General features: G+C 62.9%; 88 protein-coding genes, 1 tRNA gene, 1 pseudogene and 1 riboswitch (2 of these 91 running past the window's edge). Of the genes and pseudogenes, 43 read left to right on the forward strand and 47 right to left on the reverse strand.

Translation table 11 applies throughout. The features are described from left to right. The 7 genes from ACFELO_RS12555 to ACFELO_RS12585 all read right to left on the reverse strand — a co-directional run. Positions 1-17: the 5' portion of a DUF4212 domain-containing protein gene (locus ACFELO_RS12555; RefSeq protein WP_440958109.1), read on the reverse strand. 310 nt of this gene lie to the left of the window's left edge; only the first 17 of its 327 coding nucleotides appear in the window; the start codon lies at positions 15-17; its stop codon lies off the left edge, out of view. A gap of 230 nt (positions 18-247) precedes the next feature. Further along, positions 248-1,015: an ABC transporter ATP-binding protein gene (locus tag ACFELO_RS12560; RefSeq protein ID WP_440958110.1), complete on the reverse strand. Its 768-nt coding sequence runs from the start codon at positions 1,013-1,015 to the stop codon at positions 248-250. Further along, positions 1,012-2,001 (reverse strand): FecCD family ABC transporter permease, encoded by a 990-nt coding sequence (locus ACFELO_RS12565; protein WP_440958111.1) that lies wholly within the window; start codon positions 1,999-2,001, stop codon positions 1,012-1,014. The genes ACFELO_RS12560 and ACFELO_RS12565 overlap by 4 nt, the downstream gene beginning before the upstream one ends. Further along, the gene (locus ACFELO_RS12570; protein ID WP_440958112.1) at positions 1,998-2,810 is read right to left on the reverse strand and encodes an ABC transporter substrate-binding protein; all 813 of its coding nucleotides are present in this window, start codon (positions 2,808-2,810) and stop codon (positions 1,998-2,000) included. Before ACFELO_RS12570 ends, ACFELO_RS12565 begins: the two co-directional genes overlap by 4 nt. A 40-nt stretch (positions 2,811-2,850) precedes the next feature. Beyond that, positions 2,851-4,803 (reverse strand): TonB-dependent receptor domain-containing protein, encoded by a 1,953-nt coding sequence (locus ACFELO_RS12575; protein WP_440958113.1) that lies wholly within the window; start codon positions 4,801-4,803, stop codon positions 2,851-2,853. Positions 4,804-4,955: 152 nt separating this feature from the next. After that, a riboswitch (cobalamin riboswitch) is annotated at positions 4,956-5,156 on the reverse strand. Between the two features lie 32 nt (positions 5,157-5,188). Beyond that, positions 5,189-5,509 carry a 2Fe-2S iron-sulfur cluster-binding protein gene (locus tag ACFELO_RS12580; protein WP_440958114.1) on the reverse strand — a complete coding sequence of 107 codons (321 nt, stop codon included), beginning with the start codon at positions 5,507-5,509 and terminating at the stop codon, positions 5,189-5,191. 57 nt (positions 5,510-5,566) lie between these two features. Next, positions 5,567-6,784, reverse strand: a complete 1,218-nt coding sequence (locus ACFELO_RS12585) for an NAD(P)/FAD-dependent oxidoreductase (RefSeq protein ID WP_440958115.1) — start codon at positions 6,782-6,784, stop codon at positions 5,567-5,569. A gap of 138 nt (positions 6,785-6,922) precedes the next feature. On the opposite strand from ACFELO_RS12585, the gene tsaE reads away from it, so the two are divergent. The 6 genes from tsaE (at position 6,923) to trxA (ending at position 16,317) form a co-directional block, all read left to right on the forward strand. Further along, positions 6,923-7,384: a tRNA (adenosine(37)-N6)-threonylcarbamoyltransferase complex ATPase subunit type 1 TsaE gene (gene tsaE, locus ACFELO_RS12590; protein ID WP_440958116.1), complete on the forward strand. Its 462-nt coding sequence runs from the start codon at positions 6,923-6,925 to the stop codon at positions 7,382-7,384. Then, the gene (locus tag ACFELO_RS12595) at positions 7,365-8,465 is read left to right on the forward strand and encodes an aminoglycoside phosphotransferase family protein (RefSeq protein WP_440958117.1); all 1,101 of its coding nucleotides are present in this window, start codon (positions 7,365-7,367) and stop codon (positions 8,463-8,465) included. The genes tsaE and ACFELO_RS12595 overlap by 20 nt, the downstream gene beginning before the upstream one ends. Before the next feature lie 2 nt (positions 8,466-8,467). After that, positions 8,468-9,190 carry a nucleotidyltransferase family protein gene (locus ACFELO_RS12600; RefSeq protein ID WP_440958118.1) on the forward strand — a complete coding sequence of 241 codons (723 nt, stop codon included), beginning with the start codon at positions 8,468-8,470 and terminating at the stop codon, positions 9,188-9,190. Then, on the forward strand, positions 9,187-12,240 hold the full coding sequence (gene addB, locus ACFELO_RS12605) for a double-strand break repair protein AddB (protein ID WP_440958119.1): 3,054 nt from the start codon (positions 9,187-9,189) through the stop codon (positions 12,238-12,240). Before ACFELO_RS12600 ends, addB begins: the two co-directional genes overlap by 4 nt. Next, the gene (locus tag ACFELO_RS12610; protein ID WP_440958120.1) at positions 12,237-15,896 is read left to right on the forward strand and encodes a UvrD-helicase domain-containing protein; all 3,660 of its coding nucleotides are present in this window, start codon (positions 12,237-12,239) and stop codon (positions 15,894-15,896) included. Before addB ends, ACFELO_RS12610 begins: the two co-directional genes overlap by 4 nt. 100 nt (positions 15,897-15,996) lie before the next feature. Then, a complete protein-coding gene (gene trxA / locus ACFELO_RS12615) occupies positions 15,997-16,317 on the forward strand; it encodes a thioredoxin TrxA (RefSeq protein WP_440958121.1) in 321 nt (106 codons plus the stop codon). Between the two features lie 61 nt (positions 16,318-16,378). Here the strand turns inward: trxA and pyrF are convergent, their stop codons facing one another. The 3 genes from pyrF to ACFELO_RS12630 all read right to left on the reverse strand — a co-directional run bounded on the left by pyrF (position 16,379) and on the right by ACFELO_RS12630 (position 19,444). After that, a complete protein-coding gene (gene pyrF / locus ACFELO_RS12620) occupies positions 16,379-17,065 on the reverse strand; it encodes an orotidine-5'-phosphate decarboxylase (RefSeq protein ID WP_440958122.1) in 687 nt (228 codons plus the stop codon). Between the two features lie 62 nt (positions 17,066-17,127). Further along, on the reverse strand, positions 17,128-17,961 hold the full coding sequence (locus tag ACFELO_RS12625) for an SDR family NAD(P)-dependent oxidoreductase (protein WP_440958123.1): 834 nt from the start codon (positions 17,959-17,961) through the stop codon (positions 17,128-17,130). An 82-nt stretch (positions 17,962-18,043) separates the two neighbouring features. Then, positions 18,044-19,444 carry an alpha/beta hydrolase family protein gene (locus tag ACFELO_RS12630; protein ID WP_440958124.1) on the reverse strand — a complete coding sequence of 467 codons (1,401 nt, stop codon included), beginning with the start codon at positions 19,442-19,444 and terminating at the stop codon, positions 18,044-18,046. 71 nt (positions 19,445-19,515) lie between these two features. Between ACFELO_RS12630 and ACFELO_RS12635 the strand changes: the two genes are divergently transcribed. Continuing rightward, a complete protein-coding gene (locus ACFELO_RS12635) occupies positions 19,516-19,800 on the forward strand; it encodes an autorepressor SdpR family transcription factor (RefSeq protein WP_440958125.1) in 285 nt (94 codons plus the stop codon). Beyond that, positions 19,797-20,483 carry an SdpI family protein gene (locus tag ACFELO_RS12640; RefSeq protein ID WP_440958126.1) on the forward strand — a complete coding sequence of 229 codons (687 nt, stop codon included), beginning with the start codon at positions 19,797-19,799 and terminating at the stop codon, positions 20,481-20,483. Before ACFELO_RS12635 ends, ACFELO_RS12640 begins: the two co-directional genes overlap by 4 nt. Here ACFELO_RS12640 and ACFELO_RS12645 read toward each other — a convergent pair. Then, entirely contained in the window at positions 20,462-20,998 is a 537-nt protein-coding gene (locus ACFELO_RS12645; RefSeq protein WP_440958127.1) for a GAF domain-containing protein, read from the reverse strand. The two genes, ACFELO_RS12640 and ACFELO_RS12645, sit on opposite strands and share 22 nt — an antisense overlap. A gap of 131 nt (positions 20,999-21,129) precedes the next feature. Here ACFELO_RS12645 and ACFELO_RS12650 point away from each other — a divergent pair, with 131 nt between their 5' ends. After that, positions 21,130-22,356, forward strand: coding sequence for an argininosuccinate synthase (locus tag ACFELO_RS12650; protein ID WP_440958128.1), 1,227 nt, complete (start codon positions 21,130-21,132; stop codon positions 22,354-22,356). 116 nt (positions 22,357-22,472) lie between these two features. On the opposite strand, the gene ACFELO_RS12655 is transcribed toward ACFELO_RS12650, so the two are convergent. From ACFELO_RS12655 to ACFELO_RS12675, 5 genes are all read right to left on the reverse strand, one after another. Continuing rightward, a complete protein-coding gene (locus ACFELO_RS12655) occupies positions 22,473-23,645 on the reverse strand; it encodes a DUF418 domain-containing protein (RefSeq protein ID WP_440958129.1) in 1,173 nt (390 codons plus the stop codon). Positions 23,646-23,792: 147 nt separating this feature from the next. Continuing rightward, the gene (locus ACFELO_RS12660) at positions 23,793-24,926 is read right to left on the reverse strand and encodes a hypothetical protein (protein ID WP_440958130.1); all 1,134 of its coding nucleotides are present in this window, start codon (positions 24,924-24,926) and stop codon (positions 23,793-23,795) included. A gap of 103 nt (positions 24,927-25,029) precedes the next feature. Next, a complete protein-coding gene (locus ACFELO_RS12665; protein ID WP_440958131.1) occupies positions 25,030-27,495 on the reverse strand; it encodes a DNA translocase FtsK 4TM domain-containing protein in 2,466 nt (821 codons plus the stop codon). 63 nt (positions 27,496-27,558) lie between these two features. Then, the gene (locus ACFELO_RS12670) at positions 27,559-28,848 is read right to left on the reverse strand and encodes a hypothetical protein (RefSeq protein ID WP_440958132.1); all 1,290 of its coding nucleotides are present in this window, start codon (positions 28,846-28,848) and stop codon (positions 27,559-27,561) included. A gap of 81 nt (positions 28,849-28,929) precedes the next feature. Next, complete coding sequence (locus tag ACFELO_RS12675) at positions 28,930-29,367, reverse strand: acyl-CoA thioesterase (RefSeq protein ID WP_440958133.1); 438 nt, start codon at positions 29,365-29,367, stop codon at positions 28,930-28,932. Positions 29,368-29,492: 125 nt separating this feature from the next. Between ACFELO_RS12675 and ACFELO_RS12680 the strand changes: the two genes are divergently transcribed. Both ACFELO_RS12680 and nth read left to right on the forward strand, forming a co-directional pair. Continuing rightward, a complete protein-coding gene (locus ACFELO_RS12680; protein ID WP_440958134.1) occupies positions 29,493-30,212 on the forward strand; it encodes a TerC family protein in 720 nt (239 codons plus the stop codon). Between the two features lie 38 nt (positions 30,213-30,250). Next, complete coding sequence (gene nth / locus ACFELO_RS12685; RefSeq protein WP_440958135.1) at positions 30,251-30,943, forward strand: endonuclease III; 693 nt, start codon at positions 30,251-30,253, stop codon at positions 30,941-30,943. Positions 30,944-31,139: 196 nt separating this feature from the next. Here nth and ACFELO_RS12690 read toward each other — a convergent pair whose 3' ends face one another. From ACFELO_RS12690 to ACFELO_RS12700, 3 genes are all read right to left on the reverse strand, one after another. Then, positions 31,140-33,050, reverse strand: coding sequence for an N-acyl-D-amino-acid deacylase family protein (locus ACFELO_RS12690; RefSeq protein ID WP_440958136.1), 1,911 nt, complete (start codon positions 33,048-33,050; stop codon positions 31,140-31,142). Positions 33,051-33,066: 16 nt separating this feature from the next. Then, complete coding sequence (locus ACFELO_RS12695; protein WP_440958137.1) at positions 33,067-33,987, reverse strand: alpha/beta fold hydrolase; 921 nt, start codon at positions 33,985-33,987, stop codon at positions 33,067-33,069. 147 nt (positions 33,988-34,134) lie between these two features. After that, on the reverse strand, positions 34,135-34,980 hold the full coding sequence (locus tag ACFELO_RS12700; RefSeq protein ID WP_440958138.1) for a hypothetical protein: 846 nt from the start codon (positions 34,978-34,980) through the stop codon (positions 34,135-34,137). Positions 34,981-35,049: 69 nt separating this feature from the next. On the opposite strand from ACFELO_RS12700, the gene ACFELO_RS12705 reads away from it, so the two are divergent. Next, on the forward strand, positions 35,050-35,724 hold the full coding sequence (locus ACFELO_RS12705; protein ID WP_440958139.1) for a Fe2+-dependent dioxygenase: 675 nt from the start codon (positions 35,050-35,052) through the stop codon (positions 35,722-35,724). On the opposite strand, the gene ACFELO_RS12710 is transcribed toward ACFELO_RS12705, so the two are convergent. Then, a complete protein-coding gene (locus ACFELO_RS12710; RefSeq protein ID WP_440958140.1) occupies positions 35,725-37,389 on the reverse strand; it encodes an aminotransferase class V-fold PLP-dependent enzyme in 1,665 nt (554 codons plus the stop codon). 110 nt (positions 37,390-37,499) lie between these two features. Between ACFELO_RS12710 and ACFELO_RS12715 the strand changes: the two genes are divergently transcribed. Continuing rightward, the gene (locus ACFELO_RS12715; protein ID WP_440958141.1) at positions 37,500-37,958 is read left to right on the forward strand and encodes an Lrp/AsnC family transcriptional regulator; all 459 of its coding nucleotides are present in this window, start codon (positions 37,500-37,502) and stop codon (positions 37,956-37,958) included. Between the two features lie 57 nt (positions 37,959-38,015). Here ACFELO_RS12715 and ACFELO_RS12720 read toward each other — a convergent pair whose 3' ends face one another. The 3 genes from ACFELO_RS12720 to ACFELO_RS12730 form a co-directional block, all read right to left on the reverse strand. Further along, positions 38,016-44,525, reverse strand: coding sequence for an Ig-like domain-containing protein (locus ACFELO_RS12720; RefSeq protein ID WP_440958142.1), 6,510 nt, complete (start codon positions 44,523-44,525; stop codon positions 38,016-38,018). Positions 44,526-44,748: 223 nt separating this feature from the next. Continuing rightward, a complete protein-coding gene (locus ACFELO_RS12725) occupies positions 44,749-45,051 on the reverse strand; it encodes a hypothetical protein (protein ID WP_440958143.1) in 303 nt (100 codons plus the stop codon). A gap of 61 nt (positions 45,052-45,112) precedes the next feature. Beyond that, positions 45,113-46,075, reverse strand: a complete 963-nt coding sequence (locus tag ACFELO_RS12730) for an ABC transporter ATP-binding protein (protein ID WP_440958144.1) — start codon at positions 46,073-46,075, stop codon at positions 45,113-45,115. A 175-nt stretch (positions 46,076-46,250) separates the two neighbouring features. Between ACFELO_RS12730 and ACFELO_RS12735 the strand changes: the two genes are divergently transcribed. From ACFELO_RS12735 to polA, 3 genes are all read left to right on the forward strand, one after another. Next, positions 46,251-46,451 (forward strand): zinc-finger domain-containing protein, encoded by a 201-nt coding sequence (locus ACFELO_RS12735; protein WP_009802701.1) that lies wholly within the window; start codon positions 46,251-46,253, stop codon positions 46,449-46,451. 99 nt (positions 46,452-46,550) lie between these two features. After that, complete coding sequence (locus ACFELO_RS12740; RefSeq protein ID WP_440958145.1) at positions 46,551-48,077, forward strand: SLC13 family permease; 1,527 nt, start codon at positions 46,551-46,553, stop codon at positions 48,075-48,077. A gap of 402 nt (positions 48,078-48,479) precedes the next feature. After that, entirely contained in the window at positions 48,480-51,254 is a 2,775-nt protein-coding gene (gene polA / locus ACFELO_RS12745; RefSeq protein ID WP_440958146.1) for a DNA polymerase I, read from the forward strand. A 6-nt stretch (positions 51,255-51,260) separates the two neighbouring features. Here polA and map read toward each other — a convergent pair whose 3' ends face one another. The 4 genes from map to ACFELO_RS12765 form a co-directional block, all read right to left on the reverse strand. Next, positions 51,261-52,031, reverse strand: coding sequence for a type I methionyl aminopeptidase (gene map, locus ACFELO_RS12750; RefSeq protein ID WP_440958147.1), 771 nt, complete (start codon positions 52,029-52,031; stop codon positions 51,261-51,263). Between the two features lies 1 nt (position 52,032). Further along, positions 52,033-52,239: a ParD-like family protein gene (locus ACFELO_RS12755; RefSeq protein ID WP_440958148.1), complete on the reverse strand. Its 207-nt coding sequence runs from the start codon at positions 52,237-52,239 to the stop codon at positions 52,033-52,035. A 69-nt stretch (positions 52,240-52,308) separates the two neighbouring features. Next, on the reverse strand, positions 52,309-53,052 hold the full coding sequence (locus ACFELO_RS12760; RefSeq protein ID WP_440958149.1) for a 2OG-Fe(II) oxygenase: 744 nt from the start codon (positions 53,050-53,052) through the stop codon (positions 52,309-52,311). An 80-nt stretch (positions 53,053-53,132) separates the two neighbouring features. Continuing rightward, a complete protein-coding gene (locus ACFELO_RS12765) occupies positions 53,133-53,801 on the reverse strand; it encodes an HAD-IB family phosphatase (protein ID WP_440958150.1) in 669 nt (222 codons plus the stop codon). 133 nt (positions 53,802-53,934) lie between these two features. On the opposite strand from ACFELO_RS12765, the gene ACFELO_RS12770 reads away from it, so the two are divergent. Further along, positions 53,935-55,047, forward strand: coding sequence for a THUMP domain-containing class I SAM-dependent RNA methyltransferase (locus ACFELO_RS12770; protein ID WP_440958151.1), 1,113 nt, complete (start codon positions 53,935-53,937; stop codon positions 55,045-55,047). A gap of 2 nt (positions 55,048-55,049) precedes the next feature. On the opposite strand, the gene ACFELO_RS12775 is transcribed toward ACFELO_RS12770, so the two are convergent. After that, positions 55,050-55,472, reverse strand: coding sequence for a response regulator (locus ACFELO_RS12775; RefSeq protein ID WP_440958152.1), 423 nt, complete (start codon positions 55,470-55,472; stop codon positions 55,050-55,052). A 196-nt stretch (positions 55,473-55,668) separates the two neighbouring features. Here ACFELO_RS12775 and ACFELO_RS12780 point away from each other — a divergent pair. The 7 genes from ACFELO_RS12780 to ACFELO_RS12810 all read left to right on the forward strand — a co-directional run bounded on the left by ACFELO_RS12780 (position 55,669) and on the right by ACFELO_RS12810 (position 64,617). After that, positions 55,669-55,745 (forward strand) — tRNA-Arg (locus ACFELO_RS12780). Positions 55,746-56,065: 320 nt separating this feature from the next. Beyond that, positions 56,066-56,635, forward strand: coding sequence for an RNA polymerase sigma factor (locus ACFELO_RS12785; RefSeq protein ID WP_440958153.1), 570 nt, complete (start codon positions 56,066-56,068; stop codon positions 56,633-56,635). Next, positions 56,632-57,702, forward strand: coding sequence for a FecR family protein (locus tag ACFELO_RS12790; protein WP_440958154.1), 1,071 nt, complete (start codon positions 56,632-56,634; stop codon positions 57,700-57,702). Before ACFELO_RS12785 ends, ACFELO_RS12790 begins: the two co-directional genes overlap by 4 nt. 123 nt (positions 57,703-57,825) lie before the next feature. Further along, the gene (locus ACFELO_RS12795) at positions 57,826-60,567 is read left to right on the forward strand and encodes a TonB-dependent receptor domain-containing protein (protein WP_440958155.1); all 2,742 of its coding nucleotides are present in this window, start codon (positions 57,826-57,828) and stop codon (positions 60,565-60,567) included. Positions 60,568-60,706: 139 nt separating this feature from the next. After that, on the forward strand, positions 60,707-62,029 hold the full coding sequence (locus ACFELO_RS12800) for an FG-GAP repeat domain-containing protein (protein WP_440958156.1): 1,323 nt from the start codon (positions 60,707-60,709) through the stop codon (positions 62,027-62,029). After that, entirely contained in the window at positions 62,007-62,480 is a 474-nt protein-coding gene (locus tag ACFELO_RS12805; protein ID WP_440958157.1) for a protein-disulfide reductase DsbD domain-containing protein, read from the forward strand. The genes ACFELO_RS12800 and ACFELO_RS12805 overlap by 23 nt, the downstream gene beginning before the upstream one ends. A gap of 64 nt (positions 62,481-62,544) precedes the next feature. Then, positions 62,545-64,617 carry a cytochrome c biogenesis protein CcdA gene (locus ACFELO_RS12810; protein ID WP_440958158.1) on the forward strand — a complete coding sequence of 691 codons (2,073 nt, stop codon included), beginning with the start codon at positions 62,545-62,547 and terminating at the stop codon, positions 64,615-64,617. A 189-nt stretch (positions 64,618-64,806) separates the two neighbouring features. Here ACFELO_RS12810 and ACFELO_RS12815 read toward each other — a convergent pair whose 3' ends face one another. Continuing rightward, on the reverse strand, positions 64,807-69,831 hold the full coding sequence (locus ACFELO_RS12815; RefSeq protein WP_440958159.1) for an autotransporter domain-containing protein: 5,025 nt from the start codon (positions 69,829-69,831) through the stop codon (positions 64,807-64,809). A 299-nt stretch (positions 69,832-70,130) separates the two neighbouring features. On the opposite strand from ACFELO_RS12815, the gene ACFELO_RS12820 reads away from it, so the two are divergent. Both ACFELO_RS12820 and ACFELO_RS12825 read left to right on the forward strand, forming a co-directional pair. After that, positions 70,131-71,177, forward strand: a complete 1,047-nt coding sequence (locus ACFELO_RS12820; RefSeq protein WP_440958160.1) for a sensor histidine kinase — start codon at positions 70,131-70,133, stop codon at positions 71,175-71,177. Continuing rightward, a complete protein-coding gene (locus ACFELO_RS12825) occupies positions 71,155-71,931 on the forward strand; it encodes a LytR/AlgR family response regulator transcription factor (protein ID WP_440958161.1) in 777 nt (258 codons plus the stop codon). The genes ACFELO_RS12820 and ACFELO_RS12825 overlap by 23 nt, the downstream gene beginning before the upstream one ends. A 68-nt stretch (positions 71,932-71,999) precedes the next feature. Here ACFELO_RS12825 and ACFELO_RS12830 read toward each other — a convergent pair whose 3' ends face one another. Next, positions 72,000-77,987 (reverse strand): Calx-beta domain-containing protein, encoded by a 5,988-nt coding sequence (locus tag ACFELO_RS12830; protein WP_440958162.1) that lies wholly within the window; start codon positions 77,985-77,987, stop codon positions 72,000-72,002. Positions 77,988-78,448: 461 nt separating this feature from the next. On the opposite strand from ACFELO_RS12830, the gene ACFELO_RS12835 reads away from it, so the two are divergent. Next, entirely contained in the window at positions 78,449-80,194 is a 1,746-nt protein-coding gene (locus ACFELO_RS12835) for a SulP family inorganic anion transporter (RefSeq protein ID WP_440958163.1), read from the forward strand. On the opposite strand, the gene ACFELO_RS12840 is transcribed toward ACFELO_RS12835, so the two are convergent. The 7 genes from ACFELO_RS12840 to ACFELO_RS12870 all read right to left on the reverse strand — a co-directional run bounded on the left by ACFELO_RS12840 (position 80,175) and on the right by ACFELO_RS12870 (position 88,587). Further along, a complete protein-coding gene (locus ACFELO_RS12840; protein ID WP_440958164.1) occupies positions 80,175-80,906 on the reverse strand; it encodes a transglutaminase-like cysteine peptidase in 732 nt (243 codons plus the stop codon). The two genes, ACFELO_RS12835 and ACFELO_RS12840, sit on opposite strands and share 20 nt — an antisense overlap. 187 nt (positions 80,907-81,093) lie before the next feature. Further along, positions 81,094-81,837, reverse strand: a complete 744-nt coding sequence (locus ACFELO_RS12845) for a metallophosphoesterase (protein ID WP_440958165.1) — start codon at positions 81,835-81,837, stop codon at positions 81,094-81,096. Positions 81,838-81,878: 41 nt separating this feature from the next. Further along, positions 81,879-84,098 carry a polysaccharide biosynthesis tyrosine autokinase gene (locus ACFELO_RS12850; protein WP_440958166.1) on the reverse strand — a complete coding sequence of 740 codons (2,220 nt, stop codon included), beginning with the start codon at positions 84,096-84,098 and terminating at the stop codon, positions 81,879-81,881. A 74-nt stretch (positions 84,099-84,172) separates the two neighbouring features. Beyond that, positions 84,173-85,444: an outer membrane beta-barrel protein gene (locus ACFELO_RS12855; protein WP_440958167.1), complete on the reverse strand. Its 1,272-nt coding sequence runs from the start codon at positions 85,442-85,444 to the stop codon at positions 84,173-84,175. A gap of 97 nt (positions 85,445-85,541) precedes the next feature. After that, positions 85,542-85,994: a hypothetical protein gene (locus ACFELO_RS12860; protein WP_440958168.1), complete on the reverse strand. Its 453-nt coding sequence runs from the start codon at positions 85,992-85,994 to the stop codon at positions 85,542-85,544. 193 nt (positions 85,995-86,187) lie between these two features. Then, a complete protein-coding gene (locus ACFELO_RS12865) occupies positions 86,188-87,972 on the reverse strand; it encodes an O-antigen ligase family protein (protein WP_440958169.1) in 1,785 nt (594 codons plus the stop codon). A gap of 30 nt (positions 87,973-88,002) precedes the next feature. After that, the gene (locus ACFELO_RS12870) at positions 88,003-88,587 is read right to left on the reverse strand and encodes a polysaccharide biosynthesis/export family protein (RefSeq protein WP_440958170.1); all 585 of its coding nucleotides are present in this window, start codon (positions 88,585-88,587) and stop codon (positions 88,003-88,005) included. 197 nt (positions 88,588-88,784) lie between these two features. On the opposite strand from ACFELO_RS12870, the gene ACFELO_RS12875 reads away from it, so the two are divergent. The 3 genes from ACFELO_RS12875 to ACFELO_RS12885 are packed head-to-tail and all read left to right on the forward strand — an operon-like array spanning position 88,785 to position 91,069. Beyond that, complete coding sequence (locus tag ACFELO_RS12875; protein WP_440958171.1) at positions 88,785-89,042, forward strand: spike base protein, RCAP_Rcc01079 family; 258 nt, start codon at positions 88,785-88,787, stop codon at positions 89,040-89,042. Continuing rightward, complete coding sequence (locus ACFELO_RS12880) at positions 89,039-89,755, forward strand: hypothetical protein (protein WP_440958172.1); 717 nt, start codon at positions 89,039-89,041, stop codon at positions 89,753-89,755. The genes ACFELO_RS12875 and ACFELO_RS12880 overlap by 4 nt, the downstream gene beginning before the upstream one ends. A gap of 45 nt (positions 89,756-89,800) precedes the next feature. Next, complete coding sequence (locus ACFELO_RS12885) at positions 89,801-91,069, forward strand: lipopolysaccharide biosynthesis protein (RefSeq protein ID WP_440958173.1); 1,269 nt, start codon at positions 89,801-89,803, stop codon at positions 91,067-91,069. Here ACFELO_RS12885 and ACFELO_RS12890 read toward each other — a convergent pair. The 9 genes and pseudogenes from ACFELO_RS12890 to ACFELO_RS12930 all read right to left on the reverse strand — a co-directional run. Then, complete coding sequence (locus ACFELO_RS12890; protein WP_440958174.1) at positions 91,055-92,404, reverse strand: oligosaccharide repeat unit polymerase; 1,350 nt, start codon at positions 92,402-92,404, stop codon at positions 91,055-91,057. The two genes, ACFELO_RS12885 and ACFELO_RS12890, sit on opposite strands and share 15 nt — an antisense overlap. 7 nt (positions 92,405-92,411) lie before the next feature. Further along, positions 92,412-93,599 carry a glycosyltransferase family 4 protein gene (locus ACFELO_RS12895; protein ID WP_440958175.1) on the reverse strand — a complete coding sequence of 396 codons (1,188 nt, stop codon included), beginning with the start codon at positions 93,597-93,599 and terminating at the stop codon, positions 92,412-92,414. Further along, complete coding sequence (locus tag ACFELO_RS12900) at positions 93,596-94,672, reverse strand: polysaccharide pyruvyl transferase family protein (RefSeq protein WP_440958176.1); 1,077 nt, start codon at positions 94,670-94,672, stop codon at positions 93,596-93,598. Before ACFELO_RS12900 ends, ACFELO_RS12895 begins: the two co-directional genes overlap by 4 nt. After that, positions 94,672-95,457: a glycoside hydrolase family 16 protein gene (locus ACFELO_RS12905; protein ID WP_440958177.1), complete on the reverse strand. Its 786-nt coding sequence runs from the start codon at positions 95,455-95,457 to the stop codon at positions 94,672-94,674. The genes ACFELO_RS12900 and ACFELO_RS12905 overlap by 1 nt, the downstream gene beginning before the upstream one ends. Then, the gene (locus tag ACFELO_RS12910) at positions 95,436-96,515 is read right to left on the reverse strand and encodes a polysaccharide pyruvyl transferase family protein (RefSeq protein WP_440958178.1); all 1,080 of its coding nucleotides are present in this window, start codon (positions 96,513-96,515) and stop codon (positions 95,436-95,438) included. Before ACFELO_RS12910 ends, ACFELO_RS12905 begins: the two co-directional genes overlap by 22 nt. A gap of 41 nt (positions 96,516-96,556) precedes the next feature. Next, positions 96,557-97,513, reverse strand: a complete 957-nt coding sequence (locus ACFELO_RS12915) for a GDP-L-fucose synthase family protein (protein WP_440958179.1) — start codon at positions 97,511-97,513, stop codon at positions 96,557-96,559. 5 nt (positions 97,514-97,518) lie between these two features. Further along, the gene (locus ACFELO_RS12920; RefSeq protein WP_440958180.1) at positions 97,519-98,736 is read right to left on the reverse strand and encodes a glycosyltransferase family 4 protein; all 1,218 of its coding nucleotides are present in this window, start codon (positions 98,734-98,736) and stop codon (positions 97,519-97,521) included. An 8-nt stretch (positions 98,737-98,744) separates the two neighbouring features. Beyond that, entirely contained in the window at positions 98,745-99,734 is a 990-nt protein-coding gene (locus tag ACFELO_RS12925; protein WP_440958181.1) for an NAD-dependent epimerase/dehydratase family protein, read from the reverse strand. 33 nt (positions 99,735-99,767) lie between these two features. Then, positions 99,768-100,373: pseudogene (locus tag ACFELO_RS12930) on the reverse strand (sugar transferase); the annotation flags it as partial. A 535-nt stretch (positions 100,374-100,908) separates the two neighbouring features. On the opposite strand from ACFELO_RS12930, the gene galE reads away from it, so the two are divergent. The 3 genes from galE (at position 100,909) to ACFELO_RS12945 (ending at position 105,084) form a co-directional block, all read left to right on the forward strand. Next, on the forward strand, positions 100,909-101,916 hold the full coding sequence (galE, locus tag ACFELO_RS12935) for a UDP-glucose 4-epimerase GalE (protein WP_440958182.1): 1,008 nt from the start codon (positions 100,909-100,911) through the stop codon (positions 101,914-101,916). Between the two features lie 110 nt (positions 101,917-102,026). Further along, positions 102,027-104,141 (forward strand): sugar phosphate nucleotidyltransferase, encoded by a 2,115-nt coding sequence (locus ACFELO_RS12940; protein ID WP_440958183.1) that lies wholly within the window; start codon positions 102,027-102,029, stop codon positions 104,139-104,141. 10 nt (positions 104,142-104,151) lie between these two features. Further along, positions 104,152-105,084 carry an ABC transporter substrate-binding protein gene (locus tag ACFELO_RS12945; protein ID WP_440958184.1) on the forward strand — a complete coding sequence of 311 codons (933 nt, stop codon included), beginning with the start codon at positions 104,152-104,154 and terminating at the stop codon, positions 105,082-105,084. Here the strand turns inward: ACFELO_RS12945 and ACFELO_RS12950 are convergent, their stop codons facing one another. Next, on the reverse strand, positions 105,085-105,951 hold the full coding sequence (locus tag ACFELO_RS12950) for a LysR family transcriptional regulator (protein ID WP_440958185.1): 867 nt from the start codon (positions 105,949-105,951) through the stop codon (positions 105,085-105,087). A gap of 107 nt (positions 105,952-106,058) precedes the next feature. Here ACFELO_RS12950 and cysG point away from each other — a divergent pair, with 107 nt between their 5' ends. The 10 genes from cysG to ACFELO_RS13000 form a co-directional block, all read left to right on the forward strand. Continuing rightward, positions 106,059-107,459, forward strand: coding sequence for a siroheme synthase CysG (cysG, locus tag ACFELO_RS12955; protein ID WP_440958186.1), 1,401 nt, complete (start codon positions 106,059-106,061; stop codon positions 107,457-107,459). Further along, positions 107,456-107,752, forward strand: coding sequence for a DUF2849 domain-containing protein (locus ACFELO_RS12960; protein WP_440958187.1), 297 nt, complete (start codon positions 107,456-107,458; stop codon positions 107,750-107,752). The genes cysG and ACFELO_RS12960 overlap by 4 nt, the downstream gene beginning before the upstream one ends. Further along, positions 107,739-109,370, forward strand: coding sequence for a nitrite/sulfite reductase (locus ACFELO_RS12965; protein ID WP_440958188.1), 1,632 nt, complete (start codon positions 107,739-107,741; stop codon positions 109,368-109,370). Before ACFELO_RS12960 ends, ACFELO_RS12965 begins: the two co-directional genes overlap by 14 nt. Continuing rightward, complete coding sequence (locus ACFELO_RS12970) at positions 109,360-110,460, forward strand: phosphoadenylyl-sulfate reductase (RefSeq protein ID WP_440958189.1); 1,101 nt, start codon at positions 109,360-109,362, stop codon at positions 110,458-110,460. The genes ACFELO_RS12965 and ACFELO_RS12970 overlap by 11 nt, the downstream gene beginning before the upstream one ends. A gap of 25 nt (positions 110,461-110,485) precedes the next feature. Further along, positions 110,486-111,493: a cysteine synthase A gene (locus tag ACFELO_RS12975; RefSeq protein ID WP_440958190.1), complete on the forward strand. Its 1,008-nt coding sequence runs from the start codon at positions 110,486-110,488 to the stop codon at positions 111,491-111,493. Between the two features lie 11 nt (positions 111,494-111,504). Further along, a complete protein-coding gene (locus ACFELO_RS12980; RefSeq protein ID WP_440958191.1) occupies positions 111,505-112,320 on the forward strand; it encodes a ferredoxin--NADP reductase in 816 nt (271 codons plus the stop codon). A gap of 214 nt (positions 112,321-112,534) precedes the next feature. Then, positions 112,535-113,515: an NAD-dependent epimerase/dehydratase family protein gene (locus tag ACFELO_RS12985; RefSeq protein WP_440958192.1), complete on the forward strand. Its 981-nt coding sequence runs from the start codon at positions 112,535-112,537 to the stop codon at positions 113,513-113,515. 111 nt (positions 113,516-113,626) lie between these two features. After that, the gene (locus ACFELO_RS12990; protein ID WP_440958193.1) at positions 113,627-113,911 is read left to right on the forward strand and encodes a hypothetical protein; all 285 of its coding nucleotides are present in this window, start codon (positions 113,627-113,629) and stop codon (positions 113,909-113,911) included. Between the two features lie 110 nt (positions 113,912-114,021). Beyond that, positions 114,022-114,939: an ABC transporter ATP-binding protein gene (locus ACFELO_RS12995; RefSeq protein WP_440958194.1), complete on the forward strand. Its 918-nt coding sequence runs from the start codon at positions 114,022-114,024 to the stop codon at positions 114,937-114,939. A 2-nt stretch (positions 114,940-114,941) separates the two neighbouring features. Continuing rightward, positions 114,942-115,343, forward strand: the 5' portion of a protein-coding gene (locus tag ACFELO_RS13000; protein WP_440958195.1) for an ABC transporter permease. The gene runs 327 nt beyond the window's last position; the window shows 402 of its 729 coding nt (coding positions 1-402); its start codon is at positions 114,942-114,944; the stop codon falls past the right edge of the window.

A 115,343-nucleotide genomic window follows, 5' to 3' on the forward strand; every position in this document is an offset into this window, starting at 1 on the left:
TGGTCTGACTCAGCCATCGTGCTCCTCCCTTTTCATCGGGGTTTTCCCCGTATGAGCAAGAGGGTGTCAGTCCTCTCGTGGAGCGTGCAGCCCGACATTGGTCGAAGCCGCAACACGACAAACGCCCCTCTCCGACCGCAGGGCGAGAAATTATCTATCGGTTTCAAATAAATAGGTCGGCGCACCCGGAAGGGCGTCCGGCAATATCCGCAACCATGCGCGCAAATGCTGCGCAGCACGTCCACGATCAGATCAGGGCGAATCCCCCACCCGGAGCAGCGGTGACGCCAAACACCTGCGCCAGCACCTGTTCGGTCAGCGCCTCGTCCGGTGTGGCGAGTGTGTGCAACCGCCCTTGATGAATCACCGCGACCCTGTCCGCGTGGCGACGGGCCAGCTCCAGATCATGCAAGGCGCAGATCACGCTGGCGCCCTGATCGGCCTGAGCCCGCAAGACGCGCATGGCTTCCAGCTGATGACGCGGGTCGAGCGCTGCAATCGGTTCGTCCGCCAGCAGCACCGGCGCCCCGGTCGCCAGCACGCGCGCCAGATGCAAACGCGCCTGCTCGCCGCCTGAGAGCTCATGGATCAGGCGGTCTTTCAGCTCAACAGCCCCCGCCTTCTCTAGCGCCGCATCCACCGCGTCGCGATCCGCAGCCCCCAATCGATCATAAGCGGCCCCGCCCCAGGCGAAGCGCCCAAGCGCGACCAGATCCCCGCCGGTCACCGACCAGGCGACGGCCCGGTCCTGGGGCAGATAGGCCATCTGTTGGGCCCGTGCTTTGGGCGTCAGGCTTCCCACAGGCGCGCCATTGAGCAGCACGCCGCCCATATCCGGCTCGATCAGGCCCAGCATCGCCTTGATCAGCGTTGACTTTCCCGCCCCGTTCGGACCGATGAGCGCGATCATCTCGCCCGCTTTCACCTCGAACGAGATGTCAGACAGGATGTCCCGGTCGCCGCGCAGGACCCTCAGCCTGTCCACCAGGATCCGGTTCTCGATCGGTCCCGTCATTGCCCCATCCCTCGCGCCCGCGCGGCGATCAGGATGAAGACCGGCGCACCGATCATCGACACCATCACGCCCAGGCGCAGCTCCTGATCGAGCGGCGCCAGACGCAGCAACAGATCCGCCAGCGCGATCAGCACCCCGCCAACGAGCGCGCTCGGCCCGATCAGGTCCGCCGGATCGTGTCGCACGAAAGGCCGCACCAGATGCGGCGCGACAATGCCGACAAACCCGATAACGCCCGAGATCGCCACGGCCGCGCCTGTCAGAAGCGCGGCGGCGCCAATAACGCCCGTGCGGGTCCGCCCCAGATGGACGCCCAGCGTCTGCGCTGTCTCTTCCCCCAGCGCCAGCGCGCGCAGTCCGGGCGCGACAAGCACAGCCAGCACGCCACCGACCAGCCATAAGGGCGCCACAAACATCAGATCATCAAGCGAGCGATTGGTGACCGAACCCAGCATCCAGGTGACCATGTCTGACAGGGCGAAACGATTGGGCGCCAGATTGATCGCCAGCGCACCCAGCGCGCCCGCAAAGCTCGACAGGCCGACGCCCACAAGGATCAGCTGCACCGCACTGATGCGTGCCGCCGCCAGCACGGACAACACCACTGTTGCGGCGGCCGCGCCCGCCACCGCCAGGACCGGCGCCGTGAAAGCGCCCAGAAAACTCAGCCCGAAATAAAGTGCGATGATCGCCCCCAGCGAGGCGGACGCGGACACGCCCAGCACGCCCGGTTCGGCCAGCGGATTGCGCAGTAATCCCTGCATCAGCGCCCCCGAAGCGCCCAACGCCGCCCCCACGCCCAGCGCCGCCAGAACGCGGGGCAGGCGGATTTCCCATACGATGATGTGCGCGGTCTCATCCCCCCCGCCAAAGATCGCCGACAGGGCTTCGGATGCGGACAGATCCGATGTGCCCAGCACGGCTGACAGGATCAGGACCAGCACGGCCACACTCACAAGCGCGGCGTTCAGGGAGACGCGATTCACGGCATGGCTCCATCCAGACGGGGAAACAACGCATTCGCCGCCTGCCGCGCGCGCAACGCCTCATCCGCCATGAACCAGGCGCCGCAGGACAAGGCGGCGGCGTCGAGATAGATCACCGGCGTCGTCTCCATCATGCGCCGGAACACGGTGTGACGGCTCGCCGACCAGCTGTCTAACGGCGCGGTCTCGCCATCAAAGAAAGCCGCCAGAATCACATCCGGTTGCTGCTCGTGCAAGCGTTCAAGCGGCAAGGTCACCCAGCCGCTTCGCCCCTGTTCGGCGATGACATTGTCAAAGCCCGCCGCGTTCATGAAGGCGTCCATCATCGTGTCCGCCCCGGCGGTGAAGCCCGACGGGGTCATGTAAAGCGCCTTGAGGCGCGGTCCGTCCGACGCCCGCGCCAGCTGGGTCCGCATATGACGGATGCGCATCTCGCCGGTTTCAGATCGTCCCAGCGCTTGGGCCGTGCGGCGGATCATGGCTTCCACGCCGTCAAAATCGGACGCATAGCCCAGCTCGAACGTCTCAAGCCCGAGCCGCTCGAAATAGGCGCCCGCACGACCGCCGGCGTCATAGCCGCGCACGATGAGGTCGGGGCCAAGCGCCAGCACATCCTCGGCGTCGTCGCGAATTTGCGGCAGGCCGTCGGCTTGGGCGCGCAGATAGGAATGGCGGTCATCGGCATGGTCAGAGACCGCAAGCACATGATCGGGATCCGCGAGGCCGAGCACATACTGGTCCGCGCAATAGTCCAGAGAGACCACGCGCGGCTCGAGCGCCGCCGCCGGAGAAGCGGCGACGGCGCCCATGGCCAGGGCGGCTATGATAGGGGGGGCCGCCCGGACCATTTTACGGACGCACCCGCACGCCGAAGGTCACCGCACGCGGCGTGCCGGCGAAGCCCGCGACCGGCTCATAGGTTTCATCCAGGAGATTGCGCACGCCCAGCACCAGCTGGAGCCGCTCATACACATCCAGCACGCCGGTCAAATCGACCGTGTCATAGGACGGGGTGCGGCCTGCGCCGCTGGCGTAGAAGCCGTCATCGTCATAGGTGGCGTCCAGACGCTCGCCTACATAGCGCCAGGTGGCGCTGAGGGAAGCGATCTCGATCGGGCGCCACGTCCCCGTCACCGCCCAGCTGTCTTCGGGACGACGCAGCAATTGCACCCCGGTCGTCGCGTTCACCGCGTCGGTATAGGTGTAGTCCACCCGCAGGCTGGCCTGATCGACCGGGGCCCACTCGGCGAACGCCTCAAAGCCCTGCAGGTCCGCTTCGCCGACATTGCGGTTCTGGCCGATAAACAGAGCGCCGTCATAAACGTACTCGATCAGGTCCTCGATCTCACTGTCATACCAGACCGCCCCGAACCGAAGCGCATCCTCACGCCCCGCCAGCGCCAGAGCACTGTCAAAGCCGATCTCGAACGTCTTGCCCTCTTCCGGGTCAAGGTCGGGGTTGGCCGCCACATAGGCCGAGCTTGAATAGCGCTCGGACAGGCTGGGCGCCTTGAAGGACGCGCCATAGCTGGCGCGCAGGCGCGTGTTGAGCACATCCAGACGATAGACCGCGCCCAGATTGAAGGTCGTCTGGCCGCCAAAGGCGTCATAATCGTCAAACCGGATGGACCCGGTCACGTCCAGACGTGCGGTCAGGCCCGCCTGCACCGCGGCATAGGCCGACCACAGGTCTTCGCTGACCGACAAGGGCGCATTGAAGGCGGTGTCCGTCTTTGCGCGCTCGTCCTGATACTCGACGCCGAAGCTGACCACCGGATCGATCAGGGCGGACAGGCTGTCCGGCGTCCAGACACTGGACCATTGGGCGAACGCGCGCTCGCCGTCATAGCGATCCGTGACCGCACCATCATTGAAGCTGTCCAGCGCCATCTCCACACGACCTGCGCGCAAACGGCTCTCGAAATTATTCACCGGACGGGCGTAGACCAGCCCCAGGCTCCACAAGGTGCTCTCGTCCTCGCTGCGCAGGTCCGGATCATCGGCGCGCTGGAAGCCAGAGGGGCCACCGGAAAAGGTGTCAAAATCGACCTGGGATTCGCGGTGACGCACCAGAGCTTCAAGGCTCAGCGCTTCGGTCAGTGCAAAGCCGCCATTGGCCGACAATACAGTGAACTCGGACGGGTCAGGATCGCCATTCCGGGTCGAGATGCGCTCCGGCGTCACGTCATAGCCATTGCTTTGCTGGTATTCCGCCGTGGCGGCCAGATTGAACCGGCCTTCGCGAAGCCCACCGCCAACAAGCGCGTGATAGGTGTTGAAATCACCTACAGAGGCTTCGCCATAGACTTCAGAACCGGATTCCGGCGCGCGGCGCGGCAGGATATTGATCACCCCGCCCACAGCGTCCGAGCCGTAGAGCGAAGAGAGCGGACCGCGCACGATCTCGATCCGGCCCGCATCCCCCACAAGGTCAGAGCCAAAATTGAACGCGCCGTTCGATGCGGCGAGATCATTAAGACGGATGCCATCATAAAGCGCGAGGACATGCTTGGAGTTCGTGCCGCGTACAAACACGCTGGCGGTCGAACCTGCGGGACCGGACTGCACGACGGCAAGACCCGGCGTCGCAGCGAGCGCCTCAACGAGGGTGTTCTGGTTCTTGAGATCGATCTCGGCGCGGTCGATCACGTCGAGCGTGGCGGGAAGACGTTCCAGCAAGCTGGGCGCGCGCACGCCGGTCACCACGATGGTGTCGTCAGGGGTTTCAACCGTCTCGAAGGCGAGCGCCGGAGCGATTGAGAGCGCGGCGGCGAGGGCCGCGAGGGAAATACGGGCTTTCATCTGAAGCCTCCGTTCGCGACCGGGCGCGAGCGACCCGGACGGCAGCGAGTGCAACGGCGCTTCATCCTGACGAGGTCAGGACAAGTCTCGACGCGCCGGACGTCGCTGCAGACGGAAGACTTCCGCGTTCAGATGGTGTGTTCCCGCACCGTGAACGAGCGACCGCGTCGGCAGGTCTCCTGGCTTGCGGGTCAATGCGGTGCGCCGCCTTCCCAGATCTGACGATCCAGTGGCCGTTAGCGCCTCGCTCGCCGCTCACAGTTGCGGGTACAGCCCCGGACCAGACGCTTGCGCGTCGCACCGGTGTTCCCTCTTCGCTCCCTCGCGGGAGAACCGTCGCGTATCTCGGTGTGTAGTCGGGGGACGCGCCCCCGGTCAAGCGGGCCTAGCCTTGCTCTTCAGGCAGGCGCACGATCAAGCCATCCAGCTCAGCTGTGACCTTGATCTGGCAGGACAGACGCGAAGTCTCCTGAACATCGCTGGCGAAATCGAGCATGGATTCTTCCATGGACGAGCGCTCGCCGGTCTTGTCCGTCCAGGCCGGGTCCACATAGACATGGCAGGTCGCACAGGCGCAGGCGCCGCCGCAATCGGCGTCGATGCCGGGCACCATGTTGCGGATCGCGCCTTCCATGACGGTCAGCCCGTCCTGCACATCCACTTCATGGGTGGCGCCGTCATGCTCGATATAGGTGATCTTGGCCATGTCAGTCGTCTTCTCATTCGATCGGGTGCAGGCCCGGGCCCGCGTGTTGGGCGCTATTTAGGACAGGAAATCGCGCATCGCCACTCCGGGATCCCGCAAACGGTCCGGATCCGGCGTTGCGCTCATGGCGATCATGCGCTGGGCGGCCATGTATTCCGGCGCGGAATTGACCGCCTCACACGCCACGATGCGCCCGTCTTTGAGATGGAAGAGCGCGAACTTGCCCTCTTCGGGATCGCCCCGGCGCACCATGGTGTCCGCGCCCTCGATCAGGCCGGTGATCTGCAGCTTCATCTCGTACTGGTCCGACCAGAACCAGGGCACAGGGTCATAATCGACCTCCAGGCCGCAAATGGCTTGCGCCGCGGCCTTGCCCTGATCAATAGCGTTCTGAACCGATTCCAGCCGGATCGAACGGTCATAGCGCTTGGAATGAAAGCGCGCGACATCACCGATGGCGTAGATGCGTTCATCCTCGGTGCGGGCGGTTTCATCGACCAGTACGCCATCCTGACATGCCAGACCTGCGGCGCTGGCCAGATGATCATTCACCGTCAGACCGGCTGCGACCAGCACGGTATCGGCCTCGACAATCTCGCCATCACCCAGCTCGACGCCCGTCACCTTGCCGGCTTCGCCAACAATCGCTTTCACCGGCGCGTTGACGCGCAGATCGACGCCATAACCGCGATGGATCGCTCCGAACCAGCCGCCCAACAAAGGACTCGCCGTCCGGCACATGGGGCGCTCGGCGGCTTCCAGCACGGTCACGCTCATGCCGCGCTTGCGCGCAGACGCCGCGACTTCAAGGCCGATATAGCCCGCGCCGATGATGGCGATGGATTGGGCCTCATGGAAGGACGCAGAGAGGTCTTCGGTTTCCGCCAGCGTGCGCAGCACATGCACGCCTGAAAGCTCTGCGCCGGGCAGCGGCAGGCGGCGCGCTTCACCCCCCGTGGCCAGGATCAGATGCTCATAGCGGATACGTTCGCCGGTATCGGTGATGACTTCGCTGGCGCTGCGATCAATCGCGGTCACCCGCACGCCGGTGCGCAGATCCACATCGGCCTTGTCATACCATTCAGCCGGTTTGAGCCAGAGCCGGTCCACCGGCAGCTCGCCCGCGAGATAGGCTTTGGACAGGGGCGGACGTTGATAGGGCGCGGCGGTTTCGCCCGCCAGAATGATGATCGACTGATCATACTTGCGCTTGCGCAGCTCGGCGGCTGCGGACAAGGCGGCCTGGCCGCCACCGATAATGACCGTTCCGGACACTGCGATCCGCGCTCCCTGTTGTCTCGTTCTTGTGCGCGCATGGCGCCGCGCCCGCCGGTGCAAGTCAAGCGCTGTGCTGCGCAAGCGCGAGCGCTGCGAACTCTTGCCGCTGTGCGCGAGCCGTCCTATCAGCCTTGTATGACCGAGCTTGTCCTGTCCCTGCCTGATCCCGCCGCCAACGCCGATCTCGGCGCGCGACTGGCGCGTCTGTTGAAGGCGGGCGATGCGGTGCTGCTGGAAGGCGGGCTGGGCGCAGGCAAGACCACGCTGGCGCGCGGGGCGATCGAGGCCTTGACCGGCATTGCCGATGCGCCGAGCCCCACCTACACCCTCGTGCAGCATTATGAGACCCAAGAGGGTCTGGTTCTGCTGCATGCCGACCTCTACCGGCTTGAAGACCCCGAAGAGCTTGATGAGCTGGGAATCGACGAGGCGCTTGATCATGGCGCGGCCCTGATCGAATGGCCCGACCGCATGGGCGGCTGGCGGCCCGCCGACCGGCTGGACATCACCCTTGAAGACACCGTGGCGGGCGGACGCACCGCACGCCTCAAAGCCCATGGAAGCTGGGAGACGCGCCTTGGCGGACTTGCAGACTGATCCGCGCGCCCGGGCGCGCACCGATTTCATCAAAGCCGCCGGCTGGGGCGATGCGGATGTGCGCGCCTTTCCCGGCGACGCCTCCACCCGCTCCTATTTCCGTCTGAGCCGTGGCCAGGACACGGCCATCTTGATGGACGCGCCCGGCGCCAGCGAAGCGCCCGCCTGCCCTATTGACGCCAGCGAGGATGAGCGCATCGCGCTGGGCTATAACGCTGTTGCACGCCTTGCAGGCAATAACACCACCGCCTTTGCGGCGCTGTCCGGCGCGCTGACAGCGCGTGGTTTTTCCGCCCCGCGTATTTTTGAGGCCGATCTCGATCAGGGCTTTCTGATCATCGAGGATCTGACCGATGCGCTGTTCGCGCGGCTGATCCCGGCGGTCGCCCATGAAGGCGCGCTGTACGCCACCGCCGTGGAAACGCTGGGCGCGATTTACCGCTCCTCGTTCGAGCGCCAGCCGACGGCCTTCGGTAAAGGCTGGACGGTTCAGGACTATGACGCGCTGGCGCTTCATGCCGAGACCGAGCTGTTCACTGACTGGTATGCGCCCTGGCGCGGCAAGACCCTGTCAGAGGCGGACAAGTCCGACTGGCGCAAGGCGTGGGATCAGGTGCTGCCGCATCTCGACAACCACGCGCCCGGCCTCGTGCTGCGCGATTTTCACGCTGAGAACCTGATCTGGCTGCCCCAGCGCGAACATGAAGCCAAGGTGGGACTTCTCGACTTTCAGGACGCCCTGTTCGGCCATCCCGCCTATGATCTGGTCTCCCTGATCGAGGATGCGCGCCGGGATGTGGCGGGCGATCTGGCCAAACCGCTCACCGACCGCTTCTTCAACGCGGCGGGCCTGGCGGACCGTGAGGCGTTTGACGCCGCCGCCGCCGTGCTGGCCGCCCAGCGCAACGCCAAGATTCTGGGCATTTTCGTCCGCCTCGCCCAGCGCGACGGCAAGCCGAAATATCTCGATCTGCTGCCGCGGGTGGAGCGCCATTTCGTCTGCGATCTCGCACACCCCGCGCTCGCTCCGGTGAAAGCCGCCGTGATGGCGCTGACCCCCTCCCTGTTCGAGAAGGGCTGAGCATGACGCAAGCGCCCCAACGCGCCATGGTGATGGCGGCCGGTCTTGGCACCCGCATGCGTCCACTCACCAATGATCGCTGCAAGGCGCTGGTGGAGCTGGGCGGCAAAACACTGATCGACTGGATGCTCGACCGTCTCGCCGAGGCGGGCGTTGAAGAGGCGGTGGTCAATGTCCACCATTTCGCCGACCGGCTTGAAGCCCATCTGAGCGAACGCACCGCTCCTGCGATCACGATCTCGGACGAGCGTGCAGAACTTCTGGAAACCGGCGGCGGGCTCGCCAAAGCGGCGCCGCTGCTGGGTGATCAGCCGATCTTTGTCGCCAACATCGATTCCGTCTGGCGCGAGGACGGCGGGGAAAGCGAATTGCGCAAGCTGGCGCGCGCCTTTGATCCCGAGCGAATGGACGCGCTTCTGCTGATCACCCCCACGGCGAACACACTGGGCTTTGACGGGCCGGGTGATTTTATCCTGCACGAGGATGGCCAGCTCGAACGCCGGGGCGAACGCAAGAGCGCCCCCTATGCCTATACCGGCGTGCAGATCCTGCATCCGCGCGTGCTCAAGGGCCTGCCGGTCGAACCCTTCTCGACCAATCTCATCTGGAACACGGCGCTTGAAGCCGGACGCCTTTACGGGTGCGTGATGGACGCCTTCTGGATGCATGTAGGCGATCCTGAAGCGCGTGAAGCGGCGGAGAATCGGCTACGCTCCCCTTCATGAGCGCTGATCGTCTGTTTTCGTCTCCTTCGCCCCGGGTTTTCACCCTGCCCCCCGCCGCGCCGTTCCTGACCGAGCTGGCGCGCGGCCTGAACGAGGCGTTCCCCGATCCCGAAGCGTTGAGCCGGGTCACCGTGCTGATCCCGACCCGCCGCGCCGGGCGCGAACTGGCCGAAGCCTTTACCCGGCTGTCGCCGGGAGCCGCGCTCTTGCCGATGATCCGCCCGATCGGGGATGTGGATGCGGACGAGCCGCCGTTCGAGCCGGGCGAGCTGGCGGACATTGCGCCCGAAGCCGTCTCTCCCGCCCGACGCCGGTTCGAGCTCGCCAGTCTGATCCTGCAAAAGGAAAAGGCGGTGGGTCGCTCCATGGGCGCAGGCGGCGCGCTGGCGCTGGCTGATGATCTGGCGCGGCTTCTGGATGATCTTGCGACCGAGGATGTGGACGATCTGGGCGCGCTGACCGAACAGGTGCGCGCCAACCTGCCCGCCCACATGCAGGAAGCGGCGATGTTTCTCGACATCGTGCTGGTCGCCTGGCCCGAGCGTCTGAAGGAAATGCAGCGGGTGGATCCGGCACGGCGGCGCTCGCTGATCCTGAAAGCGCTGGCGAAACGCTGGCGGGACAATCCGCCCGCTGATCCGGTGATCGCGGCAGGGTCCACCGGCTCCATTCCCGCCGCCGCCGAGCTTCTGAGCGCGGTCGCAAGCCTGCCGCAGGGCTGCATTGTACTGCCCGGTTTTGCACGGGACATGGATGAAGAGGGCTGGGCCGCCATTGATGACGGCCACCCCCAGCGCGCCATGAAGACCCTGATCGAGACAATCGGCATCGACCGCAAGGCGGTCCAGTTCTGGCCGGGCGCCGAGGAAGGCCGTCAGGACGCCCCGCGCGCGCGCGTCATCGCCGAAGCCCTGCGTCCCGCAGAAGCCACAGCCGACTGGCTGCGCCGCGTAGAAGACCTGCGCGAGGCTTGGGGCGCGGATGTGTTTGAGACCGCCCTTGAGGGTTTGAGCGTCCTTGATGCCCCCGCCCCCGCCGAAGAGGCCCGCGCCATCGCCCTGATGCTGCGCGAAACCCTGGAGACGCCGGGCGCACGGGGCGTTCTCGTCACCCCGGACCGCAATCTGTCGCGCCGGGTCATCACAGAAATGGCGCGCTTTGGCGTGACGGTGGACGATTCCGCCGGTCAGCCCCTGTCCGACACCCCGTCGGGCGCCTTCCTGATCCGCGTGCTTCAGGCCGCCCTCGATCCGGGCTCGGCTCTGGCGTTCTCGGCGCTCGCCACCTCGCCGCTCTTTTCCCTCGGAGAAGAACGCGCGCCCCTGCGCGGCGTGCTCGGAACCATGGAACGTCGCGCCCTGCGGGGACGACGCCCCGGTCATGACTGGGATGCGTTATACGAGCATGTGCGTGATTGCGCCGGAGAGGATGATGACCGGCGCAGACGCTGGGGCGGCATCATCGAGGCCATGGCGACCGCGCTCTCGCCCCTGAGCGCACTTGAGGGCGCCCAGCCTATAGCCGTCTGGACCCGCGCGCTGGTGGAAAGCGCCGAGGCGCTGGCCCGCAATGATGAAATGGCGGGCGCAGACCGGCTCTGGGCGACCGATGCAGGCGAAAACGCCGCCCAGCTGATGCGCGAATTCATGGAAGAGGCCGACGCCTTGCCGCCGGTCAGCTTGCATAACTTCACACGCGCCGTTCTGGAAACCGCCCGCTCACGCCTTGTTCGCCCGCGCTATGGCGCTCATCCCAGACTTCAGATTCTGGGCCCGCTGGAAGCGCGTCTTGCGGAAGCGGACCGGGTGATCCTCGCCGGTCTCAATGAGGGCGTCTGGCCCGCCGCGCCCAAGTCTGATCCTTTCCTCAGCCGGGGCATGCGGATCGCCGCAGGTTTGTCCGCGCCCGAGGAACGCTTCGGCCTCGCCGCGCATGATTTTGCCCAGCTGGCTTGCGCGCGCGATGTGACGCTGACCCGCTCGGCCAAGGTCGATGGCGCGCCCACCGTCGCTTCGCGCTGGCTGTGGCGCTTGCAGACACTGGCGCGCGGCGCTCTGGGCGAACGCGCGGAAAGCGCCCTTGCTCCGGCGCAGGATTATCTCGCCTTTGCGGGCGCGCTGGATGCGACCGCCGAGCAGACTGTGATCCGTCCGCCAGAGCCCGCCCCGCCGGTCGAGGCGCGGCCACGCAAGCTCAGCGTCACCCAGATCGAGACCTGGATCCGCGATCCCTATTCGATCTTTGCGCGCAAGATCCTCAAACTCGACAAGCTCGACCCGCTGGACCGTCCGGCGGGCGCGCCCGAACGCGGCACCGCCTATCACGCGGCGCTGGAACGCTGGGTCCGAAGCCTCGGGGACACCGACATTCTGCCGCGCGACGCGTTACAGCGCCTCTTGGCGCATGGTCAGACCGCCCTGTCTGAAGCCGGGTTCAGCGAAAACGCGCTCGGCATCGAGATGAAGCGCTTTGAGCGTGTGGCCCAGTTCATGGTCGCCTTTGAAGCCGCCCGACGCGAGGACGGGTTCATGCCTGCCGCACTCGAAGCGCTCGGCGATCTCAGCTTTGACGCGCCTGCCGGCCTGTTCACCCTGACAGGCCGGGCGGACCGGATTGATCTGCGCCCCTCGGGCGCGCTCGATATTCTCGACTACAAGACCGGCATGCCGCCCTCGGCCAAGGAAGTCGCGGCGGGCTTTGCTCCGCAATTGCCGCTGGAGGCGGCGATGGCCGCGCGCGGTGCGTTTGAGGACGCCCCCAGCCATGAGCCGGGTGATCTGATGTATGTGCGCCTGTCCGGCGGACGCGTGCCGGGCGAAGACAAGTCCGTGGTCCGTAATCCTGATGGCGATGACGCCGGCATTCTGGCCGAACAGGCGCTGGAGCGGCTGGTGAAATGGGTGGCCGCCTTTGACGATCCGCGCCGCACCTATCCCAGCCAGCCGCGCGTGAAATTCGTCAATAAATGGGGCGATTACGATCATCTGGCCCGCCGCAAGGAATGGGCGAGCGCGCCCGGAGATGACGCGGGTGACGGAGGCGCATCATGAGCCAGCCCGGTTTTGACCCCGCCATTGTCGTTGGCGCCTCTCTGGCGCAGGCGACCGCTGCCGATCCGTCGGCCAGCGTCTTCGTGGAAGCGAACGCCGGGTCTGGCAAGACCCGCGTGCTCGTCGACCGGGTCGCACGACTGCTACTGGCGGGCGCGAAGCCCGATCGCATTCTGTGCGTGACTTTCACCAAGGCGGCGGCAGGCGAAATGCAGGCGCGCCTGTTCAGAAAGCTCGGCGACTGGTCGACCCTGCCCGATGACGCCCTGACGAAAGAGCTCGACGCGCTTGTGACCGAAGGTCAGCGTCCGGCGCTGGATGAAGCGCGGCGTCTGTTCGCCCGCGCGCTCGAAACCCCGGGCGGATTGAAAATCCAGACCCTGCACGCCTTTTGCGAAAGCCTGTTGCGCCGCTTCCCGCTGGAAGCAGGCCTGCCGCCGGGCTTTGAGGTGCAGGATGATGCGTCAGGACTGGCCTTGCAGGCTGAGGCCATGGACGCCCTCTCCGGGCTCGCCCACCGTGACCCTGAAGGCGAGATCGCCCAATCCATCGCCGCCCTGATTGACGGTTCAGGGGCGGATGCGCTCGCACGGCTCTCCGCCTTCGTCATGAGCAAGCGCCATGAACTTTTGGCAGCACGGGCGCAGGCGGGATCACTGGACGCCCTGCTGGATCAGGCGAGCGAGCTTCTGGGCGTTGATCCGGATCTGGATGTGGATCAGGTGCTGGCCCAGGCCTGGGGCGATACCGATGTGGGCGCGCTGGAGGCCGCGCTGAGCGCGCTTCAGACCGGCGGCACGAAAACCGATCAGGCCAGCGCCGAGGCGCTCCTGGAGATCCTTGATGTGGCCGAAGAGGATTCCGCGGAAGCCTTTGACTATTATATCGAATTTCTGACCACCAAGACCGGCGCGCTGAAAAAGCCCAAATCCATCTTCTCCAAGAAAATCGGCGAGAATTATCGCATCCTCGTCACCCTGTTTGGTGATGAAGGCGCGGAAATCCATCGCGTTGGCGATGAAATCCTGCCCAAGCTGGCCGCCGCCACCGCCAACCGGATGACCCGCGCCGCGCTGCGCATCGCTGATCAATTGCTGAGTGATTATCAGGCGCGCCTCAACCGTCTGCGCCGGGTGGATTTCTCTGACCTTGTGGAGCGCGCCCGCGCCCTTCTGACCGATTCCGAGGCGCGCGGCTGGGCGCTCTACAAGCTCGATCAGGGGCTCGATCATGTGCTGGTCGATGAAGCGCAGGACACAGCCCCCGAGCAATGGTCCGTCATCAATGCGCTGACCGAGGAATTCTTTGCGGGCGATGGCGCGTATGAGACGAGCCATCCCGATGCGCTCAAACGCACGGTCTTCTGCGTGGGCGACGAGAAACAGTCGATCTATTCTTTCCAGAACGCCGATCCGCGCGAGTTTCTGGCCCAGCGTCAGCGCCTTCAGACCGAAGCGAAACTGGCGCGCCTGCGCTTTGAAAGCCCGCCGCTCAATGTCTCCTTCCGCTCAAGCCCCGAAGTGCTGGCGGCGGTGGATGCCTGCTTCGCCGCCGAAGCGGCGGTCCTGAACGCCGAGCGCAAGGATTGGGTCGAGGGGCTGGAAACCAAGCTCCTGATGAGCGACCCCGAGACGCAGGAGCGCCGCGATCCGCTGGCCTTCCACCGCTATGACGGACACGTGGCCGCGCGGATGAATGCGCCGGGGTGTGTGGAGATCTGGCCAGCCGTTCCCAAGCCTGAAGGCGGGCAGGAAGACGAGCTTGACCTGCGCCCCGTGGACGCCGAGCGCAAGGATTCCGCGCGCAACCAGCTCGCCGAGGCGGTCGCCAGCGAGATCGCCGACATCATCACCCGCGGCGATGGCGTGTGGGAGGAAGGCAAGCCCTGGCGGCTGCGTCCCGCCCATGCGGGCGATATTCTGGTGCTGGTGCGCCGGCGCGGCGGCCTGTTTGAAGAGATCATCCGCCGCCTCAAGCTCAAGAATGTGCCTGTGGCGGGCGCAGACCGGATGACCCTGCCCGACCAGCTGGTGGTCGAGGATCTGCTGTCGCTGGCGAGCTTTGCGCTCCTGCCTGAAGACGATCTGTCTCTGGCCGAAGTGCTCAAAAGCCCGTTCTTCCATCCGGTCAAGGCGGCGGTTCCGCCCCTTGATGACGATGCGCTCTATGATCTGAGCTGCGAGCCCGGCGCGCGCTTGTGGGACAAGCTGCGCCGCACCGGCGACCCGCGTTTCCGCGACGCGAAAGCCGCGCTTGAAACCGCCCGCGCGCGGGTAGAAACCGATGCGCCCTACGCCTTCTTCGCGCGCTTTCTGACCGAGACGAGCCCGACCGGGGAAAGCCGTCTGGCGCGGCTTTATGCGCGTCTGGGCGAAGAGGCACGCGACCCGGCGGAAGAGTTCCTCAACCGCGCCCTCGCCCACGAAGTGGAAGGCGCGCCGTCGCTGTCGCGCTTCGTCGCTGCGATGCAGGCGGACGCCGTGCAGATCAAGCGCGAGATGGAGGCCGGACGCGGCGAGGTGCGGGTGATGACCGTGCACGGCGCCAAGGGCCTTGAAGCGCCCATCGTCTTCTTGCCAGACACCACCCAATTGCCCAAGGACCGCTCGGGCGGGCTGTTCGCCCATGAAGAGGCGGGCCTTCTGTGGTCGCCGGACATGAAGATGCCGCCGCCGCTGCTGGCCTCGATCGCCGAGCGCAAGGAGCTCGATGCGGACGGGGAGTATCAGCGCCTCCTCTACGTTGCGATGACCCGCGCCCGCGATCGTCTGATCGTGTGCGGGCATACCCATGGCGTGGCGGGCAAGGTGGATGCAGGCAGCTGGTATGACCGTTGCCTGCACAGCTGGACGGGCCCGGACTGGCGGTCTGTGAAGACCGCGCTTGAAGCCGTGGCGACAGAGAACGGCTGGGAGGCTGCGCCCGGCCTGCGCTTTGGCGCCGATCCCAAACCGCTCAAGGCGAGCGCTGCGCCTGAAGCCGCCCCGGTCGTTCTGCCGGGCTGGGCGATCCAGCCGCCCCCTGCCGACCCGGCGCCCGTGCGCTCGGTCGCGCCCTCAAAGCTGCTGGGCGAAGAGGAAAGCGGATTTGAACCGGCCTCGCTTTCGCCGCTTGCCGAGGGCGGTCAGTCGCGCTTCCGCCGGGGCGAGCTGATCCACAAGCTGTTGCAGACCCTGCCTGATATCGAGGAGAGCCGCCGCGAGGCCTCGGCCCTGCGCTATCTTCAGAACCAGACTGATCTTGATGACGCCCAGCGGCGCGAGATCGCCTCTGAAACCCTGCGGGTAATCGCTGATCCGACTTTCGCAGCCCTGTTCCAGCCCGGCTCCCGCGCTGAAGCCGCAGTGGCGGGGCAAGCGGCGGGTCTGCCGGGCGGCATGGTCATCAATGGCCAGATCGACCGGCTGGTGGTCACTGATCACGAAGTCCTGATCGTTGATTACAAGACCAACCGGCCGCCGCCCCAAAAGGTGGAGGATGTGCCCCGCGCCTATCTCGCGCAAATGGCCGCGTATCGCGCGCTATTGCAGGGACTTCACCCGGATAAACCGGTGCGGTGCGCCCTACTTTGGACAGATGCGCCGCGCCTGATGGAACTCCCCCCGGAGCGACTGGACGCGGTGCTCAGTCGCGCCCAACGCCCAGCGGATGCTTGACCGATGCGCTGGGGCTTCCTAGGTGATCGGTCAACTCAAGACCCGCACCCGCGCTGATTCCGGGCGGATGCGTGTTGTTTATTGGTAAGGAGCAAGGCTCATGGCGACCCAGGCGGTTACCGACGATACTTTTGAAAATGATGTGCTGAAGGCTTCCGGCCCGGTGCTGGTGGACTTCTGGGCGGAATGGTGCGGCCCGTGCAAGCAGATCGGCCCGGCGCTCGAGGAGATCGCCAACGAGAAGGCTGGCGCGCTGACTATCGCCAAGGTGAACATTGACGAGAACCCGATGGCGCCGAGCAAATACGGCGTGCGCGGCATCCCGACCCTTCTGATCTTCAAGAATGGCGAGGAAGTCAGCCGCAAGGTCGGCGCGATGGCCAAATCCAAGATCGAGGAATGGATCAACGAAGCCGTCTAGGCTCTGATCCTCTCCAGGATACAGAAAACCCCGGAAGCCAGGCTTCCGGGGTTTTTCTTGATCAGGCCTTCGCCATCTCGTCTGCAATGGCCTGGGCGGCGGCGAAGGGATCATCAGCCTGGCTGATCGGCCGGCCCACCACCAGATGGCTGGCCCCGGCTTTCAGCGCGGCTTCGGGCGTCGCCACCCGTTTCTGGTCGCCCAGCGCAGCACCGGCCGGACGCACGCCCGGCGTCACGATCAGGAAGTCTGCAGGAACGCGCGCCCGAATGGCTTCGGCTTCCTGCGGCGAAGCGACAACGCCGTCCACGCCGCAATCGAGCGCCTGATCGACCCGGCGCATGACCAGATCGCGCGCGCCATAGGCATAGCCCATCTGGGTCAGCATGGCGTCGTCATAGGCGGTCAGCACGGTAACGCCGAGGATTTTAAGGTCCGAGCCTTCCCGCCCCTCGACCGCCGCGCGCATCACCGGCGGTTCGGCATGAACGGTCAGAAGGTCCGCCCCTGCCTGCGTGATCGAACGGGTGGCTTTCTCCACCGTGGCGGGGATGTCGTGCAGCTTGAAGTCCAGGAACACATCATGGCCGCGCGCCTTGAGTGAGCGCGCCAGATCCATGCCGCCAATCGGCAGCAACTGGAGCCCGATCTTGTAGTGCGCGCAGGCTTCGCCCAGCGTCTCCACCAGCGCTTCAGCGTCGTTGATGGTCGGCAGGTCGAGGGCGGTGATCAGGCGGCGGTCGGTCATGGTCATCCCCGGAACTAAGACGGCCGCAGCGACCTAGACCGCTGCGCGCATGCGATCAAGTGTCAGGATGCGGCGTTCGACTGAGCCTGCGCCACCATCCGCTTTTCCTGCATGCGCATGATCGCCTGCCCCACCGGATCGGGCAGGATGCGGGACACGGCGACGAGGAATTTGTACCACGCCCCCGGCACGCGCAGCGGCACGCCGCGCTCAACCGCGTCATAGCCGGACACGGCCACGTCCTCGGCGGTCAGCATCCAGAAGGAGGGCAGGTTGGAGACGGTGGTGCGCGCGCCGTTCACATCGTGGAACTCCGACCAGGTATAACCCGGCGCCACGGCGGTGACGTGGACATTGCGGTCCTTGAGCTCGAGGCCCAAAGCTTCAGACACCTTGATGAGCAGGCTTTTCGCGCCCGGATAAAGCGTGCCCGAATAGCGGGTATGGGCGTTGGCGGCGGGCAGCAGGGCGGAGACCGAGGCGATATTGATGATGCGGCCATAGCCGCGCTCGGCCATGGGTTTCGCCACCAGATGCATGAGCTTGAGATAGCTGGTGACCATCAGCTCCATGAACTGGGCCTGATCCTCCCAGCTCAGCTCCACAAAGGCGCCCGGGCGGCCCGCGCCCGCATTATTGACGAGGCCGTCAATGACCCGGCCCTGATCGGTGATCGTCTTGACGATAGTTTCCGGCGCCTTGGGGTCACCAAGGTCCGCCGCGATCACAAGGCTGTCGACGCCGAACTGGGCTTTCAGCTCTTCAGCCAGATCCTTCAGCCGGTCCTCGCGACGCGCGACCAGCGCCAGATCCCAGCCCCGACGCGCAAACTCCCGCGCATAGGCCGCGCCAATGCCGGAGGATGCGCCAGTAACAAGAGCGAGACGCCGGGCCATGTGATCTCCAATCCTTTGATCTCTCACGATGAGCAAAGGGTGACCGGATCGCCTCGCTCTGTCCAGAACTACCGCAGGCTCATCACTCCGTGCACGCCTGATCGATCAGGGCGCGCGTCTCTTCCACCAGGATCGCCCACGCCGTCGGGGACAGGGCATGGCCCGCCGCGCCATAGGCGGTTACTGCCCCGGTTTCATTGTCTTCAAAGATATGATCCACGCCGGGCACGATCACCGTGCGGGTGGGCTTGTCGCCGCGCGCCTCCAGAAGGGCCGCCTGCGCGTTTTCGGGCAGCACCTGAAGATCCGTCTCGCCAAAGACGCCCAGCACCGGCCCGTCAAATTCGGCCGCCGCCGCAGCCGGATCACCCGCGAACATGGCCACGGCATAGGGTTGGCCCCACATCTGGCCTTGCTGGCGGGCAAAGGCTTCAGGCAAGCCCGTCTCGATCAGCGCAGCTTCAATCGCGGCAGGCGCTTGCCCCGGTTCGGCGGTGGCGATCGCTTCAAATACTGCGGCCTGACGCACCCGGTTCGCTTCAACAGCGTCTTCGCCCTGCCCGGACGCCCGGATCAATGCTTCGGACTGGTCATACAGAAGCGTCTCCATGTCCTGATGCTGACCGGCGAGCGAAATCATGAAATCCGCGTCAGAGGCATTGGCCGCCAGAAGCCCCAGATAGCCGCCTTCGGAGTGGCCCATATAGCCCACGCAAGACAGGCCGGTTTCCGCCTTCAGGACGTCCAGCGCCCGCACAGCATCAGCCGCAAGATCGGCGGGCGCCAGCGGCGCCGGAGCCTCCGAACCGCCCACGCCCCGATCATCATAGCGCAGGCTGGCCATGCCCGCCTCGGCCAGCGCATCAGCGATGGCGGCATAGAGCGGATGGCCGGCGATCATGCCGTCCCGGTCCTGCGGCCCCGAGCCGCTGATCAGCACCAGCCCGGCGCGCGGAGCGTCAGGGGTCGTGATCACGCCTTCCAGATGACCCTCTTCCAGGGCAACCCGGACCACCTCGCCCGCACCATAGAACGGCGCTTCAGAAGACGCGTCCTCTTGCGCTTCCGAGGGACGTGAGAACACCAGGGGCGCCGTCAGTCCACCCTGATCAAAAGTGCCGGTGATGACGCCGTCTTCCAGAACGCCGTCATACTGAAGCGCCATGCCCGGGGTGGAGAAATGAAGGGATGCGCCGTCCACACGGACAATCTCCATGGGCACCCGCGCCCCGCCCTGATCTACAGAAATGAGGGTAAGGGCGGGCGTGTCCTCCGACAGATCGATCTCAAGCGCCAGCTCAAGCGTGCGCACGCCCGTATCGAGCTCTCCGGACCAGTCGCCGGCGAAACCCGGATCGGCCGGAGCTGCGGCGATGTCCTGCCCGGTGACTTCAGTCTCCGTCGCAGCCGGCACAGGGGGTTGCGCGTCACAGGATGCGAGCATCAGCGCGAACGGGATAAGGGCGAAGCTGGCGGTTTTCATGGCAGGTCTCCATCGTTGTCACCTCACACTTAGCATTGACGCTAATTAGCGTCTAGGCTAAATACGAAATCATGAGTGATGTCTTTTCCGCCCTGGCCCATCCTGTCCGTCGCGAGGTCCTGCGCCTTCTGCGCGATGGCCCCATGACGGCAGGCGCACTGGCGGACCGGTTTGACGTCGCAAAGCCGACCATGTCGCGCCATTTCGCGACCCTGAAAGAAGCGGGCCTGATCCAGTCGGAGAAATCCGGCAACCAGATTCGCTACCGTCTCAATGTCAGTGTCGCTGAAGAGCTCATGGCGTTGATGATGGACCTTCTCAAAACATCCGGCTCCAGCAAGGGAGACCCCCAATGATCCGCAAAGGCTTTCTGTACGCCCTGCCGCCTCTGGCGCTGATCTTGGGCTTGTCGATCTGGGGATGGACAGGAACCGCGGCGGGAGCGGAGATTCCGGTGCATTTCGGCCTCGACGGCGCGCCCGACCGCATGGGCGGCAAGGTGGAAGGCTTCGTCCTTCTGCCCGCCATGGCCCTGTTTCTCTGCGTCCTGTTCTCGCTCATGCCGCTGATTGATCCGCGCGGCGAGAACATCCTGCGATCTGCGCCCGCCGTTCTCACGGTCTGGGCCGGCGTGATCTGGGTGCTGGCCGCAGCACAGGCGCTGATCACCCTGACCGCGCTGGGTCATATGGACAGCGCGGATGGCCCCGGCCAGTTCATTGGCTTCGCCTGCGCGTGTTTGCTGGCGGTGCTTGGCAATGTGTTGTCCAAGACGCGACCCAACTGGCTGATCGGCATTCGCACGCCCTGGACCCTGTCATCGGACAAGTCCTGGGATGTCACCCATCGCTGGGGCGGGCGTCTGATGCTCGCAGGCGGCGGGGTGTCCGCGATCAGTTTCCTGCTCGCGCCGCCGCCTGTCGCCTTCACCATCCTTGGGATCAGCACCAGCGTGATGGTGGTTGTCAGTGTCGGCCTGTCCTACTGGGTCTGGAAAAACGATCCCGACCGGGACACTTACTCCGCCGCTTCGGAGTGAGCGGACACAGCCTTCTCGCCAAACAACAGACGTCGCGCCATCTCCGTCGCCGCCTTCAGCGCTTCACGGTCTTCATCGGAAAAGCGAAAGAACGGCGCGGTGTCCACCACCGCAACAGCCCCGACATTCTGCCCTTCAGGCGACAGAAGCGGTTGCCCGCAATAGGCGCGCACATAGGGCGGCCCCACAGCGACCGGGTGACCACTCAGGTCCGGATCCGTGGACAGGTTCAGGATTTCCACCGGCCCATCGCGGCAAACCACTTGGGTGCACAGGGATTCATCCAGCGCCACCTCGCACGCATCCAGACCAAACTTGCCGATGAACCGGACGGTCTTGTCGCTCACCAGTGAGATGACACAAATGGGCGCCTTGAACGCATAGGCGGTCAGGCGCGCCAGGGCATCCAGATCCAGACGCTGGTCGAACTCCTGCCCTGACAAGGCCTTAACAGCCTCGAGCCGGTGCTGGTCAGCGATGATGGAACAGCATGCTTTCACGGGCGTCTCAGACATACCCGGACTCCTTATTTTTTATTCAATCTGTCCCAAAAGGTTTCTGAGTCCGTAAAGCACCTGACGCTTTCGCTGCACCCGCTCAGGGTCTAAGTTGCCGCCCGTTTGAAACCTTCATGCCGGGACGCGCCATGAGCCAGAACATCAAGAAAATCGTGCTCGCCTATTCGGGCGGGCTGGACACCTCGGTCATCCTCAAATGGCTGCAGGACGCCTATCAGGCCGAAGTGGTGACCTTCACCGCCGACCTGGGTCAGGGCGAAGAGCTGGAGCCGGCGCGACGAAAAGCCGAGAAGGCCGGCATCAAGGACATCTACATCGATGACCTGCGCGAGGACTTCGTGCGCGACTATGTCTATCCGATGGTCCGCGCCAACGCCGTCTATGAAGGCCAGTACCTTCTGGGCACCTCCATCGCCCGCCCGCTGATCGCCAAGCGCCTTGTCGAGATCGCCCACGAGACCGGCGCGGACGCAGTCGCGCACGGCGCCACCGGCAAGGGCAATGACCAGGTCCGCTTCGAGCTGGGCGTGGCCGCTCTGGATCCGAGCCTGAAAGTGATCGCGCCCTGGCGTGAATGGGATCTCAACTCCCGCACCAAACTGATTGCGTATGCCGAAGAGAACGGCATCGAGGTCCCGTCCGACAAGCGCGGCGAAGCCCCGTTCTCGGTCGATGCGAACCTGTGGCACACCTCCTCTGAAGGCAAGATGCTCGAAGATCCGGCCGAAGAGGCGTTCAACGAGGTCTGCCTGCGCACCTGCCATCCCGAGGATGCGCCGGACACCCCGGAATATGTCACCATCGGCTTTGAGCGCGGCGATGCGGTCAGCATCAATGGCAAGGCGCTGAGCCCGGCGACGGTTCTGACCCAGCTCAACGAACTGGGCGCCAAGCACGGCGTCGGCCGTCTGGATCTTGTCGAGAACCGCTTTGTCGGCATGAAGTCGCGCGGCATCTACGAGACCCCCGGCGGCACCATCCTGATGGCGGCCCATCGCGGCATCGAACAGCTCACTCTGGATGGCGGCGCCATGCACCTGAAAGACGAGCTGATGCCGAAATACGCCAAGCTTGTTTACAACGGCTTCTGGTTCAGCCCCGAACGCGAAATGCTTCAGGCCGCCATCGACCATTCCCAACGCCATGTGAGCGGTGAAGTCCGCCTCAAGCTCTACAAGGGCAATGTCATGGTGGTGGGCCGGTCCTCGCCGCACTCGCTGTACTCGCTCGAGCACGTCACCTTCGAGGAAGACACCGTCTACGACCAGAAGGATGCGGAAGGCTTCATCCGCCTTAACGCCCTGCGTCTGAAACTGATCGCCCAGCGCAAGCATCGCCTCGGCGAGAACGACTAGTCGGTAGGTAAGGCCTGGAATCGATGCGTCCCCGGCACCCAGAAGCCGGGGACGCACGCGCCAGCGGGCTGAACAAACGATGCGGCGGGGACGCCCCTCAACGCCCCGCCAGGCATCTACTCCGCCGGCAGGGGTCTGGTGCGGGACTTGAGCACCGGCATGATCAGCGCCGTCCCGCTATCGATAAACACACGCAGCGCTTTCTCCATCGGCCCCTGCTTGAAGCGGGAGAGCCAGAGATTGCAGGCGAGGATCAGGAATGCGCCCGCCGGGATCATCAGACCCCACAGGGCCACCCGGTCGAACTGGCCGTACAGGTTGAGGCCAAAGCCGGTGAACAGCCACAGCATCATCAACGAGCTGCCCATATAGCCGGTCAGCGCCATCTTCCCGACCGGCTCGAAGATCACCTTGCTGACCTGCGCAAACATCGCCGAGCGCATCGCGATCACGAAACCTGACAGCATGAAGATCACGATGAAGGGTTTGGAGAAGCGCATCACCGGATGCAGGCTGACGTCAAAGACAAAGCCCGCCAGCGCGCCATGGATCGCCGTGCCGAGCGCGAGCGAGACGCCCACAAGCCCCGACACGAGCACCACGCGGCGCAGCGCCACCGTAGAGAGGGTCAGCGCGCCCGTACGCATCAGGCCCAGCCCCAGCAGCATATAGCCGCCCGCTTCCGCAATGCGTCCCAGAACGGACGCATTGGTCATCATGGCGATCCAGGTCTGGATCGAGGCCTGAACATGCGGCCAATACCCTTCAGCATGGAAGGTCTGCACCGCCATCATCTCGGCATAGCTCGGGGTTTCGGTCCCGATTTCGCGATAACCGGCATAGAAGACCACCACGGCCCACCCCACTGCCGCGCAGGCGAACAGATAGCGCGCCGGCAGCCAGGACAGGATCAGCACACCCATGCCCGCCACCGCATAGATCGCCAGAATATCAGACGACCAGGCCAGCAGGCTCATATGCAAAAGGCCAAGGATAAACAGGCCGATACAGCGGATCACAAAGCCCGCCCGACGGGTCAGCGGATCGCCGGAGCCAAAAAGCAGGATCGACATGGAAGCGCCAAAGAGCGCCGCGAACACGCCGCGCATCGCCGCGTCGATGAACACGGCCTGCGTCGCCCACAGCCCCATCGCCATCGGGCCTTCGCCAAGTAGACGCGGATCAGAGAACGCGAAATTCGTCCCCCCCGTTGAGGGAAAATGGGCGATGAGCAGCCCCAGCACGGCAAAGCCGCGCAGCGCGTCAAGAACCCGGATCCGATCTCGCATTGGCACACCTCCACAAACGCATTCACGTTTCGGAAGGATTTGTGCAAGCGCCGGGCCAACGCGCAGTCAGGGCCTGGAAGAGCGCAGAGCTTCACAGCTCCCGGCCTTCACCCGGATGACAAGGATTGAAGGTGTCGGAAAGCCCGCCTACGCGACGCCGCGCTTGAGATAGATCGGCATGTCGTCGTCGAGATCGCGGGCGATATCGCCAGCGAGGTCAGGCAGCAGGGTCGTCGCCATTTCGTGGCGGATGATCCCCTCGCCGCGCTGGCGACGCCAGTAATTCCAGTACGTCGTAAGGTGGGTCAGAGAGCCCACATCATCGCCAATGCGGCTGAACAGGTTCGGCGCCTTCAGCAGCAGCATGCGCATAGCGATCGGGTCGCCATCATCAAGGAAGGCGGAGACCACACGATAATAGTTTTCACGCCCGGCTTTGAGGTCTTCCCAGCGCAGGCGCACCGAGCGGCGGATACGATTGATGGGCGCCGCCAGCGGACGGAAGGGCGCGGAGGCGTCTTCCTTCTCAAGGCGCGCCAGATCGCGCAGGAAGCCCGCAAGCCCCTCGGTGATGACGTTCATCCGCCAGAAGTAATACAGCAAACCCTTCCAGCCGAAGACGCCAACGGTGAAGTCTTCAGGGTCCATGCGAAGGGCGTTGCGCAGGTCTTCGCGTTGGGCGTGGCTCTGGGCGTTGAACAGGACGGCGGCCAGACGTTCGGGACGTTTGCGCGTGCCGCTTTCCCCCAGCGCCTTTCTGGAGATGTCGGCCATGTGCCGGGCGGCGAACATCTTGAATTCGGCCTCGTCGGCCTTGGCCATGGTGAAATAGCGCGAGTCCAGCTCCCGCTCGGGGAACAGCGCCTCCAGCAGGAAGGGATCAAACGCCGGGGCTGATTTCAGCCGCGCCAGCGTGCGCACATCCTCGGAGAACTCTTCTTCATACAGATTGCGGTCGCGCCCCAGCGCCTCTTCCAGCCAGGCTTCAAGGTTCGGGGCCTCGATGAAGGTCCAGAAGGCGCCCGCGCCCGGATCATTAGGATCAATGGGCAGCACCAGCTTGGTGACGATATTGCGCCCCGAGCGCACCAGCGAGCGCTCATTGCGACGCAGATTGTGCTTGATCAGGAAGCAGCGGTTCAGACCGCGATGGCGGAACAGCGGGTTCGGGGTCTGGGCGAGATCGGGATAACGCTTGTGCAGGCCGTACAGATCGAGGACGCGGGGCGACGCGCCGCCACGCATGAGGTTCTTCAGATCATATGGACGACGGCTGAACATGGACGAGCCCGACTCCTACCCCACTCGACCTCCGAGACTGGGGCAAGACGCCATGCTGCGCCAGCGAAAGCGGGCAACAGGGTTAACGGCGGAATAACCCGGCCTAGTCGCCGTGTTCAGGCAGGAAGATCTCGCGCTTGCCGGCATGGTCGGCGGGGCCGATCATGCCCTCATCCTCCATCCGCTCGATCAGGGTTGCGGCGCGGTTATAGCCAATCTGCAAGCGGCGCTGGATATAGCTGGTGGACGCCTTGCGATCCCGGGCCACCACGGCGACAGCCTGATCAAACAGGTCATCGCCCGAGCCGCCGCCCACAAGGTCCAGCGCGCCCTCGCCGCCCTCTTCATCCAGATCCTCGGTGACGGCGTCGAGGTATTCCGGCGCGCCCTGGGATTTGAGGAAGTTGGCGACGTCCTCGACCTCGCGGTCAGACACGAACGGACCATGCAGGCGCCGGATGCGACCGCCGCCCGCCATGTAGAGAAGGTCGCCCATGCCCAGAAGCTGCTCAGCGCCCTGCTCGCCCAGAATGGTGCGCGAGTCGATCTTGGAGGTGACCTGATAACTGATCCGGGTCGGGAAGTTGGCCTTGATGGTGCCGGTGATCACATCCACGGACGGACGCTGGGTCGCCATGATCAGGTGGATGCCCGCCGCCCGCGCCATCTGCGCCAGACGCTGGATCGCGCCTTCAATGTCCTTGCCCGCGACCATCATCAGGTCGGCCATCTCGTCGATCACCACGACGATATAGGGCATGGGATCAGGTTCGATCGTTTCGGTCTCGTACACCGGCTCGCCGCTCTCGCGGTCAAACCCGGTTTGCACGGTGCGCGACAGCACATCCCCCTCGTCGCGCGCCTGTTTGGCCTTCTCGTTGAAGCCCTTCATATTGCGCACGCCGACCTTGGACATTTTCAGATAGCGCGACTCCATTTCGCGCACGGTCCATTTCAGCGCCGCAACGGCTTTCTTGGGATCGATGACCACCGGGCTCAGTAGGTGCGGAATGCCGTCATAGACCGACAATTCCAGCATTTTGGGGTCGATCATGATCATCCGGCACTCTTCCGGCGGCAGCCGGTACAAGAGCGACAGGATCATTGCGTTCACGCCCACCGACTTACCCGAGCCGGTCGTACCCGCGATCAACAGGTGAGGCATTTTCGCCAGATCCGCGGTGAACGGTTCGCCGCCGATCGTCTCGCCCAGCGCCATGGGCAGCTCGGCCTTGGCCGTCTCGAAATGACGCGAGGCCAGCAGCGCACGCAGGAAAACGGTTTCGCGATGCTGGTTAGGCAGTTCGATGCCGATGGCGTTGCGTCCCGGCACTACCGACACCCGGCACGCCACTGCCGCCATGGAACGGGCGATGTCATCGGCGAGGTTGATCACCCGGCTGGTTTTCACGCCCGGCGCAGGTTCAAGTTCATAGAGCGTCACCACCGGGCCCGGGCGCACCTGCACCACCTCGCCCTTGACGCCAAAGTCCGCCAGCACGCCCGTCAACAGCTCGGCGTTCTGGGCCAGCGCTTCGGCATCGACCGTATCGGCGCGCGGCGGGGCCGGAGCCAAGAGATCAAGGCGCGGCAACTCGAACCCGGAGCTGTTGTCGCTGAAGGGCAAGGCGCCCTGCATTTCACGGGCTTCTCGATCAGATTCCTTGACGTTCTTCTTGCGCGCCACCTTCACCGGGTTCGGACGCGCTGGCGCACCCGTATCCGGCATGGCGTCGTCATCTTCGTCCTCGTCCTCGACAGGCTCACGGCTGATGCGCGGGGCCCGGCGCGGCCGGTCTTCAGACGTGCGGTCACGCTTGAGGAAGGCCGGCGCGGTTTCTGCACGACCATCGGGCTCCGGCGGGGTCTGAACTTCAATCTCGCCGCGGCCCCAGGCGCGCGGAATGGCGCCGATCGCCTGATCAATCCAGACGCGCACCGTAGCCCAGACCAGCTCCGCCGCATCCCGCGCCGCCGTCAGATCGCGCACGGTCAGGCCAAAGCAGAAAAAGACGCCGAACACAGCCAGCACCAAGCCCAACCCGCCCGCGATCACCCGTCCGCCCGGCGCGCTGACCTCATCGGTCAAGGCCTGAACGCCGCCCAGAAGGGCGTCGCCGACAAGGCCGCCCAGCCCGGTCGCAAAGGGCCAGTTGGCGGGCATGGGCAAGGCCGAGACCGCCATGGCGAAACCGCAAATCCCGACGATGCCGGACAGGATGCGGAAGGTGGATACCGTCTTGGAGCGCCCGCGCGGTCCGCGCGCCAGCAAGATCAGGCCCCAGGCGAGGATCGCCAGCGCCGCTGCCGCACCCGCCCAGCCCATCACAAGCAGAAGAAGATCCGACGCGATCGCGCCGGGCGCGCCCATCCAGTTGGTCGGGACGCGTCCCGTGGCGGCGTTCAGGCTGGGATCAAGCGGATTATGGGTCAGCGCCGACAGGATCAGGAACACGCCCGATGCGCTCATGACAGCGCCAATGAGCGCCGTGCGCACACGCGCGATCAGGCCGGGCTTGCGTCGCACCGGCGCATCAGAATCAACAGAAGGGTCGGCGGCCATGGTCATGGCTCCCAGACTGCCTCAGAGAGTCTTCCTGACGGGTTAATCGCCGTTAACCGACCACAGTTTTTACGGGATCGGCACGGCCAGGATTTGCGGGGTCCGGCGCGGGCCTTCCGGACGCGTCCCGTCTTCGGGGAACTGGTCCCAGGGCGCGTCCGCATTCACGAACAGGCGCCCGTCAGACACCCGTAGTGTCGTTGGCTCACCAATCCGGTCATCTCCGGTCAGGACAGGCTCCATCCCCACAAACTGGCTCTGCGCATCAAACATCAGCTCGAACACGCCCACCGGCCCCGCACCATTGCGCACGACAAACAGACGCCCCAGCCGGTCCGCCACCAGGCCATCCAGCCCGATCAGGCTGGCGCTATCCGGGCTGGGCTGAAGATGGGCATGACGGGTCACCGGATCGATCCGCCACAGACCCAGCGCATAATCGACGACCCACAACGCACCGCGAGCTTGCGCTAGCCCCTGGAGCGAGGCGAAACGGTCATCCTCGGCATACAGCTCCAGCTCGGCGCGCGGACCATTCAGGCGATAGATCCGCCCCGCATCCGCGTCCGAGACAAACACCACGCCATCGCGCACGGTCAGATCGCCCATGCGCACAGCGCCTTCGATGGTGTAGCGCTCGATCAGCTCGCCGGTTTCAAGGTCAAAGGCCAGAAGCGCCGTTCCGGGCGCCTCACCGTCGCCAAGGGGCGTCTGGGGCGCCACGCCCTCCACCGCGTAAAGCCGGCCATTGCGACGGTCCGCCGCCAGCCCGAAGATCGAGCCGATCGGCTCATCCTCGCCAGCGAAAACCTCGAAATCGGTCGGCGCGAACGGTTCGACGCGATAGATGCGCCGTTCCGCGACGCCGCCCAGATACAGGCGCTCGGTCTCGTTATCGACCGCCAGCGCTTCAATCAGGGCATCGCCCAGCGGAGGTGAGGCGACCAAACGGGCCTCCCCCACGGGCGCGGCGTTGGCGTCAAAGGCGGCGCGCAAGGCCGCAACACGTTGCGGGTCCGCCGCTTCAAGCTCGGCCAGATTGCGCACGGCACCGTCGAGATCATAGCTCAGCCCTGCGCCTGCAAGCGCCTCGAGCGCTTCAAACTGACCCTGCGCATCACCCGCAAAGCCCGCAAGCAAGACCGCATTGTTGAGCAAGGCGGAATGTCCGGGCTGGATCGACAGCGCGGCGGCATTCAAACGACGCGCCGTCTCGAAATCCTCGATCTGTGCAGCGGCACGCATTTCCTCACGCAGGGCGCGGGACGTATCGAGCAGAGACGGGCTCTGGGCGAAGGCGGGAAGCGCCGCCGCCACCATCAAGGCAACAGCGGAGATCGAAAAAGTCAGTGCGTTCATGACGCCAGTTTGACCGCGCCGGGAAGGCGCGAGCAAGGCGTGAAAACGGCAAGCCCGTGTAAAACGCGGTGAATGTGGCAGCTATGCCGCCTTGATCATCAGCTTTTCAAGCGCCTCGCGGCCCACTTGCGGGACGGGCGCCGGCTTCTTGCCATCGGTATTGACCAGAACCGCTTCGCTGGCGCCGATGCAACGCCCGTCCTGGAACAGGCCCTGACCAATCGTATAGCTCGACCCGCCAATACGCAGAATGCCCGTGCCGACCACAAGGTCAGACGGGTAGAAGGCTTCATCCAGATAGGCGATATGCACATCCGCAATCACCATGCGCATGCCATTCGCCTTGCGCATTTCCAGCGGAAACGCCTTGCGGTTCAGCGCGCTGCGGCCTTCCTCATAAAAGGCCCCGATCGCCACATTGTTGATATGGCCCAGCGGGTCGAGATCCTGAAAACGGCTCGGGATCGTGCTGACCAGGGGGTAGGTCTCAAGCTGGAGGCGATAGGCTTCGGGCTTCATGAGGTCATCCGGGAACTGAGTTTGCTGCACTGCGTTATGCCGCTCAGGAGCCCGCTTGAAAAGCCGCAGGCGTCAGATCGCGCGCCGCCTTCAAACTGTCGCGATCTTCAGAGTAGAGTGCGTCCATGATCGAATTTCTCACTGACCCGGCCGTCTGGGCGTCCTTCGCCACCCTCGCCTTTCTCGAGATCGTGCTGGGCGTGGATAATATCATTTTTGTCGCCGTCATGGCCGAGCGCCTGCCCCATGGCCAGCGCTCGCTGGCGCGACGGCTGGGCCTCTTGCTGGCGCTGGGCTTCCGCATCGCCATGCTGGCGGGGCTGGTGTGGATCGCGCATCTGTCCGAGCCGGTGTTCGAGCTGTTTGATCATGGCTTCAGCTGGCGCGACATCCTGATGCTGGCGGGCGGCGGCTTCCTGCTGGCCAAATCCACCATCGAGATCCACCACGATGTGGAAGGCGAAGACGAGGGCCATGAAAGCGCAGGCTCGGCCCTTCTGCCCATGGTGATCGTGCAGATCGCGCTGATCGACATCGTCTTCTCGCTCGACAGCGTCATCACGGCGGTGGGCCTGACCGACCGCCTGCCAATCATGATCGCCGCCGTTGTGGTGGCCATCGGGGTGATGATCCTTGCGGCTGACAGCGTCGCCGCCTTCATCGCCCGTCACCCGACAACGAAGATGCTGGCCCTGTCCTTCCTGCTCCTGATCGGCGTGGCGCTTCTGGCGGACGGGCTCGGCTTCCATATTCCGCGCGGCTATATCTATTTCGCCATCGCCTTCTCGCTGATGGTGGAAGTGCTCAACATCCTCGCGCGGCGCAATCGCAAGCCCAGGGCCTGAGGCTTGCGCGGACGCGGGTTGGAGGCTATCGCCAGCCCATGACCCAGACGCCCAAGCCGAAAAAGCCCAAAGCCAAACGCCGCACGCCCGGTCTCAATCGAGAGCAGGCCGAGGAGCTTTATGCGCGGCTGGCCGAAGACCGGCCCGACCCGCAGACCGAACTCAATTACTCCAACCCCTATACGCTGGTGGTGGCGGTCGCGCTGTCCGCCCAAGCGACCGATGTCGGGGTGAACAAGGCGACGGACAAGCTGTTCAAGGTCGCCGATACGCCCGAAAAGATGCTGGCCCTGGGCGAGGACGGCGTACGCGAGCACATCAAGACGATCGGCCTGTTCCGCAACAAGGCCAAGAACGTCATCGCGCTCTCGCACATGATCCTTGATGAGTTTGGCGGCGAGGTGCCGCAAACCCGGGACGAGCTTGTGCGCCTGCCCGGCGTGGGCCGCAAGACCGCCAATGTGGTGCTCAATGAAGCCTTCGGCCAGCACACGATCGCGGTGGACACCCATATCTTCCGGGTTGGCAATCGCACGAAACTCGCGCCGGGCAAGACTCCGGACGAGGTGGAAGCCCGGCTCGAACAGATCACCCCGCCCCAGTTTCTCAAAGGCGCCCATCACTGGCTGATCCTGCACGGGCGTTATGTGTGCAAGGCGCGCAAACCCGAATGCTGGCGCTGCGCCATCGCCGATATCTGCAAATTCAAGGACAAGACGCCTGCGCCTTAATCGTGTGGGAAGCCTGTCGGCTTCCTGTCCTCGCTTCGCTGCGGGCGCGCGGTCGCGCTTGCGAACCTGCGGTTCGGGGTAGGAAACTTATCCATGCTGACGCCCCGAGCCCTTGGGGCTCGCAAGGACAAAAGGCCGCCCACAGCGAAGCGAGGATCGACCGAGCGGAGGCGAGGGAGCCCCGAAAAGCCTCTTTCTACTCCGCCGCCATTGCTTCAGGTCTGCTGCGGCCGCGGCTCCAGCTTTCATGGCGCAAGGCGCGACCCAGCGGAGTGCGGCCCGCCGCCGGGGTGAAATCGCCCTCAGCATAGACAGGCTTGCCGGCGACCAGCACGGTTTTCACCACGCCGTCAGACCGGTTGACCATCTGCTCGTGCTCATAGTCTTCACGCCAGATGAAGGTGCTGCCCGCTTCGGAATCATAGGCGCGTAGCGCTTCGGGATTGATGACGGTGATATCGGCGCAGTCGCCGATCTCGATGCGGCCCGCCTTCACGCCGAGGAAATCCGCCGGTTCGCGGGTCAGGCGCCGGATCTGGCTCGTCACCCGCTCCAGCCCTTCATCCTGCGCCAGCTTCAGCGCCCGCAGATTGCCGTCGTAGAAGGCCATATTGGTGATGTGGGCGCCGGAATCATTGAAGCCCGGCAGGGTCAGAGGGTGATTGATCAGCTCCCGGATCACTTCAGGATCACGGTTGGCGGACACCGTCCACCATCGCAAACCCAGATCAAATTCAGAGAACAACGCCAGCATGAAGCCCGGCTCGGTTGCGGCGCTGTCCGGCAAGCGCTCGAACACAGCTTGCTCGGGTGAGGTGCGCGCGAAAGCCGGATCTGAACGCCAGGCGCGATAGCGGTCAAAGACCTGCTGAAAGCTTTCCCCCGTCCAGATTTCGGGCCCGCCCGAATGGAAGATCATCTGCTCGAAATCGCGATCAAAGGCGAGCGTTTCCATGCGCAGCATGCGCTTGAGCCGAGCCAGACCAAAACCGGATTTGCCCGTCATCCACATTTTCGAGAACCGCGCCCGGAAATCCGGATCCGCCAGAAGCGCCTTGCGGCCTTCCACATTCTCAAGATTGAGCTCGTTGATTTCCCGCAGGGCCGGGATTTCCTCGGCCAACGGATTGATTGGACCGTCCCAGAACACCTTGAAGGGCGCCGCCAGCGCCTGGAACCGGAAATGTCCTTTCAGGATCGGCGAGTTGAACAGATGGCTCAGGATCATCGCCAATCGCTTCAGCGATTTGTTCGCCGCCACATCAAGCGCCGCTACCGCGGTCACCTTGAGCGGCCTGCCGTGCAGGCGGCCAGAGGTCAGCAGGAAGTTGCGGAACACCGCCAGCGGCTTGTCCTTGGGCGGAGTCGCCTGCCACACCCGGTCATGCTTGCGCAGGATCGAGGTCAGGCGCTTGAGCTCCTTGTACTGGCCGAACTGGGAGGGGATTTTCACCCGCCGGTTCGGGTCTTCAGAGAGAAAGTGGAAGGGCAGGGAATCGGTTGAGAAACCGGCATAGCCCTCCGCCATTGCCTGTTCGAGCAAGCTCTCCATTTCCCGCAGATCCGCCTCGCCCGCCGTGCGGCTGACCGAACCGTTCAAGCCCATGACCTGCGCTCGAAGCATGGAGTGCGGAATGAGCGGGATGACATTGGCGCCCAGCGGCAGCTCATCAAGATGGGAAAAATACCCTGCCGAGCTGGTCCAGCTCGCCTTCTCGGCCACCTTGCGCAAGACCGGCTTGGGCATGTTCTCGACCCGGGCGAAGCAATCAACCAGCGGGTCCTCGCCGTTGCGACGCTGATTGCCATATGCGAGCCCGAGCGAACAATTCGACATCAGAACGGTCGTCGTCCCGTGGCGGACAACCTCTTTCAGGGCGGGGTCAAACTCCACCTCGAGATCGAGATGCGTGTGAATATCCAGAAGCCCCGGCATGACCCAAGCGCCGTCCGCCTCGATCACCTCACCGGCCTGATCCCGGTCAAGACTGGCGCCGCGCGCGGCGACCCGACCGTCCTTGATGGCGATGTCTTCCACCACAGGCGGTGCGCCGGTTCCGTCAAAAACCAGCCCGCCCGCAATCACCGTGTCCCATTGATGGGTCATCTGGTGCTCCTCCCGATCATGAGCCCTGTTGTCGGGCCTTGGAGATAGCGGACTGGAAATTCATAAATCCGTCAAGCACGGCCTTGGGGTCTTCCCAATGCGGATAGTGACCCACATGCGGCAAAATCAGAGTGTCCGGGTTCGGAACAATCTGGCGATAACGCTCGACCATGTGTGCGCCAGAGACCGGATCAAGCGCGCCATCGATCACCCGCATGGGCATAGTCGACTGTACCAGCGCCCCCACCCAACGGTCGCGATGCTCCCGACGTTCATCGATATATCCCAACAGCTTGTGCCCGATCCGGGGCATGCCGCCCTTCTCCTGCGCCAGCGCCCAGAACGCATCCAATTCCGCCTCTGACGGCTGGGTGTCCGGTCCGAACACCTCACCGAAACCCTTGGCGAAACGCGCCCGGTTCATCAAGCGCGACAGGAAGGGCCCCATTGGCGAGTGCAAGAGTTTCTGGGTCAGCGTTGCGCGATGCTGTTCGGGAAAAAGCCCGCCATTCAAAAAACAGATGGATAAAAGCTCGATCGATGCGCTCACCCCCTGCTCGAGATAACGCGCCAGTAATTCCTGGGCGACCGTATCGCCATAGTCATGCACAAACAGGTGGCAGGCCTTCACTCCAAGATGGGCGAAGAAGGCGTCATGCAAATCCGCCTGATCGAGAATGGAATAGTTGTGGCTCGCCGGTTTGTCCGAATAGCCAAAGCCGATCATGTCGAGGACAGCGACGCGATAGTTCCCACACAGATCATCCCAGAGCCTGACCCAGTCCCAGCTGGCGGTGGGAAAACCGTGAATGAGGATCAGGACCGGTTTGTCATCAACCGTCCAATCCCCGCCGGTGCGGTAGAATATCTCGTGTCCACGATAGTCAAAATACGCGCCCGCAGCGCGCCAGGCCGCAAGGCTTGCCTGCGCATCCATCTGCGCCTCCCCGTTTCGCGCCGCTCTTTGATGGCGGTCTGAACCGCCAGCATGGAGCGGCGCCGGTTCGGGTTCAATCGCAAACCGTGCGCATGAAAAACCCCGCCGCGGATTACCACGGCGGGGTATTCAGATACGATGGAATGTCTAGCGCAGAACGGCCAGAGTCGCCTGGGTCGATGCGGTGTTCAGCTCAGCCCGGTTCATCGGATAGCTCTCTTGCGGGGCCGCGCTCGGATAGGCCTGCTCCAACAGAGCCAGCGCTGCGCGGATCCGCGCGGCGGCTTCCGGCATCTCTTGCTCGATCATCGCTTCATGCCCTTCAAAGGCAGTCTTGCCGGCGTGATAGAAGCCATAACCGTCCAGATACGGGCCGTAGGCCGGGTTGTCCTGAGCGATGCGGTACATGTCCACAGCGCGATCGATCTGATCGGCGGAAATCGCGGCGGCGATCCGGGTCTCGGACATGCCGTTGTCCGGCGCAGAGCCCATCACGTCACGCAGTTTGGCGATAATCGCGTCCGTACGCTCGACGACTTCGTCATGGCTGGCGCCATTGAAGACGGCGGCGGACGCATCCAGGAACATGTCCTCGAACGGTTCCACGCCCAGCTCGCGGAAGGTGTCTTCCATATCAAAGAGCACTTCACTGGCGGGGTGAGCGAACATCTCGCCCGCCGAGTCGATCTCGCCCACCGCATGGGCTTCGCGCGCCGCGATGACGTGGGCTTCAGCCACAGCCAGCGCCGAGCCGAACACCACCGGATCTTCAGACGCATCCTCAACGACAATGCCGCCTTCGCCCTCACCCGTCACGCCCGGAGGCGGAGCCGCCTGTTCGGCTTCCGGCGCAGCGGCGTGGCTATCGGCCGCAGCGTGCTGAGCGGCCTCTTCAGAGCCGGTTTCGGACGCCGGATTGCAAGCGGAGACAAGGCCTCCGGTGAGCACGAGGCCCAGCCCCATGGCGGTGACGCGTTTGAACTGCTGTTTCATGCGAACCCCTGTTCACCCAGATATTGGAAAGGTAGAGTAGAAACTGCAAATCGTTCGCAGGAAGTCAACATGCATCTGACAATCGGTAGCATTCTGAATGCAGAAAGCCTGGCCGAGGCGCAAAGCCTTCTCGACCAGCTCAGCTGGCGGGATGGCGCGAAAACAGCCGGTCCCGTAGCGCGTCAGGTCAAACGCAACCGGCAAGCCGACCTCAGCTCGGTCGCGGGCAAGAAGCTGCGCACCTTGCTGGAGACCACGCTGCAGAGCCACACCGTGTTCAACGCCACGGCGCGCCCGCGGCGGTTCTCAAAGCTATTGATCAGCGAAACCTCGGGCGGCGGGGAATACGGCGCCCATGTCGACAACCCCTTCATGGGGCGGGGCGAAGAGCGGATGCGCACCGATGTCTCCTTCACTCTCTTCCTGTCTGATCCCGACACCTATGAGGGCGGCGAGCTGGTCATCGATCAGGCCGGATCCACGCAATCGGTAAAGGGACAGGCGGGCGACCTCTTCGTCTATCCGTCCACTTATCTGCATGCCGTCGCGCCGGTCACCCAAGGCGTGCGACGGGTCTGCGTGGGCTGGGTGGAAAGCGACATCCCCGACGCCGGGGACCGCGAATTGCTGTTTGATCTTGAAAATCTGCACGCCAGCCTGAGCGCGCAATTCAGTCCGCACTCGCCAGAAATGCTTACGGTCTCAAAGCTCTACGCCAATCTGGCCCGACGCCTGTCGCGCTGATCAGGCCGGCACGAGGAACCGGCGCAACGGTTCCACCGTGTCGGGCAAGCAACCGCAGCACGGTTCAGGCTCCATCGTCTCGGCCAGCGCCCGCGCATCCGCGAGCGCGTCCTGCATCATCGCCCGACCGCCATCGCGTGAGGCCAGCCCCATCGCTTCAGTCTGCTGGCGCATGCGCCAGGCGCCAGTGGCGGCGTTGAAGTTATATAGCGGCAAAAGCTTCGCGCCGTGCTCGGCCACGAACAGGACCGCCTTGATCAGATAATCAATCTCGGCGTCATCCATGACCCAGTGAAGGCTGAGACGGCACCAGCCCGGACGCAAGCCGGCATAGCCGGACAACACCGCCTCGCGGTGTGCGCCCGTGATCGCATCATCCAGATTGAGCAGATGATGGGCGTAGGGGCCGGCGCACGAACAGCCTGCACGCGCCTGCACGCCGAACAGGTCATTGAGCAAGGTTGAGACATAGCGCGGATGAAGCGCGCCACGATCGCCCGTGCTGATGTTGAACGAAACAATGCCGATCCGGCGCTCGGGGTCCTGCGGCCCCAGGACCTCGATCTTCTCACACGCGCCCCAGGCCTTGAACGCCCGTGACAAGGCCGCCTGCTCACGTGCCTCGATGTCCTCATACCCGATCTCCGCCAGACGGTTCAGCGCCAGCGCGGCCCGCATCATCTGCATCACGCCCGGCGTACCCGCCCGCTCACGCGCGGTGATGTCGGCGATGAAATCATGGCTGTCCGGCGTCACATAGGTCACCGTCCCGCCGCCGGGCAGAGTCGGGGGCAGGTCAGCGCGATAGAGCGCACTCTTGAACGCCAGGATGCCGCACGCGCCCGGCCCGCCGATGAATTTATGCGGCGAGAAATACACCGCGTCCGGGGCGAACTCCGCCCCTTCCGCCGGGTTCATGTCGATGCGCAGATAAGGCGCGCTGGCGGCGCAATCGAGGCACAGGATCGCATCATTCGCGTGCAGAAGCTGCGCCAGTCGCGGCACGTCCGTGCGCACCCCGGTGACGTTGGATGCGGCCGAGAACGCGCCGATCTTGCGCCGTCCGGCAAGGGCCGGATCAGACAAAGCCTGTGCAAGCTGGTCAAAATCGATCCCGCCTTCAGCGTCCAGACCGATCCGGACAATCTTGGCGCGGCTCTCACGCCAGGTCAGTTCGTTGGAATGGTGCTCATACGGCCCGATGAACACGACCGGTGCGCGGGCGTTCATCTCCTCACGGATTCGCTCGGCCTCGACCGGCCCCAGAATATCAACCAGCCGGGCATGGTTGGCGGCCCGTGTCGCAGGCGCTTCAAACACGCCCAGAATTTGCTGAAGATGGGCCACCGCCCCGGTCGCGCCGGATCCGCAGGCCAGCACCACATCCTGCTTGCCGGCATTCAGAGCCGCCTTGATCATCGCCTCGGCGCGATGGAGCCAGCCCGTGGATTCGCGTCCCGTCGCGCTGTCATCGGTATGCGGGTTGGCATACATGGCCTGAAACTGTTCCAGCTCGGCCTCGATCCGCCGATCACCCCGCCCGGACGCTGCATAGTCCGCATAGACCAGTGGTTTGAGCCCGAACGGCGTGCGCAACACGCCATCCCCGCCAACAAGAGCGGTGCGGGTTTCAGCGATGCGATCAGGGCCAGACGGATGGGTCATTGGAGGAGCCTTTCAGTTGACTCCATGAAACGCCAATTTCACGAGTGATAATCGCCAAAATCGCCTCTATTATGCCCCTTATGTAGTGATTTTCACCTTTAGAGGCTCAAATGGCGATGCTAGACGACTATGACCGCAAGCTCCTGCGCCTGATGCAGGACGACGCGAACCGCACAGTCCAGGACTACGCGGACGCCATCGGGCTCAGCGCGACCCCCACCGCCCGCCGCATCAAGCGGCTGACCGAGGACGGGGTCATCAGCAAGCAGGTGACCTTGCTTGATCCGGACGCCCTCGGGCTGAAAACCACCCTGTTCATCTTCATCAAGACCAGCCGCCATGATGCGGACTGGCTGGCGGCCTTCTCCAAAGGGGTCAAGCGCATGCCGGAAGTGGTGGAGTTCTACCGCATGGGCGGGGATGTGGATTATCTGCTGAAGATCATGCTGCCGGAGATTTCCGACTATGACGCGGTCTACAAGCGCCTGATCTCCATCGCGCCCTTGTCGGACGTGTCGGCCTCCTTCGCCATGGAGGCCCTCAAGAACACAACCGAGCTGCCGGTCTGATCCTGAAACGAAAAGAGCGGGCCGAAGCCCGCTCTTTCCTGGTCCGTTCAGGCGCCGCTACTGCCCGAGGCTGAGCGGGAAGCGCAGATTGAAGCGCGCCGTATTCGCCTCGAAATCATCCTGACCGATGCCGGACAGGCCAAGCGAGAACTCGATCTGGGCCCCATTACGCATGGTGGCCGCAAGACCGACTTCGCCATCAGCGCGGAACTCGGATTCAGAGCTGGAGAACAGCCCCGATTCCATCAGCAATTCCGCAGGCTGGTAGTCCCACACCGCCCGCAGACGCGAGCGCAGCTCCCAATAGGCGCCGCCCGAGCGATCCTGACGCCAGACAAATTCCGGCCCGGCCGACAGACGGCCCAGGGCGATGCTCTGGCTCGGGATCACAATGCCCAGACTGTCAGTATAGCCGTCCTGGGTTTCCTCAAAATGGGTCAGCGTGGCTTGCGGCCGCACCAGGAAACCACCCTGGCCGTACTCGCCCGTCAGATTGGCGCGCACCATCCAGCGATCCGTCTCGAACTCGTCTTCATAAAGACCAAGCGGATTGATGGTGTTGGTGCTCGACCCGTACATGGCCAGACCATCCAGAACGATGCGATCGGCCATCCGCCAGACCACATACGGGCCCGCCATCCAGCCTTCGCCATCCACACGCGCGCCTGCAATGGCGCCGGCTTCTTCGAAGACCTCGCGGGCGGTCTCGTCCATCCAGTCAAACTGGATCATGCCGCCGACCAGAAGCTCGTCCGACACTTCCCAGTCCGCGCCGAACTGGGCGACGCCGAAATCACTCTCGGCGCGTTCGCCGGCGCGATTGTCGTTCACCCCGGCCAGCTCGGCGGAGAGCCAGACGTCAAACCGGCCCACATTGTCCCGCATGTGTGACGGCACGCCCGGCGCATCGGAATGTCGGGCTTTGGCCTGATTGCGCGCCCCCGCCAGAGACGCAGTCAGAGACATGGAGTAGCGGCCCTGATCCACATCGGCGGCATACTGCCCCGCTCCGGTATTCTCGCGCGCAGACAGTCGCATGGACAGATCCGGCGCAGCATCGATGATCCGGTCGGCGCGGCGGAACATGAAGTTCCGGATCGCCCGCTGGGTCGCCAGTCGCACCACATCTTCATCGCGCACATTGGCGAAGGTGCAGACCAGGGTCTCGCCCGAGTCGACGTCGATCTGGAGCGTACCCGTGGCGAGATCCACCTGCGAGCCATTATCGGCGTCACCCACGCACTGGATGGAGTCCACGCGCCAGCCTGCAGGCAGGCTCTGGCGGACATTGATCAGACCGGAGTCCACATCTTCCGCCGCAGTCTCGGCATAGCCGTTCACGGTGCTCAGCTCGACGCCGTCAAACTCGACCGCGCTGGAGGTGAAGCTCACATCCACATCCCCGGACAGGCCCGATGGCGTGGTGGAGACCAGCTGCACGCTGCCGCCATCACTGGTGAGGATCAGCGTCACGGGAATAGTCGCGATCAGCACGTCACCTTCGGCCTGGGGCGATGAAGCAGACGCCGTCCCGGAGACGCCCGAGCTGCCGGAGCCGCCGCCAAGACCACCACCAATAGCAAAGACCTGGATTTCAGACGTGTGTTGGCCCAGCGGCAGGTTCGAGGTTCTCTGATTGAGAACATAGGTGATTTCGGACTGCGAATGCGCCGCCATGGAGCCGTTTGGATTCTGAATATTCAGCCAGTCAGCATTGGACTGTGCGGAATAGGTAATGGTTTGACCGGTCGGGTTGTTCAAGGTCGTTCTGAACTCCAGTCCGACCGGGCTTCCGGTATCAATGTTCACCGTAGTCGCGACAGGCGCAACACTCGCCACCGATATAACACCCAAGGATGAAGAGGCCGGGCTCTCATTGCCCGCCAGATCCCGTGCTGCGCGGTCATTGAGCGTCATCGTGATCTGACCATATGTTGATGGTGTGATGGTGGCGGTGAAGGTGCGACCATCAACACGCTGAAGGTTCGAAGCCTCTCCGCCTGTCACGCTCAAGCCAGCCAGGGACAGGTCCTGGACGCTTTCATTAAAGCTGATGGTCAGCTCAAACTCGGTCGAGTACGCCTCCGAAGCTGTACTCAGGGTCGGAGTGGGACGGGTATTGTCCACGCGCACGGTGGACTGATCCTCACCCGTCGGACCTTCGCCCTGATAGGGCAGGCCAGAGCGATCCTCGATTGAGGGAGACGCCGGCACCGAGATACTCACCTCACCATTCAGGAACTGCAGTCCACCGCCCCGGACGGTCACCGTATACTGGGCGCCCGATCCCTCGACCCCAACGCCAGGGCTCGCCAGACCGGTCACGGAAATGCTGGAGCGGTCCACGCCCGTCACCGGCTCACTGAATTCGATTTCCCATACCAGAGTGTCCGCATTGGTCACCAGACCGGTGCTGGCCGTAATGCTGGCCACCACAGGATGGGAGGCATCCACTTCCAGCTCCAGCAGATTGGAGGCTGCGTTGGGATTGCCCAGCGCATCAGAAACCGTGCCGGCCGGCAGGCTGATGCTGAAGCCGCCCGAGGCAGGCGGGGTCACTTCAAAACTGAAGGAGGAAGCCGACAGGCTGTTCAGTCCGGACACCGATGCGTTCTGGACATCCAGATCTGACAGCTCGAACCCGGTTACTGCTTCGTCAAAACTGATCGTGACCGTGAAGACGTCAAACACAGCGGTCTCTTCGGTGGCAAGCGTCGGAACCGGACCGGTATTGTCCAGCTCATACGCTTCCGCTCCGGCCGGCGTGCCGCCCGCCAGGTCATTGCCGGCCTGGTCGCGAATGGAGGCGCCTGCAGCCAGTTCGAGGCCAACAGCGCCGTTATAGTCAACCAGCCCTGCCCCTGAAGCCGTCGCCTGATAGGTCGTGGCGGAGCCAATAATCGAGAGCGAAACGCCATCAGGGCCTGTGACGGTGAAATCAGCCGCGCTAACGCTGCGCACGCTTTCGCTGAACACCAAATCCCAGGTCAGGGAGTCGGCATTGGTCAGCGCGTCAGCCGGTTGAAGTCTGCTGATCGTCTGCAAGGTCGGTGGCGTGTTATCCACGACAGCGATATCATCGGTGGTGATCGTCCCGGTCCCGGTGGCGTCGCTGATGGTTGCATTGGCCTGATTGGACAGGGTCAGGATGATCGTTTCATCCGGCTCGATATCGGCATCCGAAGCCACCGTCACAGACACAGTCTTGGTCAGATCGCCCGGCGCAAAGGTCAGGGTTCCTGCGGCCGACGTATAGTCGACACCGGCTGTCGCCGTTCCGTCAGAGGTGGCGTAGTCCACGGTGATGGTCTGCGGAGACGCCGGAGCCAGGGTGACCGTGAAGTTCAGGGTCACAGTGCCGGCATCGCCTTCAACCACGCTGGGATCATTCACACTCAGCGCTGGCTGAGTCCCCGTCAGCGTCGCATTCGCCGTCCCTGAATTGCCCAGATTGGACGTCAGGACGCCTGTCGTGTTTACAAACGCGCCCGTCGTTCCCGGCGTAACATCAACCGACACGGTACAGCTTGCGCCCGCAGCGACACTGCCGCCGGTGTACGCCACAGAGCCGGCGCTCGCGACCGCAGTCAGCGTGCCGCCCGTACAGGTGGTCGACGCGTTCGGGGTCGTTGCGACCGTCACGCCGGCTGGCAGATTGTTGGTGAAATCCAGCGAGGTCGCCGAAACGCCTAGCGCCGAGTTATCGATGGTGAAGGTCACCGTCGACGTCCCGCCCGCCAGCACCGAGGCCGGGGAGAACGCCATGGAGAAGCCCGGCGTGGCCGTCGCCTTTGACACCGTGGCCGGCGCAGTCTGGCTGGTCGCATTGCCCGCGTCATCGGTCAGCGTGGCCGTGGCGGTCAGCGTGCCGTCCGCCAGACTGGAGACGTTGATGTTGACATCCTGCGTGGCGTTGGTGATCGCCGCCGTTCCGGTCACCGGAGCGCCGCCGCCTGAAGAGCTGACAGAATAGGCATAGGTCGTGCCCACTTCCGCCGTTGTGAAGCGCAGGGGCGCCGCTGTTTCGTTGGAGCCGGTCACAAGAGCAGGTAGCCAGGTGATGCCGAAGGCCGCTGGCGCCGTATTGTCGACCGTGTGAACCGAACCCGCCGTATAGGCGTTGGGGCCGGCATTGCCCGAAGCATCCTGAATGTTGGTGGCGCCGCTCAGATCGAGACGGATCGTGCCGTCGCCGCTGATCGTGTTGACCGTCACCGTGACGGTCGTCCCGGTCGCCGAGGACACCGAGGCGATCGTGCCGGTCGCCGAACCGGTGGTGGTCAGGGCGAAATCGTCCGTGGAGATGTTCTGCGCGGCTTCAGAGAAGGTCACGCTGAAATCGACACTGGCCGCATTCCCCGCCGGAGAGCCTGAAATCGTGATCGAGTTGACCTGAGGCGCTTGCGCTTCCTTGGTCGTCGTATCGGTGGCCGCAGATCCGGCATTGCCCGCCCCGTCGGTCAGCGTCACGGACAAGGTCAGCGTGCCATCCCCCAGACCACTCACATCAATCACCGAGACCTGCTGAGTCGCCGAAGACACGGCGCCCGAGCCGGTCACATTCACGCCGCCGCCCGATGAGGTGATCGTGTAGCTATAGTTCGCCCCAACCTCTGCGCCGGCAAAGGTGAAGGAGGCCGTTGTCTGGTTGCCTGCGTTGACCGGATCCTGGTCGAGCGTCACCGAATAGCCTGACGGCGCGGTGTTATCGAGGGTGTAGGTCTCGTCGGTCGCCGGCTCGGTATTGGGCAGGGCGTTGCCTGCCGCGTCTGTGATCGTGGGCGCAACGGCATAGTCGAGCCCGACAGTCCCGTTGTAAGTGGCGAGATCACCGCCGGACACGGTGATCGCAATGCTGGTCCCACTGGCGGCTGACACGCTCTGGACCGTTGCCGAAGACCCGGTCACCACGAAGTCGGAGACGCCAACACCGCTTACGCTTTCAGAGTAATTGGCGGTGAAGACCAGAGAATCCGCAGACGTGGTCGCGCCGGCCGGGGTTGTGCGCACAAACGAGGTGGTCGAAGGCGCCGTGCCATCCCGGCTGAACACTTCACGCACACCGGTGGGCGTCGCACTGGAGAGCGCGTTGCCCGCAATGTCGGTGATGCCATGCCCGCCATTCAGGGTGACTGAGAAATCCCCTTCGCCTGACAAAGTGCCAAGCTGGACATTGATCTGGGTCGGACTGCTGGTTCCGTAGCTCGACACCGAGCCCGCCGCCGTCCCGGAGACGTTCTGGAAGGCATAGTCCGTCTGGCTGGAGCCGGCGACCGCTTCAGAATACGTCACGCGGAAAGCCGCATTCGCCGTTGATGTTCCGATCGACTGCCCGGTGGGCGAAAGCCGGGTGATCGAGTTGATGTCTGGCGCAGTGGTATCGATGGTGATCGACAGCCCACCTGACGCTGCAGACGCATTGCTGGCCGCGTCCGTCGCCGTCGCAGTGATCGTATGCGCGCCCTCAGCCAGGACCCCTGAAGTATAGCTCCAATTGCCCGCGCCGTCCGCCGTAGTGCTGCCCAATGAGCCGCTGACGCTGGATGACACCGTGACGATCGCATTGGCTTCCGCCGTACCTGTGAAGGTCGGGGTCGTGTCATTGGTGATATTGTCAGTGCTGCTGGAGCCCGTATCAGACCCCGCGTCCAGATCCGGCGTCGACGGCGCGGCGGGGGCCGTATTGTCGACCGTGTAGCTCTCATTGGCGCCCGTCGGGGTGGTGTTGACCAGCGCATTGCCGGCCGGAGTGTCAGAAATGTTCTGGCCACCGGCAAACCCGAGGCTTACCGCGCCCGTGTAACCGGCAAGGTCGCCACCCGAGACGGTGACATCATAAACGGTTGTGCTCTGAGCCGAGACCCCGGTCGCCGTGCCAGAGGTGCCGCTGGCGGTGAAGTCGGTTGTGTCCACATTCTGGACGGCTTCATCAAACGTCACGCGGAAGACCAGTGAGTCCGCATTCGTGCTCGCCGTTGCAGGGGTCTGGCGCACGATGGAAGAGATCCGCGGCGCCGTAGCATCCGCGACAGAAGGCGCATCAAAAGCGAAGCTGTCCCAGAAGGCGTTATCGAAGCCGAAGGCCGACGTCCCGGTGATGATGATGTGGTCAACGCTGTTAAACCCGGCATCGGTCACGGTCAGGGTCTGGGTTCCAAGGCTCGTCGTGAATGTTTGCGTCGCAACCTGAGCGCTTGAAGCGTTATAGCCCCGCACCTGCAGCGTGACGACCGATGCGTTGTTGGAGAAAAAGAAGGAATTGAAGTCGAAATTGTCGCCTGAATAGTCGATGCGCAGCGTTTCGTTCTGTGTACCGCCAAAGCCAGCGACAGCCGCAGAAGCGCCCTCGCCTTCATCGGTGTCCCCCAACACCGGGCCATCACTGAAAGTGTAGGTGAAGGCGCCTGAGGTGACGGGGTTAGCGATCACACCGCCCGAGAAGCCATCCCCCTCAAACGTCGTGGTCGTGGGACCGCCAAGATCCTGCGCCAGCGCGCTCGCGCCGAAGACGAACGACACACATGCGAACGCAACGCTCCGCACAATCTGCTTGGCAAACCCAGTCATAGTCCCCCCTGAGCGCGGCGCACGCGCATCACGACCTGTTGTTGTAGGTCGCACCCTACAGGGGGAATTCGGCTTTGAAAATCCCCAGACAGGCGCGACCCGTCAGGGGAATATCTAGATACACAGAGTCAGCGAAAGATTAATTCCAGGCATTTTCCTGGACAAGGATCACACTTTTCCGATCCGCTTTTCAGCGACTTATGGCGCACTGGATCGACCGACTTCATTGAGGGTCAAAATCGATATCCGCGTCTTCATCGGCCTGTCGCTGCCTTTGATGCTCCAGCCCCATGCCCACCGCAATGCCCGCTCCTGCGGCATCGCGCGGCGTGACCTTGGGACGCGTGCCCCGCATCAGGAATTTGTAAAGCGCCACAGGGGTCAGGACAGCGCCTGCGGCCAGAAGAGCGAACACGACCCAACCGCCCGTCCCGACAGGCTCGATCTGCAACAGAACGGCCAGGAGAACGATCAGAAGACTTCCAGACAGAAGCAGAGCGAGCAGGCGTGTGAAAAATCGCGACATGACGCCAGACTAACGCGGTTAACGCCGAATGGCTTCACTTTTCGAGAGACAGGATCGCAGTTCAGGCGCTTTGCTTCGCGTCCGCCTGATAGGTCAGCGCCAGGAAGACATCCTCAAGATCAGGCTCCTCGGTGCGCAGATCCGCGATCCGCTGGCCCGAAGCGCGATAGGTTTCGATCATGTCTGCGACCGACGCCTCACCGAAGCGATAGGTGATGGCGAGCGAACCATCGGGACGGATGATCGCATCCTGCTGCTCGAACCCGGCCGGCACGGCCTTGAGAGGTTCGACCGGCTCGATCACCAGCGTCTTGCGATCCATGCGCTTGAGCAGGTCAGCCTTGGGCTCACACGCGACCACTTCGCCATGATTGACGATGGCGATCTGGTCGCACAGCTCCTGGGCTTCCTCGAGATAGTGCGTGGTCAGCACAATGGTCACGCCCAGCTTGTTGAGCTCCAGCACATATTCCCACAGCTGACGGCGCAATTCGATGTCCACGCCCGCCGTCGGCTCGTCGAGCACCAGGACCGGCGGGTTGTGCACCAGCGCCTTGCCCACCAGCAGCCGGCGTTTCATGCCGCCCGACAGCTGGCGCACATAGGCGTTGCGCTTGTCTTCAAGCCCCAGCGCCGACAGGATTTCCTCGGTCCGGCGCTCGGCTTTCGGCACGCCATAAAAGCCCGCCATCAGCTCCAGCGTCTCATAGGGCGTGAAGAACACGTCCATGTTCAGCTCCTGGGGCACAACGCCGATCGCGGCGCGGGCGCGGCGCGGATCCTTGTCGATATCGATGCCCCAGATCTTCGCCGTGCCTTCTGATTTGGTCACAAGGCCCGCAAAGATGTTGATGAAGGTGGATTTGCCCGCCCCGTTCGGTCCCAGAAGGCCGAAGATCGACCCGCGCGGGATTTGCAGGTCCACGCCCTTGAGCGCCTCTTTCGCAGGCGCGCCCTTGCCTCCCGGATAGGTCTTTTTCAGGCCATAGGCTTCAAGGGCGAATTCGGGCTGGGCGTGTGACATGGGCGGGCTCACGGTCTGCAAGCGGAACGGGAGGAGAGCGCGTGCGCAATTGACGCCTGCACACAGCGCGTCTTAAGACGGAGCGGACCCTAGCGGCGTGCGCGGGCCTCGTCCATGTCGCAACGCCGTGTATCTTCTTCAACCGGACCTCTTTTACAGACCGGCAGAGCGCACCATGACCGACACCAACGCCTCCTCCCTGCCCGCCCCCGAAGTGATCGTGGTCGACCAGAAGCGCGTCATGTGCGACGGCGGCGGCGGCGCTCTGGGCCATCCGCGCACCTGGTATGAAATGGGCGACGAGGATTTCGTCGAATGCGGCTATTGCGACCGCCGTTTCGTGCTGCGCGGCTCCAAGGCTGACCCCAAGGCGTAAGCCTCCCCATCAAAAGTCATAGCGATATTCCGGTTTCGATTGATCCCGGAGACGCCCTCCCTATACCTGTGTTCAACGACACACGGGGGGAGAGACGCCATGAGCCAGGCCAATGCGTCGGCGATGCGCCAACGGATCGGACTGATCACGGGGCTCGTGATCGCGGTGGGCTTGCAATTCCTCCCCGTGCCCGAAGGGCTCGACCGCGCCGCCTGGATGCTGGCGAGCCTGGCTTTGATGATGGGCGCCTGGTGGGCCAGTGAGGCCATTCCCATCGCCGCAACTGCGCTTGTCCCGCTGGCGCTGTTTCCGGTGTTTGGCATCCTATCGATGCGCAACGCCTCCGCCCCCTATGCCGACCCCATCGTCATGCTGCTTCTGGGCGGGTTCATCGTCGCGCTCGGCATTGAGAAGTGGAACCTGCACACCCGCATCGCACTCAATATCGTCGCCGCCTTCGGCTCTCGCCCGGCGCTGATGATGCTCGGCTTCATGACCGCGACGGGCCTTTTGTCCATGTGGATCTCCAACACGGCGACCACGCTCATGATGATCCCGATCGCCCTCAAGGTGGCTGACGCGCTCAAGGATGAAGGGGTGGATGCGGGCCAGTTCGCCCCGGCGCTGGCGCTCGCCGTCGCCTATTCGGCGTCTGTGGGCGGGATCGCAACGCCCGTGGGCACGCCCACAAACCTCATCGCCATGGGCTTTATGGAGCGCGAATACGGCTCGGTCATCAGCTTCCCCCAATGGATGATGGTTGGCCTGCCCGCCGCCCTTCTGATCATCCCCGCCATGTGGCTGATCCTGAGCAAATGGGTGTTCAGGGTGGATGGCCACGCCCCCAATGAGGCCGGGCGCGAGATCATCCTCAAGCACAAGGCCGAGCTTGGAAAAATGACCACGCCGGAGCTGCGCGTGGCCTTGGCTTTCGGCACAGTGGCGATCCTCTGGATGGGCCGGGTTCTGCCCGGCTTTCTGATTGGTCAGCCCGAGATCAGCTTTGGCTGGAATCCGCTGCTCGCCTGGATCAGCACGCAATTTGAGCTGCCGATCACGTTGAGCCTTGGCAATGCGCAAATCGCCATGGCGGGCGCGCTCGCCATGTTCCTGATCCCGGCCGGCGGCAAGTCTGGCGAAGGTCAGGCCCTGATGGATTGGGAGAGCGCCAAGCGCCTGCCCTGGGAGGTGATCCTCTTGTTCGGTGGCGGCCTGTCACTGGCCGCGGCCATTCAGGCGACGGGGCTCGCGGAATGGATCGGCTCGCACCTTGAATGGGTGGCCAGCTTGCCTCTGCCGCTGACCGTGCTGATCCTCGCCTTCATCGTGGTGTTCCTGACCGAGCTGACTTCGAACGTCGCGACCATTTCGGGCTTCCTGCCGGTGCTGGGCGCGGTCGCGGTCTCCGCCGGCGTGCCGCCCGAACACCTGATCGTGCCCGTGGCGCTGGCGGCCAGCTGCGCCTTCATGCTGCCCGTCGCCACGGCACCCAACGCCATCGTCTACGCCTCGGGCGCGGCCAGCATGACCCAGATGATCAAGGCCGGCTTCCGCATCAATCTGGTCGCCGCGCCTTTGATTGCGCTGGTGAGCAGCCTGATCAGCGGTTGGGCGTTTCCGGGTTAAAAAAACGGGGCACCACATGGGCGCCCCGTCATTTTACGATCCAGACCCCAGAAGCCAGCAAAGAGCCATCTTCAGGTCAAAGATCGCATACAGGCGAAATTGGAATTCGCCTGCACTGGCTTCGAGAACAAAAGCTGCGCGCATGCGCTTACCCTTTCATCTCGTGAGCAGGGGTCCCTAGGTGTGGAAGTCACCGCTCATTAGGCCAGATCGCCAGCGTCTAAGCTTTGAAGGGGAGGCTTGGGAGCTGGCGAGCCACTTCCCCCTGATCAAGAAATGGGGAGGACACGTCCCCCTCACAAGTAGCGTTAACACTTTTCCCAACGCACCCGCCCGATTGCTCCCTCACCCGACGCCGCATAGGGTGGCGCTCCCTCGCCCAATTGCCGCCGGAGCGCTGTCATGGCCGTTACTCGTCCTGTTGATTCATCCAGCCATGTCTATCTGGTGGACGGGTCGGGCTATATCTTCCGCGCCTATCACGCCCTTCCGCCTTTGACCCGGTCTGACGGCACGCCGGTGGGTGCGGTTCAGGGCTTCTGCAACATGCTGTGGAAGCTCTTGGAAGACCTCAAGGGCGAGGACCAGCCGACGCACCTCGCGGTGATTTTCGACCATTCGTCGAAAACCTTCCGCAACGAGATCTATGACCAGTACAAGGCCAACCGGCCCGACCTGCCCGAAGACCTGATCCCGCAATTCTCGCTGATCCGCGAAGCCACCCAGGCGTTCGAGCTGCCGTGTATCGAGATGGAAGGCTTTGAGGCGGACGACCTGATCGCGACCTATGCTCGGCTTGCTGCAGAAAAGGGCGCGCGCGTCACCGTGGCGAGCTCTGACAAGGATCTGATGCAACTGGTCAATGATCAGGTGACGCTGCTCGATCCCATGAAGTCCAAGCGCATTGGTCATGATGAGGTGATCGAGAAGTTCGGCGTGGCGCCGGACAAGGTGATCGACGTGCAATCGCTGGCCGGCGACAGCGTGGACAATGTGCCCGGCGTGCCCGGCATCGGCATCAAGACCGCCGCCCAGCTCATCACCGAATATGGCGATCTTGATACCCTGCTGGAGCGCGCGGGCGAGATCAAACAGCCCAAGCGTCGCGAGAAGCTGATCGAGAACGCCGAGAATGCGCGCCTGTCCCGCCTTCTGGTGACGCTGAAACCCGATGTTCCGATTACGGATGAACTGGACGTGTTCGGCGCGACCGACCCTGATGCCGAAAAACTCGTGGGCTTTCTCAAATCCATGGAATTCCGCACTCTGACCCGCCGGGTCGAGGAAGGGCTGGGTGGCCCGGTCGCCGATGAAACCGGCGACGCCACCGCGCCTGTGGATCGCACGAAATACGAAACCGTCCAGACCGTTGAAGCCCTCGAAAAATGGATCGAGAAGGCCAAGCGCGCTCGCGTCATCGCGGTGGATGTGGAGACGGACGCCCTCTCCGCCGTCGCCTCGCGCCTTGTGGGCGTGTCGCTGGCCACCGCGCCCAACGAGGCCTGCTATATACCGCTAGGTCATGAAGGCGGCGATCTGGCCGATGGCGGCATGAAGCCCGAGCAGATCGACGAAGCCGAAGCGCTCGGACGCCTCAAGGCGATCCTGGAAAACGACGCCATCCTGAAGGTGGGTCAGAACTTCAAATACGATCTGGCGGTGTTCCAGCGGTATGGCGTACGCGTCGCGCCCTATGACGACACCATGCTGATCAGCTATGTGCAGGCGGCGGGCCTGCACAATCACGGCATGGACGAGCTGGCCGAGCGCTATCTCGGCCATAAGTGCATCTCGTTCAAGGAGGTGTGCGGCACGGGCAAGTCCCAGAAGCGCTTCTCCGAGATCGACCTGAAAACGGCGACCGAATACGCCGCCGAGGACACCGACATCACCCTGCGCCTGTGGGAGCTTCTGAAAGCCGGGCTTGCGGGAAAAGGCCTCTCCACCGTCTACGAGACCCTCGAACGTCCGCTGCCGCAGGTTCTGACCGATATGGAGCTCGCGGGCGTGAAGGTGGATGTCGCCCAGCTCTCGCGCCTGTCGTCAGACTTCGCGCAGAAAATGGCCGAGGCCGAAGAGACCGCGCACAAGCTGGCAGGCACGAAGTTCAATCTGGGCAGTCCCAAGCAGATCGGCGAAATCCTGTTTGGTGAAATGGGCCTGCCGGGCGGCAAGAAGACCAAGTCCGGCGCCTGGTCCACCGATGCCGCCGTGCTCGACGAGCTGGCCGCCCAAGGCCACGAGCTGCCGACCGCACTTCTGACCTGGCGGCAATTCGCCAAGCTCAAATCGACCTATTCGGACGCCCTCAAAGAGGCGATCAACCCCAACACAGGCCGCGTCCATACCAGCTTCTCGCTCGCCGCAACCACCACGGGCCGGTTGTCGAGTTCCGAGCCGAACCTTCAGAACATCCCCATACGGACAGAAGAAGGCCGCAAGATCCGCGAAGCCTTCATCGCCGAGCCGGGCCATGTGATCGTGGCGGCGGACTACTCCCAGATCGAATTGCGGCTTCTCGCCCATATCGCGGACGTGGAAGCGCTCAAGCAGGCCTTCCGCGAAGGCCAGGACATTCACGCCCTGACAGCCTCTGAAATGTTCGGCGTGCCGCTGGAAGACATGGATCCGGCCACGCGCCGGAACGCCAAGGCGATCAATTTCGGCATCATCTATGGCATTTCCGCCTTCGGCCTCGCCAACAATCTCGGCATCGGGCGCGATGAAGCCAAGCGCTATATCGACAGCTATTTCGAGAAGTTCCCGGGCATCAAGGACTATATGGACGCCATGAAGGACGAGGCGAAAGCCAAGGGCTGCGTCACGACGATCTTCGGCCGCCGCATCAACCTGCCCGGCATCAAGGACAAGAACCCGTCCGTGCGTCAGTTCACGGAGCGTCAGGCGATCAACGCGCCGATTCAGGGCGCGGCCGCCGACATCATCCGCCGCGCCATGGTGCGCATGCCCAGCGCCTTGGTCGATGCCGGCCTGAAGACCCGCATGCTGCTGCAGGTGCATGACGAACTGGTGTTTGAAGCGCCCGAGAGCGAGGCCGATCAGGTGATCAAGCTCGTCAGTGAGGTGATGAGCAACGCCGCCCTGCCCGCCCAGAACCTGTCGGTTCCTCTAGAAGTGGAAGCCAAGGCCGCCAGCACCTGGGGCCAGGCGCACTAGCAGGCGTCAGCTCAGGCGCAACGCTTCTCCGGGGCGAAGGGTCAGCACTTCAACGCCTGTCGCAGTGACGGCGACCGTGTGCTCGAATTGGGCGGACAGCTTTCCGTCCCGTGTGACGACCGTCCAGTCATCGTCCTCTGTGAACACGTGCCGGCTGCCCTGGTTGAGCATGGGCTCGATGGTGAAGACCATGCCCTCGCGCAGGCGCATGCCGGAGCCGGGCTTGCCATAGTGCAGGACGGACGGCTCTTCATGCATTTCCCGTCCGATGCCGTGCCCGCAATACTCGCGCACCACCGAATAACCAGCTTTTTTGGCGTGTCGAGAGATCGCGTGGCCGATATCGCCAAGATGCGCGCCGGGCCGCACGGCGGAAATCCCCTTCCACATGGCGGCTTCGGTCGCCTTGACCAGACGCCGGGCCGCCGCTGACGGGGTTCCGATCATATAGGTCTTGCTGGAATCGGCGATGAAGCCGTTCTTTTCCAGAGTGATATCGAGATTGAGGATGTCGCCGTCGCGGATGATGGTCAGCGCGTCCGGCATGCCATGGCAGACCACATCATTGAGCGAACAGTTCAGCACATACGCATAGTCATACTGGCCGAGACTGGCCGGTCGCGCCTCAAGCGTATCGACAATGAACGGCTCGACACGGTCATTGACCTCGAGCGTGCTCATGCCCTCAAGCGTCAGACCGTCGAGCATTTCAAAGACCGACGCCAGAAGCCGTCCCGAAATCCGCATCAGCGCCAGTTCGTCCGCTGTCTTGACCATGTCAGGCGACCGATCGCCGGCTCAGGTCCAGCTCGGCGGCCTCATACTGCATGCGCACGATCTCGTTGAAAGTGAGCGTGGGATGGGCTTCGGCGAGCATGCCGATCTTCAGCCAGAACTCCGCCTGTGCGTTTATGGAGCGGCACATGGCCTTGCTGCCCCGACGGATACCCTCGTGCAGCTCGTCGTCAATTTTTACAATGCCCATGCTGGCCCTCACAGGAATATACGAAACGTATACGTTTCGTATATTCCCGGAATTGAGCAGACGCAAGCCCTAGCGCAGCGGGTCGAGCGCCCCGCCGACGCTGGTATTGACCCGGAACCAGCCCGGAATGGCGTAGCGGGTGGCGAGCGACTGGCGCACCTCGTGCGGGATGACTTCAGAAAGCATCAGCACCAGTCCGCCGCCTTCAGGCTCAAGCTCTGCGACCGGCGGCACGTCATCCAGCTGGCTCATATCCGGACGACCGAATTCGTCCAGCGGCGCGCTCTCCCAGACGGCCAGCTGGCCGCCATTCGCGCCCGCCCAGTCCTTGTTCAGGTAAGCGACCATGGAGACGACACGCGCGCGTTCGGCCCGGCGCCCGGCAAACGCGCCCGCGCTGGCGGTGGGCAGGGTGAAGGCGTCCATATGGCGCGCATAGAACCCGCCCGGCGGATAGACGGCAAAATGCGCCTCAAATTCGAACAGGCCCAGAAACAGGCGGCGGTTCATCGCAATGCGCAGGGCGTCCGCACCTTCCATGAAGCGCTTCTGCGCCGCGCTGGCGCCATCGAGCCAGGCGATATGGGTCTTGCGGATATAGAGCGCTTTGGTCTCGTTGTGCGCGCGCCCCACACGGCCCGGATGCGTCTCGCCCGCCTCTTCCAGCGCTTCGGCTTCCAGTCGCAGGGCCGAGACCAGCTCGGGGTCCAGCGCGCCGGGCGCATGGGCCCAGCCGCGCGTTTCCAAATCCGCGATCAGGCTGGCGGTCAGATTGTCAGAGAAGAAAGGGCGGGGGCAGAGGACAGCGTCCAAATCCGGCGGCTCCGTTCAAAAGGTGCGCGCTTTTGAACCTGGAACCCCATCTTGGCAAGTCAAATCTGAAAGATCACATCTCAGCCCAGAAGCAGGGCATGGAGCTCGGCCACGCTATCAGCAAAAGCCGGGGCCTTCGCCCGGACCGGTTCACGGGCCGCCACGCCGCCAAAGCCGATAAAACTGTCCGCCGCGCCTTTGTCGAAAGCCTCATAGTCGGTCATGCCGTCGCCGACCATGATCGCCAGGGGTTTGCCGAACAGGGTTTTCAGAGAGGCCACCACCGGCGCCTTGCCACCCGAGCGCGAAAGCGGGTTCTGCCGGTCAAAACCGGTCACCTCATCGCCGTCATAGACAAAGCGGTTGGCGCGGATCTCGCCATTGGCGAAGCCCAGATCATTGAGCGCCGGCTCCACAAGATCGACAAATCCGCCCGACACGGCGGCTACGTCATTGCCGCGTGCGCGCAGCGCTTCCAACAGCTCCGCCATGCCATCGGTCAGGTGTGCGCGCAGACTTTCACGAGCAGTCTCCACCGCAGGACGGGTCAGCCCCGCGATCGCAAGCCGTTGTTCCAGCGAGGCGCGAAAATCGAGCTTACCTGCCATGCCCTGATCAGTCAGGGCCTTGAGGCGGGCCGTGCGTTCAGCGCCATCAGGCGCGCTTGAGAGCGCGTGCTCGACGGCGAAGTCGAGGCTCTCGACCTTCAACAGCGTGGAGTCCACGTCAAAGACAATCAGCCGGCTCATCAGGTCCTCACGGTTGCAGGCCAGCGATGTACGGCAAGCGCGCAGACCTGACCAGAGCGCGTGGCAAGAAAGCGGTGGAAGAGTGCGGCGCAATCATATCGCCTCGCGACCGGACTTCGCTTATGAAGGCGCGATGACACAGGATCGCTTTGACATTTTCCTCGCCTGCCCGCCCGGGCTTGAATCCGCCCTCGCCAGCGAGCTGGCCGAGAACGGCTTCGCCAAATGCCGCCCCGAACAAGGCGGCGTCACCATCAAGGGCGGTTGGCCGGAAGTCTGGCGCGCGAACGTTCAGATCCGGGGCGCAACGCGCGTCCTGGCCATTCTGGACCGGTTCAAATGCCAGCACCTCAACCAGCTGGAGCAGCGCGCCCGCGAAACCCGTTGGCCCGAGCTGTTTCACGCCGGCACTCCGGTGAAGGTCGAGGCAAGCTGCCGCAAATCGCGCATATATCACAATGGCGCCGCCGCCGAGCGCGTTGCAAACGCTATTGCGCGCACCGCCCTGGTCGCGATCCGGGATGACGCCGCGATCACCGTGCGCGCCCGTATCGACCATGACGAGGTCACGCTCAGCGTCGACACCTCCGGCGAGCCGCTACACAAACGCGGCTACAAGCAAGCGGTCGCCAAGGCGCCCTTGCGCGAGACGATGGCGGCGCTGCTTCTCCGCGAAATGGGTTATGACGGTCGCACGCCGGTGCTGGACCCGCTCTGCGGCTCCGGCACCTTCGTGATCGAAGCCGCTCAGCTGGCGTCAGGCCTGGCGCCCGGACGGGCGCGCGACTTCGCGTTCGAACGCTTCGCCAGCTTTGACCGCGACGCCTTCATGGCGCTGCGCAAGCGCCCGCCTCACGCCCGCTCTGACGCGCCCTGTTTCGGCTTTGACCGCGATCCCGGCGCCGTGCGCATGGCGACCGAGAACGCTGATCGCGCCGAAGTCTCTGACCGGGTCAGTTTCAGTGAAGGTCTCCTCAAGGACCTCAAACGCCCGGACTGCGCGCCGGGCTGGGTCGTCGCGAACCCGCCCTATGGCGCCCGCGTGGGGGACAAATCCGCCGTCTTTGGCGTCTACAAGACGTTCGGCGCTGTCATGCGTGAGCAGTTCAGCGGCTGGCGAGCAGCGATCATCACCACGGACGAGAAAATGGCCAAAGCCACCGGCCTCGCCTTCGAGCAAACCAGCGCGCCTATCGACCATGGGGGGCTGAAGATCCGGCTCTATGTCACCGGCGACATAAAATAGCGCTATTGCGCGGCGTAAACCGCACGCGCCAGCGCGCTCTCCACGATCGGACGCAGCGCCTTTGACAGGGCTTCATACCCGTCCGCTGTGGCGGGTTTCTGGATCAGGCACGCCACATTGGTGAAGGTGTCGAGCTCGGGGTGCGTGGAACGATCCCCGCTAAAGACGATCACCGGAATCTCGCTCAACTCCGGTTCGGATAACATCCACTCGATCAGGGACGCTCCAGAGCCGTCCGCGAGCTTCAGATCAACCATAACACAGGCAATGTCTGTGCTCTGGCCAAGTTGCGCCCGAGCATTCAAAAGACTGTCGACCCGATCTACTCGACCGCCATAAGGCAGGTCAGAGAGATATCGCTGGACGATGAACGCGTCCTGAGGATCGTCTTCAACCAGCAAGAGCCGGGGCGTGTACTGTGTCATCCAATCACCCCTTTTCTATCTCTGGACAGGTTATACAGGACAATACACGCAATCCGCGCACGCCTGCGCTTGGCTGTCAACATTTGATTAATCAAAACAATTCGGATTCAATTTCCACGCTCACCCAGTTGCAACACGTGCTGCGCTGCCGCGATTGAACTTGGCCGCAGAGCAAGCTAAACAAGCTTCCTATCAAGCACCCATAGCTCAGCTGGATAGAGCGCTGCCCTCCGAAGGCAGAGGTCTGAGGTTCGAATCCTCATGGGTGCGCCACTCTCTCTTGGTTCGAACACCGCGCCGCGGGCTTAGACATGTTCGGATTGCGTCCAGTGGGGCGCCATTGTTGAGTAATCTACTTTCAAAACCGCCTGAATTCTGTTGGGGTGTCCGGCACGTCTTCAGTACGCATGTGCAAATCGATCTATTCAAGGCTTTGATTTTCAGGACTTCGAGGCAAACACTTGCATCATTGATGGCGTTCATCTGAATAGGTGCGCCCACGATGAGCAGGCATTTGCCAGCCTGTCCGTTTGAGTGATACGGACTCAAACATCCAAGAGCATGTCAGGGCTCTAACAGCGTGAGGGCGGGGGATGGCTGAAAGTGCAAGAGGAGGTGGTCGGCCGCCTGTCTTGTCCAGTCAAGACGCAGCTCAGGCCACAAGCTGGGAGACCCTGGATCGCGAGTTCCAGGGTCCGCTTACAGGATTCTTCTCAAAGAGAGTTTCGGATCGAGACGAGGTCAGAGATCTCATACAGGAAGTATTCCTGAGGCTGATCAGGCGTGGAGATCACGGTGATATCGACCATATCCGGGGATATGTGTTTCAAGTCGCCCGCAGCGTTCTGGCCGATCATCTGAGGCGTCGTCAGGTTCGCCAGACGGACGCGCATGAACCTTTTGATGTCGATCAACATGGCGGTTCGGATTTTTCTCCCGAGCGCGTCTTACTCAGTAAGGAGGAGCTGAACCGTCTCATGCAGGCGTTGCAGGAATTGCCTCAGCGCACGCAGGATGTTTTCGTGCTCCGCGCGTTCGAGAATTACAAGTATGCAGATATTGCACGCCTGATGGCGATCTCCACCCGGTCTGTGGAGAAGCATATGGCGAAGGCGCTCGCCTATGTCGGCGCAGCGCTGGATCGGGACGAGACAGGCCGATGAGTATGCGTACGCCAGAACTCGCCAGACATGAGATTGACCAGCACCGTGAAACAGCGGCGCTGTGGAGTGAGCGTTTGCGCCAGGCAGGCGCGGATCCTGATTTGCAAGTCCGCTTCGAGCAGTGGTGCGGCGACGATCCCGCCAAGCGCGAGGCCTTCCATCAGGCCGAAGCGGCCTGGCGCCTCGCACGCTCGGTCGCAAATGAACCTGAGGTGCTTGAGCTGCGCAACAAGGTGCTGTCGCGAGCGGCGTCCGAGCGCAAACCTGTGCTGACTGCAGCTCGAATGAGCCTGCTTGCCGCCAGTGTTCTGGTCTGTGTCGGATTTGGTTTCGTGCTGGCCAACTGGGCCATGCCGGGCGCATCCGTGGAGCCGTCCATGGTGATCGCCGAGCAGGCGGCGTCAGACTTCGAAACGCAGATTGGCGAGCGGCTCGAAACGCCCCTTGCTGATGGCTCCACGATGACCCTGGGAACGTCCAGCCGGGCGCGGGTCGCTTTCTCGGAGCAGGAACGACTTGTGGAGCTGGTGTCGGGGCAAGCCTATTTCGACGTGGCCCATGAGGATGAACGCGAGTTTGTGGTTCTTGCGGCAGGTCGGCGCGTCACGGCGGTTGGAACAGCGTTTGAAGTGCGCGTTGATAGCTCGCAGGTCTCTGTGACCCTTGTTGAAGGCAATGTCGTCGTCGATGCGCCCGTATCCGTGGATCAGGGCGCTGCGGGGGAATACGCAAGGTCTGAGCGCGCTGAACTGTCCCCAGGCGAGCAACTGGTGCAGGTCTCGGATTCTCCGCCGATCGTAGCCGCGGTAGATGCCCGCAGGTTGACGAGCTGGCTGGATGGCTTGCTGATTTTTCAGGATGAGCCGCTTTCCGTCGCCGTTGCGGAAATGAACAGATATGACCGCCGTCCCATCGTCATCGCGGATGAGCAGTTGGCTGACTTGCGGTTGAGCGGGGCTTTCAGCGCGGGCCAGTCCACAGGCTTTGTCGAGGCGCTGGCTGAGTATTTCCCAGAAGTGCGGATTGATGAAACCGACCACGCCATAATCCTGCGCCGCGCGACCTAGCGCCAGTTTTTCAGACCATCTGAAAGTTTTTTCGTCCCGCATGTTCGGGTTCGCAAACCAGATGCGTCTTCCCTGTCATGGGCCGCAAAAAACAAGACCAGCGGCTGGCATGGGGAGACTTTCATGGTTCGTACGAGCTTTCGTGCAGCAGCGTTGAGCACTGTTGCGTCACTCACGCTTTTGACGGGGTCAGGCGCCGCGTTTGCGCGCGTCCAGTCCGATCCGGGCGCGCGGGGGAGTGACATTGCGTCAACGTCTGAAGTCGCCGTGGACTTTGATATTGCAGAGCAGGCGCTTCAGACAGCGCTGATCGAGTTTGCGCGCCAGAGCGGACAATCGCTTCTGTATTCCCCGGACCTTGTTGAAGGGCACACGGCGAATGCGGTTCGGGGGCGCATGACGCCGACACTGGCCTTGTCGCGCCTTGTGTCTGGCGCTGATCTAGACATGCAGCGCAGTGCATCAGGCGCGATCTTGCTGCGCCAGTCCGCGGCTTTGGAGGCTCGCCAAACCCCCGCGTCAGAGCCGACGGACCCGGCGCCGAGCCGCCCTGAGGGTGCGGCGTCAGAGAGTTTGATCGAGGCCAATGCCCAGGCTGAGCCTGATGTTCCATCGATAGACACGATCACCGTAACCGGCACCAGCATTCGGGGCGTGACCCCGGAAAGCTCACCCCTGGATATTTATTCCCGGGAAGACTTTCAGAGGCTGGGCGTCCTGACGACGGACCAGCTGCTGCGCGCCATTCCACAAAACATCAATACAACCAGCTCGATCGGCGGACTTGCCGTCAGCCGTGAACTCAATGCCCGTTCGGTCAATGCCGTCGATTTGCGCGGCCTTGGCGCCGGATCAACGCTGACGCTTCTGAATGGGCGGCGCCTGCCGCTGGCGGATGTGGGTGAGACTGCGGATGCGTCGCTCATCCCTTTGGGAGCGGTGGAGCGTGTCGAGGTGCTCACGGATGGTGCATCCTCGATTTATGGCGCTGATGCTGTCGCCGGCGTGGTCAATTTCGTCCTGCGGGATGACTTTGAAGGTGCGGAGACCTCGGTCAGCTACACGACCAGAGGCGATGGCGGCTATTCGGCTGGGCAATTTGATCAGGTTCTGGGGACCAGCTGGTCTGGCGGTGGGGCGATCGCCTCGCTCTCTGCTGCGACGTCCGGCCCGTTTCTGACCGATGAAGTCTACTTCAGCAACACGCCTGACACCTATCTGGCGCCGCTTGATCAGCGCTATTCCGCCTTTGTGTCGGCGCGCCAGGATTTAGGCGCATCGGCCGAAGTGTTCGCCGATATTCTGTATTCCGACCGGCGGACAAAAAGCTCGACGCGTGAGGACGGGTTTTTTCAGGCCACCTCTCTCAGCAATACCCAGACCGAGCAGGTGGTCGCCACGTTCGGGGGGCGCATTCAGCCGGTGCGTGACTGGCAGTTCGAGCTTCTGGCGACCTATGGCGATTACACGAACAATCTGAACATTGTCAGGTTCTTCGACGACGGCCGCATGCGTGAGACGGACGGCGCCCAGGATTTCAGCTCGCTTGAAGTGACGGGTAAGCTCGATGGCACGCTGGTGTCCCTGGCTTCAGGGGAAGTCGGCTTCGCGCTCGGCGGCGGCTATCTTGAGCAGGAACTCGGTTTCGGTCCGATGAGGGCTGACCGGGCGACGAGCTATGCCTTCGGCGAGTTGGCTGTTCCGCTCATCAGTCGCGATATGGCGTTGCCTCTGGTTCAGCGTCTCGAGCTGAACCTGTCCGGTCGTTACACTGACACCACCGATTTCGGAGACAGTTTTGATCCCAAAGTCGGCGTGCTCTGGGCCATCAATGATGAACTGAAGCTGCGTGGCACATATGGTCAGGCGTTTCGCGCGCCCACTCTGCCCGATCTGATTCCGAGCGAGACGAGCTATGTCATCCTGCCGGTGTCAGGCCCGCTCGGAAGCTTTCCCGATCCCTTCTCCAATGATCAATCCACTGTGTACTACGTCGTTGGGCCAATCAGTAATCCTGACCTGGGGCCTGAAACGTCAGAGGCTTTCACGCTGGGCTTCGATTTTGCGCCAGCGTGGATGGACGGCCTCACGCTTTCGAGCAGCTACTTCAATATCGACTATACGGACCGCATCGCCCAGCCGCCGGACGCGTTCGAGATCGCGGCTGATCCGGAGATTTACTTCGATCTGATCACGGATGAGGTTTCGCCCGAAATCATCGCGGCGACCTTGCCGGGTGCAATCGGGGTGTATGACGCCCGCGACGACACTTATTCAACGACGCTGGATGCGGATGCCATCGCGGCCGATGTCACGCACATCATCTATAACGGCCTGACGAATATCGCCTCCCAGCAAACCTCCGGCTTTGACGTTTCACTCGATTACAGCGCGCCTGCCTCTTTCGGCACGTGGAATGTCGGGGCGACCTTCACCTACATGCTGGAGAACAAGGAGCGCATCAGCGCAGGCGCGCCCGTTGTGGAGCGCGTCGGCACGCTGACTTATCCGGTCGAGTTTCGCGGGCGCCTGAACGCCGGGTTTCAACATGGCGGCTGGTCCAGCCAGCTACAGCTCAATTATGTCGACAGCTATTCCAACACCTCCGTGACCCCGGCCGAGCCGGTGGATCGCTGGGTGACGGTCGATCTCATCACCGGGTTCTCCTTCGCGGAGCGCCATGGCGACCTGCTCTCAGGTCTGCGAGTGGGACTGAATGTCCGCAATCTGTTCAACGAGGACCCGCCGTTCGCGCGGTCGAACTCGGCATCGACGATCGGCACCGATCTCGGCGTGAACTACGACCCGACAAATGCCGACCCGTTTGGGCGCCTGTTCACTCTCAGCCTCAGCAAGGAGTGGTAGCTCCATGTCCCGATATGAAAGGACCTGTCAGGCGAGCCTGATCACGCAGGACCGCTTGAATCTGCGACCGCTCGCTCGCGTCATGTCGATCGCACTCTCCAGCGCATCCTTGTTTGGGGGGAGTGCGGTCGCGATTGGAATGAATGAGGACGGGACCCCGGCCGGCGACTGGTATGAAGAGGCGATCCTTCTGCGTGCGGATGGCGCACTCATCGACACGGCCAGCGATACGCCAAGCCGTTCGGGCGTCTGGTTCGAGGAAGATCGCAACGGGCACGCGGCCCCGACCTTCCATGACTATGATCAGGACGGCCTTGAAGATCTGATCATCGGCGGTTCGGCAGGGCGTTTTCGCCTCTATCTCAATCAAGGCGAGCCGGGAGCGCCGGTCTTCTCAGACTATGAATGGATCGAGGCGGCAGGGGAGACGGCGATCGTCCGCAATTGGTGCTGCGTCGCGGCCGGACCCAGTTTTGCGGATATTGACGGGGATGGTCATGCCGACCTCACGGCCGGCTCTTACTCTCCGGGACTGATCTATTGGTTCCAGGGTCAGGACGGCGGCTTTCGGGCGCGACAATCGCTGACGGACTGGGGCGGCCTTGATGTCATTACTCGGCTGAACGAAGTCGATGAGGGTCCCCATCTCGCTTACGCGGCCAAGCCCGCCTGGCTGGACTGGGACGATGATGGCCGGCTGGATCTCATCATTGGGAATGCCCAGGGCGATCTCGTCGTGCGTCGCAATCATGGTCCCGCGCACCAACCCGGCATCACGCCCGTTGAGGGGCAACCGGTTTTCGCCACCTACAGCTGGGGCGGCAGCCATCAGCTGGACGTCTTCGAGGTGGTGGAAGGCGGCGCAGGACCGATGCTGGACGAGGAATATCTCGTTCCTGCCGTGGGCGACTGGGATGGCGACGGGCATCCGGATCTGATCGTCGGGACACAATCAGGCGCTGTGTATGTCCTGCGCAATCTGGGTGGAGAGGAAATCGCCTTCGCGGCGCCAGAGAGGCTGCTGCCCTCTGTACGCGGTGGAGAGCATATTCCCGCACACGTGGTTCGCTCCGGGCAATACAGCCCTGTTCGAGGCTCGCGCGCTTCGGTCGCCCTGACAGATTACAACGGGAATGGCGTTCTGGACCTGGTCGTAGGAGACTGGTCGCGCAGCCTGACGCTGAAGAGCGGGCTGAGTGACGCCGATCTTGAAGCGTTCGAGGCCTTGCAGGGCGAGCTGGTCGCCCTTGATCGCAGAGCCGGCGTTGAAGGTCCCGACGAGCCGTTCCGGGATCGTTTCCGCAGCACCTTTGTGTACTTCGACAATGAAGACCTGCGTGAGGAAATGCAGGCGCTCGAGCAGCGCCTGGGTCAGTTCCTGGAGCCGGTGGACAGCACGCGTCTTCAAATGCTGCGCGGCTATGAGAGGCAACATGGTCATGTCTGGGTCTATGTCCGTTAGAGGGGGGGCGGCCGCGGCAGCGTGTGCTGCAGCAATCACCGCTGCAGCACACGCCCAGCCTGTCAGTGTCGAGGTTGTTGCGCCTGAAACTGTCGCGCCCGGAACGCCCTTCCAGATCGAGGTTCACCTTGAGCTGGAACGAGGTTGGTATCTGTACGCCCCCACAGGGGTGAACGCTGGTCAGGGGCTGATCGAAACGTCTGTATCAATGCGCGATCATGAGTATGCGCAATTCGCCAACGCCCGGTTTCCCGAGCCCATCTCCTTTGGCGCTTACGATATTCTGACCGGTGAAGTCGTCAGCCTGCTTCAACCCGTCCGGTTTCACCCACGCACGCCTTCCGGAGACATGCTGATCCGCGGCAGGGTGGAATACCAGACCTGTGACGGCGACACGTGTCTGCCGCCTATCGAACACCCGATCCGGGTCTTGCTGCGTGTTGAAGACTAGGCGCAACCGGCTGAGCGCAAGGCGCGTCAGCGGCACTGGCTCGAACGCTATTCGCACACTTGTTGTGGCGTTTGTTCTGTCGCTTGTTTGCGTCGCGACAAGCCTGGCTCAGCCTTTTCCTTCAATGGAGGCGCCGGTAGAGGCCACTCTCAGCCCGGTGTCTCTCAGTATTGAGCCGGGCGGCGCCGCTGATGTGCGCATCAGACTGGAGCATCAGCCAGGCTGGAGCACGTTCTGGATCAATCCCGGCGCGGGCGAAGCCATCGTCGCACGGTGGGAGGCGCCAGAGGGGTGGAGCGTTGAAGCCGAGGGCTGGCCAACGCCGCACCGGGTCATGGATGGAGAAGGGCGTGTTTTTGGCTATGGCTATGATGAAACCCTGCTCCTGCCCTTCCGGATTTTGGCTCCGGTAGATGCGCGACCGGGCGCAATCGAGAGCATAGAACTCGGGGTTCGGTGGCTCACCTGTCATGAGCAGGACTGCGTGGAGGGCGGGTCCAGCCTGTCGCTTTATGTGGAGGTGGCCGCATCTGGCGAGCCCCCCATGACGGCGGTTAACCCGACGGTTCTTTCCATGCCTGAGAGCGCGCGTCAGTGGCGTTTTGATGCAAGCACCGATGAAGGTGAAATCAGGCTTCAGATCATTGCGCCGGAAGTCATTGATGATCTCTACTTCTTTCCTGTGGAGCCCGTCATATGGCACGCGGATCCGCAAGTGGTGACACGGATTTCCTCGACCGAGCATCAGCTCTCCGTGCAGGCCGACCCATTTTACGAGGGTGACAGGTCTCACCTTTCCGGTGTTCTCGCTTTCACCGATGAGGAGGGCGCCTATCGGGGGGTCAGCGTGGCTTTGACGCTGGAGGCGCAGAGCCCTTCCAGCAATGCCGCAACATCACAGGCGCCCCCAGGCGTATGGAACGCAATTCTGTTCGCGTTTCTGGGCGGGTTGATCCTGAATCTCATGCCCTGCGTCTTGCCTGTGCTGTCTCTCAAAGCGATCGCTCTGGCGCGAAGCGCCAATCTCGCCCCGGCCGCCATGAGGGCGGATGGATGGGCGTATGCTGCAGGCGTGCTGTCATGCTTTGGTCTCATCGGACTGGCCGTCTTGACCGGCAGAAGCGTCATTCCTGCTGCAAGTTGGGGCAGCCAATTGCAAAATCCGATCCTCGTCTTGGGGCTGGCGCTCCTGATGACGGGGGTTGGCTTGAACCTGCTGGGCGTTCTGAAGCTCGGGAGCAGCTTGCAGCGTCTCGGGGGCTCTGTACCGACGCGCCAGGGCCTGCAAGGCGCCTTTCTGACCGGCATGCTCGCCGTTCTTGTGGCGGCTCCCTGTACAGCGCCGTTCATGGCGTCGGCTCTGGGGTACGCGATGATCGCATCCCCTCTTGGCGCGCTGGCGGTGTTTCTCTCACTGGGCGGCGGTTTGGCCCTGCCCTATCTCGTCATTACTCATGTCCCGGCCGTGCAGCGCGTGTTGCCGAAGCCCGGCCAGTGGATGCAGACCCTGCAGCAGGTTCTCGCCTTTCCCATGTTCGTGAGCGCGATCTGGCTTCTCTGGGTGCTCGGCGCGCAGACCAGTCATGACGGAATGGCCATCGGTCTTCTGGCCTGCCTGGCCCTGGCCGGAGCGGCCAAGGCCTTGTCCCATGGAGGGCGGGTTGGCCAGACCATCGGCGCTAGCCTGATTGTGCTGGGGGCGAGCAGCATGCTCCCCGTTGCCTGGCTTTCAGGGTCTTCCGCCGCCGCCGAGCTCGCCGGAAGCCAACAGGAAGAGGACTTCTCCCCGCAGGCCCTGGCGTCACTGCTGGCAGACAACCAGAAGGTCTTTCTCTATTTTACGGCCGATTGGTGCATCACCTGCAAGGTGAATGAGGCAACAGCGCTAAAGACCGCAGCTACGCTGGACCATTTTGATCGCAATGATATCCGCGTCATGGTCGGCGACTGGACCCGTGAAGACCCGGAAATTTCCCGTTTCATTGCCGATTACGGGCGCGCGGGCGTGCCTCTTTATCTTTATTTCGAGCGAGGCGCCGGGATCAACGAAGGCGTGATCCTCCCGCAGGTGCTGACAGAAGAGCTTATTCGTCAACACACGACCCAAGGCCCCCAGAACGCCGAAGTGCGTCAGTAAAGCGTCTCGCGTCATCGCGGCGTCACCCCAGGTCTTCCACTCTCTCGGCAAGCGGGGCTGGCGTACGTGCGCCTGACGCGTTGATAATGTGATCGACACAACGCGGTCTTGTAAGCGGATAAGAAAAGCCCCCGCCGAGGTGGGGGAACCTCGGCGGGGGCAGGGAGGCTAGGAGCGGCTTGGGCGCTCCTAGAATTGCATCCGCCCTCCCAAGCGGATGGCTCCGCCCGACTGGTCGCCATCAAAGGCTTCCCCGGAAATGCTCAGCACCAGGCCTGCGCCCGTTTCAAAAGCCGCTCCGAGTTCCAGACGGGTATAGGATCCCGCCGGCTCGTCCTGCAGGGCCAGCTGGCTCGCGCCAGAGGCATAACGAGCCGTGTTCTCCCCTGCGAACTCTTCCACCCGGTACGCCGCGGCAGTGGGACGAACCGACCAGGCGCCGGCGGTGAAGGCGTGACCGATGCGAGCGCCGATCTCGGCCTTCAGGCTATCACCGTCCTCCAGCTCGAATACGCCGGTGGAGAACGCCGCTTCACCCAGGGAAGTCGAGACCCAGCTCATCGAGACTGCCGGTTCGACATAGGTCGCACCGGACTGGAAACGGGCGCCCAACTCGCCATTCAGGCCGAACGTGGTGACATCCATTTCGCTACGCTCATTGGCGCTGACGACATTGAGGTCGAGCGTCCCGGTATCGAGCTTGCCGATCAGGTTGGCGAAATAGCGCTCGGTGCTCCAGCCGCCATAGCCGGACAGGCTGAACACCTCCATCTCCATCTCATTGCCCGTGCCGTCAAATTGTGCGCGGCCATCGACATACCCTATGGCGGCTCCGAAATGCGCCGCGCCGGTGCGCATGGTCAGGCCCGCTGCGACCGAGCTGGCGCTGAGATCGCGAGACAGGGTCTGCGACACTTTGGAGCCGGCATGTTGCGTACTCAGTGTCATTTCTGCGCCGTTCCGGTCCGTGCTGGCGGCCTCGATCCAGCCGGACAGGCCATCGCCGCTTCCGCTCTGTGTTGAACGGGACAGGGCCGCTTGCTGACGAATGACCTGTGCGCCCTCATGCCAGAGATCGGTGACCACGCCGCCGGCCTGGACGATTTCAAACACCTCCACATCCGGAGTGGCGGCCAGGGTGAGCTGGTTCGCAGACTGACGCAGCGTCCACTGCATGAACCCCGCATCGGCGCTTTCGGACCGGATCCGGAAAGCATCATCCGCGACCGGCTCGGTGAAGGTGATCAGGTCCACGCTGGCGTCAAGCGTCAGCCCGGCCTCCGCCATGATCTCCACGTCGGTCGTTCCCTGAACCAGTCCGAAGGTGATGTCATCGGCCAGGACGCCGCCCGCACCGTCGCTGATCACGTCAAAGGCCAGCACGCTGCCTTCGCCGCCAATGAAAGTGATGTCCGACAGATCAAGGCTGTCGCCCGCATCACCATCGGCCAGGCTGAACAGGCCCTGGTTTTCAAAGCGCTCAAGACCGTCAAAAGCGGCGGCCCCATCAATCACGAAGACCGAGCCGGTATTGATCAGGGTGTCATCGCCGCCGCCGAACAGGCTGGTTCCGGAGGCGAGGAAACGCCCGGCGATCTGAAGCGTGTCGTCCCCGTCCGTCAGCTGGATGCGGCCTTGCAGAACGCCGCCCTCATCCACGTTCAACGAAGCGCCGCTTGTGACCGGCGTTGCCGTGCCGCCAAACGATTGCGCTGCAAGCACACTCACCGGGTCTTCGGGGATGATCGGATCGTCAGGCACAAGGCCGGGCTCGATAACGACCGCGAACCCGTCATCGCTACTTTCGACCCAACCGCCATCGGCGATGGTCAGCTCGATGGTTCCGGCGCTGGCGATGCGAACGCCTGCGCCTTGTTCGGCTCGGACATGGCCTTCGACCGTGGCGGTGACATCGCCGGTCTGGCTGACCAGATGCAGGCCGTCAGCATCCAGCCCGGACACCGAAACATCGCCCGCCTTCACAGAGATGTCGCCTTCGCCCGTCTCGGCGCGGATGCCATGGGCCCCGACGCCCAGCGTGGAGACGGACTGGCTCTCGATGGAGATGGATCCGTAATCACTGCGCGCGTCGATGCCAAAAGAGGCCGGGCCTTCGAACTCAAAAAGCCCGCTTACGCTCAGCCCGAACTGGTAATCGGTCGCCGAGAAATAGTTTGTGCGTTCCCCGGTCGTGCTGACAGAGCCGCTGACAATGGTCACGTCGCCATTGGCGTGGGCGGCGATGCCGCGCGAAGAATCCCCGGACGTACTCACCGAACCGGCGGTGATCACGATATCCCCGTCCGGCACGGTCCCCGGAAGCGGTTCGTTTGAGGCGGAAGCGCCGGTCCCGAAAGCCGCGCCATCCTCGCCACCGCCAGGCGTTTCATCGGGCTCGCCATCCCCGATGATGAGCTCGCTCGGGTCACGCATGAGCGGACCTTCGCCGCCATTCAGCCCGGTGCGGTTGATGGCCTGAATGCCATCGGACACATCGCCGGTCGTAACGATTTCACCGACCTCGATATTCGCGCCCGATTGGCTTGCCGAGAACACCCCGACCGACTGCCGTCCGTCGGTCTGGATCTGACCAACGCGAATATCGTTGAAGTTCTTCAGGGAAATCGCGCGAACGCCGGTGATGTAATCGCCGTCCGTCACGATGGAATTGGCGCGGATATCGGTTCGGCCGCCCTCTCCATCATCCGCACCATTGAGTGTGCGGATGCCGCCGCCACCGCCCTCTCCGATCACGACCACCTCGCCGATCTCGGCAAGGATCGAGGCGTTGACGGAGATCACTTCGACCCCGGTCATCTTGGCCCCTTCGGTGCGGACGCTATTGGCCTGCACACGGGCCTGCCCGGTGACGGCGCCCACGGAAATGGCCTCGCCAAAAGGATCGGTTTCCCCCGGCGCTGTGTTCTCCAGCGTTGAGACCGCCGTGACGCTGTCAACGATGACATGGGCGCCCAGATCGCCGCGCGCCCGCAAGCCGATGACGCCGCCTGCGCCGTCAACATCCACAATCCCGGCTGTGACATCGGCGCGGCCGCCGGTCGCAAACACATTGATGCCGTTCGTATTCAACCCGCTGGCCGTGACCTTGCCCGCCGTCACGGAGATGTCGGAGTTGAAGCTGCTGGCGGCGATGCCGATGACATTGCCATTGATCATGGTCGAAGCCGGGCCGCCGCCGGGATTGGGATCCACAGGCAATTCGCCGCCGCCATCTCCGGGGATATAACGGTCACCTGAGACATCAATCTCAGTCACGTTGATGTCGATATCACCGTTGAAGGCGACCGCCTCAATGCCCGCGGAACTGTCGCCGGTGGAGGTGATCCGGCCTGCGTTCACGGTCACGCCGCCATTGTTTGATTGCAGGCTTATGCCCGCAGACAACGCGCCTTCCGTGGTGACGTCATTGACCTGAACGGACAGGTCTCCGCCGGCATCGGCATAGATGCCGGCCGCGCTTTCACCGGATGTGATGATCGTGTCCGCCGCGATGCTGACATCGCCAAAGGTGTTGATGAAGATACCGTCCGAGCCGTCGCCAGCTGTCGAGATTGCTCCTGATGTGATCCGGACATCTGACCCGCCGCCCAGACCGATGACGGAGATCCCGTCGCTGTCCTCGCCCTGGGTGGTGATTTCGCCGCTGTTGATGTCGACTTCGCCCGTCTGCGTCAGAACCTGGATGCCGCTCGACGAATCTCCTGAGGTTTCGATCAACTGGCTGTCCACAATGACATTCTTGTTCGCCGTGATGCGAACACCAGTGGAATCAAACCCTTCAGTGGATATGGCTTCGCTTAGTACAAGGACGTTTCCGGACTCGCTGGTGACGGAGAGGGCTGTGGAGAAATCTCCCTGAGTTGATACAGAGCCGCTGCTAACGCTAGCGTCACCAAAATGACTGCGAGCCAGAAGCCCGATCGCGCTTTCACCTGATGTCTGGATTTCATCGCTGATCACTATCGTATCGGTTTGTGCCGAGGCGTGAATGCCGGTCGCGCCAGAGCCTGCGGTGGAGACGAAACCGCTTTCCACAAAGACATCAGCGCCATCACTGATCGCAACGATCCCCATGGCGGCAGCGCTTGGCGCGGCTGGCAATGAGCCCACAGGTTCGCTGGGAGGGAAGGGATCGCCACCGCCATCCCCCGGCGGAAGGTCGCCGCCATCGCCCGGAGGCAAGTCTCCGCCATCTCCCGGCGGAAGGTCTCCACCATCCCCCGGAGGCAAGTCCCCGCCATCACCACCCTCGCCGCCAGATAGGGCTTCACCCTGGGTGGTGACGCTTCCGCTGCGGACCGCCACGCTTCCATTGGAGCGGGCTAAGATGCCGATGGAGCCGTCACCCTGGGTCGTCAGGGTCTGGCTTTCCACATAAGCGAGCTGATCCAGACTGGACACGACGATCCCGTGCGCCTGTTCGCCTTCGGTCTGCACAGACTGGCTGCGCACATACGCACTCATGCCTGCCTCTGCGACAATCCCGTGAGCGCCATCGCCAGCGGTCGCCACATCGAGGCTGTCGACAATGACGAAGTCACTGGCTTCAGCCTGAATACCGACGGCGCCCAGGCCGGATGTCTTCACATCATTGCTCAGCAGCTGAACATCGCCAGACTCAGCGTGCGCCAGAATACCTGTGGCGCCGTCTCCGTGCGTGGTGACAGACTGGCTTTCAATCGTGACGGCGCCCGCCTTCGAGGTGGCGTGAATGCCAATGGCGTCAGCGCCGGCCGTTGTCACACCGCCGCTGAAAATCTGCGTCAGACTGCTTGGGAATGCGCCTTCGTTACGGGCGACAATGCCCCTTGAGCCGATGCCGGTCGTTTCCACGTCGCCGCTGAAAATCAGGATTTCGCCGTCATCGGCGAAGGATTCCGCGAAGATGCCATCCGACATCGCCCCTGATGTCAGCACATCCAGACTGTTGATGATGACGCCGCCCAGCCAGGAGCGCCCCAGGATGGCAGGTTGGCCGTCCTCATCTGTCGCCAGCGGTGCGTCCACCACAATATCCACTGTCGCATCGGTCTCGACCTCGACGCTTTGGGTCAGGATCGTTGGACTGTCCTGAGCGCTGGCGGCGGGCTGCAGCGCCAGCAAACCGCACCCCAGAGCGCTCGACAGGAGCCTGGCTTTCAGGCCTGGCCGTTTGAGCCACCCGGCATCCCGGAATGAATAAGACTGTTGCATGATTGGACGTTCTCCCCTCTTCGCCTGGGCGCGGCTTGCATGCCCGCCCTGTGAAGCCGGCCATACTCGGAGTGCGGAGCCCGCTCGCCAGTCGAAAGTCATGAACACGGGTGTGGACGCAACAAGGGCCCAAAAATGCAACCAACAACCTGATTTATCGGGTGAACGACCTAGCCGTTAAATTGAATGGCCTGCACGGTCTGGTCTAGAATGAGCGGATGGGGAACTCACTCACACCGGGTAACCGGCGCACGTCGCCACCGTTCAACCTCCACGCACCCTTGGTCAGAGAAACGCTCATGGCGTTCGGGCTGATCATGCTGTGCTGGGGGTTCTATTTCTTCACCCGGATTGTGCTCGATTTCGTGCGCGTCCGCGATGTGCTCGGCTTCCTTCCCGGGCGCCTCTTCGTAATCGGCGTAGGCGCCTGTTTGTCCTTGTGCATGTATGCCGTGCTGCGCTTTTTCTGGGGGCGTTCGGTCTGGTTGACCGGGGCCCTTGTAGTGCTTGCATCCATCGTTACCGCTATCCCCTTCGCGGTCTTCAACTGGTGGATGATCACGGCATTTTCGTCGGCCAATCAGCCCTTGCTCCTGCATAGTCTGGTGGCCTGGTCGGCGAGCGTGCACATTTTCTTCGCCCAGAGCGTTGTGCTGGTGGCGTTCCTGTATGCGCGGCAGTTGAAGCAGCGTGAAGCGGATGCGGTGCAAGCCGAGAAGTCCCAGCGACAAGCTGAGCTTCGCGCGCTGCGCTATCAGGTCAATCCGCATTTCCTGTTCAACGCGCTGAACTCGGTTTCCGCCCTGCTGACGTCACGGCGTGTGGAAGAGGCTGAGCGCATGGTGGACATGCTGGCGAGCTATTATGAGCGCGCCCTGATCGCGCCTCAGGCCGAGCTGGCGCCGGTCCGGGACGAGATAGAAGCCCAGTTGCGTTATCTGGATATCGAGCGGATCCGCTTTCCCGACCGGCTGGAGGTCGAGGTCGATCTGCCCGAAGGGCTGGAACAGGCCCTTGCACCGACCTTGATGATCCAACCCCTGATCGAGAACAGCATCAAGCACGCCGTCTCCTCGCACACAACGACAGTGACCGTGCGTATCGCCGTGTCACAACTGGCGGATTCATTGGTGATCGAAGTGTCGGACCGGTGCGCGGAAGCGCCCGTCGCAAGCGCTCGTGCAGGAACAGGGACGGGTCTGAACAATATCAGAAACCGCCTGACGGCCGCGTATGGCGATCAGGCGGGCCTTGAAGCAGGCCCGGTTGCGGGCGGCTTCCGGTCTGTGCTGGCGCTGCCGCTGCGTTTCAAGGAGAGCCAGGATGAGAGTCTGCTTCGCGGATGATGAGCCGCTGGCTCGCGAACGCATGCGCAAAATGCTCGCCCTGGATGAGGGTATCGAGATCTGCGGTGAGGCGCAGAACGGCGAGGACATGATTGCGCTGATCCAGACCGAAGAACCCGAGCTGGTCTTTCTGGATATCGAGATGCCCAAACTTGACGGTTTTGACGTTGTGGAAGCCCTGGCGCAGGCCACCTTCCGCGATGAACCGCCCTTGTTCATTTTCGCAACCGCCTTTCCCGCCATGGCGGCCCAGGCCTATGACACCGGTGCAATCGATTTCCTGACCAAGCCCATCCGACCCGCGCGGCTGGAGCTGGCCTTGTCGAGGGCTCGCCAGCTTCTACGCTCGCGTGAAGCGATGAGCCGTCTGGAGAAGCTGCAATCGCATCTTGAGGGATTGCGCGAAACCCGTTCGCGGTCAGGTCAGGGCCCTGTCTGCATCTGGGTGTCAAATGGCGGACAGAATATCCGTGTCGAGCCTGCCCAGATCGAATACGTGTCCGCTGAAGCGGAATACATCCGCTTGCATATTGGCGAGCGCAGCCTGTTGCACCGGCAGTCCATCAGCGCCTTTGAGGAAGAGATGGCGGAGGAAGGCTTCATCCGCGTCCATCGCTCCTACATTGTTCCTGCGCACGATTGCGTTCAGACCTCACGCACGTCCTGGGGCGGGCTTCTGGTTCATTTGCGCAACGGTCAGGTCATTCCGGTCGGGCGCAAGTTCAAGGACAAGCTGCAAGCCCTGATGGGCTAAGCTGCAACGGCAAGGGGCCGCATCGTTTATACGATGCGGCCCCTTTTTCATGCGTGTGCGAACAGACTCTAGAAGGGCAGCCGGATTTCGAGGCGGCCGCTATTGGCCGAGAAATCACCGTTCCCCAGCCCGTCGAGTCGGACTTCACCTGACAGCATTGCGCCGTCTGACAATCTGGCGCGAAGGCTCAGACCCGCATCCGCACGCAGTGCGCCGGTGGAAATGCGCTGGCCCGCTTCGTCCATCAGGGCGGCGGGATCGTAATCCCAGACGCCGTTCAGGCTCAGGCCCGGCTCCCACCAGTTTCCGTTCCGACGTTCAAAGCGATAGGAGACCTCCGGCCCTGCTTGCAGACGGCCAATCCGGATCGTCTGTTCAGAGATCGCGATGCCCAATGAGTCGGTGTAGCCGCCCTGTGTCTCCTCGAAATGCGCCAGGGAGATCGAGGGCCGGACACGCCAGTTGGCCGATTGCCATTCCCCGGTCAGATTGGCGCGGATCATCAGCCGGTCGGTGTCGAACTCGTCTTCATAAAGGCCGAGCGGGTCGACGGTGTTCTCTGACTGTCCCCACATCGCGAGAACATCGAGCCAGGCGCTGTCGCTGAGACCCCAGGCCAGATAGGGCCCGGCCATCCAGCCATGACCTTGCACCCGCGCCCCGCGAAGCGCGCCGGCGTTTTGGGCGATTTCAGCAGAGGTTTCATCCATCCAGTCGCGCTGGACCATGACGCCGACCAACGCCCTTTCACCCAGAGTCCAGTCAGCCCCGATCTGCAACAGACCGAAATCACTGGAGGCGTCGCTTCCGTCCCGATCATCAGAGACGGCGCTGAATTCGGCGCGCACCCAGATATCAAGATTGGGGCGTTCCTGCTGATCAAGCTGCGGACCACCGGGCATTTGAGGCCGGGACGCCCGTACGTGATTGCGCACCCCTGACAGGCTGGTCGACAGGCTCAGCGCCTTGCGGTCGCCCTCCACATGGGCGCTGAACTGGCCCGGGGTGTCGCTTTGACGCTCCTGCAGTCGTTGCGACAGATCCGGCGCAGCGGCCAGAATCCGGTCCGCGCGCCGGACCATGAAATTGTTGATCGCGCGTTGGGTCGCCAGACGGACGGCGTCCTCATCCCGGGTGTTTGAGAAGGTGCAGGTGATGGCCTCGTTCGGATCAAGGTCGATCAGGACCCGGCCTTCGATCAGCTGGATGACGGAACCGCCATCTGCATCGCCCGAGCAGCTGATTTCGTCGAGGCGCCAGCCTTCAGGCGCGGACTGGCTGACGTCGTAAAGCCCCGCTTCCTTTTCAAAGCTGGCGGACCCAGCTGAGCCGCCGACTGTCGTCAGTTCAAGGCCATCAAGATCTGCATCGCTTGAAGCGTAGAGGAAGGTCGCGTCGCGCTGGATGCCGCCCGGCGTGGCGGCTACCAGCTGGATGGAGCCGAAACGCTCTTCGATAGTCACGGTCAGCGGAATCTCCACGATGATGGACTCCGTTGCAGCCCGCCCTGAGGCGCCGGGGCCCGTCAAGGAGCTGGCCGGGAGCTCGCGCACGACCGTGATGACGCCAGAGTAGACGCCGGCAGGCAGTTCAGCCGCTTCCGGCAGGACCTGCACATTGAGCAAGATATCGCCAAACGCGGGAATGGTCCCTGAAATCGGGTCAACCGAAATCCAGGGCACATCGACATCAACGCGGAAGTTGAGGGCTTGGCTTCCCGGATTGCCGATCAGGACCTCTGCCTTGATATCGGTCACGTCGCCCGTTGTCTGGTCGATCACGATCTCCACATCATCAGCGCCGGTAATCGCTTCTATGACGGCTTCAGCGGCTTCGTTGCCATTTCCCGCCTGATCGGATGCGGCTGCGCTCGCAACCTCAATCGTGACCGGGCCAGTCGTGGCGGGCGTGATCAGAGCGGTGAAGCTACGATCGGTTTCCGTCCTGAAGTCGGAAAGTGCGCCGTTGGTGACACTGATGTCGGACGCTTCAAAGCCGTTCACTCCCTCGTCAAAGGTGAAACGGGCGGTGAAGGCGCCTTCCGTCGTAGCGCCAGGCAGGGTGATCGTCAGGACCGGCGCAATCGTATCAATCCCCACCGTCAGGATATCCGACGCCAGATTGGGGTTGCCTGCGACGTCAGTGGCGGCTGCCGCATTCAGGCCGATGGACACTTCCGTATCTGATGTGGGTGTAATGAGAACTGTGTATTGCTCGCCTGATCCACTGAGGTCAGACGCATTCCCGTTGCTGACCGTGAAGTTATCCAGAGCCAGTCCGGTGACCGCTTCAGAGAAGGTGAGGGCGACGCTGAACGGGCCTGAGACGGGGGCGTTCGCCGCACGTGTGAGGCTGGCTGTCGGGGCAGTGTTATCAAGCATGTAGCTCTCGTTCGTGCCCGGTGCGGCGGTCGTCAGCGCATTGCCTGCAAGGTCGGTGATGTCCTGTCCGCCCGCAAGGTTCAGGCTGACGGCGCCGTTCAGCGATGCAAGGTCGCCGCCTGAAAGCGTCAGCGTGTAACTGGCGCCGGAGCCGGCCAGAGCGCCTGTTGCGGATGAGCCCTGAATGTTGAAGTCGTCAGCGGTGACATTGGACACCGTTTCACTGAAGCTGATGGCGAACACCAGCGTATCCGAATTGGTCAGAGCCGCAGCCGGGCTTTGACGCTGAATGGCCGTCAGAACAGGAGGCGTGGCGTCGGTGGTTGTCAGGGACGCGGTGGCTGTGCCGCTGGCCCCCAGCGAGGAGGACAGTGCGCCGGACGAATTGGTGAAAACGCCCTGGCTGCTGGTCTGGACGGTGACGCTCAGCGTGCAGCTGGCGCTGGCCGCTACAGAGCCGCCGCTATAGCTGAAACTGTTGGCGCTTGGCGTTGCCGTGAGCGTGCCGCCGGTGCAGGTCGTGCTGGCGTTCGGCGCGGCCGCAAGGGTCAGCCCCGTGGGCAGGGTGTTTGAAAACCCGAGCGCCGTAGCGGGGACTACATTGCTCCCATTGTTGATCGAGAAGGTCAGGGTGGCTGTGCCGCCGACCGTTACCGTATTGGGTGAGAAGGCGGCGGTGAATCCGGGCGCGCCGGGATTGCTGATGAGGTAGGTGCGCTCATCGGTCCCGGAAGGCGTCGTGCTGGCGAGCGCATTCGCAGCCGCATCGGCAATGTCATTGCCGCCCGCGATGTTCAGCGTGATGGTGGCGTTCAGACCGGCCATGTCGCCGCCGGAGACGGTGACGTCATAGGCGCCGCCCGTCCCGGTCACGCCCAGGGACGCGCCGGTTGGGCCGCTGATGGTGAAGTCCGCCGCGCCGACATTGACCACGGATTCGCTGAAGACCACCCGCCAGGTCACCGCGTCTGCGTCTGTTGTTTCGCTGGCGGGCGTCAGGCGTGTGATTGAGGTGACGGTTGGCAGCGTGCCGTCCGTCACGGTCAATCCGCCAGAGGCCGTCCCGCTATTGCCCAGCGACGACGTCAGGCTTCCTGTCGTGTTTGTGTAGTTTCCGGCCGTGCTGGAGGTGACATCCACCGAAACCGTGCAGCTGCCGGAGGCCGACACGGTTCCGCCGCTATAGCTGATGCTGCCCGCGCCAGACGCAGCGGTCAGGGTTCCCCCTGTACAGGTGGTTGAGGCGTTCGGCGTCGCCGCGACACTGACATTCGCGGGCAGGGTGTTGGTGAAGTCCAGCGATGTGGCGTTCACCACATTGGCGCTGTTGTTGATCGTGTAGGTCACCGTGCTGGCGGCGCCTTGGGCAATGCTCGAAGGGGCAAAGGCCAGAGTGAAGGAAGGCGGGGTCGGATTGCTGATGACGAAGGTGTTGTCATTGGCGCCGATCGGCGTGGTGTTGCTCAGCGCGTTGGCCGAGGCATCAGCGATGTTCTGGCCGGGGGCGAAGCTCAGGGTGACCGTGCCGTTCATCCCGCTCAGGCTGCCGCCCGTGGCGCGGACCGTATAACTCGCGCCCGAACCCAGAATCGTAATGGAGGGCGCAACGCTGGCGCCGGTCACGACAAAGTCCGTGCTGTCCACATTGTTCACGGCCTCATTGAACGCCACAGCCCAATCGAGCGTGCTGGCGCTGGTGGGCGATGTGGTCGGGTTGGACCGCGTGATTGACTGGACACGCGGTGCGGTGGCGTCCGCGTCATCATTGTTGATCGTCAGGGTGGCCGTGTCGCTGATGTCCACGCCCAGGCTGGTGCCCGCCAGATTGCTCATGGCGATGTTCACGGTCTCGGCGGCCTCGATGGCGCTGTCGCTGGTGGGCGTGACGGTGAAGGTCTGCGTTTCGCTGGCCGTGCCTGCGAAGGTGAGGGTCTGCCCGGAAACCGCGGTGTAATCTGAGTTGGCTGTCGTCGCGGTTCCATCGCTGGTGGACACATCGACCGTGAAGCCGCCCTGGACTGCGTTGGACAGGGTGGCGGTGAAGGTGACCGCGCCTGCATCCTCGTCGCCTGAGGCGTCGGCGATGGTCACCGCCGCGGTGTCATCATTGTTGAACGTCACCGTCGCGGTGTCGGTGATGGTGATGCTCAGGGCCGTCGCAGCAAGGTTGCTCATCGACACGCTGACGGTTTCGTTCGCTTCCAGCTTCGTGTCCGAGGTCGGAGTGATCGTGAAAGTCTGGGTTTCGCTCGCTGTTCCGGCGAAGGTCAGGGTCTGCCCTGAGATCGCCGAGTAGTCGGAATCCGCGGTTGTCGCCGTCCCGTCAGCGCTGGAGACATCGACCGTAAAGCCGCCCGCCACGGCATTATCGAGCGTAGCTGTCAGGGTGATCGCGCCATTGTCCTCATTGGCGGAGACGTCAGCGATCGTGACGGCGGCGCTGTCATCATTGGTCAGGGTCAAGGTGGCGGTGTCGCTGATGTCGACCGTGCCGGACGCCCCGGTGAGATTGCCCATGGAGATCGTCACGGTCTCGTTCGGCTCGACCTTTGTGTCTGCGCCGGGCGTGATCGTGAAAGACTGCGTTTCTCCCGATGTCCCAGCAAATGTAAGGGTCTGGCCCGAGACGGCGGTGTAGTCCCCGTCCGCAACTGTGGCTGTGCCGTCCGCCGTCGAGACATCAACGGTGAACCCGCCCTGCACCGCTGCGGAAAGGGTGGCCGTAAAAGTCACTGCGCCCCCGTTCTCCGCCTGGGACACGTCGGCGATGGTGACGGCGGCGCTGTCATCGTCCGTGATCGTGACGGTGGCCTGTTGCGTGCCGCTTTCGGTTGCGCCATCGCCTCCGCTGACGCTGGAAATATCGACGATGATGGTCTCATTGCCTTCGGCGATGGCGTCAGATACCGCGCTCAGAGTGACCGAGCCGGTCGTGCTGCCGGACGGAATGGTGATGGAGGTGCTGCTCGCGGTGTAATCGGTCCCGCCGCCAGAGGCTGTCCCGCTGAAGGCGAGGTTCACTGTGGTCGCCGTCGAGGCCGTGTCCGACAGGGTGGCGGTGACGGTCGAGCTGCCGCCCGTCTCGCCCATGCTGGCTGGCGAAGCGGCGAGCGTGACGGTGGGCGGCGTGCCCACATTGCTGATGCTGACCTGGGAAATGGGCTGCAGAGTGTTGCCGTCCGAGGGCACGATGCGGAAGCCGTAAATGCCGTCAAAATCCGTATTGGCGCTCAGATTGATTTCGGTCTGGCTGGCGCCCGGAGAATAGGCGACGGTCGAGCCGATCGGCGCATAGGACGCGTTCAGCGCCTGAATGGTTGTCGAGGCGGTGGCGGCGGTCCAGACGCTATCAAGGTCGAACTGGCTGGCGGACCGGAATTCGAGCGAGTTGAACAGGCCCGCGCTGCCTTCGCCGCGGATCCAGCCCGCGCTGGGCGCGCCTGTCAGCGTGCTGGTGCCCAGACGCAAACGGGTCGTGGTGGCGCCGGGATCGGTCGCGACCACCACCGTCCAGCCCTGTACGGTGGTCGAGAATGAGCCGCTCGTGCTCTGGTCAATCACAAAGCCGTTCGTGCCCGTGTTGAAATCCGTGGTTTGCCCCCAGGCGGTTCCACACAACACTCCAGCGAGCGCGATGACTGCCGTGCGCGCCGCATTCCAGACCCAGCTGTTCATAGTCGCCCCTCTCCCTCGCGCCGTCTTGGCGGCGCGGGACCCAAAATCTCAGGGAAGCTCTTGTTGTCAGGCGTGAGTGTTCACGACAGAGCGGACGAGTGCACAGGCAGGGCCTGTGACGCTGCGGAATCCTGCATCACGAACTGATGGCCCCCCAGCCTGATCTGCCGCAAAGCCTTGAGAGACTTCCACGTAACCATGGCTGGATAGGGCGCCGGCTGGACGCCAGAAAGCGGCCAGACCTGAGAATGTCACGAACACCCTGATTTACCGGATAAACGACAATGGGCTTCTCCTTGTGGGGCCTGTGCGGATGACCACAAGGGCTTGCGCGCCTACGCCGGTCGCTCCAGGGGGCGATCTCCTCTAACGTGTCGCATTGTTCTTCACGCCGAAACGCTCAAGCATAGAGCGTCCGTAGCTGCGCGGATGAACGCGCCCTGCGATAGAGGCCGGCTGACTTGATCAAGTTCAAACGCTATTTTCCCATTCTGGACTGGGGGCGTCGCTATGACGTCGCAACGCTGGGCGATGACCTGACGGCGGCCGTGATCGTCACCCTGATGTTGATCCCGCAATCGCTTGCCTACGCCCTGCTGGCCGGCCTGCCCCCGGAAGTCGGGCTTTACGCCTCGATCGCACCCATTCTGCTGTACGCCATCTTCGGCAATAGCTCGGCCTTGGCGGTCGGTCCCGTCGCCGTGGTCTCGCTTCTGACCGCCTCCGCCATAGGTCAAGTGGTGGAGCCCGGCACTGCCAGCTACGCCGCTGCGGCCCTCACCCTCGCCTTCCTGTCAGGCATATTGCTACTGGTCATGGGCGTATTGCGGCTGGGCTTTCTCGCCAATTTTCTTAGCCATCCGGTGATTGCGGGCTTTATCACGGCGTCCGGCGTCCTGATCGCCGCCAGCCAGCTCAAGCATGTTCTGGGCGTTCCCGCAGACGGACACACCCTGTTTGAAATCGCGCTCTCCCTCGTCGGCCATATCCGGGAAACACATGTACTCAGCCTGATGATCGGGGCGAGCGTGATCGCCTTCCTGTTCTTTGTGCGCTCCGGGCTCAAGCCGGTTCTGACGGCTCTGGGCGTGCCCGCGCGTCTGGCGAGCTTCATCACCAAGGCGGGTCCGGTCTTCGCCGTCGGGGCGACCACGGCGATCAGCTGGGCTTATGGGCTGGAGGCCCGCGGCGTCGCTATCGTGGGCGTCGTGCCGCAAACCCTGCCCCCCCTGACCGTGCCGGACTGGTCGCCGGAACTGATCCGGACGCTCTTCATCCCCGCCGCGCTGATGTCCGTCATCGGATTTGTGGAATCCGTCTCTGTCGCCAAGACCCTCGCCGCGCGACGGCGCCAGCGCATCAACCCCGATCAGGAGCTGATTGGTCTGGGCGCGGCCAATCTGGGGGCGGCCTTCACCGGCGGCTATCCGGTGACCGGGGGGTTTGCCCGCTCGGTTGTGAACTTTGACGCCGGGGCGCGCACGCCCGCCGCCGGCGCCTTCACCGCGGTCGGGATCGGGATCGCCGCACTGTGCCTGACCCCGCTGATCTATTACCTGCCCAAGGCGACGCTGGCGGGCACGATCATTGTCGCTGTGCTCAGCCTGGTGGACTTCTCGATCCTGAAAGCCACCTGGCGTTACGCCACATCCGACTTCATCGCCGTGTTCGCCACCATCGTGCTGACGCTGTCACTGGGGGTCGAAGTGGGCGTGGCCTCCGGCGTGGTGCTCTCGATCCTGTTGCACATTACCAAGACCTCCAAACCCCATATCGCCGAGGTCGGCCGTGTGCCGGGCACCGAACATTTTCGCAACATTCATCGCCATGCAGTCGAGACCAGCCCGACCCTGCTCGCCCTGAGGATTGATGAAAGCCTGTACTTTGCGAACGCCAATTTTCTCGAAGACATGGTCCTGAACCGCCTGAGCCAGGACGGCAGTCAGATCCGGGACGTTGTCTTGATGTTCTCAGCCGTGAACGCGGTGGACTATTCCGCGCTGGAGACACTGGAAGCGCTCAATACGCGCCTGCTCGAAAGCGGCGTGCGCCTTCACTTGTCCGAAGTTAAAGGCCCGGTCATGGACAAGCTCGCGCCCACCCGTTTCATCGAGCATTTGTCCGGCAAGGTCTTCCTGTCCCAGAACGATGCCTGGGCCGCACTGAGCGTCATGCCCCCGGAGAGGATCAGCCCGCCGTCGCCCTGACGCTGGCTGAAACGCCCGGCTGCAGGCTTGACCAGTGCAGCAGGGAATCCCCCGTCTGCAAGGCATCCCAGCGATAGGCGGTATCGGCGACGTTGAAGATATGCGGCGTCGTGTTGTCGAGCACAAAATCACCGTCATCCAGCCTCAGGATCAGAACAGCGTGATCGCCCGTCGCGCGCGACCAGGCCGTGGCCAGACGCAAACGCTCCGCCGGAACACCCGCCGCCATCAGGGCCACACGCTTCTCCAGCGCATAATCCTCACAGTCGCCATAAGTCAGACCTTCCTGGGTGATCGGCAGGACCCAGCGTTCGGTCTGTCCCCACATCTCTTCATCCGTGCGATAGGTCAGTGCGGCGTTGATCGACAGGTTGATCACACGCGCCATCACCAGGATCTGCTCTTCGGTCAGCTCCGGCGTGACCGGCGCAGTCTGGACGGTGATGACATCAGCGGGCGCAGCCTCCAACGACTTGGCGTCAGAAACGATTGTCTTGTCGTCTTCAGACTGCTCCGAGACCAGACCACAGTGTTCCGGCGACTGCAGACACAGCTCAAAAGCGCCGGTTGGCGGCGCTGTCACTTCATAACTCACCAGTCGGCCTGCATTCGGCGTATGCGCTGAACAGGCGGTCAGCATCAAACCGCCGAGGACGACGATCAGGCGAGCATAGAGAGACTTTGAGTATTGGCCCAGAACTGTCGCGAACACTTGCGAACTCCCGTTTTATTCGATGGGAGAACACTGGGCTAAACTTGATAATATCGAGCGTATGTTTAAAGTTAATTCAAATTTACCCTAATAAAGAGTGATGATTACTTTGGATTAACCCTAATGTTTGGCTAATAAAAAAAGGGCCCCATTGCAGGAGCCCTCGGGACGTCGATCCGGACCAGGGTCAGGTGCTGATGAACCGGGTTTGCCCGTGCTCCAGACGGGCCGCGGTCAGACGCCCGGTCAAATAGGCGCCGGTATCCAGACCGATGCGCCGATCGTCCGCATGGGGCTGATCTTCGGGCGTATGACCGTGCACAATGATCCGCTCCAGCGGCCGCGTGGCGGAGAGGAATTCGTCGCGAATCCATAACAGGCTGCGTTCGGTCTGTTGCGCCAGGGGCGTATCGGGATCCACACCCGCATGGACAAACAGATAGCAGCCCCGCTCCGCGCTCAGCTGAAGGCTTTGGTAAAACGCCAGCTGCTCTTCGCTGATCGCGTTGGCGAGCGCCTGACGGGTGTCTTCCCACTCCTCATCCGCGCCCCGGCCAAGCGGCGGCCGCACGCCATAGGACAGAAGGGTTTCCCCCCCGCCATACTGCATCCAGGACGGACCTACCGGCGCACCCTTCAGAAAATCGAGCAGCGTGGCTTCGTGATTGCCCATCAGGAAGCAGGAAGAGACATTCCAGGACTGCACCTCGATCAGACGGTCAATGACCCCGCGCGACTGATCGCCCCGGTCAATATAGTCGCCGAGAAACACAATCTCGCAGGGCGCGCCATCCGCATCCTTAGCGATGAGGGTCAACAGCGTATCGAGCAGATCAAGACGACCATGGATGTCGCCAACGGCGTAAATCAGCCCTTCAGGCGGATCGGGACGCTCAACACCCTTCCAGAGCGACTTCAGACGCTTGAACACCAGCTGACACCCTCTTCGGCCTGACAGACAGGCCGAAACCGCTACTCGCTATAATACTTCCGATAGGAATTATAATAATAGCCTGAGGCGTCATAGCCATAGCGGGCCTGGGCTTCCATATCCACATTGTTCAGGACAACGCCCATCACCTTGGCGCGCACCGAATGCAACTCGCTGATCGCCCGGCGGACCACCCCGGTCGGGGTCTTCTTCCACTTGGCGGCCAATAGCACTGCATCCGCACGTGACGTGATCACACGCGTATCAGCCACGGCCAGAACCGGAGCCGTATCGACGACGACGAGATCATAGGTGTCGCGCAGCTTGCTCAGGATGGCGTTGAATGCCGCGGAGTCGAACACGTCACGCGGTGTGAAGGTCGGCGTGATCACCGGCAGGATAGCCAGACCGGTCTTCTCTTCGACCTGAATGACATCCTCAAGCGCGGCCTGACCGGACAGCACTTCCAGCAGACCCTGCTCGGCGTTCTCACAGATTGCATGGGTCAGCAGGCGACGGCGCAGATCACAATCGACCACAATGGTCTTTGAACCCGCGAGTGCTGAAACCCGCCCCAGACACAGAGACGTTGTCGTCTTGCCATCCCCGGGCAGAGCCGATGTGACCGCCACGACTTTGGTATCCTGATCCACCCCGCTGAGGCGGATGGCGGACCTGACCGTCCTGAAGCTCTCGGCAAAACTCGACAGCGGTTTTTCCAGGATATACGCCCCCGGATCCACACTCTCGCCGGAGAAACGTCCCATAAGCCCGGTCTTCAGACGCGGAACAGACACGATATGGGGCAGGCCAAGCTGGCGCTCCACATCAGTTTCCGTATGCAGACCATTATCGAGCATTTCCAGCACGAAGATGACACCGACCCCCACCACGCCAGCGAGCACAATGCCCAGAGCAAGGTTCAGCATCACGCGCGGAGAGCTGGGAGAAATCGGAGTTGAGGCCCGGGCCACGATCCGCGCATCCGCTTCGGTCAGGCCTTCGGTTTCATTGGTCTGACGGAAACGGTTCAGGAAGCTCTCGAACAGAGCGCGGCTGGCGTCAGCCTCGCGCTCAAGCTCGCGCAAGCGGACAATCGCGCTGTTGTTTTCCGACAGCTCGCTCCGCGCCTGAACCAGGCTGCCTTCCAGTGAGCGAACCCGCTGGGCGGCGACGCTGACCTCGTTTTCCAGGCTGGCGACAATCCGGGTGATCTCGGCGTCAATCTGGGAGTTGATGTCAGACAGCTCACGATTGACCGTCAGGATCTGCGGGTGACGCGGACCGTAGCGGCCGCTCAGATCGGCCAGACGACGCGCCACTTCCGCTTGCTGACGACGCAGCTCGCGGATCACTTCGGACGACAGCACTTCGGCGATGGTGTCAGCGGCGACGCCACGCTGGATCTGGGACCGCACCGTATCAAGACGCGCCCGCGCTTCGGACAGGCTGGCGCGCTGGATCGCAAGCTGGCTGTTCAGGTCCGTCACCTGCTGCTCGGCGACCGTCGCGCCTTCTGCATCAATCAGACCTGCTTCATCACGATAGCGCGCGACCGCTTCTTCGCGAACCCGCACCTCTTCGCGCAAGGTCTCGACGCGCTCATTCAGCCATTCATTAGCGCGTTCAGTCGCCTCGAACTTGGCTTCCAGCTGGGTCAGAAGATACGCTTCGGCATAGGCATTCGCGATATCACGGGCCAGGCTGGGCGTTTCAGAGGTCGCAGAGATCTCGATCACATAGGTCAGGCCCGCCCGCCGGATGGTGCGAACCTCCATCAGGGCATTGATGACCCGATCATATTCACGCGCCGCACGCTCATCCTCGGACAGCGCGTTATCGCCCCCCGGACGCAGCACGCTCTTCAGACCGTTCAGCAGAGACGACACCCCACCGCTCTCGCGCAGGCTGGCGTTGAACTCAGGCACAGCGACCAGATTGAGCTCATTGGCTACAGTCTCGGCCAGAGAGCGGGAGCGCAGGACCTCAACCTCGGTGTCCACCATGGCGGAATCCGGCGGCGCTCCCGAGAGCACGGCTTCGATATCGACCACCTGGGACTGGCGCACATTCAGCACCACATCCGCAGTCGCCGTATATTTCGGCGTGGCTTGCAGGGTGAACAGAACCACCGCGAGGAAAGTCAGACACCCGGCTGCGAACAAACTCCAGAACCGGCGCCGGAAAATCGAGAGCAACTCCCGCAGATCAATCAGATCCTCTGAAGCGGGAGCATGCGGTTGGGTCGTCGCGTCTGCCATCAGTCATGCCTCAAAAAGGGAACTGCCCGCTCCACGTGCACGGAGCGGGCCATAGTCAGCGTCCCGATTGAAGACTATCGACGCAGGACAATGCTGATGCCGAAGGAATTGCGGGAATAGTCCTGATTGCCCGCCAGACCTTTGGAATCCTGGTCGACATAGGTGTAGCTCGCGCGCACGCCCACATTCCGGTTCATGAAGTAGGTGACGCCAGCATTCGCGCTCCAGCGATCATCTTCACGATCAATGCCGGAATACTCGTCCTTGCCCAGTGACAGACCCGCAGAAACGATCACATTGCGCTTGAGCTCATGGTCCACGTTTACAGACAGGTTCTGGGCCACATAGCCGCCCGAATTGGCGATAGCGGCATCCTGAATGGAGCGCGTCGCCGAAGCCGTGACCGTGGTCAGCGCCGTCGGGAACCATTCCACCAGGCCTTCAATGCTCAGGCCGTCAATCGTGGGCAGGCTGGCGTCGTCATAGGACTGTTCCATATAGCCCACGCCGATCACGCCACGCGCCACGCCATTGATGTCGAAGTCCGCACCAACATCCACGGTGTAGCCGTCGGAATCGCGCAGCAGGCCTACCGCAGGCGGAGCCAGATCATATTCACGCGTGTTGGCCTGGGCCCGCAGGAAGACAGCGGTGTCCGGGCTGACAGCATAGTCGCCGCGCGCCATGTAGGTGAACTGATCGCGATCGCGGAAGTCCTGATCCGCAACGCCGCCACCAAACAGAGGCGCATCGGAATAGTCATACTGGCCATAATCGACGCGGCCCTGAAGACGGAAGCGACCCGAGGCCCGCATGGCGCCAAAGAAGGCGGTCAGCGTGTCATACTCGATCGGCTCGGCGGCTTGTCCGGCGGCGCCAGCAGAGGTGCGCGGCTCGGTCAGGTCGGAATAGCGCGCTCCGGCTTCAAGGGAAGTTGCGCCATCCACATCCAGCTTGCCGGCGAGGCCTGCCGTCGCATTCCAGACGCTTTCGTCGGAAAAGTCGAAATACTCGCGACGGGTCACGGACGCATCCCCGGTCACCGCGTGACGCGACCAGGTGGTTTCGAACGCGACAGACGGGGTGATGATCGCCACCACGTCGGATTCTTCATTCGAGGACGCGCCGAACACGTTGTCGGTATACTCAAGACCCAGGGTCAGTTCGGGGTAGAAAATGAGCGCCCCGCTCTGCACGCCGCCGCCATCATATTCCGGACGCGGGCGGTCCATGACGCTGACATTGCGGTTGCGGTCAAACATGCTTTGCGCGCCGCTGACCTGAGCCAGTGCGGGCGCGGACAGTGTGGTTAACGCAAGGGAAGAAATCAGTACTGCGCGCATCATGTCGACGCCCCTCATACACCCGTGTGTAGACATCCGGGAGCGAGCGAGTTCCGCCCGCTCCCGATCTTTATGAATTTATTGCGGCCGAAGCCGGAGATTAGTAGTCGGAGTTACCGCCGCCACCGCCCGGGGTTGCCGGGGGAGGGGTCGGAGCGCCGTCACCGGAACCGCCTGAACCGCCAGTGGCGCCGCCACCGTTGTTCGCATTGCCGTTGTTCGGGTTGGTCGCAACGTTAACGGCCGCGGTCACAACAGCCGGGTTGGTGGCGTTGTTCGCAGCAACCGTCGACATGGCGATCGCGATGGTGGAGGCGTCAGCGCCGGACTGAGCGACGACCGCATTGATCGCTGCTTCGATTTGCTCTTCGGTTGCATCCGGACCCAGCGCGTCAATCGCCGCCTGAACGGCGTTAGCCAGGGTGACGGCATCCATGCTCTGGCCCTCAGGCGCCTGAGCTGCTTGCGCGAAAACCGGTGCGGAAACGCCGACGCCGGCGGTCAGGCCCAGCGCCAAAGCGGAGGCGACGCCGATTACAGTCTTTGAAGCCATTTTCTGTCCCTCTTGGTCAGCTGCCGAGGCAGCGGCCATACATAGTGACCAAAGTACTAACAGAAACAGGGCGAAAACGCGAGTCGCATTCAACCGTGTCGCGTTTTTGTGGCGCATGGGTCACAGCAGCGTCAGGCTCCCAATATTTCCAGTCAGATAGGCTTCGTCCATCTGAGCGATTCAGATCCGGGCCTTACGCATCTGCATCATTTATTCCGGTCAGCCAGCGCTGATACGCCCGTCCAGGAAGGGCTCTCGATTCTCGCTGCGCTGCAGCGCGAACATCATCCGGCAACTCCGCCCAGACCTCCAGAACGAACCGGCTGCGCCATTGCAGATAGGATTGCCCCCCATAGGGCAAGAGCAGGTAAGAGCGCCTCAGATCCTCGATACCGGCCTCGGTCATAACGCCAAAGGCGTGATACCCGGCAAAAGCGCGCTTGCCCCACACCTCGCCATCGCGCGGCTCTTCCGCCAGCGAGCGGGAGAACGCCCAGTAGGCGAGGCCGTAATCGGGCTCGACCAGGCGCAAGGCCCGATCTCCGATCGCCTCATAGTATCGGGCGCTATGCCCGGACGCTTCGGTCTGGCCATGACGGGCGACAAAACGCGCATCGGAGAGCATCAGGATCCTGTCAGCCGCCAAATGGTCACGCGCGCCCAGTGCGGATACGCCAGCAGCCAGCGCCAATACAGCCGCCAGGGCGCCCGTTACGGGCCAGCCCGCACTTCGCAGGTCTGACTTGCTGCGATTGGCGATCCCCGCGCCCAGTCCGAGCATCCAGCAGAACAGCCAGAAGAAGCCGGAGATTTCCAGCGCAAAATCGACCATGGCGTGCGCCAGAACGAAAACGATGACCACGAGCAGGCCGCGCAGCAGCTCGCGCTGACGTCGACGCCGGCTCAAGCCCCGACGCACCTGCTGTACAAGTCCCGCCAGCACCGCCGCGCCGCCGAGGGTTCCAACGCTTCCTGCCTGAAGCATCCACTGCAGGAACAGATTGTGTGCGGCGTTGGGCATCATCACGCCGCGCGGCGTGTCGATCATTTCATAGAGTCGCGCCATGAACGGGAAACCGCCCAGCCCCTGCCCCAGGACGGGCGCATACCACACCGCAGACCAATAGGCGGCGAACTGCTGGACGCGCACATTCTCTGACAATTGCGCATCCACCTGCGCCAGACGCGCCGAATAGACGCCCCCGGAAACCCCGAACACAACCAGCACGGCGATCACAACCAGGAGCGGCGTCGCCAGCGACCGGACGCTGCCGCCCTTGCGCCAGTCCGCGACCGAGCGCCAGAACGACAATCCCACCGCGCACAGCACGAACAGGCTGATCCCCGCGCGAGAGCCCGTCAGGAACAGGCATGTGACCGTGACGACGAGAGCCGCAACCGGCAACACCAGCACCCTTGCATAGGCGTCCGGCCGTCGCCCCCGACACTGCCTGAGCCCCCGCAGGAGAGACGTCACCGCCATCAGGGCGATGACGCCATAGAAGGTTGCGGCGGTATTGGGCGACAGGAAGGGCGCAGACATGCGCTCGAACTGGTAGTGCCGCTCGAAGCCGAAGATCGTGCGCGGGTCGACAATGAAGTCCACAAAGCTGGCGAAGCCGACCAAAGCGCCCAGTCCCAGCGTGACCAGCCACAAGCGGTCCGAGCGTTCGGTGGACCGCCCGCCCTCGCGCGCGACCAGAAAGACCCCGGCCCCGGCGATCAGGCTGGCGTATTCCGACGCCCCCGTCGACATCCAGCCCTTGAGGACGCCCAGCCCGGCCAGCGCGACAGCGCCAGCGAGCCAGGCCACCGTCACGACGTCAAGCCGGGGCCGACGCACCAGAACGATGATGACGCTGAAAGCCAGAAGCAGGGCGGAGAAGGTCAGGGCGCTGGACGAGGAGTCCGCGCCCAGAGCCAGACAAGCGCTCATGATCAGCGTCACAAGCGTTGCGAACGGCCAGACGTCCCGCATCCTCAACCCGCCCGGTCGTCTGGCGCGCGCCTAGAAGAAGCGCTCTGCGATGCGGATCGTATCACCGGGCATCACGCGCACCGTGGCGGTCAGCGGCAGCTCGACCTCCTGATTGGTGTCGGCGCGTTTGATGAACACGACACGCGTATTGGCCCGGTAGGTGAAGCCGCCGGCGCGCGCCACGGCGTTCATCACTGTCAAACCGTCCGTATAAGGATACTCGCCGGATTCCTCGACCTCGCCCAGAATATAGAAGGGGCGGTAGTTGAGCACTTCGGCGCTGACCCGGGGATCGGTGAGGTAGCCGTCTGACAGCAGGGTTTCGATCTCGGTGCGGAATTCCTGCAAGGTCTTGCCGCCGGCCGGAACCTCGCCCACCAGAGGCAGCGACACCATGCCCGCGCCATCGACCACGAACTCGCCCGACAGGTCTTCCTCGCCAAACACGATCACGCGCACCTGATCGCCCGAGCCCAGCCGATAGGCGGCGGTCGCCTGATTGACGACCATTTCCTGAATTGCGGCGGTCTGCGCCGGCGCCGGGTCGGATCCGCTCGTCGCGCAGCCGACGACGGCGAACGCCAGCAGGATATTCAACAGAACGACGCGCAGCATGGCAGTCCCCTCATCACTCTCACGTGTGTCTTTCATATAGGAGACAGCCTCGCAATTAAAGCGTTTACGGCGGGTGCGAAGACGCGCCCCGCCCTCAAACACCTCTGCGACACGTCCGGGATGCGTGCGGTCTATCCGCCCCCTGCCCCCGCAGAGCTAGGCTTTCAGGCCTTCGACCTTGCCAACAGGAGACTGAAATGACCGACGACAGCCGCGCCTCCGGCCTGACCAGCCCGCCCCTCTACGGCTTCGCCATCACCCCTGATGACGCGCAGGACCTGCCTCGTCCCACCCGCGCCCTGATGGTCGGCGCAGCTGGCGATGTGCGCGTAACCCTCGTGTCCGGCGACGAGCTGGTCCTGCCCAGCCTCGCGCCCGGCGCGCAATACGCCCTTCGCGTGCGTCGCGTACACGCCGCCGACACAACCGCCGCGCAGATCGTGGGGCTGGCATGATCGGGCTGGCTCTGGGCGCAGGATGCGCGGCCGGTCAGTCAGACCCGTTGGCGCGGGTGCTGAATGGCATGAACGGGCCCTGGCCCATCCTCTATGAAGCGGCGCGCACCGGGCTGGTGTTCAATTTCACCGGGGGGCGCGACCGTCATGCGGTTGGCGGCAAGGTCTATGACACCATCGCCGCCCTGCCCGGCGTCCAGCTGGGCGCCAACGCCCCGCGCCTCAGCGCGCGCGGCCTGCGCGTGGACGGCCCGCAGGACGCCATCGCCCTCACAGACCTGCCCGCCCTGGGCTTTGACCCTCTACAACCCTTCACCCTGATCGTGGAATGGGACCTGCCCGCCCTGACCGGCCTGCAGGCCGCCCTGACGATTGATGACGGCACCACCAGCAATCGCTGGCCCCAGATCTGGGCCCACAATTCGGGGAACGCTCAGGTGTTTACGACATCGAGCGCAGGTAGCTTGCAGGGGGTGTTGAGTGCGCCAGCGACTTCAGGTCGCGGGTCTATATGGGCCACATTAACGAGCTCCAGCCTGACTGGCTCAATCAATAACGGGGCGCAGACTCACTATTTGGCGATACATCAACCAGAATCATTAACGCGGCTGCGACTCGGCTCGCGATCAGCGGAGGGATACCTAGCCGGTTGGTTTGTATCGGCAGCCATTCTGCCCGCACCTAACAGTTCTCTCATACAAGAATGGAGCTAAGCCACGTTTTCTGGTGTATGACGGTCAGAAAGACGTGAGGGGCATGTGCGTATAATTTCTACAAAGATTTTGGCGCTTTCCGAGAAGCTCAACCTATTGAAATTGGTGCGTGTCGGTGGCGTGAGGGGAACCATTACGCTCGCCAATCTTTTAGTCTTTGCCATTCTCGGCCACTTGTACGGCACAGACGCGATCGGCGAATTTGCCTCTTACCTTGCCTTGGTCACGCTTTTTGGCAGCTTCATAGCCGCCGGAATGCCTCAAATGCTGATGCGCCGCATCTCTTTACTGAGAACGGATCAATATGCTCGGATGACAAGATGGCGTTCGGCTTTTTGGCTAGGCGCAATTTTATCATCCATAGCTACGCTTCCTTTTAGCGCCGCGCTCGTTTGGCTGTTGCGAACAAAGGCCAATATAGACTTTCCATGGCTCGCCACATTAGGCCCAGCCATATTCTCACTTACACTCATGATCAGCGAAGAAATGCGCGCAAGAGGAAAGGCCGAAGCATCTCTTATCGCCACTAATTTCCCAACGATAATTTCACCGATATTGTTTTTACTTATATCATACTTATTTAATATAGAGAGCATTTTATCGGGGCTTGTATTTACCCATATATTTTCTGGCAGTATAATGACCGCGTTGTTTGTCGGCAATTATGCAAAACTTGATTTGTCCAACAATAAAAATGGCTTAATTCTTCTCAAGCTTTCACCATATGATATGGCCTCAATGGCCTTGATGAGGGTATTCTCAGGCGGCGCAAGTCATGTCCTTGTACTCCTGACTGCCGGACTTGGCTCACCAACGTTGGCTGGTTTTGTTGCTGTCGCGTCTAGACTTGCCGGACTCGCAGCCACCTTTACAGGAATTGTAAACGCGTCTTTTGCCCGGAAGATTGGCGGGGCTCAGAAAGCACCAGATAAGCTTAGGCATCTATTTGTTGTGACCTCTGCAATTAGCGTCGCCGGCGTTGGCGCACTAATGCTGCCCATCATCGTACTGCCAAGCCAGTTTCTCTCAATATTCGCCGTCCCTAGGGATCTCCTCGGAGCCACGATTGGCCTTCAGATTCTTGCAGCTGCACGCATAGTTCGATCCACATCGGGCATATCCGACTTGTTTAATATGGTTCTATCAAAGGCTTATTTGGAGCTGATCGCCACAGCAGCAGGCTTCATCACACTTCTGATGGCGTTTTATACTTTGCCGACATCGCCACTGAACGCAGCCCTCTCTTTGTCAGCTTCCGTACTCATCCACGGCGCAATAAGTGCTATCGGAGCCTGGCTCTCAATGCCCAAATGACCTTGCTGGCCTAGACGGCGCACCAGCGCGCCGCCAACTAAAAACTGTATGCACGAACCAAATCAATGCGAAACCAACCGCATAATATACGTAATAAATAGAAACGATTTCAAAACCCGCCTTCATCATTTCCATAGGAAGTGAGAACACAAACAATGATAGGAATCCCAGCAAATACGGGTTCCGGGACTTAAATTCATTCCTTTGCACAAAAGCTATCGACAAGACGATTATGGCCCCGACGAGGATCATACCAAGCCCCCCGAAAGCAATATAAAACTCCCCCAGAAAAGTCGGGGGAACCCCCGACAAGCGGTCCCCATAAAACTCCTCACGCATCTGCAGCCCCACACCTAACGGCTTATCTGGCCATAACGAACGCGGCACCGGCCGCAGCAGAACGTTGAGAAAGTTCTGGCCAAAGTTAATGCCGTTTCGCTCCGCAAAAAGTACAGCTGCCGAGAACAACTCGAAATAATTAAAGTTATTAAGCAACCCTGCCGTCCCTCGAGAGGAAACTTCGGCTAATGCACGCGGCAAAGACTCACCACTTTGCGCAGATATCCGCAGTGCAAGGCCAAATACTAAAGCCGCATAGCTTGCGATAGCTCCAAATATCCCCAAAGCAATATTTCTAATCGAATAAAGCCTTTGGGCATCTATTATACCCGTCGAATACATAACGGCGGCGAATTGCACAATCGATAAACCACGGGCTCCAGTTAAAAATACAAGAGAAGCATGAATTGACACTAAGGCAATAACAAGAAGGCGATAACTTCCCCCTCGCTCTCTCGAAATAACACCGGCCACAAGCAGTGCAGATGTGGCTAGAAACAAGAATATTCTGGCGAAGTTAATTTGACTTCCAAATACAATTGCGCGCCTCTGTAGAGAAGCAAATGCTTCGAGAGGGCTGCCGAAAATAGCCGTAAGCACAATGATATATGATAATGCTGAAGCAATATATATAGCTATGGATATCTTATAAAGCCTACTCTTGGTAGCAGGAGCTCCGCTTAACTCAACATTACCAACACTCCTTGAGCCCCTTAACATTATTATAGAAAATACTATAATGGTTGCTTTAACCACCGAAATATAAAAAATAGGCACAAACAGCCGCAAATCAGACTGGGATAGCAATATGCTTCCGAAGGAGCGACTTATAAGGAAGTCACTTCCAGGAACAACTAATACTGCCCTCAAGTCAAATCCTATAAAAATTACAACAGTCAGCAATATATATAGAAAAGATTTCGTCCGAACCGCAATCAACATCATCACGGCAGTGAGCGATACTGAAATCAATATTTGAAATAATGATGCGAGCATTATGGGATTAAGTTTCTGATCCTGATACGGAACGCTTGGCGATCTCGTACGCTTGAATATGGGCTTTGGCGCAGGCCTCAATGGATAGCGTTTCTGCGGCGAAAGTTCGACCTTTTTCACCCAGACGCGCGCGCAGGCCGGGATCGGCGGCCAGTTTGAGCATCAGATTGGCCAGCTCCTCCGCCGAGGAGGTCTTGTTCAGGAACCCCGTCTGATCGTCGATCACCGTATCACGCAGCGAGCCGACATCATTGGCGATCGCGGGCACGCCGCTGGCCAATGCCTCGCCCACCACGATGGAGGCGCCCTCGCCCTTTGACGGCAGGCAGAAGATATCAAGGCCGTTCATATAGCGGGCGACCTCCCGTCCGGGCTGCACGAAGCGGACGGCGTCCGGTTCCATGCCCAGCGCGGCGGGACGCGCGACGACATTGGCTTCATACCAGTCGGCATGATGCTCCACCACGCCGCCGCAAATCCACGCCTTGAGCCTCGGGTCGGTCTTGCGCGCCAGATGCAGCGCCTCGATCAGCAGGCCATGGTTCTTGTTCGGGCCACGGCCTCCCACCGTGCCCACGATAATATCGCCTTCGGCCGCCTGCATTTCACTACGCACCTGCTGGCGGCGCGCTGTGTCGGGATGAAAGACCGACAGATCAACCGGCGCGTAGAAGGGCACCAGCTTGTCCTGAGCCTTTGAAAGACCCGGATGGGAGGCGACCAGTCCGGTGCCCGACGTCATCACCGCATCTGACAGGGCGGTCACCATGGGCGTGAACACCCGTTTCAGCAAACGCGGCGGCTGGTCGGAATGGATTTGCCAGACCAGGCTCGCGCCCGCCAGCTTGGCCGCGAGCGCGCTGTGAAAATGGATCAGGCCGCATGGCTGGACGATGTCATAGCCGCCCTCTTTGATGAGCCCACGCAAGCGCCAGACGTCCAGCCCGATGGTGGAGAAGAACTCCAGCTGGGTCAGGGGATTGGCGCTTTTGCGGATCCGCCGCAGCGGAATGATCTTCACATCGAGCCCCGCCGCCCGCAGCCGGTCAGCGCCATTATCGCCATCCGTTTGCGGCAGGACGACCGTCCACGGATACCCCATCTCCCCACAGACCGGGCCCACCCGCTCCATGATGGTGTGGATGCCGCCCCAGCGCGGAGCGTGAATGACGGCGAGCACGCGAGACTGCGTCATGACGGCGCCCCAATAAGAGCCTGACGGAGTGCGTTGGTCATCTGCGACTTGCGCTCCACGAAATCCGCCGAGGGCTCGGGCAGGGTGAAGCGCACCGTCTCGGGCGCGACCTGCCAGGGGGAGATTACATCGGTCCGGGCGATGGAGAAGTCGTCCGCCAGTCGCGACAGCTTGTCATTATACCGGACCAGCAGCATGGGCGCGCCGTTCATGGCCGCCAGAATGCCCGCGTGATAGCGCGTCGCCACCACGTGCCCGCACTGGGCAAACGCCGCCAGCACCATGTCGCGGTCCTGGGTCTGGTCGAGAATTTCGGTTTTCAGCCCGCGCGCATGCAATCGCTCGGCCAAGCGCTCACTGACCGGGCGGTCGCTCTCGGCATCGTTATGCTTGAAGACGAACAGCCTGACCGTGCGCACATCCCCGGCGGCCTCAAGAGCGGCGCCCGCCAGCGCGTCCCAGAACGCATCCTGTCCGCCCGGCACATCGCCATAGGGCTCAAGGTCCAGAATGGACATGCCCAGAATGCTGGCGTCACGGGCAATGGCAGGCGCCGGTTTCAGGAAGGCCAGGTCAACGCCCGTATGAATATCCGCACGGGGAACCAGCGTCGTCAGCGTGTCCGTCGAGGCCGGGTCGCGGGTGAACACCGTCTTGCAGGCGCTCATGGACAGGGCCGCAAGCCGTTTGGTGACCCAACGCTCCATCCGCCCCGCGCCAATGCCGAAGGCGAAGCTGCGTCCGCCGCTCAGCCGGGGCAGGGCATACAGGGCTGCCAGTTTCAGATAACGGCCCGTCATGGTCTTGCTGGCGTATTCATCATGAAAGGATGTGCCGCCCACCCGCACCACGTCTGCGCCAGAGGTCACCGCCCGCAAGGCCGCGCGCGCCGCCGCAGGACGGATCTCGGCCGTAATCGCCTGGGGTAGTCGCACCGCCTCGGGATCCCGCGCCAGGATGGTGATCGGACGACGGGTGTCCCGCAGAACGTCCAGCATGCCGTCCAGCATCAGGTCGTCGCCCAGATTCCCGCCTCCGAGATATCCGAACAGAACAATCGGGCGTTCTTCCATCACTGCCTCTCCCAGACGCGGACATAGTCGATGATCATGGCCTGATCGTTCAGCTCAGCGGGCGGATCGCCCAGCCAGCTGGCGGTGGCGGTGGACAGGCGCACCGTCAACGGCCCGGCGCACGGCGCCTGGGCGCGTCGCACCACATCCCCGTCCTGCCGCCAGATCAGCGTATCGCCATCGCGCTCGATCGACAGCGTCATGAACCCGGCGGAGTTGGGCGTCTCGCTGCGCCAGGGATTGGTCATGCGATAGATGTCGCGCGTCAGCTCGCCAGTTTCAGGTTGCTCGAACACATGCAGGTTATAGGTCATGCGGTCGGGATGGGTGGCCTCGATCACATCGAGCTCACACGCGGTCTGGCCGGGCGTCAGCCCCAGACGCCCCGGGTGCAGCACCGGGAACAACCAGAACGCATTGTTCATACCCGCTTCGGGCGCCAGACGGATGCGCGCCTCAAACACGCCATCGTTAAAGCTGCGCCGGGTCCAGACATGCGCCGTGCTCCAGACGCGCCCATCTTCAGCCTCGTCGCGGGCGCGAGTGATGAGATGCAGCGCGCCCTCGCGCACTTCGACATTGTCGGGGCTGCGCACCGAGGTGATATGGCCCGGCGCACTGTCTTCCACATGCCAACGGGCCGGGTCGATCGCCTCGCCTTCAAACTCGTCGGCAAACACCAGCGTCCAGCGCGGATCCTCCGCCATCCCCTGTGGCAGGGGGGCAGAGGTCTGCGCCAGCGTCAGTCCTGCCAGCGTCGCCGCTAGATATGCTTGCGAAGCCATTCCACCTGCCCGCTGCGCTCTTGCTCAAGGTGGTCCATATCCAGGCGCACGGGATGCTTCTTGATATCGCCAGCGCCGACACGCTCGAACAGCGCCGCGCGCGGGCTGGGCGTGAACAGCATGGCCGGATTGCCATAAGCCAGCGTGGCGACACAGGCATGCACCCGGTCCGCCAGCGTCAGTGCGGAATTGGCATAGACAGTGAAATAGGTCCACGGCTCATCCGAGCAGACCGCATTGGGGTGCTGGTAGATCTTGTAGGTCATGTGCGGATTGCTGCGATGCTCGGGCCGCACGATCATGCGCCCGTTCAGCTCGGCCGGCAGCTTCCGCCGGTCCAGCAAATGGCCAAGATAGGCCTGAACCTTGGACCGGTGCGCCAGCTTGGACACCATTTGCGGGGTATACAGATTCCACTCCGCCCCATCCGCTTCAAAGCTGGCGTCCGCCTGCGCATCCACGCCGCCCAGCTTGACGGTGGGTTCGGGATAGCGATCAAAATTGAACGCGTAATATGGCTCGCCCGCCACCTTGAAGGGCGAATAGGCCTTGGGCGCGAAGAAGGCGCTGTCCATGCCGTCAAACAGCGGCACGCCCAGATCCCAGTCTTTCAGGATGTTGTAGCTGTTGCTGTCGCGGGTGGAGATCAGGGCCGGCTTGTAGCGCTCCAGGAACGCACGCGCTGCGGCGAACTCGGCGTCACGGAACTTGAAGAAGGCCGAGCCCAGCAGGATGATCTTTGTGCCGCGCTCGGTCAGCGCCTTGAAGGTGTTCTCCCACAGATGCGGGAAGCCCGTCGTCAGAAGCGGGCCTTGCAGCACGATATAATCGAGATCGAGCAGGCGCAGATATTCCACATCGCCCGCCGGGTTGCCCTTGAGCTGGTTATGGAAAGTCCGGTAGCCAGGCTGGTCCTGAATGAACTCGACCTGCCCCTCGCCGAACATCTGCTCGAGGATCCATTTGCCGCCAATATTGAAAAAGGCGTTGCCGATATTCTGGGCCCAATGCCCCGAAACAAGCGCTACGCGCGGATTGCTGGCCGTGTTCGTCATCATGAGCTCCTTAAAGGCTGCAACCCGTAGCGGGGCACATCATCTTAGCGGGCCTGTTCCTCAAGAAAACAGGCATAGGCGTGTTCCAGACCAGCGCGCAGGGAGAGGGTCGGCGACCATCCCAAGGCGCGCAGGCGATCTGCGGTCATCAGTTTGCGGGGCGGGCCGTCTGGTTTGGTTTCGTCGCGGGTGACCGCGCCTTCAAAACCGACAACCTCCATGATCATCCGAACCAGCGCCTCAATGGTCAGGTCCTCGCCCGAACCCACATTGACCGGCGCCTCACCGGTATAGGTCTTCATCAGATGGACCAGCGCATCCGCGCAGTCATCCGCATGCAGGAATTCGCGGCGCGGCGCACCGCTGCCCCAGATCTGCACATGATCAGCGCCCGCCTGTTTGGCCTCGTACACCTTGCGGATCAAAGCCGGGATCACATGGCTGGTGTTCAAGTCGTAATTGTCGCCCGGCCCGTACAGATTGGTCGGCAGGGCGGCGATGAAATCAGCGCCATGCTGTTTGCGATAGGCCTGGCACAATTTGACGCCTGCAATCTTGGCGATGGCGTAGCCCTCATGGGTGGGCTCCAGCGCGCCGGTCAGAAGCGCGTCCTCGGCCATGGGCTGGTCGGCGTGTTTGGGATAGATGCTGGACGACCCCAGATAGAGCAACCTGGACACTCCGGCCAGGTGGGCGGCATGGATCACATTGGCCGCGAACATCAGATTGTCGTACAGAAAGTCGGCCGGATAACTCTGATTGGCCAAAATGCCGCCCACCCGTGCGGCAGCCACGAACACAGCGTCCGGTCGCGCATTTTCAAGCCAGACGCGTGTCGCGGCCTGATCGGTCAGGTCCAGCGCCTCATGAGTCGCGGTCAAAATCTCTGCAGGCGCTTCACGCTCCAGACGGCGCACCAGAGCCGAACCGACCATGCCGGCATGGCCTGCAACCCAGATGCGCTTGCCTGTCAGATCAAAGTGCGCCTCCCCCCCATTCATAGCGGCTATCCGCCACCGGGAGATGCGGCCCGTTCCTGACACGCCTGCTGCAGCACCGATTCAAAGCGGTCAGCGATCCGGTCGAGATCGAAATGCTCTTCGGCATAGGCCCGACCCGCCCGGCCTGCGGCTTCACGCGCATCAGGGTCATTGATCAGGGTGCGGACAGCCTCGACAAAGCCTGCTCCATCACCGGCGTCACAGACCAGTCCAGCACCAGTTTCGCGCACGATCCGCGCCGCCAGATTGCCCGCGGGCGCCGACAGCACGATCGGACGCCCCGAGCACAGATAGCTGAGCACCTTGGAGGGCACGGAGAACTCACCCGCTTCCTCCTCGATCACGGCCAGCATGATGTCAGCCGACCCCAGCACGTCTGCAAAACGCTTAAACGGCTGCAAGGGCAGCAAGGTCAGGTTTTCATAGGCGTCCGGCTGGGCACTCTTGACCGCTTCCAGATGCTCCACGCCCACACCTGCGGCCACCACCACCACCTCAGCGTCGGTGTTCGCCGCCACCTGCTCGAGCAAGGTGGGGTCATGCTTCATCGCCAGCGTGCCCGTGTACAGGCAGACCAGCGTGTCGCTCACGCCCTGCTCTTGCGACCAGGCGTTATCCTTGGGGCGCACCGGCAGTTCCTTGAGCGCCCCCCAGTTGGGGATCACGCTGACGCGGTCAGGTCGGATGCCCCATTTGTCCAGCTGCGGGGAAAAGGCGTCGGTGATGATGATCACATGCTCGGCGCCGCGCATCTGAGCCGCGTCCAGATACTTGTAATAGGCGCCCACGCCATGCCCCAGAAGCGGCAGACGCTTGCGCAGCAGCTTGTCCGCCGCAATCGAATAGAAGTCCTGGATCCAGTACACGAACGCCGCGCCCACCGACCGGCAGGCGGCAGGAACCGCCTGTTGGGTTTCGGTGGGCGTATTGCCCGACAGCACCACGTCAGGTCGGCTGGACCTGATAAGGTCCGCCAGCAGTTTGCCATAAGCCAGGTCGCCCTGACGGCGCTTGATGAAGTTGCTCTTGGAATAATCCAGAGCCTCTCCCAGCGCCGCAAAGCTCAGCTCCTCCGGATCGTCCGGCAGACGTTCGAGACGCCCTTTGGGCCCTTTGTCGCCCGCAAAATAGGCATGGATGACCTCATGGCCGCGCGCAGCCAGCGCGCGGCTCAACTCAGCCTGAAAAGGGTGGCCCGCATAATCGTGAACCAGAATCCGCATGGTCAGCGTCAGACGCCGGCGGGATCGGAATTGTGCAAACGGCTGACCTCGCCATTGATCCAGGCATAGGTCTTTTCAACACCCTCGCGCAGGGTCTGGGACGGGGCCCAGCCCAGCTTCTCCTTGATGAGACGGTTATCCGAATTGCGGCCCCGAACGCCCAGCGGACCGGGAATGTTGGAGATGCCGATATCCTTTTTGGACACGTCGATAACCATCTGGGCCAGCCCGTTGATGGTGACCATCTCGTCAGAACCGATATTCACCGGGCCCTCGAAGTCAGAGCGCAGAAGGCGGATGGTGCCTTCCAGGCATTCGTCAATATACAGGAAGGATCGGGTCTGCAGACCATCGCCCCACACCTCGATCTTGTCGCCCGGCTTGGCCGTCGCGACCTTGCGGCACATGGCCGCCGGCGCTTTTTCCTTACCACCGCGCCAGGTGCCCAGCGGGCCGAAAATGTTGTGGTAGCGCGCAACCCGGCATTCCATGCCATGGTTGCGGTTATAGGCGAGATACAGACGCTCGGAGAACAACTTCTCCCAGCCATATTCGCTGTCAGGGTTGGCCGGATAGGCGGAATCTTCCGCGCAGTTCGGATTGTCCGGGTCCAGCTGGTTATGCTCAGGATACATGCAAGCGGACGAGGAATAGAAGACCCGCTTGATGTTGCGCTTATGGCAGGCATCCAGGACGTTCAGATTGATCGTCGCCGAGTTGTGCATGATGTCGGCGTCGTTCTCGCCGGTGAAGATATAACCGGCGCCGCCCATGTCGGCAGCCAGCTGGTAGACTTCATCAAAACGGCGATCCACAACGCTGCGGACCACGCTCTGGTCGCGCAGGTCGCCAATGACGAAATCATCGGCTTCGGTCTCAGAGTACTCATTGAACTTCAAGTCGACGCCGCGAACCCAGAAGCCCTCTGACTTCAGACGTTTCACCAGATGGCCACCGATAAAACCACCTGCACCACAGACAAGAGCGGTCTTTTGCATCACTTGATCTCACAGTTCATGAAGTAAGGAATTCTAGGAAGCGCCGCGGCTCATAAGCACGGCCGGCACGGTTTTCAGGGTGATCCAGATATCGCCGAAGACCGTCCAGTTACGCGCATACTGAGCGTCCATCTGAACACGTTCGTCATAGCTGACATCATTTCGACCGCTAACCTGCCAGGGGCCCGTCACACCGGGAGTGACCGACAGATAGTCCTCGATATGATGGCCATAGCGAGCCATCTCGTCGGTGATGATCGGGCGCGGCCCGACCACGGACATGTCACCCTTGAGGATGTTGAACAGCTGCGGCAGCTCATCAAGGCTGGTCTTGCGGATGAACCTGCCCAGCGCCGTGACGCGCGGGTCCTTGCGCAATTTCTGGTCTCGCGCCCATTCGGCCGCCGCTTCCGGATCGTTGGCAAGCAGGGTCTCCAGACGCTGCTGGGCGTCCATGACCATGGAACGGAACTTGTAGCACTGGAACGTCTTGCCGTTCTTGCCGATCCGGGTGTGGGAGAACAACGCGGGCCCGCCGTCCTGGGCGCGCACCAGAAGGGCCAGAGCAATCATGACCGGGGCCAGAAAAATTAACCCTGCCAGGGCCGCGACGATATCGAAGGTGCGTTTACCAAGACGCTGGAACGCAGGCCGCTTCCGACCGAGTCCAAACTGTCGTCCCTCTACGCTGAAGCCGCTTACACTCATCGGCCTCCCCCTCAATAACGTCCCTTACCGCACTGCAATATCATATCCGGGAACGAATCACACCAAAAAATTCGCGTTCAACGAGCGCAAACCGCCAGTTGCGAAGCCAGAATGAGAACGTGTCTCAATCTCTCCACCATGCGCCCGGTTCCCCAGTCCTGGTTTAAAAAAGATGGGCTTTAACGTTAATGACGCACCACAATCTAAAGTGTGCAAGACAGGTGAGCGCCTCATCGTAAGGTTAATCTGCCCACGGATTTTGAAATGCAATCAGTTATATCGGCCTCAAGCGTTGCTGCAGTGCAGCATGCTCTGATAGCCTGATTGCGTCCGGAGCAGCAGCGCGCTGAAAAACGAAGCAGACCGCTTCGCACCCTTGTCACTTGCGCCGCAGGTCGCTCTGGATACAACTGAAGTTGCAGGCGCGGTCGGGAACAAGCCTCCAGGCGCGGCATAGGGGACATGAATGCGAGTCTTGGTGGTCGGCGGCGCCGGATATATCGGCGCGCATATTTGCAAGGCCCTGTCAGAGCGAGGCGATACGCCTGTGGTGCTCGACAATCTGTCCCGCGGCCATCGTCACGCCGTCAAATGGGGCCCCCTGATCGAAGCCGATGTCCGTGATGTGGACGCTGTCGAGAACGTCCTGACCCGCTACCAGATCGATGCGGTAATGCACTTCGCCGCCAATATTGAAGTGGGCGAGGGCGAGCGTGATCCGCTGACCTTCTGGGACAACAATGTGGGCGGCGTCATCGCCCTGTTGCAGGCGATGAAGCGCGCCGGGGTCAAACCGCTCGTCTTCTCATCCACCTGCGCTGTCTATGGCGAACCCGACACCCTGCCCATAAGCGAAAGCGAGCCGCGCACGCCGGTCAATGTCTATGGCCGGACCAAGCATGTGGTCGAGCTGATGCTCGAAGATGTCTCGCGCCTGGGCGAGCTGCACTATGCCGCACTTCGCTATTTCAATGCCGCTGGCGCCAGTCCGGACGGCGAGATCGGCGAAGAGCATGATCCCGAGACCCATCTGGTGCCCAATGCACTGAAAGCCGCCGCAGGGCTGGGCGGTCCCATGCACCTGTTCGGCGATGATTATGCGACGCCCGACGGCAGCTGCATCCGCGACTTCATCCATGTCATGGATCTGGCGCTAGCCCATCTCAAGGCGCTGGACCGTCTGATGAGCGGCGCCCCGTCCTTTGCCTGCAATCTGGGCACCGGCTCGGGCATTTCAGTGAAGGAAATTCTCAATGCCGTGGAGCGCGTGACCGGAATGGCTGTGCCCCATACGATTTCGCCGCGCCGCCCGGGAGATGCAGAACAACTGATCTCCGACACGCGGCTGGCGCGGGAATTGCTCGAGTTTCAGCCTCACCTGTCGACAGCTGACACCATCATTTCACATGCCTGGGCCTTTCACGCTCCAAGATGGCGGCACGGCGACGCTGACACCTTGCCCGGACCTGCCTGACGAAACGAAAACATCCGCAACGCAAGCAAGCCGGTTGCAAAACAGCCTCTTGCTTGTCATTGGAACAGACTGCGCGGTTAAAGAACCGGACGCCCACGGGGGATGGCGACATGACGATTGTGACACCGGTCATCTTGTGCGGCGGCGGCGGCACCCGGCTCTGGCCCTTGTCCACCCCGCGCACGCCCAAGCAGTTCCTGGCGCTGACCGGGGATCGCTCCATGGTCGCGGAAACCCTGCATCGCGTCAGCGACGACAGCCTGTTCGGACCGGCCATGGCGATTGGCTCCAGCCGTCATCGCCATCAGCTTTCCACCGAACTGCCCGGTGTGAGACTGGTGCTCGAACCCATGGGCCGCAATTCCGCCCCCGCCATCGCTGCAGCAAGCTTGCTGGCCCAACCCGATGACATCCTGCTGATCCTGCCTGCCGACCATCACATCAAGGATGTGGCGGCGTTCCATCGCGCCATCCGCACGGCCCAGCCCGCCGCTTGCGAAGGCCAGATCGTCACCTTCGGCATCAATCCCGATTTCCCCGCCACCGGCTATGGCTATATCGAGGCGACCGACTCTCCCAACGCCGCCAAGCCCGTCGCCCGCTTTGTCGAGAAGCCCGATGCAGAGACCGCGCGGACCTATATCGAGACCGGGCGGTTTTACTGGAACGCCGGCATTTTCATGTTCACCGCCCAGGTGATGCGAGACGCCATGGCCGCCCACGCGCCGGACATTCTGGACAGTGTGAAGGCCGCCCTGACCGGGGACGGTCAGCTGGACCGCGCCAAATTTGCGAAGTGTCGCTCGGAGTCCATCGACTATGCGGTGATGGAAGCAGCGGACAATATCGCCGTCATGCCCGTCTCCATGGGCTGGAGCGATGTGGGTGATTTTCGCGCCGTGCACGCCCTGCATGCCGAAGCCACCCACGACCCCAAGGTTCTGCGCGGCGCCGTCGTCGCACCCGGCGCCGAGCGTGTGCTGATCCAGTCCTCCGGCCCCAAGGTGGCCGTGCACGGACTGGACGCTATCGCCGTCATCGCAACGCGAGAAGCTGTGCTGGTTTCAAGCCTGGATGGCGCCGCCGGCATCAAGCCCGCCGTGTCGGGCATCCAGTCGCTGGGGCAGACCCTGTTGCGGGCCGATCAGCGCGACTCCCTGGGCGACTGGTTGTGGAAGCGTGTAATGCCGGCCTGGGCGTCGCGCGCTGTAACCCCTGACGGCGGACTGGTGGAAGGGCTGGACCTTGAGGGCGAGCCCCTGCTGGACCATCCCCGCCGGGGCCGGGTCGCGCCGCGTCAGCTCTATTCCTTTGCGCGCGCCAAACAGCTGGGCTGGAACCCGGACGGGGCGGCTGACACCGTCATCGAGGCGGCGTTGAGCTTTCTTGACGGCCCGGCGCGCTCCCCCCAGGGCGGCTGGGCGCACCGGTTTGACAGCCATGGCAAGATCAGCGATCCGCGCCGGGATCTTTATGACCACGCCTTTGTGGCGCTGGCCGGTTCGCAACTGGCGGCCCTTGGCGATGAACGCGGCGAAGCGCTGGCCGCTGAAGCCTTTGCAACTATCGATGATCTGTTCAAGGACGATATCTATGGCGGCTGGGTGGATCATGAGACCGGTGGCGGCGGCAAGCTGTCCAACCCGCACATGCACCTTCTGGAAGCCAGCCTGCGCCATTATGAGGTGATGGGCGATCCGGCCTCGGCCGAACGCATCCAGACCCTGGCCACCCTGTTTGAACGCTTCATGTTTGCGCCGGAAAGCGGCGCCGTGCTGGAACGGTTCGGGCCGGACTGGACCCGGATCCGTGATGACCGGATCGAACCGGGCCATTGCTATGAGTGGATCTTCCTGCTGACCGAGGTGGACCGTCTTGTGGGCCGCGATTGCGGCAGCTGGGTGCGCCGCATTCACGGGTTTGCGGAAAGTCAGGGCATTCGGGACGGCATGGCGCTCGACAGCCTCGGCCCGGTCGAGACCAGCTATCGGCTCTGGCCGCAGCTCGAACGCCTGCGCACCTATATCACTCTGGGTTCGCCCCAGGCGCCGGTGAAGGCCATGGTCGACGAGATTTCCAATCTCTATCTCGACAAAGGCCCCGCCCATGGCTGGGTGGATCGGGTCGATGCGAACATGCAGCCCTCGGTCGCCATGGTCCCCGCCAGCATGATCTATCATCTGATGACCGGGCTCGCGCCCTTCATCACGCCACCACAGGGCTGATCCCCTCCCCATGCGCATCGCCTCCCTGCTCGCCAGCTCAACGGAAATCGTCGCCGCTCTGGGCCTGACCGATGACCTTGTGGCCGTCTCCCATTGCTGTGACTGGCCGCCTCAGGTGAAGCAATTACCTGCGCTGACGAGTGCACTCTTTGAAGCGCAAACGGCGCGCGAGATTGACGACGCAGTGCGCGCCAAACTGCAGGGGCAGGACGCTATCTATGCGCTAGACGCCCCGGCGTTGGCGGCGCTCAAACCTGATCTCGTGATCAGCCAGGCGCTGTGTGATGTGTGCGCGGTGTCCGGCGCGGAAGTCAGCACGGTGCTCAGCGCACTCAACCCGCAACCGACGCTGGTCAATCTCGAGCCCTATTCGCTCAACGATATTCTCGAAACGATCTCGATGATCGGTGAGGCGGCAGGCGTCAACGACCGCGCAACAGCTCTTCGCGCCAGCCTTCAGGTCCGTATCGATGCCGTAGCCGAGCGCTCAAAGGCCCTGCCTGAACCGCGCCCCCGGACCGTACTGCTGGACTGGACCAGCCCGCCCTTTATTGGCGGGCACTGGATGCATGAATTGCTGACGCTGGCGGGCGCCGAGGATGCGGGCAACACCGCAGACCGTCCCAGCTGGACGACGAGCTGGGAAGCGATTCACGCCATCAATCCCGAGCGGCTGGTGATCGCGCCCTGTGGTTTCTCCACGGCGCGGACGCTGGAGGATATTGCGGGCGATCCCGAAACCATCGCCGCTTTGCGCCAACTGGAGTCCAGAGGCTGTCAGATCACCGTGTTTGACGGCAACCGCCTGTTCAGCCGCTCAAGCCCGCGCATTGTCGACAGTCTGGAAGCTCTCGCGCATTGGCTGTGGCCTGATCACCATCCCGCGCCGGATATCGAACCGGAAATGGGCCCGGTGTCCCCGCTCTCCCGGCTCAACGCCTGATTATAGCTCGCCCGCCAGATCCTGACGCGCCGCAGCGCAAGCCTTCAGATGCTGGGCCAGCCGCGTCGCAGCGGCGGAGGGTGAGCGCCCCGCAGCGGTTTGCAGGAAATAGGCCTGATCGCTGGGCTGGTCGCCGTCAGCGAAGACGGGCGCCAGACGACCGCCCCTGATAGCGTCATAGGCGAGCGGCTTGCGCCCCAGCACGATCCCCGCCCCCTGTTCGGCCATCGCCAGCGCCGCGAGCGAGTCCGCCACCCGCAAACGCGGCTGCGCTTCAAGCCCGTATCCGCCCCGCGCGCTCAGCCATTGAGCCCAGCTCAGACCGCTTGTGCTGTCCTCGATCAGCGGAAGGGACTCGAGCACCGTCAATCCGGCGTCCGGCGCGACAAGCCCCGGTCGGGCCAAAGGCGTCAGCACTTCATCCATCACCCGCTCCGCACCTGCGGGCGCACTGGCCACAGAGGCGCGCGTCAGGGTCAACTCCGCCTCCTCTCCGGCCTCAACCAGACGAATGGCGGCATCAGCGGTGATGAGGTCGCGGCTGAGCCAGGCGATCATCACATCGTGATCCGCCGCGACGGTCAGCGTCGGCGTCGCCTGCACCGCGCGCAGGGCTGCGCTCGCCTCGCCCATCAATTCAAACCCGCGCCGCAAAGGTTCCAGCGCCGCCGCGCCGCGCTCGGTCAGGATGAGCTTCTTTCCTTCGCGCTCAAACAGCGCTTCGCCAATCAGGGCTTCAAGCTGGCGCACCTGCTGGCCCACGGCGGCCGGGGTGACATTGAGCTCTTCGGCTGCGCCGACAAAACCGCCCTGACGGGCGGCGGCCTCGAAAGCGCGCAGGGCATTGAGCGGAGCCAGACCGGCCATGGATCACCATTGAAAAGAATTTCTTTCTATATGGCGCAAGAATACTGATTTGTAAAAAGCTATCCTGACAGCGAGAGTGCGGGCCGTTTATCAGAAGGCCAAGTGTCATGGATCAATTCCTGCCCGCCATTCCCCTCAAGAACGCCCGCGTGGTCGTTCTGGGCGCCGGAGAGCCCGCGTTGAACAAGCTGCGCCTGTTCCGCACGGCCCCGTGCGAGCTGGTCTGGTGCACGCTCGGCGTTTCCCCGACTCTGCCCTCTGACCTCAATCCAAACACCCGTATCGACACCCGCGCCCGTCCCCATGACGTGTTCAAGGGCGCCCGGCTGGTGTTCATCGGTATCGAGGATGACAAGCGCGCGTCGAAGCTGGCGGCGAAAGCCCGCAAGGCCGGCGCGCTCGTCAACGTCGTGGACAACCTGCCCCTGTGCGACTTCTACACGCCCGCGCTTGTGGATCGAGGCGCAATCACCATCGCCTTGTCCTCCGGAGGCGCTGGTCCGATCCTGGTGCGCGATCTTCGCAGCGCGCTGGAAAGCGTCATTGCTCCGGGTGTTGGTCTGCTGGCGGAAACCGCACGGGGCCTGCGCCAACGCGTGATGGATGCGTTCCCGAGTGTGGATGCGCGCCGCAAATACTGGGAGCGCGCCCTGCGCGGCCCTGCCGCGCAACTGGCCGATGCCGGCGATGAAGACGGCGTTCGCGCCGCCTTCATCGACGCGCTGAAGGATGACGCTCCCGCCCCCAAGGGCGTGGTGCATCTGGTCGGCGCCGGTCCCGGTGATCCTGAGCTTCTCACCATCAAGGCCGCGCGCCTGATCCGCGATGCGGATGTGATCGTGCATGACCGCCTTGTCTCGCCTGAAATCATCGACCGCGCCCGCCGCGACGCCCACCGCATCAATGTGGGCAAGCGTCAGGGTGATCATCCGGTGCCGCAGGAGCGCATTTGCGAAATCCTGATCGAGCAGGCCCGTCTGGGCCGTCGCGTTGTCCGCCTGAAAGGCGGGGACAGCTTCATCTTCGGTCGCGGCGGTGAGGAAGTCGAAGCCGTACGCGCCGCGGGCATCGAGGTCCATGTCACCCCGGGCATTTCCGCCGCTCTGGCCGCCGGCGCCCAGGCGCAGATCCCGCTGACCCATCGTGACGCCGCCCAGGCCGTGACCTTCGTCACGGGGCGTCCGAAGCTGGGCGGGCCTGATCTGGACTACACCGCCCTGGCCGCAACCTCTCACACGCTCGTCGTCTATATGGGCGTTGCGGTGGCCGCGACCCTGGCGCGTCGTCTGGTCGAGGCTGGCCGGTCACCCGCTACCCCCGTGGGCATTATCGAGAATGCGAGCCTGAGCTCAGAGCGCCGGGTTTTCACCACGCTCGACGCCCTGTCGCACACGATCTCGACCGAGCAGCTGAATGGCCCCGCCGTCCTCGTGATCGGCGATGTGGTCACCTACGCGCCCGAATATCTCTCAAGCCTGAGCCTCAAGGCTCTGGAGCATGCCGCATGAAAACCATCACTGCGAACCGGCTGACTGATGGCCGCGTCGTCTATCTGACGCCCGAAAATCGCTGGACCGAGAACGCCGATCAGGCTGTGCGTCTTGACGATGGCGCCACCGACACAGCGCTGGAGAGGGCGCTGCGCGATGTGCTGACTGTTGTCGGCCCCTATCCCATCGAGATCGACGCCGAAGCGTCCGGCTTTGCGCCTGCAGGCCGCAAGCATGTGCGCGAAACCATCCGGCTGACCGGCCCCAGCGCCGGTTCGACCAAGCTGGGAGGCGCGCATGTATCAGTATGACGAGATCGACCGTGCGGTGCTCGATGCCCGCACCGCGGAATTCCGTGAGCAGGTGAACGCCCGCCTGTCCGGCGCGCTCAGCGAGGACGAGTTCAAGCCGCTGCGTCTGATGAACGGCGTCTATCTTCAGCTTCACGCCTATATGCTGCGTGTGGCCATTCCCTATGGCGTTCTGTCCTCGGAACAGCTTCGCTCGCTCGCTTATGTGGCGCGCACCTATGACCGGGGCTATGGCCATTTCACCACCCGCCAGAACATCCAGTACAACTGGCCCGCTCTGGTGGATATTCCCGACGCGCTTGACCATCTGGCGGGCGTTCAGATGCACGCCATCCAGACCTCGGGCAATACGATCCGCAACACCACGACCGACCCGTTTGCGGGCGCGTCGGCGGACGAGATCGCAGACCCGCGCCCCTGGTGCGAGCTGATCCGGCAATGGTCCACCACTCACCCCGAATTCACCTGGCTGCCGCGCAAGTTCAAGATCGCTGTCACTGGCTCGCCCGAGGATCGCGCCGCCATCGGCGTGCACGATATCGGCCTGCGTCTGGTTCAGAACGATGCGGGCGAAACCGGGTTTGAAGTCCACGTCGGCGGCGGTCAGGGCCGCACGCCGATCGTGGCGAAGATCATTCGCGACTTCCTGCCCCAGCGCGAGCTTCTGGCGTATCTGACCTCAATCTTGCGCGTCTACAATCTCGCCGGTCGTCGGGACAATCTGTACAAGGCGCGCATCAAGATCCTGGTCGAGGCCATGGGGCCGGATGCTTTCCGCGACGCGGTGGAGGCCGAATACGAGGCCAGCCGTGGCCGCGCCATGACCATCCCCGTTGAAGAAATCGAGCGCGTCAGCAGCCATTTCACCCTCCCCCCGGAAGGCGAACCGCTGACCGATATCCCGACCGGCACGGCCTTTGCTCGCTGGCGTGCGGTGAATGTGAAAGCGCACAAGGTGAAGAACCGCGCCGTTGTGGTGATCCCGCTCAAGGCGCCAGGCGCCACCCCGGGTGACGCCAGCGCGGACCAGATGGACCTGATCGCCGATCTGGCGGATCGTTATGCCCTCAGCGAGATCCGCGTCAGCAAGGAGCAGAATCTGGTTCTTCCGCACACGGACAAGGCGTCTCTGGGCGCGCTGTTCCGCGCGCTCGATGAGGCTGGTCTCGCTACACCGAATTTTGGCCGCGCCAGCGACATCGTCGCCTGCCCGGGGCTCGATTACTGCAATCTCGCCAACGCCCGCTCCATCCCGATCGCGCAAGCCATCTCAACCGGCCTGCATGAGGCAGGGCTCGATGACGCCACCGGTGATCTGACCATCAAGATATCCGGCTGCATCAATGCCTGCGGGCATCACCATGTGGCCAATATCGGCCTTCTGGGCGTCGATAAGGCGGGTGAAGAAGTCTACCAGCTCACCCTTGGCGGCGTCGGCGATGGTCAGGCCGCCATCGGCAAGATCCTGGGCCCGGGCCTGTCGGCTGATGATGCGGTGACCGCCGTCATCGCCTGCGTGCGTGTCTATGCCGACCACGCCCTTCCGCAAGAAACTTTCATCCAGACGCTGAACCGTCTGGGCGCAGACCCGTTCAAGGAGGCCGTCTATGGCGCTTGATGCCCTGAGCCGGATTGAATCCGCCACCGTGGAACTGGCCGGAGACGCCGCTCCGTCCGAAGCTGAAGCCGCCATTGAGGGCGCGGACCGGGTCGTGATCCGCTTCCCCACCTTCAAGGATGGTCGCGGCTTCTCGCTCGCCGCGCTTCTGCGCCGTTCAGGCTATGAAGGCGAATTGCGCGCGGCTGGCCCGCTGCTGCCTGATCAGGTCGATGACCTGTTGCGGATGGGCTTTGACGCGGTCGATATCGAGCGTCCCAAAGGCCCCGCACGCAACCGCAATACCGGCGGCGCGCCCTATGTCTACCAGCCCGACCCTGGCGCAGTGACGGCCCGGCCGGCAGCGCTGCATCTCCGGGCGCTGGCGGCCCGCAAGGCGACGGCTGAAGCGCTGGCGAAAGAACTTGAAGGTGCAACGCCCGAAGCCATCCTGATCCGCGCCGCTCAGGTCTATGGCGGACGCATCGCCATGCTGTCCTCCTTTGGCGCCGAAGCGGCGCTCGGGCTGGCGCTGGTGGCGGAGATCGCCTCGGATACGCCCATTCTGTTTCTCGACACCGGCATGCACTTCCCCCAGACGCTGAGCTATCGCGACCGTCTGGTGAGCCATCTTGGCCTGACCAATCTTCATGTGCTGAAGCCCGATGAAGACGAGATCCGCGCGCAGGATCCCGACGGCAAACTCTATGACCGCGATGGGCTGGCCTGCTGTGATCTGCGCAAGGTGCGTCCGCTGGGCCGGGCGCTTGATCCGTTCGATGCTCTTATCACCGGGCGCAAGCGCTATCATGGCGGTCAGCGCGGCGATATTCCCGCCGTCGAATTCGATGGCGAGCGGGTGAAGATCAATCCTTTCGCCTTCCTCAGCCCGCAAGACGTGGCCGCCCGCTACAAGGCGCTCGACCTGCCCCGCCATCCGCTGGCGGAAGACGGTTACGCCTCTATCGGCTGTTGGCCCTGCACAGCGCCTTCTGATCAACCCGGCTCCCGAGAGGGGCGTTGGGCTGGCCAGGACCGGGAAGAGTGCGGCATCTTTGATCCGGTTCGCGCCGAGCGCGCCAAACGCGCTGGCGCCATCCGCCTGATCTGAGGCGGCTGATCAAAGAGGAAGTGTGATGAGCGCACCGATCGTGGAGCTGATCGGCGGCACGCCGCTGATCCGCCTGAAGGCGGCGTCCGAAGCGACGGGCTGCGAGATTTTCGGCAAGGCCGAGTTTCTCAATCCCGGCGGCTCGGTGAAAGACCGCACTGCCCTGGGCCTGATCCGCGCCGCCGAAACGAGCGGCGCGCTCAAGCCCGGCGGCGTCATCGTCGAAGGCACGGCGGGCAATACCGGCATTGGCCTCGCTCTGGTCGCGGGCGCTCTGGGCTATCGCGCCCTGATCGTGATGCCGCGCGGGCAAAGCGCAGGCAAGCGCGAGGCGCTGGTCGCAGCGGGCGCGCAAATCATCGAGGTCGATCCCGCCCCCTATTCCAGCGAGCACCATTTCGTGCACGCCTCACGCCGGATCGCCGAAAGCCTTCCGGGCGCGGTCTGGGCGAACCAGTTCGACAACCCCGCCAACAAGGCGTTTCACGCCAGCACGACTGGCCGGGAGATCCTCGACCAGACCGGCGGCGAGATCGACGGCTTTATCTGTGCGGCGGGCACAGGCGGATCGCTGGCGGGCATCGCCTCGGCCTTGCGGGCCGCCAAACCCGAGGTTCGGATCGGTCTCGCTGACCCCGCGGGCGGGGCGCTCTACTCATACTTCACCGAAGGCCAGCTCAGATCCGAGGGCGGCTCGATCACCGAAGGCATTGGTGTGGGCCGCATCACCGGCCAGCTTGAAGGGCTGACGGTGGATCACGCCTACAGGATCGAGGATTCTGAGTTTCTGCCGCTCCTGTTTGATCTGGTGCAGACCGAAGGCCTGTCACTGGGCGGCTCTGCGGGCGTGAACATCGCCGGCGCGATCCGGCTGGCGAAAACCCTGGGTCCGGGCAAGACCATCGTGACCCTCTTGTGTGATTCCGGCGCGCGCTATGCCGGCAAGCTCTTCAACCCCGAATTCCTGCGCGCCCGCGGGCTGCCGGTTCCGCCCTGGACGGAAACCGACGCCAGTGCGGGCCTGAGCGCCTGACGGAGACCTTCATGCTCGATACTGTCCAAGACGCTGATGTAATTGATCAAGGCGCCTTCTTCGCCTGCAAGGTCACCGAGGTCGAACACTTCACAGACGATCTGTTCCGCTTCCGCACAGCGCGGCCTGCAACGCTGCGCTTCCGCCCCGGCGAGTTCCTGATGATCGGGCTTGAGGGCGAGAAAAAGCCCATCCTGCGCGCCTATTCGGTCGCCAGCCCGAGCTGGGATGACACGCTGGAATTCTACTCCATCAAGGTCGAGGACGGCGCGCTGACATCCCGCCTGCGCAATATCCAGCCCGGCGACCGGGTTCTCGTGGGCCGCAAGCCGACGGGCACGCTGGTCACCGACGCGCTCAAGCCCGGCAAGCGGCTCTACATGCTCTCCACCGGCACCGGCGCTGCGCCCTTTGCGAGCCTCATCCGCGAACCGGGCGTCTATGAGCAGTTTGACGAGGTGGTGTTCACCCATACCTGCCGCACGAGCCCCGAGCTGACCTATTCGCGCGGGCTGGTCGAAGCGCTCAAGACCGATCCGCTGGTGGGCGAGGCCGCCGCAGGGCGTCTTGTGTACTTTGACAGCGTCACTCGCGAGGACGGGCCGCGCAAAGGCCGCATCACCACGCTGATCGAGACTGGCGAGCTGTTCGAGATGATTGAACGCCCTGTTCTGAACCCCGAGACCGACCGCGTGATGATCTGCGGGTCCATGGCCATGCTTGAAGAGCTCAAGGCCATGCTCGAGGCGCGCGGCTTTGAAGAAGGCTCGAACGCCAAGCCGGGCGATTTCGTGGTCGAGAAAGCCTTCGCGGGTGAGGGCGTCTGAGGCCCGCCTGCCCTCTCCGGGCGCAGGATATGGACGCTGGGAACGGACTGGGGCATGTTCGGCGCAGGAATCAGGCGTCTTTTCTGACGCCTGATCATCTCTGCGCGCGCTGACCGCTCCGGCTTTCAGACCATAAAAGCGCCGCAGACGATGAGGTTCATTGGCCCGCTCGCGCACTCCAAGGCGTCGCGCGACGGGGAGGGAGACAGCAGGCATGACCTCGCCTGTGATCGTCACCGGCGCCGCCGGTTTCATCGGCATGCATACCGCCGAGCGCCTGCTGGCGCGGGGCGAAACCGTGATCGGGGTCGATAACTTCACCCCGTATTACGACCCGGCCCTGAAAGAGGCGCGCTCGGCGAAACTCGGTGCGCATCAGGGGTTTACCCTTGAGCGTCTCGACATCGCCGATCACGACGCCTTTGACGCACTGGTCAGACGCTCGGGCGCAAAGCGGATCATCCACCTCGCCGCGCAGGCTGGCGTCCGCTACTCCATCGACAATCCTTTCGCCTATGAGCGCTCGAACCTCGCCGGTCACCTGTCCATTCTGGAAGCGGCCCGCAACAATGAGATCGAGCATCTGGTCTACGCCTCCTCTAGCTCGGTCTATGGCGACCGCCCGCTTAATGGCGAGGGCTTCAAGGAGACTGACCCGACCGTCAGCCCGGTCTCGCTCTATGCCGCCACCAAACGCTCCTGCGAGCTTCTGAGCCAGAGTTACGCGCATCTGTATGGCTTCCCCCAGACCGGTCTGCGCTTCTTCACGGTGTATGGCCCGTGGGGTCGGCCGGACATGGCCTATTTCAAGTTCAGCGAGATGATCGCGCGCGGCGAGGCCATTGAAGTCTATGGCGAAGGCAAGATGGCGCGCGACTTCACCTATATCGATGACATCATCGATGGCGTGATCGGCGTGTTTGATGCGCCGCCTGCAAAAGGCGCGCACGAGATCTACAATATCGGCGATAGCCAGCCCGTCGGACTGATGGACATGATCGCCTCGCTTGAAAACGCGCTGGGCGTGACAGCGGACAAGATCATGCGCCCGATGCAACCGGGCGACGTGACCGCCACCTATGCCGACATCAGCCGACTGAAAGCTAAAACAGGCTACAAGCCCAAAGTCATGCTTGATGAAGGCCTCAAACTCTACGCTCGCTGGTGGCGCGAATACCGAGGCGAGAAGGGCTGATCGCGCGTTGAAACCACGTCTCGTTTAGAGCCTGTTAACACTTTATTTACAACGCTGGTTGGGTCTTTATTCAGCTTTCCCTGCTACCTTCAGTGATCATGGAGGGATGTCATGCAGACCCAACGCAAGACTGAAACGCACGCAATGCCCGCCCCGGCCCACTCGTCGGAGCCTGAGGCCCGTATTGCTCCGCCTCCTTTCCCGATCGCCCCGTCCGGGGAAGCAACCGCCATTCCCTCGCCCGCACATGCGCTCCAGGAACGCCTGGAAACCGCCTTCGCCGAGCCGGTGATCGAGAACCGCTGGAGCCCGCGCCAGACCCTCGCCCTGCTGGTCTTCACCTGCGGCGCCTTCTGGGGCGCGGTCATTGGCGGCGCTATCCAGCTGTTCGGCTAGGTATTTTCCCCGGGTGACATTTGTCACCCAGACCGTGTGACGCGCGTCACTCACCTCCTCACCCCCGATCTGTCACGCTCTCAGCTCTGATCGCCAAGCTGTGAGGGCTGATGACTGTTCCTGCTGATACTGCGCCGCCCATTCTCGAGGCGGCGTCCCTGACCCGTCGCTATGGCCGCAAGACGGCTCTGAACGGACTGGACCTGACACTGTCAGACACCGGCGTGCTGGCGCTACTGGGGCCAAACGGCGCCGGCAAGACCACTTTCGTCCAGACCGCGCTCGGCCTGGTCCGCCCCAGCAGCGGCAGTCTCAAGGTCTTTGGCGCGCGTCCGGGAGACCGCACCATCAAGACCCGTATCGGCGTGATGATGCAGGATACCGATCTGGCGCACACGCTGACCGGTCGCGAGCTTCTGGAGCTGTTCGCCAGCTATTACCCCAACCCCGCCAATCTTGACGCCCTGATCGAGCGCTGTGCGCTCAAGGACTTCATCAAGCGTCGCTACGGGCAGCTCTCTGGCGGTCAGAAACGCCGCATCCAGTTCGCCCTCGCGCTGGTCGGCCAGCCTGAACTCCTGTTTCTGGACGAACCCACCACCGGCCTCGACACCGAAGCCCGCCGGGCCTTGTGGGCTGTGGTGCGCGAAGTCGCGGCCCGCGGCACGCTGGTGGTGCTGACCACGCACTATCTGGAGGAAGCCGATGCACTGGCGGACCGGGTCGTCGTGCTCAAGGACGGTCAGGTCATCGCCGATAATACCGCAGACGGACTGCGCACGCGCATGGGCGGCGCCATTATCGATTGCGTGTCTGCACTGGAGGATGACGCCCTTCAGGCGCTTCCCGGTCTGATCGCGATCAGCCGTTCCGGTCGCAAGCTGCGCCTGCAGGTCAGCGAGGCTGTTCCCGCGCTCAAGGCGCTGTTCCATCTTGATCCGGCGCTCAGCGATCTCGCCGTATCCCAGCCCACGCTGGAAGATGCCTTCGAGGCACTGACCGGCCAACCGCAAACCGAGGGAGCCTGATCATGGCGAACGCCTATATCGCTGAAATCAAGGCCGAAGTTCTCAAACTCGCGCGCATGCCCGAATTCGCCATCCCCACCCTCATCCTGCCGGTGATGTTCTTCACCCTGTTCGGCGTCATCATTCCGGGCAGCCGGGATAACGCGGCCTATCTGCTTTCCACCTTCGGCGTCTTCGCCGTGATGGGCCCGGCGCTGTTCGGCTTCGGCGCCGGCGTCGCACAGGAACGCGAGCGGGGCTGGCTGACCCTCAAGCGCGCTGTTCCGGCGCCCGCGGCCGCCCTTCTGGTGGCCAAGACCACCGCCACGGTGCTCATCGCCAGCATTTCACTGGGCGCGATCTACGCCGTTGCGGCCTTCGCCGCCGGTGTGGAGCTGTCCCCGCTGGTCTGGCTCGGCCTGCTG

The organism is Oceanicaulis sp. LC35 (assembly GCF_052055585.1).
Lineage (GTDB): Bacteria > Pseudomonadota > Alphaproteobacteria > Caulobacterales > Maricaulaceae > Oceanicaulis.

Bases quoted from the DNA above. Each gene is read 5' to 3' on its own strand.
- ACFELO_RS12900 (WP_440958176.1), bottom strand. From the start codon at position 94,672: ATGGAAGAACGCCCGATTGTTCTGTTCGGATATCTCGGAGGCGGGAAT.
- ACFELO_RS12770 (WP_440958151.1), top strand. From the start codon at position 53,935: ATGACACAGGATCGCTTTGACATTTTCCTCGCCTGCCCGCCCGGGCTT.
- pyrF (WP_440958122.1), bottom strand. From the start codon at position 17,065: ATGACCGACCGCCGCCTGATCACCGCCCTCGACCTGCCGACCATCAAC.
- ACFELO_RS12875 (WP_440958171.1), top strand. From the start codon at position 88,785: ATGACCGACGACAGCCGCGCCTCCGGCCTGACCAGCCCGCCCCTCTAC.
- ACFELO_RS12740 (WP_440958145.1), top strand. From the start codon at position 46,551: ATGAGCCAGGCCAATGCGTCGGCGATGCGCCAACGGATCGGACTGATC.
- ACFELO_RS12775 (WP_440958152.1), bottom strand. From the start codon at position 55,472: ATGACACAGTACACGCCCCGGCTCTTGCTGGTTGAAGACGATCCTCAG.
- ACFELO_RS12560 (WP_440958110.1), bottom strand. From the start codon at position 1,015: ATGACGGGACCGATCGAGAACCGGATCCTGGTGGACAGGCTGAGGGTC.
- ACFELO_RS12665 (WP_440958131.1), bottom strand. From the start codon at position 27,495: ATGACCATGGCCGCCGACCCTTCTGTTGATTCTGATGCGCCGGTGCGA.
- ACFELO_RS12960 (WP_440958187.1), top strand. From the start codon at position 107,456: ATGAAAACCATCACTGCGAACCGGCTGACTGATGGCCGCGTCGTCTAT.
- polA (WP_440958146.1), top strand. From the start codon at position 48,480: ATGGCCGTTACTCGTCCTGTTGATTCATCCAGCCATGTCTATCTGGTG.
- ACFELO_RS12950 (WP_440958185.1), bottom strand. From the start codon at position 105,951: ATGGCCGGTCTGGCTCCGCTCAATGCCCTGCGCGCTTTCGAGGCCGCC.
- ACFELO_RS12695 (WP_440958137.1), bottom strand. From the start codon at position 33,987: ATGGATGCGCAGGCAAGCCTTGCGGCCTGGCGCGCTGCGGGCGCGTAT.
- ACFELO_RS12880 (WP_440958172.1), top strand. From the start codon at position 89,039: ATGATCGGGCTGGCTCTGGGCGCAGGATGCGCGGCCGGTCAGTCAGAC.
- ACFELO_RS12785 (WP_440958153.1), top strand. From the start codon at position 56,066: ATGGCTGAAAGTGCAAGAGGAGGTGGTCGGCCGCCTGTCTTGTCCAGT.
- ACFELO_RS12995 (WP_440958194.1), top strand. From the start codon at position 114,022: ATGACTGTTCCTGCTGATACTGCGCCGCCCATTCTCGAGGCGGCGTCC.
- ACFELO_RS12790 (WP_440958154.1), top strand. From the start codon at position 56,632: ATGAGTATGCGTACGCCAGAACTCGCCAGACATGAGATTGACCAGCAC.
- ACFELO_RS12985 (WP_440958192.1), top strand. From the start codon at position 112,535: ATGACCTCGCCTGTGATCGTCACCGGCGCCGCCGGTTTCATCGGCATG.
- ACFELO_RS12575 (WP_440958113.1), bottom strand. From the start codon at position 4,803: ATGAAAGCCCGTATTTCCCTCGCGGCCCTCGCCGCCGCGCTCTCAATC.
- ACFELO_RS12820 (WP_440958160.1), top strand. From the start codon at position 70,131: ATGGCGTTCGGGCTGATCATGCTGTGCTGGGGGTTCTATTTCTTCACC.
- ACFELO_RS12670 (WP_440958132.1), bottom strand. From the start codon at position 28,848: ATGAACGCACTGACTTTTTCGATCTCCGCTGTTGCCTTGATGGTGGCG.
- ACFELO_RS12795 (WP_440958155.1), top strand. From the start codon at position 57,826: ATGGTTCGTACGAGCTTTCGTGCAGCAGCGTTGAGCACTGTTGCGTCA.
- ACFELO_RS12735 (WP_009802701.1), top strand. From the start codon at position 46,251: ATGACCGACACCAACGCCTCCTCCCTGCCCGCCCCCGAAGTGATCGTG.
- ACFELO_RS12680 (WP_440958134.1), top strand. From the start codon at position 29,493: ATGATCGAATTTCTCACTGACCCGGCCGTCTGGGCGTCCTTCGCCACC.
- ACFELO_RS12580 (WP_440958114.1), bottom strand. From the start codon at position 5,509: ATGGCCAAGATCACCTATATCGAGCATGACGGCGCCACCCATGAAGTG.
- ACFELO_RS12850 (WP_440958166.1), bottom strand. From the start codon at position 84,098: ATGGCAGACGCGACGACCCAACCGCATGCTCCCGCTTCAGAGGATCTG.
- map (WP_440958147.1), bottom strand. From the start codon at position 52,031: ATGGTCAAGACAGCGGACGAACTGGCGCTGATGCGGATTTCGGGACGG.
- ACFELO_RS12970 (WP_440958189.1), top strand. From the start codon at position 109,360: ATGGCGCTTGATGCCCTGAGCCGGATTGAATCCGCCACCGTGGAACTG.
- ACFELO_RS12800 (WP_440958156.1), top strand. From the start codon at position 60,707: ATGAATGAGGACGGGACCCCGGCCGGCGACTGGTATGAAGAGGCGATC.
- ACFELO_RS12895 (WP_440958175.1), bottom strand. From the start codon at position 93,599: ATGACGCAGTCTCGCGTGCTCGCCGTCATTCACGCTCCGCGCTGGGGC.
- ACFELO_RS12940 (WP_440958183.1), top strand. From the start codon at position 102,027: ATGACGATTGTGACACCGGTCATCTTGTGCGGCGGCGGCGGCACCCGG.
- ACFELO_RS12965 (WP_440958188.1), top strand. From the start codon at position 107,739: ATGTATCAGTATGACGAGATCGACCGTGCGGTGCTCGATGCCCGCACC.
- ACFELO_RS12925 (WP_440958181.1), bottom strand. From the start codon at position 99,734: ATGCAAAAGACCGCTCTTGTCTGTGGTGCAGGTGGTTTTATCGGTGGC.
- ACFELO_RS12600 (WP_440958118.1), top strand. From the start codon at position 8,468: ATGACGCAAGCGCCCCAACGCGCCATGGTGATGGCGGCCGGTCTTGGC.
- ACFELO_RS12945 (WP_440958184.1), top strand. From the start codon at position 104,152: ATGCGCATCGCCTCCCTGCTCGCCAGCTCAACGGAAATCGTCGCCGCT.
- ACFELO_RS12690 (WP_440958136.1), bottom strand. From the start codon at position 33,050: ATGACCCATCAATGGGACACGGTGATTGCGGGCGGGCTGGTTTTTGAC.
- ACFELO_RS12905 (WP_440958177.1), bottom strand. From the start codon at position 95,457: ATGGCTTCGCAAGCATATCTAGCGGCGACGCTGGCAGGACTGACGCTG.
- ACFELO_RS12730 (WP_440958144.1), bottom strand. From the start codon at position 46,075: ATGTCACACGCCCAGCCCGAATTCGCCCTTGAAGCCTATGGCCTGAAA.
- ACFELO_RS12625 (WP_440958123.1), bottom strand. From the start codon at position 17,961: ATGGCCCGGCGTCTCGCTCTTGTTACTGGCGCATCCTCCGGCATTGGC.
- nth (WP_440958135.1), top strand. From the start codon at position 30,251: ATGACCCAGACGCCCAAGCCGAAAAAGCCCAAAGCCAAACGCCGCACG.
- tsaE (WP_440958116.1), top strand. From the start codon at position 6,923: ATGACCGAGCTTGTCCTGTCCCTGCCTGATCCCGCCGCCAACGCCGAT.
- ACFELO_RS12725 (WP_440958143.1), bottom strand. From the start codon at position 45,051: ATGTCGCGATTTTTCACACGCCTGCTCGCTCTGCTTCTGTCTGGAAGT.
- ACFELO_RS12805 (WP_440958157.1), top strand. From the start codon at position 62,007: ATGTCTGGGTCTATGTCCGTTAGAGGGGGGGCGGCCGCGGCAGCGTGT.
- ACFELO_RS12890 (WP_440958174.1), bottom strand. From the start codon at position 92,404: ATGCTCGCATCATTATTTCAAATATTGATTTCAGTATCGCTCACTGCC.
- ACFELO_RS12715 (WP_440958141.1), top strand. From the start codon at position 37,500: ATGGCGATGCTAGACGACTATGACCGCAAGCTCCTGCGCCTGATGCAG.
- addB (WP_440958119.1), top strand. From the start codon at position 9,187: ATGAGCGCTGATCGTCTGTTTTCGTCTCCTTCGCCCCGGGTTTTCACC.
- ACFELO_RS12825 (WP_440958161.1), top strand. From the start codon at position 71,155: ATGAGAGTCTGCTTCGCGGATGATGAGCCGCTGGCTCGCGAACGCATG.
- cysG (WP_440958186.1), top strand. From the start codon at position 106,059: ATGGATCAATTCCTGCCCGCCATTCCCCTCAAGAACGCCCGCGTGGTC.
- ACFELO_RS12765 (WP_440958150.1), bottom strand. From the start codon at position 53,801: ATGAGCCGGCTGATTGTCTTTGACGTGGACTCCACGCTGTTGAAGGTC.
- ACFELO_RS12645 (WP_440958127.1), bottom strand. From the start codon at position 20,998: ATGTCTGAGACGCCCGTGAAAGCATGCTGTTCCATCATCGCTGACCAG.
- ACFELO_RS12650 (WP_440958128.1), top strand. From the start codon at position 21,130: ATGAGCCAGAACATCAAGAAAATCGTGCTCGCCTATTCGGGCGGGCTG.
- ACFELO_RS12675 (WP_440958133.1), bottom strand. From the start codon at position 29,367: ATGAAGCCCGAAGCCTATCGCCTCCAGCTTGAGACCTACCCCCTGGTC.
- ACFELO_RS12720 (WP_440958142.1), bottom strand. From the start codon at position 44,525: ATGACTGGGTTTGCCAAGCAGATTGTGCGGAGCGTTGCGTTCGCATGT.
- ACFELO_RS12920 (WP_440958180.1), bottom strand. From the start codon at position 98,736: ATGCGGATTCTGGTTCACGATTATGCGGGCCACCCTTTTCAGGCTGAG.
- ACFELO_RS12660 (WP_440958130.1), bottom strand. From the start codon at position 24,926: ATGTTCAGCCGTCGTCCATATGATCTGAAGAACCTCATGCGTGGCGGC.
- ACFELO_RS12860 (WP_440958168.1), bottom strand. From the start codon at position 85,994: ATGGCTTCAAAGACTGTAATCGGCGTCGCCTCCGCTTTGGCGCTGGGC.
- trxA (WP_440958121.1), top strand. From the start codon at position 15,997: ATGGCGACCCAGGCGGTTACCGACGATACTTTTGAAAATGATGTGCTG.
- ACFELO_RS12700 (WP_440958138.1), bottom strand. From the start codon at position 34,980: ATGAAACAGCAGTTCAAACGCGTCACCGCCATGGGGCTGGGCCTCGTG.
- ACFELO_RS12815 (WP_440958159.1), bottom strand. From the start codon at position 69,831: ATGCAACAGTCTTATTCATTCCGGGATGCCGGGTGGCTCAAACGGCCA.
- ACFELO_RS12640 (WP_440958126.1), top strand. From the start codon at position 19,797: ATGATCCGCAAAGGCTTTCTGTACGCCCTGCCGCCTCTGGCGCTGATC.
- ACFELO_RS12755 (WP_440958148.1), bottom strand. From the start codon at position 52,239: ATGGGCATTGTAAAAATTGACGACGAGCTGCACGAGGGTATCCGTCGG.
- ACFELO_RS12655 (WP_440958129.1), bottom strand. From the start codon at position 23,645: ATGCGAGATCGGATCCGGGTTCTTGACGCGCTGCGCGGCTTTGCCGTG.
- ACFELO_RS12870 (WP_440958170.1), bottom strand. From the start codon at position 88,587: ATGCTGCGCGTCGTTCTGTTGAATATCCTGCTGGCGTTCGCCGTCGTC.
- ACFELO_RS12975 (WP_440958190.1), top strand. From the start codon at position 110,486: ATGAGCGCACCGATCGTGGAGCTGATCGGCGGCACGCCGCTGATCCGC.
- ACFELO_RS12610 (WP_440958120.1), top strand. From the start codon at position 12,237: ATGAGCCAGCCCGGTTTTGACCCCGCCATTGTCGTTGGCGCCTCTCTG.
- ACFELO_RS12635 (WP_440958125.1), top strand. From the start codon at position 19,516: ATGAGTGATGTCTTTTCCGCCCTGGCCCATCCTGTCCGTCGCGAGGTC.
- ACFELO_RS12915 (WP_440958179.1), bottom strand. From the start codon at position 97,513: ATGAATGGGGGGGAGGCGCACTTTGATCTGACAGGCAAGCGCATCTGG.
- ACFELO_RS12570 (WP_440958112.1), bottom strand. From the start codon at position 2,810: ATGGGCGCCGTCGCCGCTTCTCCGGCGGCGGCGCTCGAGCCGCGCGTG.
- ACFELO_RS12705 (WP_440958139.1), top strand. From the start codon at position 35,050: ATGCATCTGACAATCGGTAGCATTCTGAATGCAGAAAGCCTGGCCGAG.
- ACFELO_RS12855 (WP_440958167.1), bottom strand. From the start codon at position 85,444: ATGATGCGCGCAGTACTGATTTCTTCCCTTGCGTTAACCACACTGTCC.
- ACFELO_RS12865 (WP_440958169.1), bottom strand. From the start codon at position 87,972: ATGCGGGACGTCTGGCCGTTCGCAACGCTTGTGACGCTGATCATGAGC.
- ACFELO_RS12710 (WP_440958140.1), bottom strand. From the start codon at position 37,389: ATGACCCATCCGTCTGGCCCTGATCGCATCGCTGAAACCCGCACCGCT.
- galE (WP_440958182.1), top strand. From the start codon at position 100,909: ATGCGAGTCTTGGTGGTCGGCGGCGCCGGATATATCGGCGCGCATATT.
- ACFELO_RS12830 (WP_440958162.1), bottom strand. From the start codon at position 77,987: ATGAACAGCTGGGTCTGGAATGCGGCGCGCACGGCAGTCATCGCGCTC.
- ACFELO_RS12990 (WP_440958193.1), top strand. From the start codon at position 113,627: ATGCAGACCCAACGCAAGACTGAAACGCACGCAATGCCCGCCCCGGCC.
- ACFELO_RS12980 (WP_440958191.1), top strand. From the start codon at position 111,505: ATGCTCGATACTGTCCAAGACGCTGATGTAATTGATCAAGGCGCCTTC.
- ACFELO_RS12910 (WP_440958178.1), bottom strand. From the start codon at position 96,515: ATGATGACGAACACGGCCAGCAATCCGCGCGTAGCGCTTGTTTCGGGG.
- ACFELO_RS12630 (WP_440958124.1), bottom strand. From the start codon at position 19,444: ATGAAAACCGCCAGCTTCGCCCTTATCCCGTTCGCGCTGATGCTCGCA.